Origin of the sequence: Pseudorhizobium tarimense, from assembly GCF_022968135.1 — a bacterium.
In the GTDB taxonomy this organism is placed as follows: Bacteria; Pseudomonadota; Alphaproteobacteria; order Rhizobiales; family Rhizobiaceae; genus Neorhizobium; species Neorhizobium tarimense.
Map to the genome: position 1 here is coordinate 334,325 of NZ_JALJRA010000001.1, position 104,604 is coordinate 438,928.

The following is a 104,604-nucleotide window of genomic DNA, read 5'->3' on the forward strand; positions in this document are numbered from 1 at the left end:
GACCGTTGCCATGATGCTAGATGAAGCGCTTGCCGCCGTCGACGATTGCTTCTCCGGCGCCCTCGGCTCCGCAGGTGCGGAAGTTGTCGTAGAGGCCTTTCTCGACGGCGAGGAAGCGAGTTTCTTCTGCCTGTCGGACGGCAAGACGGCACTGGCGCTTGCGACCGCGCAGGACCACAAGCGTGTGGGCGACGGCGACACCGGGCCGAACACCGGCGGCATGGGGGCGTATTCGCCGGCACCTGTGATGACGCCGAACATGGTGGACCGCACCATGAAGGAGATCATCGAGCCGACCATCCGGGGCATGGCGGAAAGCGGCCATCCTTTCACCGGCGTCTTCTTTGCCGGACTGATGATCACTGCCAAGGGTCCCGAGCTCATCGAATACAATGTCCGCTTCGGCGACCCGGAATGCCAGGTGCTGATGATGCGGTTGAAAAGCGATCTCCTGCCGCTGCTTCACGCTGCGGCTACCGGCACGCTCGAGCAGGCTGAGGCCGAATGGTCAGACGACGTCGCGCTGACCGTGGTCATGGCGTCGAACGGCTATCCCGGATCCTATGAGAAGAACACGCCGATCGTCTCCCTTCCAACGACCGGTACTGACGAGAAGATCTTTCACGCCGGCACCGCGATGAACAACGGGCAGCTGGTGGCGACGGGCGGCCGCGTCCTGAATGTGACGGCAACCGGCGCCACCGTGGCCGACGCGCAGGCGAAGGCCTATGCTCTGATCGAGCTTGTCGATTGGGAAAACGGTTTCTGCCGCCGGGATATCGGCTGGCGTGCCATCGCTCGCGAAAACACCTGAGCCGTTCATTCAATTTTTACCAGTCCTGCTGACGGGATGGAAACGGTCTGGCGCTACACCTCTCACATCATGAGAGGAGTCAAGCCATGCGTTTTCTGCTGACGAGCGCCCTGATCCTGGCGAGCTGCCCGACCCTAGCGTCATCGCTGACGCTGGTTATCACCCACGGCGGCAATGGCAGCGTCGTTATGAAGAGCTGTAGCGACTGCCCTCCCCTGAAGCCGAAGGACGAAGCGTCCGGCTACAAGGTCCCCGTCCTTGAGCCGGGTGTGCAAAAGACTGAGGTGGTAGAGATCGGTGGCGAGAAGAAGGTGCTGCGCACCGAAGCTTGGCTGGGCGGATCGCCCGTCGTCTATGTCAGCAAGGTCCATGACTGGACATTTGCCAACAGCTCGATGCTCGCGAGCTCGAGCCGGGACGGCATAGACCGTCAGGCTCTGGTCGGATCGGTGGAAGCAGACATGTCGTCTGCCGCAGACCCCGCACAAGAGCCGCAGGCGCTCAATCTTGCTACGATGCAGCTGCGACTGAACTGACGCGCTTCAGTCCGCCGCAATCGACGGACTGATGGTCACCTGACAGGGGCTTCCGCCCTCAGCCTGCGATCTTCGAGAAGTCGGCGACGGTTGCCGTTGCCTCGCGGATCGCCTTCAGCAGCGCGAGACGATTGGCGCGGACTGCGGTATCCTCGTCGTTGACGAGCACATCCTCGAAAAAGCGATCGACCGGAGCCCGCAGCTTTGCAAGAGCTTCCATGGCCGAGCGGAAGTCTTCCTTGGCGATCGCCTCGGTTGCTTCGCCGGAGGCCGCCTTGATTGCTGACCACAGCGCCTTCTCGGCGTCGAGCTTCAGCAATTCCTCCGAAACGCCGTCGGCGACGACCGTGCCCTTCTTTTCCTCCGCAGCCAGCAGCTGCACCGCACGCTTGGTGCCGGCAAGAAGATTTCGGCCCTCTTCCGAGGTGATGAAGGCGGTCAGCGCCTCGGCGCGGCGGGCGACCATCAGGAGGTCGTCGGCTTCCGGCGTCAGCACGGCGTCGATGATGTCGTGGCGGGCGCCCTGGTCGCGCAGATAGACCTTAAGGCGGTCGTGGAAGAAGGAGAGCAGGTCCTCCACGGTCCGGGCAGAGGGATCGACGACGGGGAAGGTCTCGTTGATGTAGCTGTTGTCCGCCAGAGCCTGCGCCTTCTCAGATCCCTCAACGCTCATCGGCGACACGGTGGGAGCCCCTGCGTCTCCCGGCATTGCCGCCTGCAGCACCGGCAGCAGATTGAGCCGCACGTTGCACTCCAGCAGGATGCGGACGACGCCAAGGGCCGCCCGGCGAAGCGCGTAAGGGTCCTTTGAGCCGGTCGGCTTCTCGTCGATTGCCCAAAAGCCGGTGAGCGTATCCAGCTTGTCGGCCAGTGCGACGGTGATCGACACCTTGTCGTCGGGCACGCGGTCGGACGGGCCCTGCGGCTTGTAGTGATCCTCAACGGCGGCAGCGACCGAAGCGTCCTCGCCCTGAAGTGCCGCATAGCGGCGCCCCATGAGGCCCTGCAGCTCTGGAAACTCTCCGACGGCTTCGGTGCGGAGGTCGGCCTTGGCGAGCACGACCGCCCGATCGACCAGCTTTGCATCTGCATGGATCATCTCGGCGAGCTTAGCCGCAAGCGACCTGATGCGGGCGACGCGCTGCCCCTGCGTCCCAAGCTTCGCATGAAAGGTGACGTTCAGTGCGTCGAGCTTCGCCATGCGCTGATCGAGCGGCTTCTTGAGATCGAGAGCGAAGGTCTTGGCCGATGCTTCCAGTTCCTGGAGATCCGGCAGATTGCCCTGGTCTCGTGTCCAGAAGTGCTTGGCATCCGACAGGCGTGCGCGCACGACCTTGCCGTTGCCGTGGATGATCTCTTTGCCGCCGTCCTTGGCCTCAATGTTGGAGACGAGAATGAAGCGGTTGGAAAGTCTTTCCTCTCCCTGCAGGCGGGCGACGAAGCACTTCTGGTTGGTCTTGATGGTCAGCCGGATGATCTCCGTTGGGATTTCAAGATAGTCCTGCTCGAACTCGCCCATCAGCACATGCGGCCATTCGACAAGGCCCGACACTTCTTCCAGCAGGCCCTCGTCCTCGACCAATTCCAGACCGTTGGCGAAGGCCAGATCGCGGGAATCGTGGAGGATCACGTCCTTGCGGCGCTCCGCATCCAGCATGACCTTCGCCTTCTCAAGGCTCGTCACATAATCGTCGAAGCGGCGCACGGTGATTGGCTCCGGCGCGTGAAAGCGATGCCCGTAGGTAACGTTGCCGGCCACAAGGCCGTCGATCTCGAACGGAATGACCTGCGTCTCGTCATGCTCGGGACCGAAGACGCAGACGATGGACTGCAGCGGTCGGACCCAGCGGAGGCTTTCCGATCCCTTGCCGTCGACGCCGCCGAATCGAGCGCCCTTTGGCATGGAGGCCGCACCCCACCGCATGGACTTCGGCCAAGGGAAGTTGCGAATGATGCCGGGCATGACGGCAGCGATGACCTCTTCCGCCGCTCGCCCGGGCCTGGAAAGCACAGCCAGGTAGAAGTCGCCCTTTTTCGGATCGCTCACCACCTGCGCTTCCGCGACGGACGACAGGCCCGCCTTGCGCAGAAAGCCCTGCACCGCCTGCTCCGGCGCCTTGGTGGAGGGACCCTTGATCTCCTCGCGCTGATCCGCAGAACGCGCCGTGAGGCCGCGGACATCAAGCGTCAGCCGACGCGGCGTCCAGTATTCGCGCGCACCCTCGTAAGTCAGACCTGCCTCGACCAGTGCATCGGTGACGAGTTTCTTCAGGTCGCCGGCAGCCTTGCGCTGCATGCGGGCCGGGATTTCCTCCGAGCGGAGTTCAAGAAGCAGATCAGGCATATGGTCAACTTTTCAGTCAATTTCACACAGATGGCTTAGCGTGCCGAGGCTCTAGCAAGCCAACCGGAAAAAGTCATCAGCAAGGGTGTTGAAAGTGTCAGTCGGCTACCAACCGCCGCCGCCCCCTCCTCCTCCTCCGCCGCCGGAAAAGCCGCCGCCGGAGGAGAAGCCGGAGGACGAGGAGCTGGTCTTCGGTGCCGGGATGGTGGAGGCGATGGTCGAGGCCATGGAGGACGAGAAGCCGCCGATGCGGCCGCCGAAGCTGCCGATGTCGCGGCCTCCGTACCATGTCGGTACGTAGCTTGCCGCAGCAGCGCCTGCCGCAGCCGAAGCAAGCCATGCTTCGAAGTGCTCACTCCACGGCTTTTCAACACCGAGCGCTACTGCGTAGGGCAATAGCGTCTCGAAGTGCTGCGGCGACATCTGCGGAGCGCCTGCCATGTTCATCCGGTCCTTCTCGGCAAGGGTAAGATAGGTTCGCAGACCCTCTATCCCGTCCATCAGCTTACGCCCCAACGGGGTCGGTGCTCCCATCAGGAAGAAGAAGATGACGTTCACCAGCACGATCCCCCCAACCGACACGAGGAGCGGCCAGTGGTCCTGTGCGGAAAGCTCGGCAAAGACCATCACAAGGAGGCTTGAGAGGATGGAAATGGCCACGAGGCCGAAAAAGCCGAGAATGACCACGGAGAAGATCTTGGACGCCAGCGAGCGGCCGCGCCGGAGCCTCTTGCCGATGCTCACCGCAAAGCTGCCGAAGAAGGCGGCCAGGAAAACCGGAACGATGAAGACGACCATCAGGTCCGGCTCGATGTTTCCGAACAGGAACAGCAGGGCGAGCGCGACAGCGCTCAGGGCGACGCCGCCAATCACGTAGCCGATGTTCGAGCGATAGTATTTGCCTCGATGTTCCGTCTCTATCGCGCGGCGGAAATTGGCGCCGACGGTCTGAATCTTGGAGCCGTTCGCCTTGTCGATGACCATTTCTTCGCCAGGGCTGCCGATGTCCTTGAGTAGAGCTGCTTGCCCAGCAGGCAAGGAGGGGTTGATCCTCTTGTCGGTACGGCGGATCGTGATCGAGGATTTCAGGCCTTCCAGCGTGACATAGCCCGTGACCGCCAGATCGATGGCGCTCGCCGACAGTGCCGTCCAGCCGCCGCCCGAAAATCCCTTGTTGTCGATATAGTTTGCAAGGGCCGGCGAAATGCCATCGGGCGGATCCCAGCGCGGCACGACCACACCTTCCGCCGGGTCACGGCCGACGCGCGTCCAGTTGCGGGCGTAGTAGAGCGCGACGACGAGCAGCCCGCCAAGCCCCAAGATCGCGTTCATGTTGTCGCGCAGCCACCAGCCTCGCTGCTCGGCATTCGATGGCGGATCGATCACGCCTTTTTGAATTCCCACCACCACCGTCAGCCCTTCCCCCGGTAGAAGAGGCTGCAGCGTGGAGAAGACGGCCGTGTTTCCGTTCGCGCGCATGGTGACATTCGTGTCGGCGCTGCCGAGCGGTCCTGTATAGGCGACCGTTTCCGTCACCTGGGAACCGGCAGGCAGCGTCACCCGAGCCGACGCCTGTTCGATCCGGAACATCCAGCCGTTGCCGGTGACATTCCAGTAAAGCTCGTCGTGATCGTCGAAATAGCGGATCTGCCGGTCGGTCCTGTAGGTGATCACATAGGTGTACGGACCACGGTCGAGCTGCGATTCGGCAGAACCGGCATAGATGCGAACGCCGCCGGCAACGCTTTCGGTATGCCACTCCTCCGGTTCCCCGTCGCGGGTGACGGAGAGGACCTCGAAGTCCACCCGTAGCGTACGCCCCTCCTCGTCTTCCAAGGTCAGCGGAAAGTCCCGAAAGATGCCGCGCCGGATGTCGCGGCCTTCGGCGTGGACCGTGATGGTTTCGGCAACCGTCAGTTCGCCATCGGCCGCAACCTGGATATCGGAATGATAGGAGCTGATACTTTCGGCTGCCATGGCTTGTATGGCCATGGCCAGCCAGAGCAGGACAGGCAGGAGGAACCGCAACATCGTCCGTCCGCTAGAACTTGACCGCAGGAACTGCCCGATCGGCCGGATCCTCGATCTCGAAATACTCGCGCTTGGAGAACCCGAACTGATTGGCGACGATGTTCGATGGCACGCTTTCGACCTTCACGTTCAGGTCGCGCACGGCGCCGTTGTAGTAGCGCCGGGACATCTGGACCTCGTGTTCGATCGCTTCTAACGAGTTCTGCAGTTCCAGGAAGTTCTGGTTCGCCTTTAAGTCCGGATAGGCTTCAGCCAAAGCAACGAGCCTGCCGAGCGCCTGGCTGAGCAGGCCCTCCGCCTGCGCCCGGCTTGCAACATCGCCGGGTGCGACGGACTGGGCACGGTTTCGAAGCTCGACGACCTCCTCGAAGGTCGACTTCTCGTGAGCGGCATAGCCCTTCACGGTCTCGATCAGGTTCGGGATGAGGTCGGCGCGGCGCTTCAGCTGCACGTCGATCCCCGACCACGCCTCCTCCGCCATCTGACGCGACTTGACGAGGCTGTTGTAGAGGAAGACGCCGTACAGGATGATTAGTACGACAATGCCGAGCAGGATATACATCCGAAGACCCCCAGAAGCTTTCAGTCCGGCCGGACACTAGAAAGCTTTTAGAAACCCGTCAAACTGCCGTTCTTCAGGCCGCTTCGCTGCCGAAATTGATGCCGCCGGCATCCGTCAGCAGGAAGGCTTCCCCGCAAGCCTTGGCGAGGGTGCGCACGCGCAGGATGTAGCTCTGCCGCTCCGTGACCGAAATCACGCCGCGGGCATCGAGCAGGTTGAAGACGTGCGATGCCTTGATGCACTGGTCGTAGGCCGGGAAGACGCATTTGTGCAGCATCTGGTTTGCACTGGCACCAGGGGCGCCGGCTGCCAGCAGAGCCTGGCACTCCTTCTCCGCGTCGATGAAGTGTCGGTGCAGCATTGCGGTATCGGCGAACTCGAAGTTATGGCGGGAATATTCCTGCTCGGCCTGCAGAAAGACGTCGCCGTAGGAAATCTTCTCTTCGCCTTCGCGACCGTTGAAGTTCAGCTCATAGACGTTGTCGACGCCTTGGACGTACATGGCGAGGCGCTCGAGGCCGTAGGTGAGTTCGCCGGCAACAGGCGAGCATTCGATGCCGCAGACCTGTTGGAAATAGGTGAACTGCGAAACTTCCATGCCGTCGCACCAGCATTCCCAGCCGAGGCCCCAGGCGCCGAGCGTCGGGCTTTCCCAGTCGTCCTCGACGAAGCGGACATCGTGCAGCAGAGGATCGAGCCCGATTGCCTTCAGGGAACCAAGATAGAGCTCCTGCAGATTGGACGGGTTAGGCTTCAGGATGACCTGGTACTGGTAGTAGTGCTGCAGGCGGTTCGGGTTTTCCCCGTAGCGGCCGTCAGACGGGCGACGGGACGGCTGCACATAGGCAGCCTTCCACGGCTTCGGACCGAGCGCACGAAGGGTCGTGGCCGGATGGAACGTGCCGGCGCCGACTTCCATGTCGTAAGGCTGCAGTACGGCGCAGCCCTTGTCCGCCCAGTAGTTGTGCAGAGCCAGGATCAGCCCCTGGAAGGAGCGTGTCGGGGACATGTGGTCGGGAAGGTCGGTCATCGCTTTTCGCCGGCATCTTTGATTAGATGCGGACGAGTGCCATGCAGAGCCGCAAGGGTCAAGGTTTTATGGATCTGCCGGTGTCGCGCTCAATCGTCATTACGTTTCACGCGGTACTCGCCCGTCTCCGGATCCTTGACCAGCGTGCCTGAGGCGCCCGTCTCCCGCTCCTTTCCCCGCTCGCGAGAGCGCGCCGTCAGCTTCTCGGCATCCCGAACGAACCGTTGGTAGAGCAGCCAGCCGCCACCAACGATCAGGATGAAGAAAATGAGCTGCACCATCTCCGTCGCTTCCCCCCCAAATCGGCCCTCAAAGGCCGTAACGGCTCCACATTGCCTTTTCCTCCAGCGCTTCCGCAAGACCGGATGCGGCACCGGCACCGATTGCGCCGGCACCACCCTGTCCGCTGACGACGCCCGGAAGGCGGCGACCGAACATATTGCGGGCCCCTGCGACTAGTTCGAGACGCGTCTTGTCACCGTAGCGGCACTTAAGCGTTTCGCGCATTTCACCGATGCCATCGACCAGGCCGAGGTCGAGCCCGCGGACGCCGGTCCAGAACAATCCCGAGAAGATCGTCGCATCATCAGCCAGCCGGCTGCCGCGGCGCGCCTTCACCATGTCGATGAAGACCTTGTGGATCTCCAGCTGTAGCGTCTTCAGATATTCGACGTCACCTTCCTTCTCGGGCTGGAACGGGTCGAGGATCACCTTGTTCTCGCCTGCCGTGTAAACACGACGCTCCACGCCGATCTTGCGCAGCAGCTCCGGGAAACCGAAACCGCCGGAGACTACGCCTATCGAACCGACGATCGAGGTCGGGTCGGCGAAGATCTCGTCACCTGCAAGAGCGATCATGTAGCCTCCAGATGCCGCGACATCCTCGACGAACATCAGGACCTTCTTGTTCTTCTCCTCGGCCAAGGCGCGAATGCGCTGGTAGATCAGCCGAGACTGGACCGGCGAGCCGCCCGGCGAATTGATGGAGATAGCAACGGCCGGCGCATCCTTCTTGGCGAAAGCCTTTTCCAGCATCGGCGCAACATTGGCGAGGTTGAGGCTTGGCCGGAACTGGCTGCCGCCGGTCATGATGACGCCTTGAAGCCTGACGACCGGAATGGCTGTTCCCTCCTTACGGAATCGCTTCGGCATCACACGCGACAATAATCCAGCCATTTCAGATCCTTCTCCACGGGTTGGTGAAGACAGATGTATGGTCAGCGACCGCAAACGCAATGGGACTGTTTGGTTTTTCAGCGACGGGCGGGGTGGCGGCGCGAGTAGCCCAAGCGACCGTTATTGAGATCGTCTGCCGTCCTGGTGAAGCTATGTCCCTCGTCCCCATGGAGGAACAGCGGTGCCCGAAAAAGAAGCCGTGCGCGCGATCCCTTGATCGCCGTGACCAGCAGTCGCGTTGCGTCCTCCTTGGGCCGGGGATGAACGGCGGTGATTTCCAGTCCGCCGAACCGCTTGCCGCAGGCGGCGATGATCTCGGCCACCGACTGCGGCCTTGCGATGAGAGAGAGCTGTCCTCCAGGTTTCATGATCGCGCCCGCCGTCCTGATCCAGCTCTCGAACAGGCCTTCACGCATGGCATGAGCTTCCGCCTTCAGCGCATCGGGGGTCAGGCGGTCGGTCGGATCGTTGAAGGGCGGGTTCATGATGACATGATCGTGAACCTCGTCCTCCAGGCCGGCGACGAACCTCGCCTTGCCGGTCAGCGTGACATCCGCTTCGAGTACCACCACGCGCGACGCGACAGCCTCGTTCTCGGGCAGCGAAAGGGTCTTGCGCGCATACTCGGCCATCAGGGGCGACCGCTCGACCAGCAGAACGCGCGCCTGCGGAAGCCGCGACGCAACGGCAAGGCCGACCGCTCCGGCACCCGAACCGAGGTCGGCGACACTCACAGGACCCGCAGCATCCACGAGCGATGCGAGCAGCATGGCATCTACGCCGGATCGATGCCCGGCTCCCTTCGGCTGTACTACATGGAAGCGGCCTCTGTGGAACGCGTCGATGGTCTCGCTCATGCGGGCCGCTCCCGAAGCTCCCCCGCCAGGCCGGCGTCGGTCAAGATCCGGCGCGCTTCGTCTGCCCGGTCTTCCTCGACGAGGAAGCGGCGCGGCAGCAAGCCCAAGGAGCCTTCGAGGATGCTCATGGTCTGATCGGCAATCATGCAGTGTATGCCTGCGTCACGGATGAGGCTCTCAGCAAAGGAGAGAAGCACCGCATCATTCGTCCGGATGAGTTCCTGCATTGGATCCAATTTCACATTTCAATGTTTGGCAATTCGCGTCAGGGACGCTATAGGGCGATTTCTATAGCCCGTCGCGGCTTTTGAACAGGAGATCGGATCGTTGGGCGTCGTCGTACCGCTTGAAGAGGGCAAGAAGAAGCCGGCTTCCGTCAAGCCTCTCGTGGATCTGACGAAGGCAGATATGGAACGGGTCAACCAGCTGATCCTGTCCAAGGCAGGCTCCGACGTCCAGATGATCCCGGAGGTTGCCAACCACCTGATCTCTTCCGGTGGCAAGCGCTTGCGCCCGATGCTCACGCTCGCTGCGGCATCGATGTTCGGCTATGAGGGTGCAGGCCACGTGAAGCTGGCGACCAGCGTAGAGTTCATGCACACGGCGACGCTGTTGCACGACGACGTGGTGGACGAAAGCGACTTGCGCCGCGGCAAGTCGACGGCCCGGACGATCTGGGGCAACCAAGCGAGCGTTCTCGTCGGCGACTTCCTGCTCGGCCAGGCCTTCCGCATGATGGTGGATGTCGGCTCGCTCGATGCGCTGGATGTTCTTTCAACGGCCGCCTCGGTGATTGCCGAGGGCGAGGTGCTGCAGCTTTCCGTCGCGAAGAACATGGAGACGACGGAGGACGACTATCTTTCGGTCATCCGCGCCAAGACGGCCGCTCTGTTTGCCGCCGCCGCCGAAGTTGGCCCGATCATTGCCGAGGCCGACAAGGCGAACCGCGCCGCACTTCGCTCCTTCGGGATGAATCTCGGCTACGCTTTCCAGATGGTCGACGACGCGCTGGATTATGGCGGCACCGCCGCGGACCTCGGCAAGAATGTCGGCGACGATTTCCGCGAAGGCAAAATTACGCTTCCAGTGATTCTTGCCTTCAGGCGTGGAACCGCTGACGAACAAGCGTTTTGGCGTCGCGCTATCGAAAACGGCGAAAGCTCGGAGGAGAACCTCGTGCGCGCCCTGGAGCTGATCCGCAAGCACGACGCGCTGAACGACACGATCGGCCGTGCCATCCATTACGGCACCATCGCGCGCGATGCGCTCGCTCCGCTGCCGGCCTCGCCTCACAAGGCGGCGCTGCTGGAAGTGATCGACTTCTCCATCCAGCGCGTGAACTAGGCCATCGTGAGCTCCAAGTTTTCTTGCGGTGCTGCGCCAAAAAAGCCATGCTGTCGGTGAATCAATCGGTGCGAGACGTCATGGCGAAAGCCGCCGCGTCACGTTAACGAAAGGCACCTTCATGCGGCATACCTCCAAACTCTTCCTGCTCTCCAGTGCAGCGCTGGTGATGGCCCTCTTCTTCGCAGGAGCCCCGAATGCCGCCACGCCGGAAGCGAAGCCCGCGGAAGAGAATGTGACATTCGAGCCTGCGAAGGTCGGCTCCTTCGCCGGCGCTTTCCTGGCCGCCCGCACGGCGGATGTCGATCACGATTACGACACGGCGATCCCGCTCTATCGAAAGGCGCTGGAATTCGATCCATCAAACCTGGAGATCCGCGAGCGCCTGATGATCGCGCTGCTGCTGGACGGTCAGTTCGAGGAAGGCCTGGCGGAGGCAGAAGCGCTCAAGGAAGACGATGCGGTAGAGCGCATTACCACCATCGTTCGCGGTCTCGACGCGATCCGTGACGGGCGGTTTGCCGATGCGAAGGAAATGGTGGCCTACAAGGGGCCCAACGATCTCGACCGGCTGACTCAGACGCTGATCGGCGCCTGGGCGGATGTCGGTGCCGGCAAGGGCAAGCGCGCCCTCGAGACCGTCTCGAAGATGAAAGGTCCTGACTGGTTCAAGGTCTTTACCGACTACCACATGGGCGCGATGGCGATCCAGATGGGAGACACCAGTGCGGCCCGCAAGCACCTGACGGCGGCCATCACCAATGAAGAGGCCGTGGCCACGGCGCCCGACACCTTCATGCGTGCTGTGATGGCACTGGCCCGGCTCGAAGCGGCGGCAGGCAACAAACAGAAGGCGCTCGATGCGATCTCCGTTGGCGACGGGATGATCAGCAATTACGCGCCGCTCAAGGCCCTTCGCGAGAGCATCGAGGCCGGCGAGAAGCCGGAGCAGCAGATAACCAGCGCTGCCGAGGGTGCGTCGGCAGTGCTATTCTCCGTCGGTGCGGCCTTGAACCGCCAAGGGGCGGAGGACATGGTCTCCCTCTACCTGCAGGTTTCGCATGCTCTCGATCCCGACAGCGCCGACACGCTAATCCTGCTCGGTGGCATTGCCGAAAAGCTGGAGCAGCCGGAGCGGGCAATTTCTTACTACCAGCAGGTTCCGGAGGATTCGCCAATGCGGCGTATTTCGGAGCTGCAGCTCGGTCTGGCACTTGCTGGCACTGACAAGGTGAACGATGCACGGGAACACCTGAAGGCGCTCATTGAATCGGACCCGTCTGACCTTCGCAGCTACCTTGCCTATGGCAGCGTGCTTTCCGATGCCAAGGACTACGAGGCAATGGCCGCCAATTACGACAAGGCAGTCGAGGCTATCGGTCCGGTTGCCGACCCCGGCGACTGGACAATCTTCTTCCAGCGCGGCATCGCCTACGAGCGCCTGAAGAAGTGGGAGCAGGCCGAGCCGAACTTCCGCAAGGCGCTGGAGCTTAATCCGGAACAGCCGCAGGTGCTGAACTACTTGGGCTACTCCTGGGTGGACATGAACCGCAACCTAGACGAGGGGCTCGACATGATCCGTCGCGCGGTGGAGCTGCGCCCGGATGATGGCTATGTCGTCGACTCGCTGGGCTGGGCCTATTACCGCCTCGGCCGCTTCGAGGAAGCGGTGGCGGAACTGGAGCGGGCCGTTCAGCTGCGCGCTGGCGATGCGACCATCAACGATCACCTGGGCGACGCCTACTGGCGTGTCGGGCGCAAGCTCGAGGCCGTCTACCAGTGGAACCGGGCGCTGATCTCCGAAGGCGAGGACGTCAACCGCGAGCACATCAAGGAAAAGATCGCTGAAGGCCTGCCTCCGCTCGATCCGACGGCGACCACCGCGGACAAGAGCCCTTCTGCGCCTGCCGCACCTGCCCCGGCGCCCGCACCGGCCGACAAGAAATCCTGAGGACTATGCTCACTCGGGCTGCGACGCACGAGGCGGACGAATTCTCGAGGGCGGCCGTGGTCGAGCTGGCGCCAGCGAAGATCAACCTTGCGCTGCACGTAGTGGGGCAACGTCCGGACGGATATCATCTACTGGAGAGCGTCGTAACCTTCGCCGATATCGGCGATCGTTTGGCGCTCTCTCCATCAGCGGAGGACAGTTTCGGCCTCTCCGGGCCGTTTTCTGCATCGCTTCGCGCCGACGCGGGCAATCTCGTCGTGCGTGCACGGGAGATGTTGCGCAGCTGGCTGCAAGAACACGGGCAGGATGCGCCACCGGTCGCGATCCATCTTGAAAAAAACCTGCCGGTGGCTTCCGGGATCGGCGGCGGATCTGCGGATGCCGCGGCGGTATTGAAGGGGCTAGCCCAGCTTTGGGACGACAAGATCACGGACCGCGAGATGGCGGCATTGGCGCTTGCACTGGGTGCGGACGTGCCTATGTGTTTTGCCGGAATACCATCGCTCGCGCGCGGCATCGGCGAGGATCTCCTGCCGCTCCCCGACCTGCCCAGCCTGCACCTGGTGTTGGGCAATCCGCTCCGCAGCGTCTCGACGCCGGAGATCTTCGCGAGGCTTGCCTGCAAGCAAAACCCGCCGATCGGCAACATAAGCGGCGACGGCTGGATTAGCCTGTTGCCTCACCTGCGCAACGACCTTCAAGCGCCAGCCAGTGCGCTGGTTCCAGAGATCGGGGATCTCTCTGAACTCATCGCTGGTGAAGGGGCCCTACTGACCCGCATGTCCGGTTCCGGCGCCACCTGCTTCGGCATCTTTTCGTCCAGAGGGGCTGCAGACGAGGCTGCAGAGCGCCTGAGAGCGCTGCGGCCGAACTGGTACTTCCAGCCGACGACAACAATTTCCGGAGCGCCAGCATGAGCCGCATCGACGAAAGCCGCCCGTTCATTCCCGTCGGCATCGCAGTGCTAACCGTGTCCGACACGCGATCCCTTGACACCGACAAGTCAGGTGACACCCTGGTGAGCAGGCTGACGGAGGCAGGGCACAGATTGGCGGCGCGCGCCATCGTAGCAGACGACAAGGACCAGATCGCCGCGCAGGTGAGGGACTGGACAGAGGATCCCAAGATCGACGTAGTGATAACCACGGGCGGCACCGGCTTTACCGGCCGCGATGTTACCCCCGAGGCCCTGGAGCCGCTGTTCGAGAAGCGGATGGACGGCTTCTCCGAGGTCTTCCATCGCATTTCCTACGACAAGATCGGCACCTCAACGATCCAGTCGCGGGCGACGGGCGGGGTCGCAAACGCCACCTTCATCTTCGTGCTTCCCGGCTCTCCCGGCGCCTGCAAGGATGCCTGGGATGGCATCCTCGCCGCCCAGCTCGACTACCGGCACATGCCCTGCAACTTCATCGAGATCATGCCGCGCCTCGACGAGCATCTGCGCCGCAGCGGCAGCTAGCGTGCCGGAATAGAGACGGCAGCCTTCGCTGCCCGGGCCGGCACCAGTTCGCTGCGCAGGGTGGCCAGCTTCAGCCGGCTGACGAGGGCATGCAGGTTCATGCCCGGCTGAACCGAAGCCAAGGCCTGCCGCTTCTGCAATAGCAAGCCATGTTCCAGCGGCGGAGCGCCCGACAAGATTCGCCGCAGCAGGGGCCGACGGTACCGCCGGACTAGAGAGAAGCGGGCGGGCTCTGTCGCTGTTGCAAGATATTCCAGGACTTCGTCGACCCAACCCTGCTGCAGGCGTGCGCCCGCCTCGAGGAGCAGGAGCCACTCTCCGCGCACCGTCCGCAGCACATCCTGGAGCTCCCAATCCGTGTGGAAGCGGCAGCCTGCTGCATCCGCAACCCGTGCAGACCCGTCCTTCGAGCCATGATCGAGAATCACAACGTCTGCGATGAGACCTTCCACAGCCGCTGAAACCAGTACAGACAGAGTCTGTGCCAGCTCGGCCTCGTCATCGCGGGTTTCCATGAGAACCGTCAGCATTCCCAACATCTATCCTATCGCAGGCGCAATTTCCACAGGGGCACACCATGCAGTTTGTTCTTGCATTGTTCTCTTCCCTGCCCTATCTGTATCTGCGTAGTCGAGAGGGACGAACCCTCTCTCGGAGCCTCACATGAACGAGCTGACCCATTTGCGGCAGGCTGCTTTCGCGCCTGCTCATACGGCTGATATTGCCGATGCGCTGGTGAATTCGTCAGGCCTGCGGATCGAGGTGGATCGCCGACGCGGCCGTGGTGCAGGATTGAACCCTAGCGGACGTTTTGAGGAGGAGCGGCGCGAGAACTTCGACGACGGCTGGCAGACACTTGAGGAATTGGCGCCTTTTTCGACCGAAGTGCAGGTCGAGAAGCCGCGGACCGCGATTACCCGCAACGAGTCGCCGGATATCTCGTTCGACCGGTCGATCAATCCCTATCGCGGCTGCGAGCACGGCTGCATCTACTGCTTTGCGCGCCCGACCCACAGCTTCATGGGCCTTTCCCCGGGACTGGACTTCGAGGCAAAGCTGTTTGCCAAGCCGGACGTGCCGAAGCTGCTGCAGCGCGAGCTTAGTCGACCAGACTACAAGGTGCGAGCGATCGCGATCGGCACAAACACCGACCCCTATCAGCCGATTGAGCGCGAGTGGCGCATCATGCGGCAAATCCTGGAAGTTTTGCAGAAGGCGAACCATCCGGTCGCGATTGTGACCAAGTCGGCGCTGATCACCCGCGACATCGATATCCTGGCCGACATGGCGTCCAAAGGACTTGCCAAGGTCGGGATCTCGGTCACCACGCTGGACCGCAAGCTGGCGCGGACGATGGAGCCACGGGCATCGACGCCGACGAAGCGTCTTGAGGCGATCAAGGCGCTCACAGAGGCTGGCATCCCGACAGCTGTCATGGCAGCGCCGGTGATCCCCGCGCTCAATGACCACGAGATTGAACGGATCCTTGAGGCCGGGCACGCAGCAGGAGCCAGAGAGGCAAGCTACGTGCTGCTTCGGCTGCCACTTGAGGTAAGTCCGATCTTTCGTGACTGGCTGCTGCGCAATTATCCGGACCGCTACAGGCACGTCATGTCCCTGGTGCGCTCCATGCGCGGCGGCAAGGACTACGACGCCGACTTCACCAAGCGCATGAAGGGCTCCGGCCCCTATGCCTGGCAGATCGGCCGGCGCTTCGAGATGGCGACGAAACGGCTCGGCATGGGCCGGCGCGGGCTGCCACTCCGCGACGACCTGTTCGTGCGGCCGGACGGCGGCGGCATCCAGTTGTCGCTGCTCTAGTCGATCACGATTTGCCGGGGCGATGATCGCCGCGGCGGATTTCGGCGCGGACGCCGCCTCCGTCCGCCGCCGGAAATGACCCGGCCCCGCCTCCCGTGGCGGGACAGTGTGCCGCATCACACTGAGCCGGGCTTGCAGGAGATCGGGTGGGCGTGCGAGTCTGCCGCCATGTTGTCTCGCACGTCCCCCGATTCTCCGCTCCTCTTCGAGGAGGTCCCGCTTGTTCCGGACTTCAGCCTTGAACGCGTGGCGCGCAAAGCAGGCCATTGGCCAGTTGCCGGTACGGATGAGGCTGGTCGGGGACCGCTCGCGGGACCTGTCGTGGCCGCCGCCGTCATTCTCGACCCGGAGAACATTCCGGAGGGCCTCCACGATTCCAAGCAATTGAGCGCCGCTCAGCGCGAGAGCCTGTTCGAGGTGATCATGGCGACTGCCGATGTCTCCATCGCCGCATCCGGTCCCCGGCACATCGACGATCGCAATATCCTGAGGGCGAGCCTAGACGCGATGCGCCGTGCCGTCGCCGGACTTGCCATCAGCCCCGCCTATGTTCTGGCCGACGGACGCGACGTGCCACAGGGTCTCTGCTGCCCCGGCAAGGCGGTCATCAAGGGCGATTCCCGGTCCGTCTCGATCGCCGCTGCCTCCATCATCGCCAAGGTAACCCGCGACCGCATGATGACGCGCGCTCATTCCGTCTTTCCGCTTTACGGCTTCAACAGCCATGCCGGCTACGCCACCCCGCAGCATCGAGCGGGTATCGAGGCGCATGGTCCCTGCATCCTCCACCGCATGAGCTTTCGCCCGCTGCGGAAGAATGAGTCGGCTGAATAGCGCATCCAGCAGAGAATGCAGCAATGAAAAAGCCCCCGGTGCATCGTGAACTGACCCCCGAAAGTTGGACATCAACCCCCGGGGGGGTTTGCATGTCCAAATACAACGCGCGTTCAAATGTTGTGTCGTGGGATTTCATCAAAACAGCGAGCGTGGTAGCTGGCAGGTGGCTGCGCGAACGGCATCGATCGTTCGACGGCGCGCAAATGGGTAGCGAACTATGCGGCCCATGGTTTGGCTGGATCGGAGAAGAAAGTCAGCCACTATGACGCGAGCCTCAAGGTATCGGTTCTGCGTCGGATGTGGAAGGATGGAACGGAGAGCTTCTTTGCCATCTCAAATTGGGGTTATTCCACCCGAAAAAATTTGCCAGCGTTCAAGCTCTGCAAACGGCGATCACTGACTACATCCACTAATACAACGATCACCGCATCAAAATGAAACTCAAAGGGCTGAGCCCTGTACAGTACAGGACTCAGCCCTTCAATTTGACCAGCCTTTAGACCGTCCAACTCTCGGGAGTTAGTTCAAAACGGGGCGGGCTTCTCGCAATTAGCTCTGCCTTGCCGGCTCTCAGTTCAGGCGCGATTGCACCTTGCCGAGAGAGTCTTTGAACAGGGCTTCCTGTGTCCCGGCGTCGGCTTTCCTGGCGATGACCTTCCCGGCCGCGGCAATGGCGAGGTCGACGGCAGCGGAGCGAACGGCCGCAACTGCGTCGGCTTCCGCCTGCTTGATCTTCTGCTCCGAAAGGGCGTTGCGGCGGGCAACGAATTCTTCCGTCTTCTGCTTTGCCTCTTCCGTCAGCATGGCTGCTTCCCGCTCAGCGGCGGCAACGATCTCGGCGGCTTCGGCTTCGGCTTCCTTGCGCTTGCGCTGATACTCGGCCAGCAGCTGCTGAGCCTCCTCGCGCAGGCGCTTGGCTTCCGCAAGCTCATTGCGGATGTTGTCGGCGCGCTCGTCCAGCGACTTGCTGATCATGCCCGGCACCTTGAGGTAAACAAGCAAGACAAAGAACAGGATGAGGCCAACGAGGGCGAAGAATGTTGCATCGAGCGCCATGGATCAGGCCTCCTTCGGAGATGACGCGGCGATTGCCGCCTTGATGTCGTCTGCGCTTGCCTTGGCACCGATCAGCTGATCGACGATGGCAGCGGCAGTCTCCTCGGCGATCGTGCCGACCTGGGCGAACGCCTGCGACTTGATCTCGCCGATGCGCGCTTCGGCAGTCGCCAGTTTCTGAGCCAACTCAGTCTCGATAGCCGCTCGATCCGTGGCTGCCTTGGACTTGGCAGCCTCACGAGCCGTTTCACCGATCACGTTTGCTTTGGAGCGGGCCTCGGCGAGTTCCTTCTCGTAGGTTTCGACGGCCGCATCGGCTTCCGCCTTGAGCCGGGACGCTTCGTCGAGATCCTGAGCGATGCGGTCATGACGCTGCTCGAGGATGCCGCCGACGCGGGGAACGAGAACCTTCTGCATCAGCAGATAGAAAAGACCAAAGGTGATGACCAGCCACAACAGCTGCGACGGATACGTCGAAGCATCGAAGGGCGGGAAAGGCCCGGTGGCATGGGCGCCCTCATGGGCAACACCGGTTTCCGTGTGCACGACGCCCGCAGGCGCGGCGCCCGGCGCTTCATGCGTCTCAGTGGCTTCCGGCGCGGTCTGCGCAAATGCCGAAGTCACGAACATCATCACCTCCAGGTGGGGTACTAAATGCGAAGGATCACGGTACGCCGTTCAGGCGACCGTGATCCGTAGCCCGAAGCCGTGATCAGACGGCGAACAGGAGAAGGAGAGCAACGAGCAGCGAGAAGATGCCCAGAGCTTCCGTAACGGCGAAGCCGAATACCAGACGGCCGAACTGGCTGTCAGCGGCAGACGGGTTGCGCAGGGCGCCCGACAGGTAGTTGCCGAAGATGTTGCCGAGGCCGAGAGCCGTACCGGCCATACCAAAGCAAGCCAGACCTGCACCGATGAACTTTGCTGCTTCCGCTTCCATGTAAGAACTCCTTGAATGGGTTGTTGCGGCTGATGACTGACGCCTCAGGACGCCAATGTGGTTATTCCTTAGTGCCCACCGGGGTGGACCGCGTCATTGAGGTACATGCATGTCAGTACCGCGAAGACATAGGCCTGCAGGAAGGCGACGAGGAATTCGAGACCCGTCAGAGCGACGGTCATGATGAGAGGCAGGATCGCGCCGCCGATGCCGAGCGCACCCAGCGCACCGAGCGAGGCGACGAAGCCCGAGAAGACCTTCAGCGTGATGTGACCCGCCAGCATGTTGGCGAAAAGACGCACGGACAGCGAGATCGGACGGGACAAGAAGGAGATGATCTCGATCGCAACCACCAGCGGCAGCAGAACGCCAGGCACGCCGCTCGGCACGAAGACGTTCAGGAAGTGGAACCCGTGCTTGTAGAACCCGTAAACGAGGACCGTTCCGATGACGAACAGAGCCAGCGCGAAGGTGACGATGATCTGGCTGGTGACGGTGAAGAAGTAGGGGAACATGCCGAGCAGGTTCGCCGTGAGGACGAACATGAACAGCGTGAAGACCATGGGGAAGAACTTCATGCCCGAACTGCCAGCACCTTCGCGCAGCATTCCGGCAATGAATTCGTAAGACATTTCCGCCACGGACTGCGCACGGCCGGGGATCAGCCCGCGCTGAGAGGTTGCGAAATACAGAAAACCAGCAGCACAGGCGACCGTTGCCACCATGAAAAGCGAGGCATTGGTGAAGGAAAAATCCATCCCGCCGATTTCGATCGGGACGATCTTGCTGATCTGGAACTGATGGGTCGGATCGTTAGCCACCGTCTACCTTCTTTCTACCTTCGCTCGCCTGCCATAGACCGCCAGTCGGCAACCTATCGCGTCGGCCCTTTGTCCTGCTTGCTGCCAAGGCCGGGCGGCGTCGCCACCACTCCTACAGCACGCATCACGTTCAATACACCGGCAGCAAAACCCAGCAGGAGGAGTATCACCAGCCCCCAAGGCCCTGTACCGGCAAAACGGTCGAGAAGATAGCCGAGCATAGCACCAACGGCGATCGCGGCGATGAACTCCGAAGAGATCTTCAGACCGAGAGCCATTCCTCGACGGCTTTCCTCGCTCTGCGCGTCCCGCTTCGCCTCGGCCGCTTCATCCGCATCCACTTCCGCCAGTTCGGCGGCCAGACGCTTTCGACGCTGCTCCAGACTCTCGTCCCGGTCCCCCGTCATTCGCCAACACCCTTGCTGATCTCATCGTATCCACGGCCTCGAGGCCACGAGATCCGTCCGAAACATCCTGACAGCGAGGGATTTCGCGCCTTCCGGCCCGTTTTCAAGTCGGGCGCAACATAGTTTTGAGCGCCTGCATAGTCAAGGCATACCAAAGCACTGCACAGCGGCAATATTTTTATTTGTTTTCAATGCCTTGGGCGCTCTCTATACATCCGCGACGAAACGCGCATGGGAATCTGTTGCCTCAGATGTCCCCAAGTCAGCTCCAGCCGCCGCCATAGGTGCGGTAGAAGACGTGCAGGCCGATGCGCCCGACCTTCTTCATCGTACGTGCCCAGCCGGGCCGCACATAGACGGCGTGGTAGTGGGTGGAGGAGCCAACTTCCTTCAGCCAGATCTTACCGGCCGTCACCGCCATGGCGACCTCGCGGGCCATCTTCCAGTGGTATTCTGAGCGGATGCGATCTCGGATGTTGTCGCAGGCGAAGGAGAACTGGCAGCGGTTGCGCCAGTCCTTGTTCTGGTAGACGACATCACAAATGCTGTTGGGGTAGGCCGGGTTGCGCACCCTATTAAGGATCACCTGAGCAACTGCCGCCTGGCCGCGTGCCGATTCTCCCCTCGCCTCGAAATAGATGCCGGATGCCAGGCACTGCTGCTCACGCGCAGAGAAGGCTTCGGCCGGTAGCGGCTTGGCGGCCCAGGCATGGTCGTCCGGGGCGATCGGCGGGATGAAGCGGCCAACCTCTGGTTTTTGCAGGATAGCATCGAAGGGCGACTGGCGGGCAAAGTCCGGCTCCGGCGGCGCATAGGCGGTCGCCAGCACATCGGCGCGCTCGTTGGTCACAAGGCTGGCGATCATCGGCGAGACACCCGGCGCCGGTCGCTCGTCCTTGCGGAAATAGAACTCGGCAAGTTCGATCTGCTTTGCAGCCTTTCCGAGCCGAGCGAAGGCGGTGAGTTCCTCCTTCGTTTCCAGCGGCAGGGTGAGCGCGCTGGTGCGCTGGAGGACCGAGCCGGCGGTGAAGGATTTCGGCGGCTGCATCGGCTCTACCGCAACGATGCGCCCTCTCTTCGACTTGCGGTTTACCCGGTCTTCATCCGGCGTTGATTCGCCCGTGGGCGCTCCGGCGGCGAACGCGATCTTGCGTCCATCGGGCAAGGCCAGGCCGGCGTCCCCCGGCAGGAGCCGTTCCATGTCCGGGAAAGCGAGCTCTGAGGAATGGATGGATCCGGCCGGAGACTGGGTGAGGACGACGCGCCACCTGTTGCTTGCATCGAGGCCTGACAGGAGGTCGGAGAGATCACCATGCGCGGCGATGGAAGGGAAGCCCAGCCAGCAAGCGAGGCCGAAGACGGTGGGAGCAATCCATGCATCCACACGAACGCGAGACTTGAGACTCAAGACGCCAATCGAACGCAAAACCGGAAACTCCAAGGGACACGAAAGCAGTGTCTGGAGAATCGATCATTAACCTTGATGAGCCGTTAATAGGCTCAAGGGGCAGCTTGCAAAGAGCGGGAAATCCGATGCGTTCACGGATTTGTCAGATGATCAGATCAGCCTCGTCACTCGAACACGATCGCCGGGGCTGCGCGAACTGATCTTCCCTGCAAGCCTTGCCAGGCCTTCGCTGCGATGTCCCTATAGATCTTGGCGGCCGCTCCTTCCGGGTCGGCGACGACGACCGGCGTTCCGATGTCAGAGGTCTCGCGAATTTCCATCGTCAGCGGCACTTCGCCGAGGAATGGCACGCCGATGCGCTCTGACTCGTTGCGGGCGCCGCCATGGCCGAAGATATTGTAGCGAGTGCCGGTATCGGGTGCGAGGAAGTAGCTCATGTTCTCGATGATGCCGAGGAGCGGGACCTCGACCTTGCCGAACATCGTGATGGCCTTGCGGGCGTCGATCAGCGCGAGATCCTGCGGGGTCGACACCACGACGGCACCGGCGAGCGGTACCTGCTGGGCAAGCGTGAGCTGTACGTCACCGGTGCCCGGCGGCATGTCGACGACGAGTACGTCCAGATCCCCCCAGGCTACCTCACGCAGCATCTGAAGGAGCGCGGATTGCACCATCGGCCCGCGCCAGATCATCGCGGTCTCCTCATCCACGAGGAAGCCCATCGACATGGCCTTGAGGCCATAGTTTTCCATCGGCACGATGATACGGTTCTCGATCTGCTGTGGGCGACCGGAAATCTTCAGGAGCCGCGGAATAGACGGGCCATAGATATCGGCATCGAGGATGCCGACGCGTAGGCCGTTTGCCTGGAAACCGAGGGCGAGGTTGACGGCGGTGGTCGACTTGCCGACGCCGCCCTTGCCCGAGGCCACGGCGATGATTGCGCCAACGCCGGGGACACCTGTCTTGGCAGGACGGGGTTGTGCGGGATGGGCATGCGCGGCCGGAGGAGCCTGCTTCTGCGGTTGCGGTGCCGGCGCGCCACCTTGGCCTGCCTTTCGATCTGCGGTGAGGGTAACGAGAACTCCCTTCACATCCGGCACCGCCTTGACCGTACGCTCCGCCGCGAGACGCAGCGGCTCCAGCTCCTTGGCCCGCTCGGCAGGCACACTGATCGAGAAATAAACCTTGTTGCCGGATATGAAGATGTCGGAGACCATGCCGCGCGAGACGATATCGTCTTCCAGATCCGGGCCGCGCACTTTGGCAAGTGCTGTGAGGACCTGTTCCTTCGTCACGTCGGGCATATCGAACTCCTGTCACGCAGCGACATTTGCGTCGCCCACTTCAGGAGCCTTTATAGGAGGTGCCCTGCTGGTCCCGCAACCGGAATGACGCCGCCGCCCGACCGGCTGCCTGCGGCGCTCAGGATCGGACGGCGGCCCTTTTTGACGACGTCTCTGCGGACGCCCTTCAGTCCCCTCTGGACCTGGGCTTGTCTATGCATGGTTCGTGCCAAAACAGGCGGAGGAGCTTTTTCGGCCATTCTCTTCGACAGACAGGCGAGACGGGAGCCTCGAGGCCTACTTTTTGCGCAGGTCGAACCAACCTGAGGCATCCCCAATGCTGCTGAAAAAGAAAAAGCTACTTGATGAGCCCCGTGCGTAGGGCTTTGGCCACGGCCTGGGTTCTGTTGACGGTGTCGAGCTTCTTGGCCGCCCGATTGAGGTAATGATTGACCGTGTGCTCGGAGAGCCCAAGGATCTCTGCAATCTCGGCGCTCGTCTTGCCGGCAGCGGTCCAGTTCAAGCAATCCAGTTCTCGCTCCGTCAATGTATCGGTGGCGCGTACAGTCACACTGCGGATCTGCGCGAGCGTCTCGTAGACGTGGATCGCGATGTAGTTGAGCTCCATCATCTGCTGCAGGTCGAAGACGAGGTTCTCGCCCGCCAAGGCCACCGAGCCTCTCAGCCCGGTGCCGTCCTGAACAGGGAAATGAGCTCCGCGAAGCAGGCCATAGCGGCGGAACAGTTTCTCCGACTCGTTGCTGCCATGCTCCTTCGTCACATCTTCCATGTTGAAGGAGAACGGCAGGGCCGATTCGCGCAACCGCTTCAGAACCGGGCTTGCGGCGAGAAGGCCCTCCTTGTCGTAGGCGGCGATAAGTTCAGCTGGTAGACTGGTGATAACGGTTGTCGACGACAGGGTTAACGAGGTGACCGGCGGCAGGTTCAGAACCATGAAGGCACGGGCACCGTAGTCTTCGCTCAGGCGTTTCATGAAGCGGAAGACGTCGAACTGCGTCTTCAGTCCCGCGGTCTCCCTGAGCTTTGCCTCCACCGACTCGGCCTGAAGTAACGTTTTCATCTGCGGCATTGGCCCAAATTCTCGCTTCTCCAACCAGCGATGCTCGCTTGGGCGAGGCCGCGGGCAGGAAGTGTACAGATTGGCGGCCTTGAGGATGTCTGGATGCGGAAATCCGCCCGGCCGAACGTCGGTTGCAAAGACGCAAGCAGAGGTATTCCGAAAGTTTCTCAATGGCAATTGGTATTCCTGATCGAGGATCGGATTTTCTCCAGTTTCGCACGATGTTCCAGCTGATCGAAGATCTGGCGCACTTGCCTTCGACGTCACATCCCGCCAAAGGTGGACTCCTCGATCAGCAGGATTAGCTCATGTCGGCCATGCCCCATCACGACCAAGTCCTCTCCTCAACCGTTTGCGAACTTGGCGAAGGGCCCAGCTATGAGCATGAGACGGACACGCTCTGGTGGCTCGACATTCTCGGAAAAACTCTTCACGAACTACATCTTCAATCACGGACGAAACGGGAGCATCCGCTGCCAGTGATGGCGAGCGTCGTCGCCCGGATCGATGGCTCCCGTCAGATGATGGCAACCGAAGGTGGCATCTTCATCCGTGATCGTGACAGCGGCGATTTCTCGCTCTATTGCGAGCTCGAGCCCGGCAAGGCGAGCAACCGCTCGAACGATGGGCGGGTGCACCCGAGCGGCAGCCTGTGGATCGGCACGATGAGCAAGACTGGCGAAGACGGTGCCGGCGCGATCTATCACGTAGCCGATGGCCGGGTGGCCGAGCTTTTTGGCAAGATCAGCATTCCGAACTCCATCTGCTTTGCCCCGGATGGCGCCACCGGCTACTTTGTTGATACGCGGGTAAACCAGCTGATGCGGGTGCCGCTCGATGCCGCGACGGGTCTACCTGTCGGGGCGGCCGAGGTGCTGGTTGATACCAGCGACCGGGCCGGCGGCATGGATGGCTCCGTCTGTGATGCCCAAGGTAATATCTGGAACGCCCGATGGGGAGCAGGCGCCGTCGAGTGCTTCGATCCCACCGGCAAGCTTCTCGCCAAGCACGAGCTGCCTGCAAAGCGGACGACGTGCCCCGTGTTCTGCGGCAGGGACTTCGACCGGCTCGCGGTCACCTCGGCCTGGGAAGGGATGAGCGCTGCAGAGCGGGCAAGCGATCCCTTGGCGGGGCAGTTGTTTACCCTGCCCATCAGCGTTTCGGGCAGAGCGGAGCCGGTGTTCAAGGCGTAGGCAAGCAGACCCGTCCGGATCTGGAGAGGTCCAAGGCGGGGCAGCCGTTTTAGCCGTGGCCAGTGTTGCCGAGCAAAACAGCTCGGCGAAGCCCTACGTCGACTGCTGATAGCGACTCCGAAGGTAGGTGTGCGTTGCGGCTGTGTCGGCTGGCTTGCCGTAGTAGTAGCCCTGGCCCATACCGCAGCCCAGCGCCTTCAGCTTCTCGGCGTCTTCGTGGGTCTCTATGCCTTCTGCAACCACCTGAAGCTCGAGCCCGTCGCACATGGCGACGATCGCCTTGACGATATGTTCCGACGCACGGTCAGTGGTGATCTGGGACACGAATGCGCGGTCGATCTTGACCTTATCGAAGGTGAAGTCGCGAAGCCGCCCGAGGCTGGACTGTCCGGTGCCGAAGTCGTCCAGAGAGATCTTGACCCCGTGCTGCCGCAGGTCTGCAATGATGCGCTGGGCGGTATCGGCGGACGTCATCACCGCAGTCTCGGTAATCTCGAGTTCCAAGCGATGCGGACCGAGGCCGGCCCGCGCCAACGTCGACAGGATGGTCTCGCTGGTGCCGGGATCCATCAACTGCGCCGAGGAAAGATTGAATGAGAGGAAGAGCTCCTGCGGCCAGGACAGCGCCGCTTCTGCAGCCTTGCTCAACAGCACTTCGGAGAGAGCGTCGATGAAACCTCGCTCTTCCGCAAGCGGCACGAACACGGAAGGGGAGACAAAACCGAGATCATGGTCGATCCAGCGCGCGAGAGCTTCAAAACCCAGAACTGCCCCGTCCTGCAGACGCACGATCGGCTGAAAGTAAACCTCAACCGCGTCGGTGATGATGGCGTTGCGAAGCGCCTGTTCAAGATGGGTCGCTCGCTTCATCTCCTCCGCGATCTCGCTGGAATACACGGTGATCTGACCGCGTCCGCGCCGCTTGGACCGGTAGAGCGCCGTTTCTGCGCTTCTCAGCAGATCCTCGAAGTTTTCGCCGGCAAACGGGTAGACTGCAAAACCGAAAGAGGCGGACAGGCGGACGTTGCGATCTCCTAGATCATAGGGCGCGGAAAGAACGTCCTTCATCATCTGGCCGATCCGCTCGGCACCGCCCCGTTCGAACACAAGCGGAAAGATGAAGGCAAACTGGTCGCCCTCGTGCCGGGTGACCGTTGCCCCGTCCGGAGCACAGGCCTTCAACCGATGCGCCACTTGGCAGAGGATCTCGTCGCCAGCCTCAGCGCCGAACAGATCGTTGATCGGCTTGAAGCCGTCGAGGTTGGCGATGCAGATGGTGAAGGGTGCAGGATCCTGCGCGCGCTCGGCGGCAAGCAGCCGCACCTTGTCGCGCAGCCGGTAGCGGTTGCCGAGACCCGTTAGCGGGTCACTATATGCCATTGCCTGCAGTTCGTTCTGACTGACCTGCGGCAACAGATTGCCCGCCGACCTCATGGGAAATCCGATACTCAGTACATTTTCGCTGGAAGATGAAGGACAAAGATTAACAAATCACACCCCCCCAGAGAGGCGAAAGCCGAGACATTTCATGGCATTAACGTAGACTGCAACTTCCTGCCGTTCCGTTCGGGATGTTTCAGGCGTACATCTTCTGCGCCAACCAGGCATCGCGCACACCCGAATTCGCGAGCGCGGGAGATGCAAAAGGGCGGCGGATTGTCCTCAGAAAATCCATACCGGGGGCGATCCGCTCTGCGATGAGGGCTTTCCAAGCCATCGAGAATCCTCGAAAATTGCCCAATGGCCGTGAAGCTTCTTCCAGAGACCCTGATCAACCAGATCGCTGCCGGCGAGGTCATCGAGCGACCCGCCAGTGCTGCCAAGGAATTGATCGAGAACGCGATCGACGCCGGTGCCACGCGGATCGAGATTGCCACCGCCGGAGGCGGCAAGAGCCTGCTGCGGATCACCGACAACGGCTGCGGCATGGATGCAGGCGACCTAGAGCTTGCGGTGCGTCGGCATTGTACGTCCAAGATCAACACGACGTTGGACGACATCCGCACGCTTGGCTTTCGTGGAGAAGCCCTGCCCTCCATCGGCTCCGTTGCCAAACTGACGATCACCAGCCGGCGCGCCGGCGACCAACAGGGATCACAGGTCTCGGTTGTTGGAGGAACGACGTCGCCCGTTCGTCCGGCACCGGCGAACCAGGGCACTGTGGTAGAGGTGCGCGACATCTTCTTCGCTACGCCGGCGCGCCTGAAATTTCTGAAGTCCGAACGGGCGGAGGCCGGGGCGATCACCGAGATGGTGAAGCGCATGGCGATCGCCTTCCCGGGGATCCGCTTCGTCCTTTCAGGTCCAGACCGCTCCAACTTGGAGCTTCCGTCGACGGGTGACGACCCGCTAGCGCGGATCGCGCAGATCCTCGGGCGCGAGTTCAAGGACAATGCGATCGAGATCGACGCCTTGCGCGAGGATGTCACCCTCACTGGCTTTGCAGGCGTGCCGACCTTCAACCGCGGCAACTCCGGGCACCAGTATGCCTTCGTCAACGGGCGCCCGGTCCAGGACAAGCTGATCCTGTCGGCCATTCGCGGCGCCTATGCAGAAACGGTGCCTTCCGGCCGTTATCCGGTGGCGGTGCTCTCCATCACGCTCGATCCCGCACTGGTCGACGTCAATGTTCATCCGGCAAAGGCGGACGTGCGGTTTCGCGACCCCGGCCTGATCCGTGGACTTATTGTCGGCGCCATTCGTGAAGCGCTAGCGCGCGAGGGCAGCCGCGCTGCCACCACGAGCGCAAGCGGCCTCACGAGCGCCTTCCGCCCTGGCTACGCCACGGCAGCCGCGCCATCAGCGCCCTGGACAGCACACACCTCACCATCGCGTCCGCTGATGCCGGCCTTCGGATTTGCCGAAACGGAGCAGCGGGGTTTTGACAGCGTCACGATCCCTTCCGCCCGGGCCGAGACTGTCACGAGTGCTGACATTTTGATGAGCGCCCACCCGGATGGCGCCCAATATCGTCTCGGCGCTGCACGTGCGCAACTGCACGAGAACTATATCGTTGCGCAGACGGACGACGGCCTGGTCATTGTGGACCAGCATGCCGCACACGAAAGGCTCGTCTTTGAGGCGATGCGAAAGGCGCTCGATGCCGGGCGGCTTGCGTCTCAGTCTCTCCTGATCCCAGAGATCGTCGATCTGCCGGAAGAAGATTGTGATCGGCTGATGGCTTACGCCCAGGAGCTCGATCGTTTCGGGTTGGCGATCGAGCGTTTCGGTCCCGGAGCCATTGCCGTCCGGGAAACGCCGGCCATGCTGGGTGAAATTGACGCCGCCGGCATGGTTCGCGATCTAGCTGACGAAGTGGCGGAATGGAACACCGCCGGCGGGCTGCGCGCCAAGCTTGAACATGTGGCTGCCACCATGGCCTGCCACGGATCCGTCCGGTCCGGCCGACGCCTTCGTCCAGAGGAGATGAATGCGCTGCTTCGCCAAATGGAGGTGACGCCGGGTTCGGGGCAGTGCAATCACGGCCGGCCGACCTATATCGAGCTGAAGCTGTCGGACATCGAGCGGTTGTTCGGCCGCAGCTGACGGCAGCCGACGCAGGGTGGCGCCAAGACGAAACCCGCTGTAAAGCGAAGACATGATTTTCGGGAGGAGAAAACGAATGAACCGGTTCGAGGGAAGCGGCAATCGGGAAGCGAAGATCCGGTATCTCGACGGCGACTACCAACTGATCAGCGCCGGGTCCCACGTTATCTGCGCCGTGACCGGCGCGCAGATCCCGCTTGACGAACTGCGCTACTGGAGTATTGCCCGCCAGGAAGCCTATGTCGATGTTGCGGCCTCGCTTGAGGCGGACAAGCGCGCGGGCATTCTGCCAAACCAATCCCGTGCCTGACGCAGCACCTTTCAGGCCGCTGACCGGCTCTCGCTCAGTCGTCTCTGCCGATAGGACGCCATCGCCGAGTCAATGATACGATTCAGCGCATGCGGATCATCGAAGATCATGTCGACCTCCACTACGCGAAGCTTCTGCAGCAGTTGATCTGCTGATCCGTGCCCACCAGCAAGACGCACGGCATCCTTTGCGGTCGTGACCGGCAAAAGCCCCTGCCGATCGGCATCGGCTAGGATATCGGCGACTTCATCATCGCTGAAGTAGTGATGATCCGAGAATGATCGGCGCTCCACTAGCTTTGCTCCAAGCGCCTCGACCGTCCGGTAGAACTTTTCCGGATCCGCTATCCCGGCGAACCCAAGAACCGGCTGCCCTTGGAGATCGGGCGCTGATTGCGGCACGAGAGAGGCGACGTAAAAGGGCTTTCCTGCGCGAGCGGCCTGACGCACCAGTGGGTCTGCGGCATCGCCATTGCCCACCTTCAGGATCGCCGACAGGTGGCGCATCTGTTCGGCGATCGGCGCCCGCACCGGTCCTGCCGGAACCAGATGGCCGTTGCCGACGCCGCGAACGCTGTCGATCACAATAAGGGCGAAGTCGATCACGATCCGCGCACTCTGGAAGCCGTCGTCCATGATGATCAGGTCAACGCCCTCGGCAACCAATCTCTGAGCCCCCTCGACCCGCTTCCTCGATATGGCAGTAATCGCCTCGCGTGCCAGAAGCAGCGCCTCGTCGCCTACGGCACCGGCGCGGTGATGATGGGGATCAACGATAGTCGTGACGTCCAAGGAGCCGCCATAGCCCCGGCTGAGGAAGCCCGGCTTCAGCCCGCGCTGCATTGCCGCCCTTGCCAGTGCTATTGCCGTCGGCGTCTTGCCGGCACCTCCGACGGTGAAATTGCCGACGCAGATGACGGGCGCCGGGACGACCACGCGCCGTGCCTTGGCGAGACGCCGGCCGGAGATTTTGCCATAAAGGAATGATGCGGGCGCAAGGCTCCAGGCGCGCCAATCGGCCTTCGTCCACCAGAAGGGCGGTGCTTCCGACACCATAAGCTCGTCTCCACTGTCACCTTGAACCGCCGGCAACAAATGAGACTTTCCTGCAAAAGGCAAGAGTGAAGCCCTGCGGTCTCTCAGCCGATCTTTTCGTCGCACAGCAGAAGTTCCTCCAGCGAGGCGATGCTATCGAGGCAGAGGTCTGCGAGGGGCGCCAGCGTGTCACGGGTTCCGGTGCCGGTCAGCACGCCGATGCTGGCACTCACGCCAGCATTCGCGCCCATGGCCAGGTCATGCTTGTTGTCGCCCACCATCGCGATGCTGCCGGGTTCCAATCCGACTGCAGCGCAGAAGCCGAGCACCATGCCAGGTTCCGGTTTGATCCCAAAGCCGCTGTCGTAACCCGCGACGAAGTCGACATAGCGGTCGATCTTGAAACGCCGCGCCGTCTGGCGGATCGACAATTCATTGTCGCTCGACGCAATGCCGAGCTTCAGCCCCCGCGCCTTCAGACGCGAGAAGAGTGAACGCAGATCAGTTACCGGGACGGCATATTCCGTGGCCTGCACGAAAAGCGCATCCAGCCGCGACGTCAGATCTTCAACAGTCAGAGGTGAACCGGCTGCAATGAAACCAGCGGCGATTTCTGCGGCATTGCCAGCGGCATAGAGGCTATCGGCATGGGTGTGGCCGGAGATGGGGTCCATGCCGGCCGCCACGAGCAACTTTGTCTCGAGGTTGGCGTTACCTGCCGCAGCAAGGCGCGCGGCCTCCCGGTTTACGGGAGCCCAGCTCTCGTCATAGCGAATGAGGGTGCCGTCCTTGTCGAAGAGGATGCCTCCAATGCCGCGGAGGGCGTTACGGCTCATTGCGCCGCAACGTTGCGCGGCTGCAGCCGGGCGCTCACCGTCAGCGGATTGATGTAGGGCTCAAGCGCCTTGACGGTGGCCGAGAGGGCGCCGCGCATCTCCTGGGTCGCTTCCTGCCCGGCATCGATCATCTTTTTGCGGGCAATATCGTTGCTCAGCAGATAGTGCACGGCCTTGGCCAGCATCTCGGTGTCGCGAACGAGGCGGGCACCGCCCCTACGCACCAGATTGGAATAAGCGTCACGGAAGTTCTCGACCCGGCTGCCGGAGAGAACTGCACAACCGACCATGGCCGGCTCCATCGGGTTCTGGCCACCCTCGCCCGTCAGCGACCGGCCGACGAAGGCGACCTCCGTAAGCCGCAGGTAGAGACCCATCTCGCCAATGCTGTCGCCAATGAAGATGTCCGTTTCCTCGGTCAGCATGTCGTTGCGCGACCGGCGTGCAACCACCAGCCCCTGAGCCTTCAACATGGTTTCGATATCGTCAGCCCGTTCCGGATGCCGGGGCACGATGATCGTCAGCTGCCCGTTTCTCGCCTTCAGCGCCTTGTGGATCTTGGCTGCCGCCTTTTCCTCACCCTCGAAGGTCGAAATCGCGGCCCAGGTCTTGCGGCCGCCGATCTGCTGGCGATACCGCTCCACGAGCGATGGGTCGCAGGGCGGAGGATCGGTATCGCCCTTCAGATTGCCCGACACGAGGACCGGCCAGGCCCCGAGGTCGCGGAAGCGCTCGGCATCGAGATCGCTCTGAGCGACGACCAGCGACATGCGCCCGAAAAGGGCTTCCGCCACCTGGTCGTGGCGCTGCCAGCGTTCGAAGGACCGATCGGAGATGCGGGCATTCACGCGAATTTGCGGAATCTTGCGCCGGGCGAGCTCCAGAACCGTCGTCGGCCATATCTCCGACTCTGCGGTGATGCAGGCGTCGGGCCGCCAGTAGCGCAGGAAGCGCTTGACGGGGAACTTGAGGTCGATCGGGACATATTGATGGATAACCTGGTCGCCCAGCCGCGTGCGGACCAGCTCGGCCGAGGTCACGGTGCCGGTGGTCAGAAGGACATTGATCTCACGGCGGCACAGTTCCCGCATGAGCGGGATGAGGGCAAGCGTTTCACCGACGCTCGCCGAATGCAGCCAGACCAGAGGCCCGCGCGGTCGCGGCTGGCTTGCATAGCCGAAGCGCTCGTTGCGACGCTGCCGGTCTTCCTTACCCTTGTAGGTACGATAGGCGAGATAAGGGGCGGCGAGAGGATAGAGAACAATTCCCGCGATCCGGTATCCCGTCAGTGCCGCACGCGCCAACCCCTTGCTCATGGCAGATGCCTTTGATGGGTGGCTGTCTGCGCCAAGCTGAGGTGTCCTTCGTACAATCATCCAAAAAAGGACTTTTGCTTTAGAATTACGTCAAATTCAGGTTTTGGACAGGATGCAATGTCGGGAAGGCTGTCGCCAAGCGGAAACCGCAGTTTATCCCCAATATGATGTTATTCGCCTTTAGCTTCTGGATCGAGCAGCTTGTGCATGTGGACGATGAAGTAACGCATTTCTGCATTGTCTACCGTCTGCTGTGCTTTCGACCGCCAGGCCATCAGCGCACTGGCATAGTCCGGAAATATGCCGACGATATCCAGCTTCGACAGGTCCTTGAACTGCACGCCGCTGAGGCTCGATAGTTCACCGCCGAATACCAGGTGGAGGAGTTGCTTCTTTTCACTTGCTTCCGTCATGTCTCAACCCTTTGCCAGTCCCCCCGAGGCCCCTGCTTGCGGCAAGCGATCCCAAAGGTCAACCCGTGGGATCGTCTGGCATGAACATCCGCAGCTTGTCCAGAGCGTGACCCGCGCCGGCACGAAGGACACCATGCTTGACGCTCTCGCGATTGTAGACCAGCCGGCTGCCATCGGCATCGACAAGCTGCCCGCCGGCCCTTTCCAGGATGATATCGGCGGCCGCCAGATCCCAGTCATGGGAGTTGCGCTTGACGATCGTCCCGTCGATCGTCCCATCGGCGGTCATCGCGAGACGGTAAGCGAGCGAAGGCACATGGCGCACCCGTTGAACGGAGGTCCGATGCTGCGGCTGGACAAACTTCAGCACGTCCTCCGCAACGGCAAGCTTGAGAGGATCCTGCGACTGTGGGTGGGAAACCGTGATCGCCTGGTCGTTCTTCAGCGCCGGCTGGCCAAGCGCCGCAGAGAACTCTTCGCCCAGGGCGGGCGCTACGAGGACACCCGCGACCGGACGGCCATGGTGAACGACCGCAACGGAAACGCACCAGGTTTTCTCGCCGCCAATGAAGGCGCGGGTTCCGTCGATCGGATCCACGACGAACAGCGTCTCACGTTCCAACCGACCCGTGTCGTCGTCCGTCTCTTCCGAAAGCCAGCCGTAACTGGGCCGGGCTTCTAGCAACATGCCCTGCAGCTTGTCGTTCGCGGCAAAATCGGCGACACTGACGGGCGAGCGATCGCCGTTCTTCCACCAGACCTCCGGTGCCTTTCCAAAATAACCGAGGGCGATCTTGCCGGCTTCCGCGGCGGCGAGCCTGATTAGTGCCAGATCCTCGCTCCAGCGATTTGCATGAGCGTCCATGGCTATCGCCCCGCCAGGGTCATGCCCTCGATGGCGATCGTCGGCGAGGCGACGCCGAACTTTCGATCGATGTCATTGGCGGGCGTCAGCCGCATGAACATGTCCTTGAGGTTGGACGCAATCGTCACCTCCGAAACGGGATAGGCGAGTTCGCCGTCCTCGATCCAGAAGCCGGTCGCACCACGGCTGTACTCGCCGGTCACCATGTTGACGCCCTGCCCGATCAGTTCCGTTACGTAAAAGCCCGTGCCGATGCTGCGGATGAGATCCTCCGGCGCAGTGTCGCCCGGCTCCAGCGCAAGATTGGTGGAGGCGGCACCAACCGAGGTGCCCCCGCGTACGCCACGGCCATTGGTTGGCAGGCCGAGTTCACGCCCGGTCGAGGTGGAGAGGAACCAGTGCTTCAGCACGCCATCCTCGATCATCGCCATGCGCTCGCCCTTTACACCTTCACCATCAAAGGGTCGGGATGAGGAGCCGCGTACCTTCAGCGGGTCATCGGTAATGCTCAAGCCAGACTTCAGCACCTGCTGGCCCATCTTGTCCTTCAGGAAGCTCGTCTTGCGCGCAACGGCGCCGCCGTTGATCGCGCCTGCAATGTGGCCGACGAAGCCGCGCGCGATGCGCGGATCGAAGACGACCGTGAGGTTCTTGCCCGTCGGCACCTGGCGGGGGTTGAGGCGCTTGACCACCCGGTCGCCTGCACGCCGGCCGATCGTCTTCGGATCATCGAGGTCGGCGAAGTAGAGGCGACTGTCGAAGTCGTAGTCGCGCTCCATCTTGGTGCCCTCGCCGGCGATGACGCTGACGGAACGGCCGAAGCGGGTCGCCATATAGCTGCCGGAAAAACCGTGGGAGGTGACCAGAACCAATCCACCCATGCCCGCCGACGCACCTGCGCCCGACGAATTGCGGACGCCGTCCACATCCAGCGCCGCCTGCTCCATTTCAAGCGCGGCCTGCCGCAGATCGTCGGTTGGAACTTCGGTCGGATCGAACAGCTCCAGATCCGGATAGGAGCGTGCAAGATGGATTTCGTCGGCGAGGCAGGCATACGGATCTTCCGGTGAAACCTTCGCCATCGCCACGGCGCGCTCTGCCAACGTCTTCATGTCGAAGCCGGGATTTGCCGAGACGCTGGCGACGCGGTTGCCGACAAAGACCCGCAGCGAGAAATCGTCGCTTTCTGAGGCTTCCGTTCCCTCGACCTTGCCGAGCCGGACGCTGACGGATCGGGAGCGCGAGCGGACGACGACGGCGTCTGCCTGGTCTGCTCCAGCAGCCTTTGCAAGATCAATCAGATGTGCTGCGCGCGAGAGAAGAGTTTTGGAGTCGAATTCGGAGGTCATTGTGTACCTTTCGTTGCCGCTCCATTTATTGTGCGGCTAGTAAGGCATCAAGGCTCGCTTGCCGATTCTTCCGCTAACAGTGCAGGTGCAGGGTTGTTTCCATGACGATGTCAGGCTCGCTTTTTCCCCAGATGCTTGTTCTGCTCGCGGGCGCCGTGGTCGCTGCTCCGATCTTCCGCAAGCTCGGTCTTGGCACCGTCCTCGGTTACCTCGCGGCCGGGGTCGTGATCGGGCCGGTGATGCAGCAGATCACGGAAGCGGAAGAAGTTCTGCACGTGGCCGAGTTCGGTATTGTCTTTCTGCTCTTCATCATAGGGCTCGAGTTGAAGCCGTCGCGGCTCTGGCAGATGCGCGGCGATGTTTTCGGACTGGGCACGGCCCAGGTGGTCGTAACGGGCGTGGTGCTGACGGGCCTTTCCCTCCTCGTCGGGCTTGCCGAATGGCGCGGCAGTCTCGTCATCGGCTTTGGCCTTGCCCTTTCCTCAACTGCTTTCGCGCTGCAGATCCTAAGCGATGATGGCGACCTGAACAGCCGATATGGGCAACGCTCGTTTTCGATCCTGCTCTTCCAGGATCTTGCGATCGTGCCTCTGCTGGCGCTCGTCAGCATCCTCGCCACCGGTGTCGGCGAAACGGAGACGTCGGCCCTCACGGGGCTCGCCGTCGCGGTCGGGGCAGTGGTGGCCATGATCCTTGCCGGACGTTACCTGCTGACTCCACTCTTCCAGGTGATCGCTCGGACAGGCGCCCGTGAGGTGATGATCGCAACAGCGCTCCTCATCGTGCTCGGTTCGGCAGCGGCGATGCAGGCCGTCGGTCTTTCGATGGCGATGGGGGCCTTCCTTGCCGGCGTGATGCTGGCAGAGTCCTCGTATCGACACGAGCTGGAAGCGGATATCGAGCCTTTCCGCGGCCTGCTGCTCGCCCTCTTCTTCATAGCGGTCGGCCTGTCGCTGGAGGTGGACGTTCTTTGGGAGCAGTTGGGCTTCATCCTGGTGGCGGTGCCAGTCTTTATGCTGACCAAAGGTCTCATCACCTATGCCCTCTGCCGCCTGCTCGGCTCGCCGCACAATGACGCCTTGCGCATCGCCTTCCTGCTGCCGCAGGGCGGCGAATTCGGCTTCGTTCTCTTCACCACCGCAGTTGCGGCGGGGCTTCTCTCCTCCGGCACGGCCTCGCTACTCATCGCAATCGTGACACTTTCGATGGCGCTGACGCCGCTTGGCGCGACGATCGCCCGGCGGCTTATGAAGGTCGAACATGAGGAGCTCGACGAGGACTTCGAGGGTGCCGGCGCGGACGTGCTGATGATCGGCTTCTCGCGCTTCGGCCAGATTGCGGCGCAGATCCTGCTTGCCGGCGGTCGTGATGTGACGGTGATCGACGATTCCGCCGATCGCGTGCGCCAGGCGGCATCCTTCGGCTTTCGCATCTATTTCGGTGACGGCACCCGAAAGGAAGTGCTCATCGCCTCGGGGATCGAGAAGGCGAAGATCGTCGCTGTACTCACTCAGAAGCGGGAAGTGACGGACAAGATCGTCGACCTGATCCGCTCCGAATTTCCAGAAACCAAGCTCTATGTTCGCTCCTACGACCGAATCCACACGATCTCGCTTCGCGGTCGCGGCGTCGACTACGAACTGCGCGAAACATTGGAGTCTGGCCTGCTGTTCGGACGCAAGACACTGGAGGCGCTCGGAATGAGCGGCGCAGAAGCCGAAGCGATCGAGGAAGACATTCGCAAGCGTGACGAGGAGCGGCTGCTCATCCAGGCGGCGGACGGGCTGATGGCGGGGCGGCACATGCTGCACAACCGACCGGTAAAGCCCGAGCCGCTGATCAAGCCGAAGAATGCTCCGGCCGCAGAAGACGAAGGGGCGCTGGCGGAAGAAGTCGCGGACTAGGCTTCGGCAGCAAGGTATATCGCCTCGACGGCACGCTTCACGTCGTCCTTCACCGCTGCGCACTGCTCGAGAATTTCCTTGGCCTTGAGGAAGTCGAGCACGCGGTAGCGGTTGACCGGAGGCCGCAGGAAGATGTGCGGCGGCTGAAGACGAAGCTTCAGATCGATGGCCGACTGCATCATCAGCTGGCTTGCACCGAACATGCTATCGATGCGGCTCGGCGGCTGGGACGCGTCGCCTTCCGGAGCACCGATCACGTCGACTCCGATGACGACGTCTGCCAGATCCATCAGATGGTCATAGGGGATCGGGTTGTAGACGCCGCCGTCGATCATGATGCGGCCGTTGATGCGAAGCGGCATGAAGATGCCGGGCAGTGCTGCCGATGCCGCCAGCGCCGTCGTCAGATCGCCGGATTCCAGCACCACCTCGGCCTGCCCATAATAATCCGTCGCCGTCACCTTGAGCGGGATGTGCAAGCATTCGAAGTCCTGCGGGATCTGCGGCGGCAGAAGCGCCTTCAGCACGAGCTCGAGATTGAACTGGCCAAAGCGGAAGCCGCCGAGCGTGTCGCGCATGGAGGCAGGCCCGAGGCTCCAGAGCTTGTTGGCGAGCGTGCCGCGCGGACCGATTGTCTCCAGCGTGTAAGAGTGGATCTCCTCGCCGCTCATCCCCGCCGCCATTGCGGCACCGACGATGGCCCCGATCGACGATCCTGCGATGGCGACAGGCCGTATGCCCAGCTCGTCCAGCGCCTCGATCACACAGATGTGGGAAAGGCCACGCGCGCCGCCGCCACCGAAGGCGATGGCAAAGGTAAGCTCGCCGCTGCTCCTCTTGCGGGGAAGTTCGTGAAGGGCGAGCTTGGTGTTCATGCCTTGGCCGTCAATTAGGCTGATAGCGGAAGAAGTGCATACGGGTATCACCAAAGATCCGCTGTTCGAGCGGTTTAAAGACGTCATGTACCTGCGGCAGGACGTCAGCCCGCTCTTCGAGAATGGCTAGGGCTCCAGGCTCCAGCCAACGGCCGGCATGCGCGGCGAAAAGAGCTGCCTCGCCCAACGCCTTGCCGTAGGGAGGATCGGCGAACAGGAACTGGAACGGCTCGATCGTGCCGACGTCCCCCAGACTGGTCGCGTCGCGCCGAAGAATGCGGGTGCGCCCGTGCAGCGCCAGCGACTCGATGTTTTCCCAGAGCAGCCCCCTGCCCTCGACGCTGTTTTCCACGAAGAGCGCCGCCTTGCAGCCGCGTGACAAGGCCTCGATGCCGACAGCGCCAGTGCCGGCGAAGAGATCGATCACCCGGGTCTGCTGCAAGGCCTCGGGATAAACGTGGCTGATGATGTTGAACAGGCTTTCGCGCGTCCGGTCGATCGTCGGCCGGATGTCGTTTGACTTCGGTGCGGCCAAAGTCCGGCCGCGGAGATCTCCACCGACGATCCGCATGACGGCCTAGCCCCGTGGTGTGCGGGGCTTGCCACCGGACGGGCGGCCTCCCGGGCGACCGCCGCCACCCGACGGCTTGCCACGTCCACCCCCCGGTTTCCCGCCGGAGGGCTTGCCACCACCAGGCTTTCCGCCAGTTGGCTTTCCACGCGGGCGGTCACCGAAGGGCCGGTCACCCGCCGGCCTCTCCCCGCGCGCGCCCTCGGACCTCGAGCGGTCGCCGTCAGCGCGTGCGGCGCGGCGCTTGTCGGAAAACGGACGCTCGCCACGAGACGGACGGTCGCTATAGGGGCGGTCGCTGCGGGGGCGGTCGGGCCTGCCCTCGCCGGAGAACGACTTGCCGCGGGGCCGGTCGCCCTCCTCGCGCGGCTTGCGGTCGCCGCGCGGACGATCGCCGCCGAAGCCTTCGCGCCTGGAACGCGCGCCGGTCGAACGGCCGGCCCTGTCGCCATCGCGGCCGCGACCAGCATCGCGATCACCGGACGAGCGCTTGCGGCCGAAGTCCCCACCACGCTCGCTTCTGCTTTCGGGCGGTGTTTCGGCGCGAATCCAGTCGCTGTCGTCCTCGGCGCGGTTGACCACGACGCGACGTTCGCTCTGCGGCTTCGGCTTGTCGAACAGCCGTTCGGCTTCTGCGCGCGCGAAGGACTTTCTTGCCTGACCATCTGCCGTTGGACGCGCACCTGGCGCCATCCAGACATTGGCGGTGCGGGACGTGCCCATGGGCGGACGCTTCTTCGGCTTATCCTCGGCGAAACCCCAGTCTTCACGCGGACTGCCCGCGCGCTGACCCTTGCCACCAAAGCTCCGGTCGTCGCTGCGCTTGGCAGGGCGATCGGAGCGCTTCTCGCGCCGCGGCTCGGAACGCTCGTCCTTGGCCCAGCCGCTTTTTTCTTTTCCATCTGCACGGGCGGCGCGCGGTGCCGGCGTCTCGTCGCCTGCGCCTTCGCTGTAAACGGGAGCATCGAAATTGGCCTTGGCTTCGTCGATCAGTCGCGGACCGAGCTGGTCGCGCAGAGTACGGCCGCGGACCTCGATGACCTCACCCTCGGGAAGGTCTCCCAGCTGAAACGGGCCGTAGGAGATCCGGATGAGGCGGTTCACCTCAAGACCGAGCGCTCCCAAAACATTCTTGATTTCGCGGTTCTTGCCTTCACGCAGGCCCATGGTGAGCCAGACGTTGCGGCCCTGTTGCCGGTCGAGTGTCGCTTCGATCGCACCGTACAGCACACCGTCGACGGCGATGCCGTCCCTCAGCTTGTCGAGATCGGCCTGCTCGATCTCACCGTGAGCACGAACACGGTAGCGGCGCAGCCAGCCCGTCGTCGGAAGTTCTAGCACGCGTGAGAGGCCGCCGTCATTGGTGAGGAGCAGCAGGCCTTCCGTATTGATGTCGAGGCGGCCGATGGAAAGCACGCGCGGCAGGCCTTCCGGCAGATTGTCGAAGACCGTCGGGCGCCCCTCCGGATCCGAATTCGTCGTCACCAGGCCGGCCGGCTTGTGGTAGAGCCAGAGCCGTGTCCGCTCGATGCCGCGGATCGGGGCACCATCAACCTCGATGCGGTCCTCCAGCGTTGCATTGACGACAGGCGTGTCCAGCACCTGACCGTTCAAGCGCACGCGGCCTTCCATAATCATCCGCTCGACGTCCCGCCGGGACGCGACGCCTGCGCGAGCGAGCAGCTTAGAAATGCGCTCGGGCTTGGCTGGAGCATCTGCTGACGCAGCCGGGGTGGGATTGGCGTCCACCTTCCGCGGCGGCCGGCTGTCGGCATCCCGATCGTCGTTCTTCCTCGGCTTCAGACCGCCTTTGGCAGAGAAGCCTGGCTTGCCTCCGGCCTTCGGTTTGGTTTCGCGATCGAAGTGCTTGGCTCCGCCGCGCTTCGGCTTGTCTTTGGATGTCATTTGTTGTTTGCCTGAAGCGTGATGTCGAACGGACTGATCCGGACATTCAAGTTGGTTGAGGTGCGTCTTGGGCTCTCCACGATCGGGAGGCGCTGGTTTGTTGCTTCCTACCAGTTCACGGGACCCGGGTTAAGAGGAAATCGCCGATAATGCGGAAGACGGACGGTTTCATGGCCGAGGCGATGCGGGAGGCCCGGCTGGCGGCGGAGCGCGGCGAAGTCCCCGTGGGCGCCGTGCTCGTGCTCGACGGAGAGATTGTCGCCCGCTCGGGAAACCGCACCCGGACGGATCAGGATGTGACGGCCCATGCCGAGATCGTGGTGATCCGTGAGGCGGCGAGCGTTCTTGGCCAGGAGCGTCTGAAGGGCGCCGATCTCTACGTGACGCTCGAACCCTGCACGATGTGCGCCGGTGCGATCTCCTTTGCCCGCATCCGCAGGCTCTACTATGGAGCGGAGGATCCAAAAGGCGGTGCCGTCGACAACGGCGTTCGGTTCTTTTCGCAGCCGACCTGCCACCACGTGCCCGACGTCTATGCCGGCCTCGCCGAAACCGAGGCCGGGCAGTTGCTCACGGACTTCTTCAGGTCACGTCGTCCGGACTGACAGGACGCCCTACTGGAAGGGCTTCCACCAGCTGGAGGACTGCTTGGCGGCCTGCGCCTCCTTCTTGCGGCGGCGCTCCTTCTGCGTTTCAGGTTCGCCGAGATCGCCTAAGGCTGCGGCATCGACCGCACGGTATTCCGCCGGGGGGTCCGTCAGCGACCGGCGACGCGCCGTAACATCGACCGTCTCCTGGTTCTGCTTGGCTTGGCGGAAGGCTTCCCACTTCTCCGACTCGGTCATCTGCCCGGCTTTGCCCTTGCCGGCAAGCAGGGGAGAACGGTAGCGCGGATTGTTCTCGTTTTCGCTCGCTTCCTGTCGCAAACGCTCACGCGTCTCCTCAGGCGATTCGACCCAAGCCGCGTTGTTCTCACGGCTGGCGAGCGAGGTCTGCGGCGGCGGCAGGGACTTGTCTTGGGCAGCAACCACCAGTTCCGGGCGAGGGTTGTACTTGACGTTCGGCTTCTCGCTGCCGCCTAGCGAAATGGCCGAGCCGAGGTCGTCACCGAGCTGCTCCATTGCGGAGGTTCCGGTGCCGTAGGTCGGGCTGCTCATACAGCCGGTAAGGCCAACCATCCCGGCCATGATGCCGGCCACGCTCAAAGCGGCGCGAAACCCATGCGTCGTCTTCATCAAAATCCTTCCAGCGGCGCCCGTCCTTCGACGCCCCTCAGATACCCGCTGATCACGGCCTGACGGAAAAATCCGGCCAATTTCGGGCAGATGTACCGGATGATCCGCCAAAGCGCAATCATCCGGCCAGCCGTTCATCAGCTCAGGCGGCCTAGCTGCGTCAGCTCCCGAAGGGCGGCGGCGTCCCGTGCAGAGACATCCGGATAGTCCGGATCCGAACCGACATCGCGGGTAACCTTCCACGACCGGGCGCACTTCGTGCCTTCCGCGAGCTGCGGCTCGACAGCAACCTTCGTTCCGTCCTCCAGGCGGAAAGCAGCTGCCGGACCTTCGCCCGCCATCACGGAAATATCGGAGGTGATGCAGATCTCTGCAAAGTCTAGACCGTCCAGGGCCTTCATCAGCTCGGGGTCGGCGATATGGACGACCGGAGCCGCTTCCAGGGACGAGCCGATCCGCTTCTCTTTGCGCTCTACTTCGAGCGCACCGGTAACGGCACGACGAACAGTGCGAACCTTCTTCCACTTCTCCGAGATCGCCTCGTTCTGCCAGCCAGCCGGGAGATCCGGGAACTGCTGAAGGTGGACGGAAATTGCCCCCGGGTCGCGCGACAGCCAGGCCTCTTCCGCCGTGAACGGCATCATCGGGGCAAACCATAAAACCAGGCAGTCGAATAGCTTGCGGATGACACAGAGTGCGGCACGACGGCGCATCGACGACGGCGCATCGCAGTAGAGTGCGTCCTTACGGATGTCGAAGTAGAAGGCCGAGAGTTCGACGTTGGCGAAATCGGATAAGGCGCGAACGATGCGCTTGAAATCGAACTCATCGTAGCCCTTGCGCACCAACTGATCGAGTTCGAACAGCCGGTGCAGCATGAGCTTTTCCAGCTCCGGCAGATCGGCATAGGAGACTTCCTCACCCTGGTCGTGGGCAAGCGTGCCGAGCATCCAGCGGATCGTGTTGCGGATCTTGCGATAGGCATCGATGTTGGTCTGGATGATCGTCTTGCCGAGGCGCTGGTCTTCCCAGTAGTCGGTGTTCATGACCCAGAGCCGCAGGATGTCCGCGCCCGACTGCGCCATCACCTCCTGCGGCGTAACCGTATTGCCGAGCGACTTCGACATCTTGCGGCCGTCCTCGGCCATGGTGAAGCCATGGGTGACGACAGCGTTGTAGGGCGCGCGGCCACGGGTGGCGCAGCTTTCCAAGAGGGAGGAATGGAACCAGCCGCGATGCTGGTCGGAGCCTTCGAGGTAGACGTCGGCCGGCCACTTCAGGTCCGGGCGGTCTTCCAGCGTAAAGGTGTGGGTCGAGCCCGAGTCGAACCAGACATCGAGGATGTCGTTGACCATCTGCCACCTCTCGCCGTCATGCTCGCTGCCGAGGAAGCGCTCCTTGGCGCCTTCGGCGAACCAGGCATCGGCGCCTTCCTTCTCGAAGGCTTCAAGAATGCGAGCATTCACCTTTTCGTCGCGCAGGACGCTGCCTTCGGCATCGGCAAAGATGCAGATCGGCACGCCCCAGGCGCGCTGACGGGACAGCACCCAGTCCGGGCGCTGCTCGATCATGGCGCGCAGGCGGTTCTGGCCAGCGGCGGGCACGAAGCGGGTGTCGTCTATGGCCGAGAGCGCACGGGTACGCAACGTCGTGCCGTCGCTCAGGTCCTTGTCCATGTAGACGAACCACTGCGGCGTGTTGCGGAAGATCACCGGCTTCTTGGAGCGCCAGGAATGCGGATAGTCGTGCTTGATGCGACCCCGGGCAAACAGTTGCTTAAACTCGATCAGCGCTTCGATGACGCGCTTGTTGGCATCGCCCTTCTTGCCGTTGTCGTCGAGCACGCGAGCAGCACCGCCTTCAGCCGAAGGGCCAAAACCGGGGGCGTCTTCGGTGTAGAAGCCGGCGTCATCGACCGGGAACGGGATCTTGGTGTCGATGCCAAGCGCTTCTAGTTGCTTGATGCTGCTCATCCAGGCGTCGAAGTCCTCGCGCCCATGGGAAGGTGCCGTATGAACGAAACCGGTGCCGGCATCGTCAGTAACATGGTCGCCACTCAGCAGCGGAACCGGGAATTCATATCCTCCGCCCAGCTGCCGCAACGGATGCCCGCACAACAGCCGGCCAAGCTCCCCAGCGGCGACACCACGCAGCTTCTTGTACTGCAGCTTCGCCTTCTTGAATGACTCCTCTGCGAGGTTTTCCGCAAAGACCAGCTTCTCGCCCGGCCGTGGGCCGAAGTCGTTATCTGCTTCCGTCACCTCGTAGAGTGCATACTGGACCTTCGGTGAGTAGGCGATCGCACGGTTGCCTGGGATCGTCCAAGGCGTCGTGGTCCAGATGACGACGAAGGCGCCTTGAAGGTCACCGAGAGAACCGCCCTCGGCGTTCTGGGCGCTGACAGCCTGCCGGAAGCCGTCTCCTCTGTCCAGCGCGCCCGGCTCAACGCTCCGAAGGATCGGGAACTTCACCCAGATCGTGTCGCTTTCGACCTCGTGATACTCGACCTCCGCTTCCGCCAGAGCGGTACGCTCGACGACCGACCACATGACCGGCTTGGAGCCGCGATAAAGCTGCCCGCTCATGGCGATCTTCAGAAGTTCGCCGGCGATGCGGGCTTCCGCGTGGAAGGCCATGGTCGTGTAGGGATTGTCGAAATCGCCCTCGATGCCGAGGCGGCGGAACTCGTCGGACTGGATGTCGATCCAGCCTTGCGCAAACTCGCGGCATTCCTTGCGGAATTCGTTGATCGGAACCTCGTTTTTGTCCTTGCCCTTCTCGCGGTACTTCTCCTCGATCTTCCATTCGATCGGCAGGCCGTGGCAGTCCCAGCCGGGCACGTAGTTCGAGTCAAAGCCGCGCATCTGGAAGGAGCGGGTGATGACGTCCTTCAGCACCTTGTTCAGCGCGTGACCGATGTGGATGTGGCCGTTGGCATAGGGAGGGCCGTCGTGGAGGACGAACTTTTCACGTCCCGCAGCGGAGGCACGCAGCTTCTTGTAGAGCCCCATCTCCTTCCACTTCGCCGCGATCTCCGGCTCCTTCTGCGGCAGGCCGGCGCGCATCGGGAAGTCGGTTTCGGGCAGGTAGAGGGTCTTCGAGTAGTCGAGCTTTTCGGCGGTATCGGTCATGATCAGGCAATCGTCTCTGGCGCCGGTCGGGCGCATCCGGATAAAGAGAATTCGGTGGCGGAAGCGCGTGGGAGCGCCAAAAACCCGGACCTTCCGGACGCCTGGCTTCAAGCGGCGCGGAAGGCCGGGCCGGTAATTCGTATGAAGCGGGCCGGCAGGCAGTGTGTCATGGCCCGCGTCTTTACGAGGTTTCGCGCACGAAAGGAAGAGGTAGGCGGGTGGAGGCGGTCCTTTGCCCTCGCCACAGACAGAGAGCGTGGGCTCTGGGATGTTGTACCCTTGCCCCATCCATCATAACCTCAGTCGTGGTGACCTTCTTGGTCTCTCAGGAGAGCGGAATGAAAAGGGCTTTTTTCATCTAGGCGCATTGGGATGAGGAGGCAAAAACCTTCTACTCCGAGAGCGACATCGAAGGTCTTCATATCACGAGGCTCCGTCAATCGACAGCTTTGAGGAGGTTATCTTCGACACTGCCGTCGACCTCATCGTTGGAAACCACATGACGGATACAGATGTGACAGGCACGCCGATGAAGGACCTCATTCCCGCCATCCTATGGCCGGGGCCTGCCGAACCTGCAGTCGCCGCCTGATTGTGGATGGTTACTACAAGCTCGTTCGCGATATTATCTCCGAGCTCGGGTTCCACTACATCAAGAATGCCAAGGGCTCGCATGAGAAGTGGAAGTCTGCGATACGGGCAAGATACTTCTTGTGCCGCGCAACCTGCAAAGTCGGAAGACTGCCAACTCTCGATACTGAAGGACGCAGGCTCTTCATAAAGGCTCTAATGGGCGTTAGAAAACGATCCGGCTGTCGAGCTGACCCAGCGGCCGGACGCCGGCAAGAAGCGCCCGCGCCTCCTCCTCGTCACGCTTCATCTGCTCGACCAGCGGGTCCAGACCGTCGAACTTCAGCTCGTCGCGCAGATGGCCGAAGAAGGAAACGGAGCACGTCTGACCGTAGAGATTGCCGGAGAAGTCGAAGAGATAGGTTTCAAGGAGCGGCGCGCCGTTTTCGGTGACCGTCGGACGGCGGCCGTAGCTTGCGACACCATCGTGAAGGGCGCCATCTTCCGTTCGGAAGCGGACGGCATAGACGCCGGCCTTGAGCTGCGTTTCCGGCGCAAGGGCCATGTTGGCGGTGGGATAGCCGAGTGTGCGGCCGAGTTTCTCGCCGCCGACGACCTCTGCTTCCACGGTGTAGCGGTAGCCGAGCAGCCCGGCCGCCGCGACGACGTCGCCTTCGGCGAGCAGGTCCCGGATACGGCTCGAGGAGATGACGTCGGCGTTCTCGTCACGATAGGCGTCAACGAGGCTGACAGTGAAGCCAAGTTGTTCACCCGCCGCCATCAGATAGGCGGGTCCACCTTCCCGCCCCTTGCCGAAGTGGAAGTCGAAGCCGGTGACCACAGCGGAAGCCTCAAGCCAGCCGACCAGGACCGACTGAACGAAGTCCTCGGCCGATCGCTGCGAGAATTGGGGGTCGAACGGATATTCGATGACGCAATGAAAGCCCGCGGCCTCCAGCAGCCGCGCCTTCAGCGGTGCCGGCGTCAGCCGATAGACGGGCTGGTCCGGCTGAAAGACGGTGCGCGGATGCGGCTCGAAGGTCAGTACCAGCGCCGAAACGCCCTTCGATCCTGAAAGCGAGAGCGCCTTGTCGAGAACGCTGAGATGGCCGCGATGGACGCCGTCGAAGTTGCCGATCGCGACCACGCCGCCCTTCAGGTGGCCCGGCAGAGGCTCTTTCTTCTCGTTGCGGTGAAACAGGGTCATGAGCGAGCCTTAAGCGAGTCTCGGCATCCACCACTGGGGTGCCGCGCCTTCGCGCTCGAGCCAGCCGTTCATCACCGCCTCGTCGATCTCGCCGTTGATCGTGTACTCGTTTACGTGGATGCCGGCGCTGATATAGAGAAGGTCCAGCCCTTGAGAAATCGCGCCCCGCACATCGGTCGGCATGCCGTCGCCGATGGCAACAACACGATCCCTGGCAAATTCGCCGCGGGTCTGGCGGGCAAAGGCCAGCGCTTCCTCGTAGATCGGTGTGTGGGGCTTGCCGGCGATCCGCGTCTGGCCGCCGAGTTGCTCGTAATAGGCGGCGACGGAGCCGGCGCAGGGAATGATGCGATGGCCGCGCTCTACCACGAGATCCGGGTTGGCGCAGATGAACGGGACATCGCGCTTCTGGAACGCGTCCAGCATGTCGTGGTAATCTTCCGGGACTTCCTTCTCATCGTCGAAGAAGCCGGTGCAGACGATTGCGTCTGCTGCATCGGCTCCGACGACTTCGACATCCAGTCCGTCGAACAGCGGCATGTCGCGCTCCGGCCCGAGCAGGAAGACCTTCTTCGGCCCTTCGGCAATCAGGTGTCGCGTCACGTCGCCGGAGGTGACGATGCGGTCATAGGCCTCGTCCGGCACGCCCAGGAGGCGCAGCTGACTGATCACGCCCGGGGAAGGACGAGGAGAGTTGGTGATCAGGACTACCGTCACGCCCGCCTTGCGGGCCTCTGCCAGCGCTTCGCAGGCATCCGGAAAGGCATCGACGCCGTTGTGGAGGACCCCCCAGACATCGGAGAGGACGACGTCGTAATTGCCGGTGATCTCGCTGAGGGTGCTGATGCGCTTGGCCATGCCTGCTTCCGAGCTGGTATCTGGAGGCGCTGACATCGCAAAGCTTTCTCTGGAGTGCAAGAAGTTTCAGCCGCACCACCAGGCCGGCTTTGGACGGAGCCAAATTTCGGATTGATTTCGAGATGCCGTTCTTGACTCGCGACCGGCGCCCCCTTATCTCGACGCCTGTTGGCACTCTTCATCGAGGAGTGCTAGCACCCCCCATACGGGTCTCGAAAGACCTGTCCGTGTCATTTGATCGAGGGACAAGACAATGGCAAGCACCAATTTCCGCCCCCTGCACGATCGCGTCGTCGTTCGCCGCGTCGAGTCTGAAGCCAAGACCAAGGGTGGCATCATCATTCCGGACACCGCCAAGGAAAAGCCGCAGGAAGGCGAAATCGTCGCCGTCGGCTCCGGCGCGCGTGACGAGTCCGGCAAGATCGTCGCACTCGACGTCAAGGTCGGTGACCGCGTTCTGTTCGGCAAGTGGTCCGGTACGGAAGTCAAGCTCGACGGCGAAGACCTTCTGATCATGAAGGAAGCCGACATCATGGGCATCATCGGCTGACTCTAAGCCGACTGCTTCCACTGAATTATCGCTGACAACCCTCTTCAGGAGTCAACAAAATGGCAGCTAAAGAAATCAAGTTTGGCCGCACCGCGCGCGAAAAGATGCTGCACGGCGTCGACGTTCTCGCAGATGCAGTGAAGGTGACCCTCGGTCCGAAGGGCCGTAACGTCATCATCGACAAGTCTTTCGGCGCTCCGCGCATCACCAAGGACGGTGTATCGGTCGCCAAGGAAATCGAACTGGAAGACAAGTTCGAGAACATGGGTGCCCAGATGGTCCGCGAAGTTGCTTCGAAGACCAACGACATCGCCGGTGACGGCACCACCACTGCAACAGTTCTTGCCCAGGCGATCGTTCGCGAAGGCAACAAGGCCGTTGCAGCCGGCATGAACCCGATGGACCTGAAGCGCGGCATCGATCTCGCCGTTGCCGAAGTCGTTCGTGACCTGCAGGCGAAGGCCAAGAAGATCTCGACTTCGGAAGAAGTTGCCCAGGTCGGCACGATCTCCGCAAACGGCGACGCCCAGGTTGGCCGTGACATCGCTGAAGCGATGCAGAAGGTCGGCAACGAAGGCGTCATCACCGTCGAAGAAGCCAAGACCGCCGAAACCGAACTCGAAGTCGTCGAAGGCATGCAGTTCGACCGCGGCTACCTGTCGCCTTACTTCGTGACGAACCCGGAGAAGATGGTCGCTGATCTTGACGACGCGTACATCCTGCTGCACGAAAAGAAGCTTTCGAACCTTCAGGCGATGCTGCCGGTTCTGGAAGCCGTCGTTCAGTCCGGCAAGCCGCTCCTCATCATTGCTGAAGACGTCGAAGGGGAAGCTCTTGCAACGCTCGTCGTCAACAAGCTGCGCGGTGGTCTGAAGATCGCTGCCGTCAAGGCTCCTGGCTTCGGCGACCGCCGCAAGGCCATGCTCGAAGACATCGCCATCCTGACGGGCGGCACTGTCATCTCCGAAGACCTCGGCATCAAGCTCGAAAACGTCACGCTCGACATGCTCGGCCGTGCGAAGAAGGTTTCGATCTCCAAGGAAAACACCACGATCGTCGACGGCGCTGGCCAGAAGACCGACATCGAAGGTCGCGTTGCTCAGATCAAGGCGCAGATCGAGGAGACCACTTCGGACTACGACCGCGAGAAGCTGCAGGAACGTCTTGCCAAGCTCGCTGGCGGCGTTGCCGTTATCCGCGTTGGCGGCTCCACGGAAGTCGAAGTCAAGGAGCGCAAGGACCGCATCGACGACGCTCTGAACGCGACCCGCGCTGCCGTTCAGGAAGGCATCGTCCCGGGTGGTGGTACCGCTCTCCTCCGTTCGTCCACGAAGATCGCTGCCAAGGGCGAGAACGACGACCAGGAAGCCGGCATCAACATCGTTCGCCGTGCGCTCCAGTCGCTGGTTCGCCAGATCGCCACCAACGCTGGTGACGAAGCTTCAATCGTTGTCGGCAAGATCCTCGACAAGAACGAAGAGAACTTCGGCTACAACGCTCAGACGTCTGAATATGGCGACATGATCGCCATGGGCATCGTTGACCCGGTCAAGGTTGTTCGCACGGCCCTGCAGAACGCAGCTTCGGTTGCCTCGCTGCTGATCACGACGGAAGCCATGGTCGCCGAGCTGCCGAAGAAGGACGCTCCGGCCGGCATGCCTGGCGGCATGGGCGGAATGGGCGGCATGGACATGATGTAAGACCTTCGGGTCTTCACATCTGAGCCATCCGGTTCAGTTTCGGGAAGGGCGGTCTTCGGGCCGCCCTTTTCTGATATTCGCCAATAGGGTGAAGCGTCACCGTTCACTCAAAGACGACAATCCGTTGCCAATTGTTCATCTTTCAGAATGGCAATGGATGCGGCATCTTTCCTCCAGAATTCGATGCCCTGACAGCCGATCCAATCTGGAGTTATTCCTATGACCAACACCACCACCAACAACCTTCTGCTTCTCGCCGGCCGCGTTCTTCTGTCGGCCATGTTCATCATGTCCGGCTATGGCAAGCTCGTTGATCCCGCCGGTACCGCCGGCATGATTGCCGGTGCCGGCTTCCCGGCCGCGACAGGTCTTGCCTATCTTGCCGGTCTCTTCGAGTTGCTGGCCGGCCTTGCCGTGATCGTCGGCTTTGAGGCGCGCATCGCCGCGATCCTGCTTGCCGCCTTCACCGTCTTTACCGGTTTGGTCTTCCATTCCGGCGCCATCAACGTGCCTGACTTCCCGGAAGCTGCCAATGGCATGCTGACGATGTTCAACGGCCTGATGATGATGAAGAACCTGACGATCGCGGGCGGCTTCCTGGCACTCGCTGCAGCCGGTGCCGGTGCCTATTCGCTTGACGCCCGCCGCAGCGGCACCGTCGCAGTGGCCGCCTAAGCCCGACCTTAAGTCCTCCCAAGGACGGGGCGCTGGACCAGCCGGTCCGGCGCCCTCTTTCTTTGCTAGGTGCGGCGCTGCGCCAGCCAGACGGTGGCGCCACCGCACTCCGGATCCTGCGTCACTCGAGAGACGATCCGGAAACCGTTCTCTTCGAGCAGTGTCGCATATTCCTCGCGATCGAGGCTGGCGTGAAAGAGCGGTTCGCCGCCGAACTCGCCCATAGCGACACCGGCGAAGTGCCCGGCTGTAAACATCAGCGCTGCACCCGGCGCCGAGAGATAGGCAAAGATCAGGAACATCTCCCGCTGGTCGGCGGGGTTCAGGTGGAAGAAACTGTGCCAGGCAAGGATGCCGTTAAAGGTTCGCCCCGGCGGCAGCCTACGCATATCGCGGACGATCCACTGCTCTCGCGGGAAGCGCTGCCGGCAGAGATCGATCATGCTTTGTGAGCTATCCACTCCTGTCACGCGAAAGCCGCGAGCGATCAAGTGCGCGGCGAGCGGCTCTCCGGCGCCGCAACCGAGATCGAGTACCGTCCCGTTGGCCGGTAGGAGAGCGGCGAAGCGGTCCAGCCACGGTCTCTCGAAGAGGTTCTTCCCGCGCAAATGATCGAACGCCAGCGCGTGGCGCTCGTAGAGCCCGATGACGTCTTCATCCTCAGCCATCACTCCCGCCCGTGACCGCTCTCACTGCACGGACGATCTGCTCGACCCGTGGGTCCGCATTATGCTCCGGCTTGCGGGCGCGCACAAGGCAGGCCTCGCTCTTCAGGATCACGCCGTCGGTCAGCACCTTCAGGTGATTGGCCTTCAGCGTCGAGCCGGTCGAGGTAATGTCGACGATGATATCGGCCTGCCCTGCGGCCGGTGCGCCCTCGGTCGCGCCGAGGCTTTCGACGATGCGGTAGAGCTGGATGCCGTGCTGGCGGGAAAAGAACTGCTGGGTCAGGCGCCAGTACTTCGTTGCGATCGCAAGCCGCCTGCCGTGACGGGCGCGGAAATCTGCGGCGACATCGCCGAGGTCCGCCATCGTCTCGACGTCGAGCCAGATCTCCGGCACTGCGACAACCACATCCGCCTGACCGAAGCCAAGCCGGGCGCAGAACTCCACCTTTTCGTCGACACCGGGCATCCCTTCGCGAACCAGATCCTCCCCTGTCACGCCAAAATCCACAGTCTCGGCTGCCAGTTCACGGGCGATCTCCGAAGCGGAGAGATAGGCAATCTCGACGCCATCCACGCCTTCCAGCCGCCCCCGATAAGACCGGTCATTGCCGATGCTGGTAATGCCAAGACCGGCGCGCTCGAAGATCTCGACGGTTCCGTCCTTGATCCGCCCCTTAGAGGGTAGTGCGATGGTAAGGGTCATTGAGCTTCCCTCGCCGTTTCGATCCGGTCCAGCCAAAGCGCGAAACCGACGGCAGGAATGCGATCCTTTGCGCCGAGCAGCGTCAGAAGCCGGTCGAAGCGACCGCCGCCGGCCAATACGGCCGAGCCTCCCTCCTCCGTCACCTCGAAGACGAGGCCGGTGTAGTAATCGAGCGGCCTGCCGAAGGCGGCGCGATAGGTCATGGCGGAGAGATCAACGCCAATAACGGAGAGCGCCGCCACCCGGGCGTCGAATTGCGCGATCGCCGGACCGAGCTTCAGACCGGCGGCATCGGCGAACCCAGCAAGCGCTGCGGAGGCTTGCGATAGCGGCAGGCGCAACGTGAGGAACTCGCGCAGCAGGAGCAACGCGCCGCCATCGAGCTGCGTTTGGGCGAGTGTGCGTTTCTCCCTCAGCCGCCTTGCGATTTCGAGCGGGGAGCGGCTGGCATTCGTGGAATAGCCCGTTGCCTGCATGGTGCTGTCGATCCGTGCCACAAGCTCATCCTCGTTTCCGGAGGCGAGCAGCAAGGCGATCTCGGGGTCCAGTCCCGCTACTGGCTGCGGCCGAGCAAGCCGTTCGAGAAGGGCTTCAAGATGCGCCATGTCGCCGAAGGCATGGATCAGCCGCTTCTGCCACCCGAGGGGCAGGCCGAGCGCCTTGACGACCGCTTCGAAAACGGCCTGATCCCCCAAGGTAACGGTCAGAGGACGGCTGGGCAGAAGGCGGGAGAGGATGCCGAAGGCATCGGCGATTGCGCGGGCGTCCGCGCTGGCGATGTCGGCTTCACCCAGATCCTCGATGCCGGCCTGATAGAACTCGTGTGCGCCCTCTCGCCGCTGGCGGAAGACCTCCCCTAGATAGGAATATCGCTTCGGCGTGCCGGTGGCGGTTTCGATGTGGCGCAGACAGACGGGGATGGTGAATTCTGGTCGCAGGCAGAGGCTGGCGCCCGTTTCGCTTTCCGTCAGGAAGATGCGGCGGCGCAGGTCCTCGCCCGCCATGTCGAGGAAGGGCTCTGCCGGCTGAATGACCGGCGTGTTGACCCGCACCGTCCGGCGGCGTTCGAACTCCTCCAGCAGCTCGCCGGAAAACTCCGGCATGTCGATCAGCGGCATGGTCAGCCTTCCCGCCGACGGTCTTCCGCCTGAGCCGCCAGGATCTCCTTCACCTTGGCGATGAGATTGGCTTCCGGCACCGTCTCCTGCGCTACCCTCGCCTCTCGCCAGGTGGCGTTGTCCTCGATCTCGCCGGACAACCGCTTCCCCTCGATCAGGTCCTTGATCTGCACTACACCTTCAGCCCGCTCGTCGCCGCCCTGGATGATGGCAATCGGGGCGCCGCGGCGGTCGGCATATTTCAGCTGATTGCCGAACTTCTTCCAGTTGCCCTGGTACATTTCGGCACGGATGCCTTCGGCGCGCAGCTGTTGCGTGAAGCGCTGGTAGCGGCCCATGCTTTCCACATCGCCATCCATGACGGTGACGAGGACGGGCCCGAGAACCTCGTCCTGGCCGAGTTTGCCGAGGTTCTTCAGCGCCGTCATGAGGCGCGACACACCGATGGAAAAGCCGGTGGCTGGCACCGGCTGACCCATGAAGCGGGAGACGAGACCGTCATAACGACCGCCACCGCCGACCGAGCCGAAGACGACCTTTTCGCCCTTTTCGTTGGTGACGTCGAAGGTGAGTTCGGCTTCGAAGACGGGGCCGGTGTAGTATTCGAGACCGCGGACGACAGAGGGGTCGATCTTGACGCGATCCGGTCCGTACCCAGCCTCGGCGGCCAGAGCGCCGATCGTGTTAAGCTCGCCCACGCCCTCGCCGCCCTTGGCGGTGCCCGCCACGAGTTCACCGAGTTGGCCGGCGCTCTCCGCGTAGTCCTTGATGCCGACGAAGAAGAGAACCTTGTCGATCTGCGCGGCATTCAGTCCCGCACCCTTGGTGAAGTCACCGCTCTCATCCTTGCGGCCTTCGCCGAGCAGGAGCTTGACGCCCTCCGGACCGAACTTGTCTAGCTTGTCGATGGCGCGCAGCACATTCAGACGCTGCCCCGCCTTATCGTCACCGCCAAGGCCAATTGCCTCCATCACGCCATCCAGAACCTTGCGGTTGTTGACCCGGATCACATAATCGCCGCGCTTGATGCCAAGCGCTTCCATAGTATCCGCCATCATCATGCACATTTCGGCATCGGCCTGAACGCCCGGCGCCCCGACCGTGTCGGCGTCGAACTGCATGAATTGGCGAAAGCGGCCGGGGCCCGGCTTTTCGTTGCGGAAGACATAGCCAGCGCGGTAGGTGCGGAAGGGCAGTTGGATCTCGTTGAAGTTTTCCGCGACATGGCGGGCGAGCGGCGCCGTCAGGTCGTAGCGAAGGCTCATCCACTGGTCGTCATCGTCCTGTAGGGAGAAGACGCCCTCGTTCGGGCGGTCGCTGTCGGGCAGGAATTTGCCGAGCGCATCGGTATACTCGAAGAGCGGCGTCTCGACAGGATCAAAACCGTATCGCTCGTAGACCTCGCGGATCTTGGCGATCATCTCGTTGGTGGCATGGATATCGGCGGCCGAGCGATCGACGAAGCCACGCGGCAAGCGGGCCTTCAGTTTCTGGGGTTTCTTCTGCTTGTCGCTCATGATCGGATGTCCACTGCCAGCGGCCCCGGAAAGGGGCGAATTTCGTGTGCGGTTTCTTAGAGGATGGGAGCCGGAGCGGCAAGGCCGGGCGACTGGCGAAGGGGTGGCGGCAATGGTATATGTCGGCACGAAAGGGTCACGGCCATGAACAAACGCGTCACGATCGAAATGCCCGACGAGATGCTGAAGCTCGTCGAAGAATATGCGGCGGAAGCCGGGACCGCGACAGATGACTATTTGCGCGACGTCATCGAGCAGCATCTGGAAGATCTGAACGATATCGCGGCGGCCGAAGTGGCGATGCAGAGCATTCGCGATGGCGAACCGACCTATCCTCTTGCAGAAGTGAAGCAGAGACTGGGCCTCGACCATTGAGTTCCGGGCAAAAGCCGAGAAGCAGCTACAGCGCCTTGAATCGGGCGATGCCGCACGCATCGTTTCTTTCCCGGAAGATCGCTTGGCGGCACGTAAACCCTCGTGAACTTGGCACGGCACTCAGAGGTCACGCGCTCGGCGTTTACTACCGCGTCGGCGATTACCGCATCATCTGCGATATCCAGGATCAGAGGCTCGTGGTGCTGGTCGCGGAGATCGGCTACCGGCGCGAGATCTACCGCTAGCTCATGATCGTAGAAGCTATACAATACGCCGCGACCACTCCAGTCACGCCGGCTCAATTTCGCCCGTTCATCGGCGCCTCAGTCAGCCTCTGGTCGCGCGCCACGCGCTGCGCAAACGAATGGGCGGCGCATGAGGAGAATTGCAGAAGGTTTGTATCCGACACGATCAACGGCATGCGCCGCCGCCGAACAGTGGTGGTACTGGGATCTGGACTCTTACGTGACGTGCCCGTTGGAGCGCTCTCCCGTGGGTTCGACACGGTGGTGCTGGTTGACCTGGTGCATCTGGCGAGCGTGCGGATGTGGCTGAAGGCAAGGCGGTTTGGCAATGTCCGGCTTTTCCACCGGGATCTTGCGGGGCTTGAAGATGCTTTGGACGGCAAGCAACCGGAGTCGCTTTCCTTCCTGCGGCAGGTTCCCTATCTCGACCTCGTCATCTCGGCGAACCTGCTGTCGCAGATCGGTGTGGGTGCGGAACGCCGGCTGGAGCAGAACAACGACACAAAGCGGGCGGAAGTCGTGCGGAAGCTCATCCATGCGCATCTGCGCGACCTGGACGCGTTGCCATGTAGCACCATCCTCCTGACCGATGCCTCCTACTCTGTTCTCGGCCGTTCGGGCAAAAGACTGGAGTCTGAGGACCTGCTGCATGGAATGCCGGTGCCGGATGCAGACGAGCGGTGGCCATGGCCGGTCGTGCCGTTTGGCGAACAGAGTCGAGACTACCAGGTTGTTCACGATGTCGTGGCAAAGCGGGTCTTGCGCTAGAACAATTGCACTGCCGCAATTGTGCTAAGCAGGTGCACATGAAGCGTCTGCCGCCCTGCTAGTCGTCCTCTCCTGGCTGTTGCACGGCACAATGCCGGTGACGGTCGCGAATGCTGCCGCCAGCCCTGTCCCCGTTGCGACCACCGGCGATCAAGCGGCTCATCGCCTGCATTCAAATCATCACCTTACTGTAGAGGAAGATCCGCTTCTGCATCGCGACGTGGGTCACGAGACCATTCCCGCCTGCTCGACCTTTCTCTGCTTCGTCTGCGCCACCGTCCTACCGCTGCCGCCGACCGAGATCGTTGTCCGCAATGGTCTTTTCTTCCGGATCGACAGCAGGAGCGGTCCGCTCGTTGCTTCCGAACCCGTGCCGCTGGAACGACCGCCGAAAGACATCGGCCGACTTATCGCTCCAAACCAATTCAAGGACACGGAAAGGACATACCATGTCTGTCAGACACCTGATCATCACCTCCGCCCTCGCACTGGCGCTTGCAGGGCCCGCCTTCGCACAAGACACGCACGGCCACGGGCATGCCGAGACGTCCCTGGCAGCGTCCGACAATCCGGTTGCCAAGGCGTTCGAGGACGCCAATCTGACCATGCATCGCGACATGGCCATCGATTATACCGGGGATGCCGACATTGACTTCGTGCGCAGCATGATCCCGCATCATAAAGGCGCCATCGACATCGCGAAGATCCAGCTGCAACACGGCAAGGATCCGGAGATGCGCAAGCTTGCCGAAGACGTCATCAAGGCGCAGGAGGCGGAGATCGCCGGCATGCGCAAGTGGCTTGCTGCGCGGGGCATGTAATCCTCTGGACCGGGCAGGCAGTCTTGCCCGGTCCTCCTCACCGATCCATATCAGACGCTGGAGGTATTCCATGCGCCCGATCACCGCCATCGGCTTCGATGCCGACGACACACTCTGGCAGAACGAGCAGTTCTACCGCCTGACGGAACAGCAGTTTGCGACCCTTCTCGGCGACTATGCCGGAGGATCCCAGGTCTCAGACAGGCTGCTGGAAGCCGAGAAGCGGAACCTCGAGCACTACGGCTTCGGCATCAAGGGCTTCACGCTGTCGATGATCGAAACCGCGATCGAGGTCACCAACGGCAACGTCCCCGCTAAGACCATCAGCGACATCCTGGACATCGGACGCGAACTGCTGCGTCATCCTGTCGAGACGCTGCCCCATGTGGAGGAGACGCTGCGGGCGCTGAACGGGGAGTATCTTCTCGTTCTGATCACCAAGGGCGATCTCTTCGACCAGGAGCGTAAGCTGGCGCAATCGGGGCTGGGAGATCTTTTCGACGCGATCGAGATCGTAAGCGACAAGAGCGCCACCACATACCGGCGGATTTTCTCCAAGCTCGCTGACGGCCCTGACCGGGCGATGATGGTTGGCAACTCGTTGAAATCGGACATCGTGCCAGCGATCGCGGCCGGCAGCTACGGCGTCTTCATTCCACACGCGCTGACCTGGATCGTTGAGCATGTGGAGCCGCCCAAGGACGCACCGCGTTTCAGGCAGATCGAGCACATCGGCCAATTGCCGGAGGTGCTGGAGCAGATTAGGGCCGCTTGAACTCCGCCCGCAGCCGGTCGACCTCCGGCTGACAGAAGCAGCCGGCGAGGTGATCGTTGACCAGGCCCATGGCCTGCATGAAGGCATAGACGGTGGTCGGGCCGACAAAGGTCCAACCGCGCTTCTTCAGGTCCTTTGAAAGGCGGACGGAGGTGGGCGTCGTCGGGTTCGCCAGCAGCGTCGCAAGGTCCATCACCTCCGGTCGGTCGCCCGCAGGTGGCTCGAAGCGCCAGAAGTAGTAAGCGAGTGAGCCGAACTCGTCGCGCATCTCGACGGCCCGCCGGGCATTGTTGATCGTCGAGACGATCTTGCCGCGGTGCCGAATGATGCCCGGGTCCGCCACCAACCGCCCCACGTCGTCCTCATTGAAGCGGGCAATCTTGTCGAAGTCGAAGCCCGCGAAGGCGGCACGAAAATTCTCGCGCTTGCGCAGGATGGTCAGCCAGGAAAGCCCCGACTGGAAGCCTTCCAGGCAGATTTTCTCGAACAGCCGGAAATCGTCCTTTACCGGCCGGCCCCATTCCTCGTCGTGGTACCGGCGATAATCGTCGAGGCCGCCATGCCAGAAGCAGCGGCCCTGCCCGTCCTCGCCTGTGATGATGCCGTCGTTTTCCATCATTCCTCGATCGTTAACGCTGCCTGCCTTACCTTCAGCCTCGGTCAACCATTCTCGAAAACCCCCGGCTAACCCTGCTGAAAGGTTTATCTTCCGAGATCAATTTCAATCGCCACCCGTTTACACTTCCCTCGTTCTCCCTTGGCAGCGTGAGCTGCAATGGGGCGAGAAATGCCCTTCGGTGCATGTGTAGCGAGTGGATCCGACAATGAACAAGATGCTTCTGCTGGCCTTAAGCCTTCTTCCCGCGTTTGCAGCCACGGCGCAAGCAAATGACCGATATCGAGAGCGGCCGCCGGTGATCGTGAGCCCGGACCTGACGGCGCCCTGGGTCATGCAACTCGGCGGCAAGGTGCGACCCGTGGTCTATCCGGTCCGACCGTCCCAGCCGCGCAGTCTCTTCCAGCAGCGCCCGCGGAGCACGGACGCCCGGCGTGGCAATTCGCAACCGGCCAGCATGCGCCCCAACAGGGTCGTCCGGATCCAGATCGAGCCGCAGTTCCTGCCGCAAACAGTCGCCTATCAGACGAAGCACGCGCCCGGAACGATCGTCATCGACACCAATAACCGGTTCCTCTACCTCGTCACCGGCAACGGCCAGGCTCGCCGCTATGGTGTGGGCGTCGGCAAGCCGGGCTTCGAATGGGCCGGCACACACAAGATCACCCGCAAGGCGGAGTGGCCGCGCTGGACACCGCCGCAGGAAATGATCGCGCGCGAGGCCGCCAAGGGCCATTACCTCCCGGCGACCATGGAAGGCGGCCCGGCCAATCCGCTGGGCGCCCGCGCCATGTATCTCGGCTCAACGCTCTATCGCATCCATGGCACGAATGCGCCGTGGACAATCGGCAGCGCCGTCTCCTCCGGCTGCATCCGCATGCGCAACGAGGACGTCGTCGATCTCTACGAGAGGGTCAACGTCGGCGCCAAGGTCATCGTCATGTAAGAAAGATGTGGCCGGATCGCCACGATCCGGTCCTTTTTCGCGCAGCCGCCGCTATTCCTTCCGCATCGTCTTGTCGGGCGAACGGCACCAGCACATCTTGCTCCCCTTTTCAGGTCAAGCTGATGCAAGGGGTCAGGATGAAGTCGCATAAAATGCTGATTGCGGTCGCCGGTCTGGCGGTCACCATGGTGGCGGGCGAAGCCCCCGCCCAGACGTCACGTTCTGCGCAGCCGCAGACGACGGCAAGCGACGTGGCGCCGGCCGTGCGCAATCGCGCGGTGCCGGAAAAATACAAGCGGCGGATGGTGCGCTTCTCGACGGACGAAGCCCCCGGCACCATCATCGTCGATACCAACAACAAGTTCCTCTACTATGTGGAAGGTCGCAACCGCGCGATCCGCTACGGCATTGGGGTCGGCCGCGAAGGCTTCGGCTGGTCCGGGGTCGTCAAGATCGGACGCAAGGCCGAATGGCCAAGCTGGACGCCGCCGGCCGAGATGCGCCGCCGCGAAGCTGCACGGGGCCACGTCCTGCCGGCCGTTCAAAAGGGAGGACCGGATAATCCGCTCGGCGCTCGCGCCATGTACCTCTACAAAGGTGGGCGGGACACGATCTTCCGCATTCACGGCACCAACCAGCCCTGGTCGATCGGCCTCAACCTCTCCTCCGGCTGCATCCGCATGATGAACAAGGATGTCGAGCACCTTTACGAGCGGGCACCGGTCGGCACGAAGGTGGTCGTCATCGGCCCGGGCAACAAGCATGGAGACGTCGCCTTCCAGGATCGTGGAATCGACATCTTCCGGACGCTGTTTGGCGGCTAAGATGAAGGAGGCGGGTGCGAGCCCGCCTTCATGTTCCCGTTATGAAGCGCCGATAGGGTGATGAGCGGCGTTGAGTCGCCGCCTCTCAGACAAAGGGACGCACGGGCTGCGTCTCGTGACGCAACCAATCGGGTCCTCATGCGCACACTCGCTTCGCTTTCCCTTGCATCTTCAGCTCTGGCGACCGGCCTCGCCTTCACCTCGCCCATTTTGGCCGCGGATCTCACGCCGATCCAGTTGACGCCGGCCGAGACCACGTATGTCGCACCGGCCACATCCGGCTATTTCGAGTTCTCTGCCTATGGCGGCTATCAGACGGCGCCGCACAGCGACGTCGAGGTATCGGACGGACCGGACTTCACCGCAGGCTGGGAAGGAAAGTCCTTCTCCACACCCCCTTACTGGGGCGTCCGCGGTAGCTACTGGTTCGGCGATGGCCAGTTGGCGAACCTCGGCGTGTCGCTGGATTTCACCCATGCGAAGGTCTATGCCGATGACGAGACGCTGAGGGAAACTGGCTGGTCGCATTTCGAGATGACCGACGGGATCAACCTGTTGACGGTCAACGCGCTCTACCGCTTCCCGATCGAGGGCAGCCGGTTCACCCCCTATGTCGGCGCGGGCGCCGGTATCAACGTGCCGCATATCGAGGTGACCCGGCCAAGCGGCACAACCTCGGAATACCAGTTCGGTGGAGCGACCCTGCAGGCGCAGGCTGGCGTCAAGTACGACATCAGCGATCGCTGGGCCGCCTTCGTCGAGTACAAGGGCAACTATTCCTGGGTCGACGTAGACATCGATAGCGGCGCCTCGCTGCAGACCGAAGTCCTCACCAATGCGGTAAACGTCGGGGTGTCCCTGAAGTTCTAACAGCGGATGAAGCTCTGTGAGAATTCGGCCGTAAGGCCGGCTTTTCTAGTGGAGCTTGGCAGGTTTCGGGCCACCATAGGCCCAGTCGAGCAGTTCGATCGTGTGGACGATCGGGATTGAAGTGCCGGTGCCGATCTGGGTCATGCAGCCGATATTGCCCGTTGCGATGAGATCCGGACGCGTCGCTTCGATGTTCTTCACCTTGCGAGCCTTCAACTGCTGGGAGATTTCCGGCTGCATGATATTGTAGGTCCCGGCCGAGCCGCAGCAGAGATGACCCTCCGGCGGATCGCGCACCACGAAGCCCGCATTCTTCAACAGGTTTTTCGGCGCCATCGTGATCTTCTGGCCATGCTGCATAGAGCAGGCGGAGTGGTAGGTAACGGTCAGTTCGCGGCTATTGAGTTTTGGGAGATCCAGCGTCGCCAGATATTCCGTCACGTCCTTGGCAAGGGCGGACACATGGGCCGCCTTCTTTGCATAATGCGGATCAAGCCGGAGCATGTGCCCGTAGTCCTTGACCGTGGTCCCGCAGCCCGAGGTCGTGATGATGATGGCATCGAGCCCGCCGGCTTCGATCTCGCGGGTCCAGGCATCGACATTGGAGCGGGCGAAACCGAGTGCCGGATCCTCCTTGCCCATGTGATGGACAAGGGCCCCGCAACAACCCTCGCCTTCCGGCACCACGACCTCTATCCCTAGGCGGGTCAGCAGCCGTATGGTCGCTTCGTTAATGCCGGGGTCAAGCACAGGCTGCGCGCAGCCGCTCAAGATCGCGACGCGGCCACGCCGCTCCGCCTCCGGCGCGCGGCTGCCGGGCTGCATCGAATCCGACCTCCGCAACGCTCCCGTCGGAGCAAGCTGGAGCATAGCTGCTAGCGGTTTGAGCGGGGACAGGCGATCGAAGAACGGAGCGAGCGGGCGGCTCACCTTAGCGAGCGCTAGGGCCGTCCGGAAACGTTTTGGATAGGGAAGCACCCCCGCAAGCACATTACGGATCATGCGGTCGATCAGCGGCCGCCGGTACGTCTTTTCAATGTGCACGCGCGCATGGTCTACCAGATGCATGTAATCGACGCCAGACGGACAGGTGGTCACGCACGCAAGGCAGGACAGACAGCGATCGATATGGGTCACCACCTCGGCATCCGCCGCACGGCCGTTCTCGAGCATGTCCTTGATCAGGTAGATCCGGCCACGCGGGCTGTCGAGTTCGTTGCCGAGCGTCACGTAGGTGGGACAGGTCGCGGTGCAAAAGCCGCAATGCACGCAGCGCCGCAGTATCTTTTCCGATTCCGCCACCTGCGGATCGGCAAGCTGTTCGGCGGTGAAACTGGTCTGCACGTCTATACTCCCGCCATCTTGCCTGGGTTGAAGATGCCGTCCGGATCGAGCTTCTGCTTGACGCGCGCCGAAAGGGCCGCGACGGCATCACATTCAGGATGGAAGGCCTCAAGCCGCTCCCTCACCGCATCCGGCGCGCGGACCAGCGTTGCATGGCCGCCGCCCAGCGCCTTGATGTAGCGCCGCAGCCGCTGCTCCTCCGGATCTGCCTCCATCTGCATCCAGACAAGACCGCCTTGCCAATCATAAAATGCGTCTACGCCGGCTTCCAGACGAAGGGCTGCAACCAGCTGATGCCCGATGGACGGCGCAACCGAAACCCGCCAGAGCGGCTTGTTGGGGAAGCCCTTGTAGGGGGCCACGTCCCGGATTTCCTTCCAAAGGTTGCGGCTCAGGTCCGGCCCTAGCCGGGACACCGAGCCGAAGCTCCGCATCATATCGCAAAGCTTTTCGGCGCGCACGGAAACCGACGCTTCCAGACCCTCCAGACGCAGCACCGTCGCCTCCCCGTCCGGCAGTTCAACGCTGGGGAAGCGTCCGCGTACCGTTTGCGGCAGATGGGCCGCGCCGGAGACTTCTACCGGCATGGCCATCGCCACGGCCATCGCCTGCGTCGCCGCCTGATCGTCCAGCCCCGAAAGGACGATCGTCTCCACCGTTGCCGGCACCGGCAAAACGCGGAACGTCACTTCCGTGAGGAAGCCGAGCGTGCCGTGGGAGCCCGCAAGCAGCTTGACCAGATCGAGCCCGGTGACGTTCTTCATCACCCGCCCGCCGGCGCGGATGATCTCGCCGCGGCCATTGACGAAGCGAATGCCGAGCAGGCTGTCGCGTGCGGCGCCGGCGACAAAGCGCCGGGGTCCAGAAACGTTGGCGGCGAAGACGCCACCGATCGTCGGCTCCCCCGCGGTTCCCATCACGGCACGATGGTCCATTGGTTCAAAGCCCATCATCTGCCTGTTGACCGCCAGGAGAGCTTCAATCTCTGCGACAGGCGTTCCGGCCTTAGCCGTCATTACCATTTCCGCCGGTTCGTAGTCGACAATCCCGGTCAGCGCTGACGAGCTTAAGGTCTCCTCCGCCAGGACACTGTTGCCGAAACCGCTTCGGGTTCCACCGCCCATGATGGACAGCATCGTTCCTCTCGATGCGGCATTGCGGATGCCATAGGCGGCATCATTTTCCGTGTGCGGCGTCAGCGTCATGCAGCCGGTCGCCCCTCAAGCGGAAACACCTTGGAGGGATTGAGGATCCAGTCCGGATCGAAGGCCGCGCGCACTGCCATCTGCTGGTTCAAATCAGCATCGGAATACTGGTGGCGCATGAGGTCACGCTTCTCAATGCCGACCCCATGCTCGCCCGTCAGGCAGCCGCCGGCATCGACGCACAGCTTCAGGATTTCATTGCCCGCTTCTTCGGCGCGCGCAGCATCTTCCGGGTCGTTGGCGTTGAAGAGGATCAAGGGATGCATGTTGCCATCGCCGGCGTGGAAGACATTGGCAACGCGCAGGCCAAAGCGCTCAACGATCTCGGACGTCTTCTCGAGCACATAGGAGAGCTTGCCGAGCGGCACCGTGCCGTCCATGCAGATGTAGTCGGAGATCCGGCCGGTCGCTCCAAAGGCGGATTTGCGGCCTTTCCAGATCAGCGCCGCTTCCGTGGCACTTTGGCTTTCACGCACGGTTCTGACGCCATGGCGGCCGGCGATCTCGACGATCTTCTTCAGCGTCGCCTCCATCTCGGCCTCCGATCCCTCGACCTCGACGATCAGCAGAGCGCCGACGTCAAGCGGGTAGCCCGCCTGAGCGAAGGCTTCGCAGATCTCGATTGCGGGCTTGTCCATGAACTCGATCGCGACCGGGATAATGCCCGAGCCGATCACGTCCGCGACACAGGCGCCTGCTTCCTGGGACGTATCGAAGCCGAACAACACCGGGCGCGCACCTTCCGGTTTCGCAATCAGCCGGACGGTCGCTTCGGTGACGATGCCGAGCTGTCCCTCAGAGCCACAGACGAGGCCGAGGAGATCGTAGCCCGCCGGATCCAGATGCTTGCCGCCCAGTTCGATGACCGTGCCGTCGACGAGCACCATCGTCACGCCCAACAGATTGTTTGTGGTGACGCCATACTTCAGACAGTGCGCGCCACCAGAATTCATGCCGATATTGCCGCCGATCGTGCAGGCGAGCTGCGAGCTTGGATCAGGGGCATAGAAGAACCCCTCCGGGCTTACGGCGTCAGAAATGCGGAGGTTGGTCACGCCCGCCTGGACAGTTGCCGTTCTGTTCGCCGGATCGACCTCCAGGATACGGGTCATCTTGGAAAGCCCCAGCACCACCGCATCCTCCTGCGGGATGGCGCCACCCGACAGGGAGGTTCCCGCACCGCGCGCGATCACCGGAATTCCGTAACGATGGCAGTATCTCATCACCGCTGCCACCTGCTCGGTCGTCTTCGGCAGGACGACAGCCAGCGGCAGCCGGCGATAGGCGACGAAGGCGTCGGTCTCGAAGGGAACGAGTTCTCGCGCCTCGTGGACGACGCATTCCGGCGGCAGAAGATCGACAAGATCGCCGATGATCGTTGCGCGCCGCGCCACAACAGCCGTCCGCGGCTTCAGGAACCTGATTGCTTCTGACATCCTCACCTCCCGCCGGCCGCCCTTATCCGAGAGCGATGATCGCGCTTAACATGGCTTGCCACCTAAGGCTATGCCAGCCGATCGTTCCACTTCGTGGCCAAAAGCAGGATGCGCGATCAGTTTCCTGTGATTTCCGGTCGCTGTTGCCCTGACCGATGGCCCAGTCTGCACTATATTCGTGATTGCGCATGAAAAGAAGATGCCGACGGAACGCGACTTGAACGCGTGTTCATGGTACAAGAATCAGCACAAAGGAGCAAACAACCTTGAACCTTCTCGCCCGCCTCAAGACAGATGTCGGCCTGATGCTGCGGCGCCCGCCCAAGCAGCAGTATGCTGCGCTGTGCTACCGGACGAAGAAGAAGCAGGGGGAGATCGAGGTGCTGCTCCTGACCAGCCGGGATACCGGGCGATGGGTCATCCCCAAGGGTTGGCCCATGCCTGCCAAGAAGGCGCATGCGGTGGCCGAGCGCGAAGCCTATGAGGAGGCGGGCGTGAAGGGGAAGGTCGAGAAGGAACCCTTGGGCCACTATCACTACAACAAGGCGCTCCGGACCGGCCTGAAAATTCCGGTGCGCGTCCAGGTCCATGCACTCGAGGTGCAGGAAATGCTGAAGAACTTTCCCGAGAAGGGAAGCCGCCGCCTGGAATGGGTCAGCCTACAGGAGGCGGCAAAGCGTGTGAACGAGCCGGAACTCAAGGCGCTCTTCACAGTTTTCGACACAAGAGCCTCGGGGCCAGATTTGAAGACCGCCACTGCCGGTTGACGCGGCAGCTGTCACAAAACTGTCATATTGCAATCCGGCGGCAATGCCAGTAGTCGACCGCCTGCGTGGTCTCGCCTTCGGGGCCCCTCCTCGACTGACAGCCACGGGCGCGGATCTACCGCACCCGGGACAAAAGGATCCCTGATGGCACAGCAGCCACCGCACCTTGTTAAGCAGACGCTTGATAAGGACCTCGACAAGATCACCTCCGTTGAAGCCGCTACCCAAAATGTTTCCCGCGGACTGGCGGGGCCTGGCATCGCGCTGATCTTCCTGGTTGCTGCGACGATGTTCGCAGCCGTCTACGTGATCGGCAAGCCTGGGGCTGTCGTCGTCGTCGCGGCGGCTGCCGTCGGCGCCTACATGGCGATGAACATCGGCGCGAACGACGTCACCAACAATGTCGGCCCTGCCGTCGGCTCCCGCGCGATGTCCATGGGGCTTGCGCTCGCCATTGCCGCAGTCTTCGAAACGGCGGGCGCGATGATCGCCGGCGGCGATGTCGTCGAGACGGTGTCAAAGGGGATCGTCAACCCTGCCCTGTTTGGCAGCACCGACATGTTCATCTGGGCGATGATGGCGGCCCTGCTCTCTTCTGCCCTTTGGGTGAACCTCGCCACCTGGATCGGGGCTCCCGTATCTACCACGCATGCCGTTGTCGGCGGCGTCCTGGGTGCGGGGATCGCGGCGGCGGGCGCCTCGGCGGTGGACTGGCCGCAGATGGCTGGCATTGCAGCCAGCTGGGTGATTTCACCCGTGATGGGCGGCGTCGTCGCCGCACTCTTCCTTGCCTTCATCAAGGAATTCATCATCTACCGCCACGACAAGATCGCATCGGCGCGCAAATGGGTGCCTGTGCTGATCGGCGTGATGACGGGCGCATTCGCCGCCTATCTGGCCCTGAAGGGGCTGCGCCAGCTCTTTCATCTTCCGCTCAGCACCGCATCTATGATTGGCCTTTCTTCTGGCCTCGCAGCGTGGGGACTCAGCATTCCCCTGATCCGGCGCCAGTCCGAGGGGCTGGAAAACCGCAATCAGTCGCTGCGGAAACTGTTCCAGATGCCGCTAGTTTTTGCGGCGGCACTACTGTCCTTCGCCCACGGCGCCAATGATGTTGCCAATGCCATCGGTCCGCTGGCGGCGATCGTTTCCGTGGCTCAGGGCAATGGCGTCACCAATGCCGTGTCTATCCCGCTGTGGGTCATGGTCATCGGCGCCTTCGGCATTTCCGTCGGCCTTCTGCTGTTCGGGCCACGCCTGATCAAGCTGGTAGGCGAACAGATCACCAAGCTCAATCCTATGCGTGCCTTCTGCGTCTCGCTCTCGGCGGCGCTGACCGTGATCGTTGCGTCCTGGCTCGGCCTTCCGGTCAGCTCCACGCATATCGCTGTCGGAGCAGTCTTCGGCGTTGGCTTCTTCCGCGAGTGGTACACGCGCAACTCCAAACGGCGCGCCGAATACATGAAGATGAAGGCGGACCGCTGGGAAATCGAGGAACGGCCGGAACGCAACGCAGAAGAACTGCGCCGCCGCTACCTCGTGCGGCGCTCGCACTTCATGACCATCGTCGCAGCGTGGGTAATCACTGTTCCGGCAGCCGGCGGGCTTGCGGCTGTTCTTTATTGGGTTATGTCTCTGCTCTTCATCTGAACGGCTTAGGGCTTCCAGAATGCGTACCAACTTCCGGATGCAGCGGCTTTTTGTTGATGCGCATTTGTCGCCCGGCGACTCGGTGGAGGCCACTCCGGAGCAGTTCAACTACCTCGTCAACGTCTTGCGACTCAACGAGGGGGCGCAAATCCTCGTCTTCAACGGACGCGAAGGCGAATGGCTGGCCGAGCTTTCCTTTCCCTCCCGCAAGAAGCTGCTGATCCGGCCGCGAGAGCAGACGCGGTCGCAGCCGCCAGCACCCGACCTTCAGTACCTCTTCGCACCGCTCAAGGTCGGCCGTCTCGACTACATAGTGCAGAAGGCCGTGGAGATGGGGGCAGGGCTTCTCCAGCCGGTGATGACGCAGCACGTGCAGGGCAAGATCACCAACCTCGACCGCCTGCAGGCGAATGCCGTGGAGGCCGCCGAGCAGTGCGGGATTCTCTCGATCCCCGCGGTGGCGCCGCCGGTGAAGCTGCGGGACCTGCTGGACGGCTGGTCGAGCAATCGGCGTATCATCTTCTGCGACGAGGGCGAGGAGAGCCACAATCCCCTCCCCCTGGTGGCCGGCATCCGCGAGACTCAGCTGGCGCTGCTGGTCGGGCCGGAGGGTGGGTTCTCGCAGGAAGAGCGCACGCTGCTGCGCAGCCTAGACTTCGTCACGCCGATCCCGCTCGGGCCGCGCATCCTCCGGGCGGACACGGCTGCGGTTGCAGCGCTTGCCGTAATCCAGGCCAGCATTGGCGATTGGCGGTAGATCCTCGCCCGTGATTTTCTGAAAGCATCTTGAAAGAAATTCACTTGCGCCGCACTTCAATCCGGTTAAAGCAGCCGAACGCGACAGTTCTGTCGGTCCTACAAGGTACATCCCATGGCCCGTGACACCACCGACCAGACACCGCTGACTTCGGTGTCCGAGCTTTCCGCCTACCTTGCCAGCGGCGCGCGGCCCAAGGAACAGTTCCGGCTCGGGACAGAACACGAGAAGTTCGCCTTCTTCTGCGCCGACCACAGCCCGGTTCCCTATGCAGGCGAGGCCAGCATTTCCGCCCTGCTGAAGGGTATGCAGGAGAAGCTCGGCTGGGACCCGATCATGGACGGGGACAATATCATTGGTCTCGCCGAACGCGCCGGCATGGGCGCCATCTCGATCGAACCGGGCGGCCAGTTCGAGCTTTCGGGCGCGCCGCTGGAGACAATCCATCAGACCTGTTCGGAATCCAATCGTCACCTAGATGTGCTGCGGGACGTGGCCGAACCGATGGGTATCCGGTTCCTGGGCATCGGCGGCAGCCCCAAGTGGAGCCTCTCCGAGACGCCGCAGATGCCTAAATCACGCTACGAGATCATGACGCGCTACATGCCGAAGGTCGGCGCCAAGGGTCTCGACATGATGTACCGCACCTGCACCATCCAGGTGAATCTCGACTTCTCCTCGGAAGAGGACATGGCCCGCAAGATGCGGCTTTCGATGAAGCTGCAGCCGGTCGCCACGGCACTCTTCGCCTCCTCCCCGTTCACCGAAGGCAAGCCGAACGGCCTTCTCTCCTGGCGCGGCGACATCTGGCGCGATACGGACAACCAGCGCTCCGGCCTGCTTCCCTTCGTCTTCAACAATGACTTCGGCTTTGAAGACTACGTGGAATGGGCGCTCGACGTGCCGATGTATTTCGTCGTCCGCGACGGCAAGTATCACGACTGCACCCATGTCACTTTCAGGCAGTTCATGAACGGGGCACTGAAGGGCGAGGTCGCCGACTGGCAGCCGACGATGGGGGACTGGACCAACCATCTCTCGACGCTCTTTCCCGACGTGCGGCTGAAGCGCTTCCTGGAAATGCGCGGCGCCGATGGCGGGCCGTGGCGGCGCATCTGCGCCCTGCCGGCATTCTGGGTGGGCCTGCTCTATGATGATGCGGCCTTGGCCGCAGCCGAGGAGCTGACTGCCGGCTGGAACTTCGAGGACGTGCTGCAGTTGCGGGATGCTGTGCCGGCGAAGGCGCTGAAGGCGGAGGTTACAGGCCGACCACTTCGTGAGGTTGCGAAGGCGGTTGTGGAGATCTCGCGCTCCGGGCTTGCGGCGCGCAAGCGGCTGAACAGCGAGGGCCAGGACGAGACGGTGTTCCTGACGACGCTGGACGAGGTGCTGGCGAAGAAGGCAACCATGGCCGACGATCTGCTGATGCTTTACAACGGCCGCTGGCAGCAGTCGGTCGAGCCGATCTTCGACGAATTCAAGTACTGAATCGCCGCGCCCGAAAAACCGGTTTCCGTCACTAACTTTCCGGATATATTGGCATATCACGCCAATCGGAAAGGACGCCTTATGCTGCCACTGTTCGACATGATGCTGAAGGCACAGAACGGGGCTGCAATGGACGCAATGGCCAAGCAGTTCAACCTGGCGCAGGAACAGGCCGCGCAGGCGATAGCGGCGCTGACGCCGGCCTTCTCCTCAGGCTTCAAGCGTACAGCCACTAACCCTTACGACTTCTCGTCGCTGATGAGCACGATGATGTCTGGTGCCTATGCCAAATATTTCGAAGACCTCGGCAAGGCCTTTACACCACAAGGCATGGCAGACGGGAATGCCGTGCTGGACAAGCTGTTCGGATCTCCGGAGGTCTCGCGCGCGGTCGCCGCACAGGCGGCGCAGCTGACCGGGCTCGGGCAGGAAGTACTGCGCAACATGATGCCGGTCATGGCCGACATGGTGATGGGCGGGATGTTCAAGCAGGCGACTGGGCAGATGCAGCAGGGGGCGGACATCTTTGCCTCCACGCCCATGGGGCAGATGACGAAGCAATGGCTGGAGAGTCTCGGGATGCAGCCAAAGCCGACGGCTCCGAGCAGTCCGGCAGATATCTTCGACAACCCCTTCATGCAGAGCGTGCGGGCTGCCTGGGGCCTGGATCGACCGGCGAGCCCGACGACGCATGCTCATCCCAGTCCATTCGCCGATAATCCGTTCATGCAGGCATTCCAGGGCATGATGTCCGGTTCAATGGCAAGCTCAGGTCAGGCAGGGGGCAAGGCTGCGGCTAATCCCTACATCGAAGCGCTAACGGGAATGTTTGACAGCGGCCTTGAGGTCCAGAAGGCCTACCAGAAGAACATGGAATCGATCTTCGAGACCTATATGGGCGGCAAGCCTGGCAGCCAGCAGACAGCCGAAGGCGACGACAAAGCATAAAAAAAGCCCGGCCTGGAGGTCCGGGCCGGGCAAGCGGCAGGGCTATTGGCTATCACCCTGCGGGGAAAAATCACTCAGTTGCGCGATAGGCGCTGAAACCTCGTCAGAGCACGCCGCCGCGCCGATTCTGCCAGAAGGGCAGAGGGATCGTCGAAGAGGCCGGAGCCATGGGTCGCCTTCATCACGTCGTGCCGGGTCAGGCCGATGTCGTCGAGTTGGCGGTCGTCGAGGTCATGCAGCCGGTTCGCCACCCATCGGTTGCGGAGCACACGCCAGACATAGCCCATCAAAGCCAACGTAACGGAGGCGTAGCCGCGCTGGGCTGGACGCTCCTGAACGAGGTCGAGTTCAACTATCTGGGCCGTGCGCATGATCGTATCCTTTCCATCGGCACGAGAAGGACCTCCCGTTCCGCGGAAGTCCTGCGGAAAGGTGGTCAGGGGCTGCGGGCGCCGTTAAGCGCCCGATGTCATGATTACAGCCTCGTATATGCATCAGACGGTATTGATCAGTCCAACGAATGTTTCTAATGATTGTCATCAGCTACTCTGATGGATGATTGTGCCATGTCAGCTCCTCTCGATATCGACCAGCTTCACACCTTTCTCGCCATCGTCGACACCGGCAGCTTCACGAAGGCCGCCGATCGCGTCTTCAAGACGCAGTCTGCCGTCTCCATGCAGATGCGTCGGCTGGAGGAGCGGATCGGCAAGCAGCTCTTTGCCAAGGACGGGCGCGGCAACCGCCTGACGGCCGAGGGCGAGAAGCTGCTCAACTACGCACGGCGCATCATCCGGCTGAACAACGAGGCGATCGCCGCCTTCGACGACAACCGGCTGGAGGGCACGCTGAGAATCGGCACGCCGGACGATTATGCCGATCGCTACATGCCGGAGATCATCGGGCGCTTTGCCAAGACGCATCCGAATGTCGAGCTCTATATTGTTTGCGAAAACTCGGCGAGCCTGGCGGAGCGGATGGCACGGGGGGAACTGGACATCGCTCTCGTAACCCACAATCCGCGGGCCCGCATCTCTGACGTGGTGCGGACGGAGCCTCTCTGCTGGGTGGCCTCCGCAAACCACCCGCTGCGCGACGACGCGCCGGTGCCGCTTGCCGTGGGACGCCGCGACTGCCTCTGGCGCCAGCTTGCCTGCTCGGCGCTCGATGCGGATGGGCGCGAATATCAGGTGCTGTTCACCAGCTGGTCGTCGACGGTCGTTGCCGCCGCCGTGCTCGCGGGCATGGCGGTCTCTGTACTACCGGAATCGGCACTGCGGCCGGGGATGAAGGTGTTGACGTCTAGCGATGGTTTTCCGCCGCTTCCGCCGGTGCAGATCGGCCTGATGAAGCGGCCGGGTCTTTCGCCTTCGCTGATGAACGCCATCACCGACCACATCGCCGCCTGCCTCGACAATATTTCTCCGGCTGTGGTGCCGGACGATCTGGACGCCGAGCCTAAGGGGATCGCGCGTGCGCTGAAGGTGCGCGCAGGACAGATGGCGACAAGCTGGTAGGCAACAAAACCGGGGCCAGAGCCCCGGTCCAGCTTGATGACAAACCCCCGCCCCACCTTCTCAAGGACCAAGATTCACGGAACGTCTCTGAATCGAAAAGAGAACGGATCGGAGTCGAAGTAGCGCCAGCAAAGGCAAAGAGGACATTGTCAGCAGTCTGAACCGGGGCCAGAGCCCCGGTCCTTCTCAGCACATACCGATGTTATTCGGCGGCGGTGGGCTGCGCTGAAATCGTATCGGCCTTGTAGCCGTGGAGACGTTCAAGCGCTGCGCGGACACCGGCTTCGTAGTCTGGATGCACGAGCTTGAAATGCGCCAGCTGCCGCTCGATGATCTCGCCCGGAACGCCACCCATTGCTGCCGCGATATTGGAAAATAGGCGACCCTTCTGCCCCTCGTCGAAGAGGTTGAAGAGAGCCCGCGGCTGGGAATAGTCGTCGTTGCCTTCGCGGTGGTTGTAGCGGGCCATGTCGCCGGAGATCTTCAGCGGCGGCTCCTTGGCGGAGGCATCTTCGAACGGGCCGTTGACGGAGTTCGGCTCGTAATAGGCGTTCGGGTTGCCGGTGCGCAGGCCGCCGTAGGTGTTCATCTGGCCATCGCGGTGATAGTGATGGACAGGGCACTTCGGCTGGTTGACCGGGATGTTCTCGTAGTGCGTGCCGAGCCGGTAACGGTGGGCATCGGCGTAGGAGAACACGCGCGCCTGCAGCATCTTGTCGGGCGAATGGCTGATTCCCGGTACGACGTTCGACGGAGAGAAGGCTGCCTGCTCGATTTCTGCGAAGTAGTTGTCCGCATTGCGGTTCAGCTCCATCACGCCGACGTCGATCGGCGGGAATTCCGCATGCGGCCAGACCTTGGTGAGGTCGAACGGGTTGTAGGAGGTCCGTTCCGCCTGCTCCTCGGTCATCACCTGGACCTGGACCTTCCAGCGCGGGAACTCGCCACGCTCGATGCCGCCGAAGAGGGCTTCCTGATAACCTTCGCGGGTCTTGCCGATCAGGGCTTCGCCTTCTTCGTTCGTGAAGTGCTTATGGCCCTGCAGCGTCTTGAAGTGGAACTTCACCCAGTAGCGCTCGCCGGCGTCGTTCCAGAAGGAATAGGTGTGCGAGCCGTAGCCGTTCATGTGCATCGGGTCGACCGGCAGACCGCGGTCGGACATCAGGATGGTCACCTGATGCAGGCTTTCCGGCGACAGCGACCAGAAGTCCCACATCGCGGTTGCCGAACGCAGGTTGGTGCGGGGATGACGCTTCTGGGTATGGATGAAATCAGGAAACTTCAGCGGGTCACGGATAAAGAAGACCGGCGTGTTGTTGCCGACGAGATCCCAGTTGCCGTCCGGCGTATAGAACTTTAGCGCAAATCCGCGAACGTCGCGCTCGTGGTCGGCGGCGCCCATTTCACCGGCAACCGTAGAGAAGCGCGCGAGCATCGGCGTCTCCGCGCCCGGCTGCAGACATTTCGCCTTCGTGTACTTGGAAATGTCGCCGGTGATCTTAAGCGTACCGTAGGCGCCCCAGCCCTTGGCGTGCACGACGCGCTCCGGGATGCGTTCACGGTTCTGGTGAGCCAGCTTCTCGATCAGCTGGTAGTCCTGCAGCATGACGCCGCCACGCGGGCCGGCGGTCATGGTGTTCTGGTTGTCCGGTATCGGCGCACCGGCCGTCGTCGTCATCGTGGGACGATCAGACATTGCGTGTCTCCCCTGTTTGAAGATTTCGAACCATTCTAGGCTACCCATTGACCATCGCACTGCGGTTCCATAGTTTCCAATATTATTTTCTTCGAAGATCGATCGGAAATTCCTATGGGACTGACGCTCCGGCAGATGCGCTATTTTGCGGCGCTCGCCAAGGAACGGCATTTCGGGCGAGCAGCCGACGCCGCGCATATTAGCCAGCCTGCACTGTCTGCTCAAATCCTGGATCTGGAGCAGACTTTGGGCGTGCGCTTGGTGGAGCGAAACCGCAATGGCATCCTTCTGACGCGGGACGGAGAGGAGGTCCTGCAAAAGGTGTCTTTGATATTGGAGCAGGTCGAACGGCTGGAAGGCCTCCGGCGTAGCAGCAGCAGCATGCTGGACGGCCTGGTGCGCATCGGCATCATCCCGACCGTCGCCCCCTATCTCGTGCCAAAGCTCGTCCCGTGTCTACGCAATCTTTCTGCCTCGCTGGAACTGGAGCTGAAAGAGGCGGTGACGGATCGGTTGATCGTGGATCTGCAGGAAGGTAGGCTCGATGCCGTAATTGCAGCGCTTCCGGTTCAAGGCGACGGCCTGGAGACCGTCTCCCTTTTCACCGACCGCTTCTTCATGGCCATCGCCAACAATGCCGAAGCGATCCTCATGTCGCCGCTGACGGAGACCCAGGTCGATATCGACCGCCTGCTGCTTCTGGAGGAAGGCCACTGCCTGCGTGAACAGGCGCTTTCGGTCTGCGGCACGGCAGGCAAGCGCAGCTTGGTGAATTTCGGCGCCACGTCCATGACAACGCTCTTGCAGATGGTGTCGCACGACATGGGAATGACGCTGATCCCCGAGATGGCGATCCCGACCGAAACGGCACGCAACGATATCCGCATCGTCCCCTTCGCAGACCCGGCACCGTCGCGGGAGATCGGCTTGATCTGGCGAAGATCGAGCGGGCGGCGCGACGAGATGAAGGCGCTGGCAGACGCCATCTCAGACCGCGCCACAACGAACCGCTGAGGCGGGCGGGCGCTCCGCCCCGTGGATCAGGACAGGTGGGTCTTGAAGAACTCCACCGTCCGCTGCCAGGCGAGATCCGCTGCCTCCTTATTGTAGCGTGCGGCGGACGTGTCGTTGTTGAAGGCGTGGTTGACGCCGTCATAGACGTGGATCTCGAAGACCTTGCCGTTTTCCTCCAATGCCGCCCGATATGCATCGATGCCAGCGTTGATTCGGTCGTCGAGGCCCGCATAATGAAGCATCAGCGGTGCTTCGATGGCAGCCACGTCTTCGACCGGCGGCTGGGAGCCGTAGTAGACGACGCCTGCACCCAGCTCTGGAGACTTCGTGGCCAACCGGTTGACGAGGCCACCGCCCCAGCAGAAGCCCACCGCGCCGACCTCGCCGTTCGTTCTGTCGAGTTCTGAGAGATAGACACGGGTCGCCTCGGCATTGGCCGTGGTCTGTTCAGCGTCAAGCGAGGAGAACATCTGCCGCGCCTGATCTTCGTCTGCGGGCGTTCCTCCCTGCGGCGAAAGGAAGTCGGGCGCCAAAGCCACAAAGCCTTCCAGCGCCATACGGCGCGCCACGTCGCGGATATGGGCATTGAGCCCCCGATTCTCGTGGATGACGATGACCGCAGGTAGATCCTCGGCAGCATCTTTCGGCCGCACGAGATAGCCTTTCATCTCACCTTCTGCCCCCGGATAGGTCACATCCTCGGTCACGAGGCGATCATCGTCCTCCGGCACGATCTGTGCGCGCGCACCGCTTGCGGCAAGCATGGGGGCAATAGCAGCTGCGGCCGCTCCAGAACCGGCCAGAGCGGTGAGCTTGTCCATGAACGCGCGGCGGTCGAGGGTGAGGTGGGTATATTCGTCGTAGGCGTTGATCATCGCCTGGGTGATATTTGGTTTTTCCATGACGTGCTCCTCCGCTGGTGCAACGCCCCGTACCGAACGGCAAAGGGCCGGACGACCCAAGCTAGATCATCCGGCTCCAACACAGGTGACACTTTAGCGTGAAAGCTCAGGCCGCCAGATCGAGCACGACGCGGCCATCGATCCGGCCCTCCTCCATGCAATGGAAAATGTCGTTGATATTCTCGGTCTTGTCCCACGAGAAATGCGAGGCGACCTTGCCCTCGCCGGCAAATTGCAGCGAATCCTCGAGATCCTGCCTCGTGCCGACAATCGAGCCGCGCACGGTGATGCGCTTCAGGACGGGCCGAAGACCGGCAGCGAGATGTAGCCCGGCGGCAGGCCGACCAGCGACATGGTGCCCTTGGATCGCAGGAAGCCGCAAGCCTGCTCCATGGCCTCGGGCGAGACGCCCATCACCAGCGCACCGTGCACGCCACCGATTGCCTTCTGCACCTGCTCGACGGCATCCGGGGCCTTGCCGTCCACCAACATGTCCGCATCGAGCTTCTTAGCAAGCTCCAGCTTATCGTCGAAGATGTCGGCCGCGACGACATGCATGCCCATGGCCTTGGCATATTGCACACCATACGGCCGAGGCCGCCGATGCCCGAGATCACCACCCATTCGCCGGCCTTTACCTCGGTTTCCTTCAGTCCTTTGTAGACGGTGACACCAGCACAGAGCACAGGAGCGACCGGACCGAACTCCAGCTTGTCCGGCAGGCGCCCGACTAAATCGGGATCGGCGAAACCATACTGCGCGAAGGTGCCATTGACGAAATAGCCGGTATTCTGCTGGCTGCCGCACAGCGTTTCCCAGCGGGTGCGGCAAGGTGTGCAGCAGCCGCAGGCGGTGTGCAGCCAGGCGACGCCGACGCGTTCACCTTCCTTGATGCGCGACACGCCGCCCCTAGCTTTGCGACAAAGCCAACGTCTTCGTGGCCCGGAATGAAGGGCGGGCTTGGCTTCACGGCCAGTCGCCGTTTGGCTGCGTGAAGGTCGGCATGGCAGACGCCAGTCACTTCGTATTTCACCAGAATCTGCCCATGGCCCGGCTCCGGGATCGGCATCTCCTCGATCACCAGCGGCTTGCGGAACTCACGTACCACGGCGGCTTTCATCAATGCAGACATCTGCGGTCCCTTCTCAAACGGAAGCCGCTCAGGGCGGCGTTGCGTGAGAGGACCTAGCGCAGACCAGCGGTGGCGATGTTGATCCACCGCAAAACGCCGTCAGCTGAATGCGAGCCAGACGCCCAGCCAGATCCACAGGGCGATTAGGATGAAGTATCCGGTGATCCAGACCGGGCGCCGATAGCGGAGCCGATTGCTGGTGATGTGGACATAGGAGTGGACGTAGCGCGACAGCACGAAGGCCCACGCAAGCACCGCCGTCACCACATTGTCCGCCGTCGTGATGTAAAGCGCCAGGCAGACGGCATGAAAAAGGATTGGGAGTTCGAACTGGTTCTTCAGGTTGTTGTGGATGATCAGGCTCTCGATCGGCTCCTCAAGGTTTGCCTTGAACTGTTCTGCTCTGGCCGTGCCGGCACGGACGGCCCCGATGCGGCGACTGGAGAGAAGGTAGTAGAGGGCGAAGACGAGGAACGCGTGCGCGATCATTGGCCAGATCATCATCGTGCTGAAGGTCATTTCCGCTCCTGGGTTCGAACTGCGACTGGTATGGCATCGCGCCGTTGGAAAGGCATGAAAAAGCCACGGCAGGCTGCTGCCATGGCTCTGATGTTCCGTCAGACGCTCTAGTCGGGATCAGGCGCCGCCGGGATAATTCGGGCTTTCACGAGTGATGGTGATCCCGTGCGGGTGGCTTTCTCGCAGGCCAGCGCCGGAAATCTTCACGAAAGTTGCCTTTTCCTGGTACTCGGCGATATTCGCCCCGCCGACATAGCCCATCGCAGCCTTCAAGCCACCCGCGAGCTGGTGGAGTACGGCCGAGACCGGTCCCTTATAGGGTACTTGGCCTTCAATCCCTTCCGGTACCAGTTTCAGCGTGTCACGCACTTCCGCCTGGAAGTAGCGATCGGCCGAGCCGCGGGCCATGGCGCCGACGGAGCCCATGCCGCGGTATGCCTTGAAGGATCGGCCCTGGTAGAGATAGACCTCACCCGGGCTTTCGTCCGTACCGGCGAGAAGCGACCCGACCATCACGGCCGAGGCACCGGCGGCGATAGCCTTGGCGAGGTCGCCGGAGAACTTGATGCCGCCGTCGGCGATGATCGGGATGTTCTGGTCTTGCGCAGCCTGGACGGCTGCCATGATGGCTGCAAGCTGCGGAACACCGACACCTGCCACAATACGGGTGGTGCAGATCGAACCAGGGCCGATACCGACCTTCACTGCATCAGCGCCTGCATCAATGAGCGCCTTTGTTCCATCGGAGGTAGCGACGTTGCCGGCCATGACGCGCACGGAATTGGAAAGCTTCTTGACCCGCGTAACAGCGTCCAGCACGCGCTGGGAATGACCGTGCGCCGTATCGACCACCAACAGGTCGACCCCGGCATCAATCAGCCGCTCGGCGCGCTCAAAGCCGTCATCCCCCACGCTGATTGCCGCGGCCGCCCGCAGGCGCCCCTGCGCATCCTTTGAGGCGTTCGGGTTGAGCTGGGACTTTTCGATATCCTTGACCGTGATGAGCCCGACACAATGGCCCTGCCCGTCGACAACCAGCAGCTTCTCGATCCGGTGCTTGTGCAGGAGCCTCTTCGCTTCGGACTGGTCGACATTGTCGTTGACCGTGATGAGGTTCTCGCGGGTCATCAGCTCATAAATTTTCTGCGCCGGATCGGAGGCGAAGCGGACGTCGCGATTGGTGAGGATGCCGACGAGGCGGCCCGTCTTTTGCCCCCCATTGCCGCCGTTCTCGACGACAGGAATCCCGGAGATCCCGTGGATCTTCATCAGCGAGAGCGCCTCAGCGAGCGACGCATCTGGCCCGATGGTGACGGGATTGACGACCATGCCGCTCTCGAACTTCTTGACCTGACGGACCTCTTCGGCCTGCTCGCTCGGCGTAAGATTGCGATGGATGACGCCGATGCCGCCGGCCTGCGCCATGGCAATCGCAAGTCGGCCTTCGGTGACCGTGTCCATGGCGGAAGACAGGATCGGCAGGTTGAGATCGATGTCCTGGGCGATTCTCGTGGCGATATTGGTCTGGCCCGGCATGATTTCGGAATGGCCGGGCTGCAGCAGCACGTCGTCGAAGGTGAGCGCATCAGCGCCGGTTGCCGATTCAATAATGCGTGCCATGGCCAATTTCCTTCAGGTCAGAAATGCGAGGGACGCACCGGAACGAGGAATCGTCCGTCCGGGCGTTCTCAAAAAATGTTGCTCGGAAGTTGGCGAGGGCTGGTAACACGTTCATGACAGGAAGGGAATAGCAAAAACCCGGAGGCGGGATGCCTCCGGGTTTGCAGGTGGAGCGTAAGCTTCAGATCTCGAACTGGTATGTCTTCGGCACGAAGCGGTATCCCGTATCCAGCTTCTCCACATAGCCCACCGACGGGAACGGCATGTGGTAGCCTAGGAAGGCGACTTTGTCTGCCGCGATCATGTCGAAGACCTTCTTGCGCGTCTCGGCGGCCATGGCCTTGTCCATGTCGAAGCGCACCTCCCATTCGGGACGCTGCAGCGACAGAACATAGTGATTGGCCGTGTCAGCAGTCATTACCAGCCTACGCCCCTCCGATTCGACGTTGAAAATCAGGTGACCTGGGGTGTGACCGAAAGCCTCCATGCTGGTGATACCGGGCACGACGTCATCTCCCCCGCCGATGAAGGTCATCTTGTCCGCAAACGGCTTCACCTTCTCCAGAACGGCCTTGTGCCCGTTCTCGGCAGGCGTTCCCACGCGTGCTGGATCGGTCCAAAAGTCGTACTCCACCTGACCCGCCACATAACGGGCGTTCGGGAAGGCCGGGCTGCCGTCCTCCTCCACCAGCCCGCCGATGTGGTCGCCATGCATGTGGGTGAGCACCACGATCGAGACATCTTCCGGCGTATAGCCGCCGGCGGCCAGTCCTTCGATCAAGCGGCCCATTCCCTGAGCGCGACCGCCGGGACCCATGCCGGTGTCGAACAGAACGACGTCACTGCCCGTATTGACGATGGCTGGGGCAAAGCTGTTGACGAACTCGTCCGCCGGAAGGAAGTTTTCGCGCAGAAGCTCGCCCACGGTCTCCGCCGACTGATCGGTGCCGAAGGTGTCGCTTGGCGCATCCGAGGTTCGCGACCCGTCCTTGACCACGAGAACATTGAAGCTGCCAACTTTGAGGCGATCCGTCTGCGGCGGCATGGCCCGGTTGATTTCCAATCGCTTTGTCTCCTGCGCCTGGGCTTTACCGGTCAGAATGGCGGGTGCCGCCACTATGCCGGCACCGGCAGTTCCCAAAAGCGTGCGGCGGCCGATGGTCATCGTCATCGTCATCTCCCCTTGCTGTCAACTGGCCCTGATGCCAGCACGAGGAACATAAGCAACGTATGGCCTGCGAAAACCGGCGTCACGCAGACGTGAAGCGAATCTGAACGGCACAGGTTTCGATGATTGGCATGTTGTGAGATCGGGACTAAGGAAGCAGTCTCCTCCCGCCGCAGGCGCCTCATGAACCGAATCGTCCCGCTGATCCTTGCTGTTGCCCTTTTCATGGAGCAGATGGATTCCACTGTCATCTCGACGGCACTGCCGGCGATCGCCGCAGATCTCGGCGTCGGCCCCATCACGCTGAAGCTCGCGCTAACCTCCTACATGGTTGCACTCGCCGTGTTCATTCCGATCAGCGGCTGGATGGCTGACCGGTTCGGCGCCAAGAAGATCTTTCGGATAGCAATCTTGGTCTTCATCATCGGTTCGATCTTCTGCGCCGTATCCGGCTCGCTTCTGCAGTTCGTCCTATCGCGCTTTCTCCAGGGCATGGGCGGCGCGATGATGACCCCAGTCGGGCGACTCGTTCTGCTGCGCACGACGAAGCGAAGCGAACTTGTTTCGGCGATGGCTCTGCTCACCATACCCGCGCTTGCGGGTCCGCTGACTGGCCCACCGGTCGGCGGCTTCATCACGACCTATTTCTCCTGGCACTGGATATTCATCATCAACGTGCCGATCGGCCTCCTTGGCATTGTGCTGTCCGGGATCTATCTGCCGAACCTCGACCACCTGCGGCCGCCGCCGATCGACTGGACCGGCTTTTTTCTCGTTGCCGTGGCCGCAGCCGGCACCGTGTTCGGCCTTTCCGTGGTCAGCCTGCCAGCACTGCCGCCTTTCGTCGGGATCGCGACTACCGCCGTCGGGATCCTCTGCGGCGCGCTGTATTTCCGTCACGCCCGACGCCACCCCTCGCCGATTCTGAGCTTCTCCGTCTTCGAGAACGAAGCCTTCCGCGCCGCCACCTCGAGCGGGACGATCTTCCGCATCGCGACCGGCGCCATTCCCTTCCTCATGCCACTGATGCTGCAGCTTGCTTTCGGCCTCAACCCATTTCGGTCGGGCATGATCACCTTTGCGGGTGCGCTCGGGGCGTTGACGGTCAAGTTCATTGCGCGGCGCGTTTTCGCCGCCACCGGCTTCAAGGCTACGCTGATCACCGCGAGCATTCTCGCTGCCTGCACCACGGCCGCGAACGGCTTCTTTACGCCTGACACCTCACACGCCCTGATCATCGCCTTTCTGGTGATGTCCGGCCTTTGCCGATCGTTCTTCTTCACCGGCAGCAATGCGCTGAGCTACTCGGAGATTGATGATGCGCAGGCAAGCCACGCCACCTCGATCGCCTCCGTGCTGCAGCAGGTGAGCCTGGCGCTCGGCGTTGCCTTTGCCGCCTTCATTCTCGAAGCCTCTTCGGTCCTACACGGCACACATCTGCAGCTTGCAGACTTCCACCTCGCCTTCTTCATCGTCGCAGGCGTATCGCTGCTTGCCGTCGTGCCGCTGCTAGGCCTCAGTCGGGACGCCGGCGCAGCCGCTTCCGGCCACCCGCCTAAAACCGTCGAAGCGGAAGCGGCCGAATAGTCAGCCTTCCTCTTCGGCATCCGCTACGGTAGTACGGCCCTTAAAACCTTTGGCGAGCAGAAACATCTCGACCGATTCCGAGCGCGATGCCCCCGGCTTGATGTGGATGACCTGCCGGAAATATTGCTTCAGCATGTTGAGGAGGTCTCGTTCCGTGCCGCCCTGGAAGGTCTTGGCCAGGAAATGGCCGCCCTCCCGCAGCACCTCGACGGCAAAATAGGCGGCGACCTCGCACAGATGCATCGTGCGCAGGTGGTCGGTCTTCTGATGACCGGTCGTCGGTGCCGCCATGTCGGAGACGACGAGATCAGGTGCGCCGCCGATTGCCTCCACCAGCAGGCGCGGCGCTTCCGGATCGAGGAAGTCGAGCTGCAGGATCCTCACCCCGGGAAGCGGCGCCATCTCCAGAAAGTCGATCGCCGCAACGCGGATATCGTCGTCCGTCGAGCCGGTGACCTTGGCGGCAATCTGCGACCAGCTGCCGGGAGCTGCCCCAAGATCGATGATGCGACGCGCACCCTTCAGGATCTGGTGCTTTTCGTCGATCTCCAGAAGCTTGAAGGCGGCGCGCGCGCGGTAACCTTCCAGTTTCGCCCGCTGGACATAAGGATCATTGATGTGACGCTCGATCCAGCGGCGGGAGGACGCCTTCAGCTTGCCCTTCTTCACCTTCTGGCCGAGTTTGCGGCCCGTGCGGTTGCTGCCGACCGGCGGTTTAGTCATCGGCGTGCTCCTTCATCGTGCCGTTCGGCAGCCATGCGCCGGGGTCGGCCGCGGCGCCAAGCACCGTCATCGGCCATCATGTCGGTCAGGATGCCTTCGCGTAGGCCGCGGTCTGCCACACGCATGCGCGCGCTTGGCCAGCGCCTGCGGATTGCTTCCAGAATGGCGCAGCCGGCAAGCACCAGATCGGCCCGGTCCGGTCCGATGCAGGGATTGGCGGCGCGATCGGCAAAGCCCCAGGATAGGAGCTTCGCCTGCATCGCCGTCACCTCGGCATCAGACAGCCACAGGCCGTCGACCTTGCGGCGGTCATAGCGCGGCAGATCGAGGTGGACACCGGCAAGCGTCGTTACCGTTCCTGATGTCCCGATCAGGTGGAAATCCTCCAGCCGCGCATGCGGTTCGCCGAGCGGCGGGCAATCGAACCGTGCCAGCATGCCTTCCACTTCCGTCACCATCGCCTCGAAGACATTGGGCGTCACATCACGTCCGCCGTGGCGTTCGGAGAGCGTCACAACGCCGACGGGAAGCGAGGTCCAGTGGGTGATATGGTTGGCAAGCCGGCTGGACCGGTTGTTGCCGATGCGGATCACGGCGATCTCGGAGGAACCGCCACCGATGTCGAAGAGCACGACCGAGCGCGCTTCCCGGCCGACAAGCGACGAACAGCCGGAAACAGCAAGCCGCGCTTCCGTTTCCCGATCAATGATCTCCAGCGTCAGTCCGGTTTCGCGCGTGACCCGTTCCAGAAACAGCGCACCATTGTCGGCAGAGCGGCAGGCCTCAGTAGCGATCAGCCGCATCTTGCGGATCGGCCGGCCGGCAAGCTTGGAGGCGCAAACCTTCAACGCCTCGACGGCGCGATCCATCGCCTCGTCGGACAGGCGCCGGTTAGCTGCAAGTCCCTCCCCCAGCCGCACGATGCGCGAGAAGGCATCCACGACCCGGAACTGGCCGGGGCGCGTCGGCTGCGCAATCAGCAGGCGGCAGTTGTTGGTTCCAAGATCAAGGGCCGCATAGAAGTCGTCGCGGTAGATCTGCGGCGGCGCGGTGTTTTCGCCTTGGGCCAGCTTCGCCGTCTGGCCATTGGGCAGACGGATGGCAAGAGTCGGATCGAATGCCGGCTCATTACGCGCCTGCACGAGCGGACGCCCCTGCAACCCGCGCCCGCCGCGGTTCTTCTTGCGCCGCTTACGCTTGCCCGTTTCAGGTCGCTCGGCCACAAGCGCAACGACGGCATCACGTCCGTTCAGCGCATTGCCACCTTCCGCTCGACCGTTCGATGCAGAGCGGGCACGGCGGCGCTTGCGCTTTCGCGCCGGGTTTGCGGGTTCATTCGTCTCGGGCCGTTCGACCGGAGCGGCATCCTGTGCCGATCCACCATGTGCGGATGGCGCCGCGTTGAGGTTCTTGCCCCGACGCTTCGCCTTGCGGCGACGGGACGATCTCCCTTCGCCGCGCCCTGCGGTCGACGCCCCGCCTTCGGGCGGCTTACCGCCGCTGTCGGGGTCCATCAGTTCATGTCCATCTCGCCGCGCAAGGCCTGTTCGGCATGCAGCTGGCGTTTATCGTTTCGTTGGCGGCAAGATAACAGCGGCAGGCAAAATCGCCAACGGGTTTTTCGTCCGCTATTCGTGCACCCTTGGGACGTGCTCGGGAGCGGAACTTTTTTTGCCGAAGGGTATTTGCATAATCGGACGCATTGGTTATAAGCCGCCCACCGAGCGACGCACCGCGTCACTTTTGGGGAATAGGTTAACGGTAGACCCACGGACTCTGACTCCGTTAGTCCTGGTTCGAATCCAGGTTCCCCAGCCAATTCTCCCAAAAAGCCTTTGTTTCCTTGATTTTCCAGTCGTGCCGGATCCCGTTTTGGGGTCATTGCCGAGGTGATCCCAGAACTGTAGTCCACAGGTGATGCCCACGCGAAGTCTGCGCGGCGGCCTCTCCGGTGGCAGGCAAGGGCAAGACACCCATGGCAGTGCGCCACGACGTCGAGAATCTTATTCGCCGCGGCAACATCTTCTACTGGCGGGCACGCGTGCCCATCTCGTTTGCGCGGTGCCGACCAGGCAGCCGGCTCTCGCTCAGCCTTCACTGTTCCGACCATAAGAAAGCGCAGGTGATCGGCCGCAAGCTCAACATGCTGATGGCCGAACTGAAGATGAGATCGAAGGAACCAATGTCCAAGCAGCAGCTCCAGAAACTGTGCGAACACGAGCGCGACGTCATGCTTCTGCATCTCGAGGACGCCGCGATCGCTGCCAGACGATATGGACGACCCGCCGACATCGAGGAGCTGGAACTCGACCTGGAGAATGCGTGGGCTTACAAGCTGCTCGCATGTTCGGCATCCGTCAACATCGATCCAAATTGACGACTATCCCCCGCAGGGAAAAGTGGCGTCTTCTCAATAAGTTGGGCGATCTTGCCCGCAGTTCCTTGGGCCATCCGTCGTGTTCGAAGGCGCTAGGAAAATTGGATGGGGACCCGCGGGCAATGACCGCAACGGGGCCTTTAGCGGATCGTCCGTGCGTGAAGACTATCGATGCGGGAAGCAGGGATCCGAGGCGTCGTGGATGCCCCGGCCCGAAGCTCCATCCACTCCGTGTTCTTCACGTTGAGTTCAGGTGGGTTGCGAACTGACCCTGAATATACCGTAAGCTCAATTAGGGAGTTCCACCTCTTGGCCGACATATGGACGGTCGCGTCCGCGTCCTTGATTCTCTTGGCAATTGGACGCCTTGGAATGCGGCTGAGGTCTGTGCTTTGTGATCATCTGCCTCGCAGATCGGCGGATGAGCTCCCCATGCGGTCGCGCACCAACACCCAGCCGCTGCTGAAGTCCAGTATCATTGCCGAGGTGGATGAGCGCCCCATATCCCAAAATAGAGACGGCCAGCCATTGACCTGTTCGAGCTACGCCGAAAGCGCGGAGGCGGAAGTGCTAAATGACCTCGGCGGCCCCCGCCGCGTTTATTCGATCTCGACATCTTCTCCGTCATCAAGCCTGCCTGCCTTTGTAAGCGTGCTTGCAGTGATCGCTATTCTCTATTTCGCCAAGGAAGTGCTTCTTCCTCTGGCAATCGCTGTACTGCTGACGTTCGCATTGGCTCCGATTTCTTCACGTCTGCGCAAGTGGGGTCTCCCGCGCAGTCTCGCGGTCATAATCACCGTCCTGCTCGCTTTCCTTTTTCTCGTCATTTTTGGGCTTGTCGTGGCTGGACATGTCGCCGAGGTGGCTCAAAACCTCCCGGCATATCAGGGCAACATCATAGCAAAGATCCGGGCACTTCAAGATAGCGGAACGGACAACGGTTTCATTCGACGCCTGACGTCCACCATCGAGAGCGTTGGCAGCGAACTCAACAACGAAGGACAGCCGCATGCTTCCCCAGGCGTTGGCCCGACACCACGAGAACCCCTTCTCGTTGAGATATTTGCGCCTAGTCGTCCAATCCAAACACTTACGAGCCTGATAGGGCCCTTGCTCGGCCCCATAGCCTCATTAGGCTTGGTCATAGTCGTGGTCATTTTCATGCTCTTGGAGCGAGAAGCGCTTCGTGACCGCTTTATCCGCCTTGTCGGCTACGGAGATCTGCATCGAACAACAGAGGCCATCCAGGAGGCCGGCAGCCGGGTTGCCCGGTATCTGCTCATGCAATTGGTGGTCAATTGCACTTACGGCGTACCATTGGCGCTGGGTCTTTGGGCGGTGGGGGTTCCGAACGCAGCGCTCTGGGGAATGCTCGCGATCGTCCTCCGTTTTGTCCCCTACATTGGACCCGTCATAGCGATGGTTCTGCCGCTGTTCTTGGCGTTCGCGGTCGACCCAGGCTGGAGCCTCGTTCTGTGGGTTGCGGCCATATTTCTCATTTTGGAATTGACCAGCAACAATATCGTGGAACCCTGGCTTTATGGATCTCGCACCGGGCTGTCCCCCTTGGCGATCGTCGTCGCTGCGATTTTTTGGGCGTGGCTTTGGGGACCAGTCGGCCTGGTCCTGTCGACACCACTGACCGTCTGTCTTGTAGTCCTGGGCCGATACGTCCCGCAGTTCGAGTTCTTGGAGGTTATATTTGGAAGCGAGCCAGTGCTTGATCCTAAGGAGCGCCTCTATCAAAGACTGCTGGCAGGAGACCCCGATGAGGCGACTGACTACGCAGAGGAGCTCCTTGAGGAGGACTATCTCGAGGACTACTACGCCCAAGTTGCTATCCCGGCCCTTTTGCTTGCTGAGAAGGACCGGCGTCGTGGTGTGTTGACTGCGGAGCAAATGGATCAGGTCTATGAAACTGCCTCCGCTCTGGTCTTGAACCTTGCGGAGATCGCGCAGGAAGAAGAACAGGAGGAACAAGGCCAGAAGGATGAAGCCAAGGTAGATCAACGCCCTGTCACGCCGATCAAGGTGAGCGATGATGCAGAAGAACTACCGGACGGGAGTGGCAAAACAGTCTTCTGCATCGGCGGCAGGGGCCCGCTCGATGACGCGTCGGCAGCCATGTTGGCCCAAGTCCTTCAGGTCCAAGGAGCCGAGGTGGGGGTAGCGAGGCACTCTGATGTCGCCAATCGTCGTGGCACCAACCTAGTTCCAGAACGAACAAGCGCCATTGTTGTCTGCTTCCTGAATGATGACTCGGGCAGGCAGGCCCGCACAGTTGTTCGCCGGCTCAAGCGTCTGTACCCGGCGACGCGGGTGGGCGCGGTGCTATGGACGGACGGCGAGGACGAAAAGCTATCGCTTGATCTCAAAGAGGCTGACTTCGTAGCCTCCAATCTGACCTCGGCCGCTCGCGAAGCGCTCTCCGGGAGCCAGCCGCCGCTGGTTGCCCCGCCGCGCAAGATTCGCGTCAGGCGCCCCCTAAACAAGACAAGCACCACCGCCGTACAGTCTAAGTCGACCTGAATCGACCCCAGACGCACCGTTGTTGCCCACAAATCGGCGAGGAAAGGAACTTTATCTTTGACGTCAGCTCTGTCGCAAGCAGTGCCACATCCGCCACCGTTGGCTTGCCTGTGCGGTGTTTCCGAAACTCCCGAATGGCGTCTGCGCGTCGGCACGCTTCATCCCAAATCGCTTCGTCAGGGAATGACGTCACTCACAGCAAGAAACCGTCAATTGCCATAGTCGTCTGATTCTCACATTAGGTGATTAGATCCGAGCACAGTTCTCAAGTTAGATGCTCGTGCTCAGATCAAGCGCCGAGCTGTCCTTTTGAAATGGCTGCAGCCCGAGTGTGGGATTAGCGGGCCAGTTCCAGCGTCGGGATCGGTCGGCGACTACCGCAATAGCCCCGCCGCTCGCAGTGCTTCGTTGATGACCTTGCTGACACCTTGCTCAGATAGTCCAGCGGCACTTTTGACCGAGCCCGGCTTCGCATGTGCCATCGCCTTGGCGACAATACCTTCTATGCCTGGCAATCTGGCTTCAGGTTCGAAACCTGGGACACATTCTGCCTCAGCTTCCGCCACGTCCCTCTCATCGGCGAGCCCCCACGTCAACGCTATGCGCGCAGTTGAAGAAATGCCAGCCTCCAGCATGAAGGATCCGGGTTTCCCGACCGGCACTCTGGCTCCAAAGGACAAGGGGATCCCATGCCCCATACTCTGGATGGTGTATAGATCAATCGCCTCTTTGCCGCTTCCATCGAGCCACGTCTGACGCCGATGGCCGTTGATGGCTTCAATGAGGTCCGGAGCGTCCGACGTTTCGTGCACGGTACCCCATTGCTTTGCGATCTGATCAGCATTGACTACCCTGACCGTTTGATCATGCGTCCCGTGCCAGATGGAGATCCTCGGCCAGGCCCCCCTGTGGGATGATCCGGACAAGAGGGCTGAACGCAGTTGAGCTTCATTCGGAGGACTTTGCCCTCGCATACGCTCGAAAGCTTGAGTTACGTTCGAAGTCACACCGTAAGGCAACCCGCCGATGATGGCGCCACCGGCAAACAGGTCGGGATAGGCAGCCAGCATGACGTTTGCCATTGCGCCTCCGGCTGAAAGCCCGGTGATGAACACCCGCTCAGAGTTGATCCCGTTTGCCTCGACCACGTGAGCGACCATCTCGCACACTGAAAGAGCCTCACCAGCATCGCGTTCGATATCTGCCGGCTCGAACCAATTGAAGCAAAGATTGCTATTGTTGGCTCGCTGTTGCTCCGGGAACAAGACCGCAAAGCCGTTCCGCTCAGCAAGCTCGGACCAACCCGAGCCCTGATCGTAGCTCCCCGCGTCCTGGGTGCATCCATGCATCGCAACAACCAGGGGCGTCTTGGGAGCCAGAAAATCTGGCAGGTAGAGCCAGCATCTCAAAGCGCCGGGGTTCATGCCAAAGTTCTTCAGCTCGATCAGTCGCCTGGAAGTGGTGTCCGGTTTCACATTCATTCCCTTCGCATTTTGTGCCTGAATGCAATAGATGGGGATGAATGCTGCACTGCACAAACGCAGTTCGAAAAGTTGGCATCATGGCGCTGCTGACTTCGGGCGTCGCGTGCAATAACTAAGGGATCTGGTTGCTATATCCATGTCGGCAAGGACAAAGTGGCAGAGCGCCGCCAGCCGCGCCATCGCGCCTCTGCTGTTCAGCGTGGGGAAGGATCCCGCGTTGGGAGAGACCTGGCATGAGAGGCCGCTTCGCTAGGATAGGAGAAGTCGGCAATCTGACGGGCGCCGTCGTACACCTCAAATGCGGGACCCTCTACCTCAATGATCTTGTATCCGTTCACATATTCAATCTTCGGCGTCTTCCAACCCATGTTGCTCTCCTGTTTGAGACCGATTCAATCTGGACCGGCACGAGTTGGACAGCCTGGATTATCCGCTCCGGTGCCTCCACTTGCTAGGCGCAGCGTGTCACATCGTGCTGCGCACTCTCCGTTACAAGTGCAGCGCGCATATCTTACACAGACGTTCACCAGAAGTAGTGGACGCAGTAGATAAAGGCGATGGTTGGAGAACGGGGCCTCACTTTGCCACCGGAGTGCGGATCAAGCTGCTGCACAAGCAGCGTAGTGGGCAAATGGGTTGATATCGGAGCTGTGGCCAGAGCTGCATAGTTCATTGTCGCCACATTGCGCAGCTACGACCGGCACGACCTGATCATAGGTTTGGTCAGCAACCGGCCGCGGACGGGTGCATGAGCAGGATCATGGATTCCTCGCCGTTTTTAAATGGGGACTTTCAATGCGGCTCAAGCAGGCGCGCGACGCGCGTTGCGCCGACTCTTCAACCCCCCTGAAGACACGAGTTGTTCTGCATTTTCCAGGTTTTGAGCCGCTGGATTCCCGTGATCACCACGCAAGGTACAAGCGATCCGCCGCGCAGAGTGGCCGGACCTGGGGGCTTGACGTGGCTGTAGGAGAGTTTGTTCAAGATCGCCCCTCCGCCTGTTTCGATGTCTCCTGCCAGGACGGACTGCATGTAACCAAAAGCCGCATCTATATCCTCGACCACTTCTCGTTGGTGGCAGCCCCTACCGAAAAGTCCATCTGGAAACAGACCCTTTCCGGATACATCAGTGCGGCACGTGTTGTCTGGGAAGGGGGGATGGTAAGCTATCTCCGCCATGCTTGGCGGTTCGGCCTGTTCTTTCTCTTCCCTTTTCTGCTCATGACGAGCGTCGTGGCCGTGTGTGCTCTTACAGCATTGTTGCCTGCCTTGCTGTATTCGGAGCCTCTGAACTACCTCTGGAGCCTCCCGTGTGCGCTGGCTCTGCTGAAGTTCGTCCTTCCTCCTCTACTAGAGAAGTTTCACACGCTGCACTTGTTCGCCGACTGGACGTTGGCGATCGCCATCGCTCGCCTCGGCAATCGGGAGGTGAATTCCTGGATGGTGACCTGCCGAGCGAACGCACGCGAAGCGTTGAAGGAAGCCGCCGACGAATACGTGATAAGCTCGCATAGCATGGGATCGGCCATAGCCGCTTACGTGATAGGAACACTGCTTTACGAGGATCCAGACCTGTTCAGAGGAAAGCGCGTTGTCTTTGTCACACTCGGAGGCGCGATCCTTCAATGCTCACTTATGAAATCCGCAACTACGCTGAGAACCTGCGTCGGGCGGATCGCCCGTGCCGAGGATGTGTTCTGGCTGGAGATCCAGTGTTTGACGGACAGCATCATTTCTACAAGAGCCGGGTCGTCAGTCTCGCTGGGCATCCCGATGCCAAACAAGCCTCTATCGAATTCATTCGCGTCAAGAGGCTTGTCTCGGTCGAGCGTTATCGCCGGATCAAGCGAGACTTTCTCAGAGTTCATCGGCAGTATGTGCTCGGCTCCAACAGAAGATCCAACTTCGACTTCACGGTCATGACCGCCGGACCGCTTCCAGCCCGCCTCAGTGGCCGATATCCGCCCAGCAACGGTTGCTGCCGAAAGCAACTCGTCCCGCGCACATTTCGAACCTGCCACATTCGAAGAGCGGCATTCAGGGGAGAGCATGCGAATGATCAACAAGCCAGCGTTGTTGCTCGTCAACCCGAACTCCAGAAGTGGAAGGACTGCGCTTCCACAGGTGCGGCGCCTCCTCAATGAAGCCAACATCAGCTACCTGGAGCTGCCGCCAAACAGCAATGAGAAGCCAAGAGATGCCATTCTCAGGCGTGCAGCAGACATCGGGCGTGTGATTGTCGGCGGAGGCGACGGTAGCTTGAACGCTGCAGCATCTGGTTTACTGGCAACAAATCTGCCTCTTGGGGTGCTGCCGCTTGGCACCGGCGACGATTTCGCCCGTACCGTCGGCTTGCCGCTAGATTTGGCAGAGGCAATCAACGTCATCGCATCGGGTAAGACGTCGCCAGTGGACCTCGGTATGGCCAATGACCATCCGTTCTTCAACGTGGCGAGCATGGGGTTCAGCGCTGACCTTGCCGCCTCGCTTACGGAAAAAGCCAGAAAGCGTTGGGGGAAACTTGGCTATGCGATTGCCGCCGCAAGACTGCTCGCAGACTCCCGCCTGTTCACCGCCACACTCGAACATGACGGTCGCATCGAGAGGTTCCGCACCTTTCAAATTGCAGTTGGTAACGGACGTTTCTATTGAGGTGGTATGACGGTGCACGCCGACGCGACAGCGATAGATGGCTTGCTCGACTTTTACAGCCTGGAGGTGGACCATTGGTGGAAGTTGCTCGCCCTGCTTCCAAGCCTCAAGAGAGGGACCCAAGGCGGCTGGAATGACGTGTGCTCGTTTTCGACAAAAGATCTAACGATTAGAATGCAAAAATCAAAAGCGGTGAACCTGGACGGTGAACTCAAGATCCAGACGCCAGTGCGGTTCACGACCCGCGAGCAAGCCGTATCGGTGTACATTCCTTAGTATGAGGATGCGCTCAATGGGGCAAAGGCAATGAGCCTGACACGCCGCCTTGTAACTCGTACATTCGTGGCCATATCTAGGAGACGTTGCAGCCTCTCTGGCTACCTGATCCTCCCGGCACAGCCGGTTGCTTGGCTAACCTCGATCTTTGTGAACGTTAGGAATCCCGCCGTCGGCTGGAGTGCGGCAAGGCACATGGTCTTGCCGCAATCTGAGGATGTCAAAAATGATCAGAAGTAACTATCACTCCATCGAGCACCTGTTCAACCGACCCATTGCTGAAGAGGGTTCTGATGCGGCCAAGCTTCAAGACATAAGAGGAAGGCTTGCTCTCCGCGATCGAGAGGCACACTTAGATGAGCGGCAAGCTCGGCTAAGGAAACGCCAAAAGAACCTTTCTCTCGCCGTCTTTACGCAATGACCGGCCCCTCCCAGTTGGTATCGTCGGCCAAACCAGTGCCCGTCCCGTTCAGCAGCAAGTCCCGGTTCAATTACAACGAGGGGGCGGGCTTCTATCCGTGCCGGAGCAGGCAACGAGCAAGCGGCCACCGTTACCGGCGCTTTGAGATCGCTGCCGAAGCTCTGCGTTTTGCCATCGAGGAATTCCCGAGCTCCTTGCTACGCGGTTGAGTGTTGGAAGTAGATGAAGCGCAGTTCGACGGCGCTCAGATGCAGGCACTCTATGACGGTGATGCCTACCCACTGACGCGGCGCACCTGAGTCGTCCACGAGGATGGCAGCCTCGCACACGGGATCATTCTGGATTGCCGTCAGACTCAGAACTGGAACATCCAATGTCACTAGCATTTCCAAACCCGAGCAGAAGCTTCGATGACGCCAGGGACTTGATCCGCTTCACCGGCTATGACGGCATGTTCGAAGTCAAGTTTTTCGTGGACGCTGCCGCTCTTTCAGCCACCAGACTGTCAGAACAAGATTATCTGCGTGCCTTTGATGATGCTCGGTCCAAAATACAGTAGATTGCACTGAAGCTCTACAATCCGAAACACGGCATGGCCTACACCCTTAGAACTGCCGATTTACGCTAGCCTGAGTGGCACTGTTCGAGGAGCTAATCATGAACTTAAAGACAAGCGCCAGGCGGGTCGCCTTCCAGAACGCCTTCATGTTGCCAGGAATGGATAAGGCACATGCCCCTGGCGAATTCGATGTTCATGTCGTCGAGGAGCCGCTCAATGTGATGTGGGAAGGCTACCACCGAAAATCAACGCTCATGGTGACCTCACGGAAGCCATTGCGGTTACCGAAGCCGCCCTCGATGAGGCTTTGGCTAACGATAGCCAACCTGCCCAGCGCCCTGCCTCCTCAACATGACGGTAGCACTCGATCTGGCCAGCTTCCACAACCAATGGGAACAAACCACATGAACAACCTACAACAGTTTTCTTCCAGCTCGAATGGGGATCGGTGGTTCCTGCTCACCGAGGAGGTTACTCAACAAGCTTTCGTTCTTCATAAAGCAAACGAGCCTTCGGGTGGCCACCAGACACAAATGCCCGTTGCCGACTTTCTCAACCAGAAACCGTTCGGCCCGGAAAGAGAGGCTCTCATCAACATCCTCGGTGTGGGTGACGACACCGCAGACGCCGCGCAGGATAGTTACACCTCGTCGTCCCTATAACCTTTCAAATAGGCTGCCTTGGCCAATGCCATGGCGTCGCTGGAGGACAACATGCGCATAACCAAAACCATACTCTATGACGGCATCGGCCACGTCGGCGTCTTCTTTGAAGGGCTGCCAGAAGCGACGCTTCTTGGAGCCTACAGCACACCCCCTCAAAGCTCCTACCACGCAGATGAAGTTGAAGCCTTTGTTGCTTTCGACGTCCTCGGCACTGACGCCGCTGTCTTAGAGCTAGCCGTTATCACCGGCCATCCGGAAGACGGCGTCCGTCAGGCGATTGGGCAATACAGAGAAGAACTTCGCAGGAAAACGGACGACTACTCGGTTCCTAATTAGCGATACCCATAACAGCAGAAGAAGTAACACGTAGCGGCAAGGATGCGCATAAGAACCGAAAGAAGCTCATCGAAGACGCCGAGGCGACCTTGGAGAGTTCCAGGCCAAACGGCGAAGTTGTGAAGGCTTTCGCGGCGGCGAAAAGTCCGCCTGCGCGACCCGCGCCTATCAAAGAGCTGAAGCCATGCGCGCTTTTGAGGAGCACCAAAATGACCAATCATCATGCCGACGGCGCCATCGTATCCGAAATAGAGACAGTGCGCCTTGCCCTGCCAACCTGGGTCATAAGCACTGTTGAACTTGTTGAACTGGCTGAGAATGCCGAACGGGCCGCAAGGGATGTCAATCCTGAAACAGCGGATCGTTCGCGTAAGCTTATTGTTGAAGTAGCCGAATGGCAGCAGAGACTGCACGACTGGCAAAGCCAAGATCTAAGCCCCCGCCTACTTGCCGAGCTCAGAATTCTAAAGGCGACGCTGGACGCTGCAATGGATGAGGCCAACGCTGCTGCAGCTAAGCTGAGGCTATTTGATTGACAGCGGCTTCGCTAAGCTTGTCCTGGAACCCAAAGGCTAGCTCATCGAGGGCCGACTTCTTGGCGCGCTTGCCCGAGAGCCGTCTGTAGAACAAGGCCATCAAGCTCGCAGGAGTATTACTCGGATTCGCTGCGGTTCTTCCTCATCGGGACCAGCCTCCAGCTCAAGGGTAAGCGGCAAGGAGACCCCATCTGGCGCTGCTGCTGCTGGGCAGGGTATTTCGGACATACGACTTCTCTGAAGGTGAGGATCTATGTCTAGACCTGCGGCTAGCCTTGGATTGATGCGGATGATCGAGGCGGTGCCCGATCGTCTTGACGGCTCGCCGCGACAGTTGCGGCGTTTCTGGTCTGACGAGTTCAAGGCGACAGCGGTCGAGCAAGCCTGTCAGCCCGGCGTGAACGTCTCAGCAGTGGCGCGTGAGATTGGGATCCTTCCGTCTCAGCTCTATCGCTGGCGCAGAGAACTCCTGGGAAGTAATGAGCCTGGGCAAGCAGCAGCGACAGTGGATCCGCAGAGCGTTGTATCCGACCGCGACCCCATCGTTGAGATTATGATTGGCAATATCGTCGTGCGGGCGGGACGGCATGTCGACGAAGCGCATCTGCAGCGCGTGATCCGGGCGGTGCGTTCGGTATGATCCCCGCAGGTGTAAAGATATTCCTCGCCAGCCATCCCGTCGACTTCCGCAAAGGGCCGGACGGCTTGCTGTCGCTGGTGCGGGACGCCGGCAGTGACCCGTTCAACGGCTCGCTTTATGTCTTCCGGGCGAAACGGGCAGATAGGGTCAAGATCGTCTGGTGGGATGGTTCAGGGGTCTGCCTCTACTCCAAGCGACTGGAGAAGGCGCAGTTCTGCTGGCCGCGGATCGGCTACAACCGGGTGCAGCTCAATCATGCCCAGCTCATGGCGCTCGTCGACGGCATGGATTGGAAACGGGTCCGCTCTGTGGCGGTGAAGCCGCCGGAGATTGTTGGGTAAAGGCCTGCGGCGAAGTGAATCAACCAGCTGAAAGGGCAGGAAAACCGAAGCAAAATATGCTCTGGTAGGCCTCATGACGCCGCCCGATTTGCAGCTCCCGGATGATGTAGAGACCCTGAAAGCCATGGTCCTTGCCATGGCCGACAAGGCGGTGCGGGCTGATGCTCTGGAGAGCGAGGTTGCCGATCTCAAGGCGAGAAACGCCGATGCTGATGAACGCATCGAACGACTGACCCAGATCCTGAAAGCCTTCGATCGCGCCCGCTTTGGCCGGCGATCGGAAAAGCGCGCATCTCCAACGATTGACGATGAGCAGCAGGCCTTTGTCTTCGAAGAGATCGAGACCGGCATCGCTGCGATCCGAGCCCAGGTGAACAAGGGTGCCGCCCATCCCGATGGCAAACGTCCGCCTCGGCCGCGCAAGGGCTTTGCACCTCATCTGGAACGGGTCGAAGTAGTGATCGAGCCAGATGAACTGCCCGAACACGTCGGCAAGCAGAAGGTGCTGATCGGAGAAGACGTCTCGGAGCGACTGGACGTCGTGCCGGCGAAGTTCCGCGTCATCGTCACCCGCCGGCCGAAGTATGCCTTCAAAAACGAAGACGGTGTCATTCAGGCTCTCGCGCCCGCGCACATCATCGAGGGCGGCATTCCGACGGAAGCACTTCTGGCTCAGATCGCGGTCTCGAAGTATGCCGACGGTCTGCCGCTCTATAGGCAGGAGGCGATCTATGCTCGAGACAAGGTCGAGCTCGATCGCAAGTTGATGGCCCAATGGATGGGCAAGCTCGGCTTCGAACTCGATATCCTGGCCGACTACATCCTTGCCGAGATCAAGAAGGCTGAGCGGATCTTCGCTGACGAGACGACGTTGCCAACGCTCGCACCGGGATCCGGATCAGCAAAGACAGCCTGGCTATGGGCCTATGCCAGAGATGATAGACCCTTTGGCGGCAGTGGTCCGCCGATGGTCGCCTATCGCTTCGAAGATAGCCGCGCTGGCGATCGTGTCGCCCGGCACCTGAGTGGCTATCGCGGTATTCTCCAAGTTGACGGGTATGGTGCCTACAACAAGCTTGCACGATCTGACGGCGGCAATGACGGTGTGATACTAGCCGGCTGCTGGTCCCACAGCAGGCGCAAGTTCTACGAGCTCCACGCCTCCGAAAGCTCAAGGTCGCCACCGAGACGGTGGAGCTGATGGCAAAGCTCTGGCAGGTCGAAGAGACGGTGCGTGGGCAAAGCCCTGACGCTCGTGTCGCGGCGCGCCAGGAGACATCTAACGCTGTTGTCACTGAGCTCTTCGCCCTTTGGCGGAGGAGCTTGCCGAGGATCTCTGGCAAATCGAAGCTCGCAGAGGCGATCCGCTATGCCACCTCACGTCGCTCTATCTTCGAACGCTTCCTGACCGACGGCCGCATCGAGCTCGATTCCAATATCGTCGAGCGCGCCATCCGGCCACAGGCAATCACGCGAAAGAACTCACTCTCTGCTGGCAGTGACGGCGGTGGCAGGACCTGGGCGACAATCGCCACGCTCCTTCAAACAGCGAAGATGAACAGCGTTGATCCCCAGGCCTGGCTCATCCAGACTCTCGAGCGCATAGCCAACGGCTGGCCCAGCAGCGAAATCGACGCACTCATGCCGTGGAACTACGCAGCCTGAACGGCCTCGGCTTGTCGCTTACGCTCAAGGCCGGCAGATCAGTGATAAATCTCGTTCATTTCTGCGGCGAGCTTGAGCATCAGTTCCGTGGCGGCTTTTTGGTTGCAGGGCGAATTGATTAGGAAGTCGCAGCAGCCTACCCAGCTTCTGGCTCCCGGCCGCCAGGAGGCGGGAATCGTGAAGCGTCAGAAAAGGCGATCGTCACAGTCACACCAGCGTCGCCTTGTATTTCCAGCTCACCGCCAATCTGTTTCACCAAGGAACGAATGAGCCCGTACCCCAGCGATCCTTCTCGGAAATTCGTCATCCCGATTCCGTTGTCACGGACGACGATCTCGACCCGTCCCGGCCCGCTTCGCTTTGCCTGGACCACGATCGTTCCGGAACGATCACCGGGGAAGGCGTACTTAACAGCATTGGTGATGAGCTCGGCCAGCACGATGCCGAGCGGGAAGGCTACGTCGGCATCTATTAGAACATCTTCCTCCGTACGCGCTCTCAGTGAGATCCGCTCGTCCCCGGCTGTGAGGGATTTGAGCGCCTCGCAAAGCTCCGAAACATAAGTCGCTACATCGACGCGCTGCCCCTGTTCCGAACGGCTTAGCATGTCGTGAACTCGTGCCATCGCGCTTAGCCGGTCAGCAGACTCGACAAAGAGAGCCCTCATCTGCGGGTCCGCCTGACGTCGCCCCTGCAGTTGCAGCAGTGATGCTCCAACCGACAAGCTGTTCTTGGCCCGGTGGTTAACCTCAACAAGAAGCATTTCGCGTTCCGCGTCTGCCCTCTTAAGTGAAGCGTTCGCTGCCTCCAGGGTACGGGTGCGCTCCTCCACTCGTTGTTCTAGTTCTGCATTGAGCGCGCGCAGTGCCTCCTCGGCTTCATAACGGCGGCTTATGTCGAGATAGGACATGAAGTGATTGGTGACACGCCCCTGGCCGTCGTCCAACGGTGTTGCAAACAGCATGCTCTGGAAGGTCGAGCCATCCTTGCGGTACTGCAGGATTTCCAGCGTCACGTCACGCCCCTCCTTCATGGCTGCCTCATACTCGGCGATCGCTCCGGGATCGGTCTGTGGTCCATTCATGAAGTGAGGGTGCTGACCGAGCAGTTCGTCGGGGCTGTACCCTGAAAGATGTACGAATGCCGGGTTCACGAAGGTGATCGGGTTGCCCGGGAGCGTGGCGTCAGTGACGATCATCGGCATCCGCGTCACGCGAACCGCCTCAACGAACACCCCGCCCTGCCCTCTCACGCTTTCAAGCTTTTGTTCGGAGGCAGTGCGCGCGGGCGTGCTCTCCATTCCTTCTTGAAACTCGTTCATATATTCACCTCCAGCCAGGGGCGTCAGTTGAAGACGTTCATTTGTCATTAAGCAAACCATCCTCGACGAGCGAGGCTGATCTCGCAAAGGGTTAAGGATTGGATGACGGAAGCGTCTTTGCCTCCTGGAGGGAAATCAGCCGCTGCGAGGCCTCGTCCCAAAGGATGAGTTTGACGCAGGCAAAGCTCTCACGCAGGCTGATGCGGCCAAGTTCCGCTAGCTCGGGATGGTCCCTTAGAACTTCCGGCAGTCGGTAAAACGGCACCTTGCTCGAAAGGTGGTGCACATGATGCATCCCAATATTGCCAGTGATCCATCTTAGCGGCCTTGGTAGATCATAGTGTGATGCGCCATGCATGGCAGCATGCGGGAACGACCACTCTGGCGGCTTCGACCAATGGGTGTCTTCAAACTGGTGCTGGACATAGAACAACCACACACCAGCCGATCCCGCGAGCAGGACAATCGGCAAGTGAACAAGAAGAAAGGGCACCAAGCCAATTGCCCAAATCAACAGGGCGGCCAGTACAGCTACAGCGATGTTTGTCGCCATTGTCGAGAGCCAGGGCAGGACGCCCGATCGCATCATCCCAAAGGGGAGGCGTTGCTTGAACAAGAAAAGGAAAGCAGGACCGATGCCGAACATAACCATGGGATGCCGGTATAGACGATAGCCTAGTTTCCCTCGGGGAGTGAGGGCATGATATTCCTCCACAGTCAGTGTCGTGATGTCGCCAACGCCTCGTTCGTCGAGATTTCCAGCAGAGGCGTGGTGCTCAGCATGTGCCCGGCGCCAATAGTCGTATGGAGTAAGCGTCAAGACGCCGATCGCACGTCCCGTCCAGTCGTCCCAGCGACGTCTCCCAAAGAATGAGCCATGCCCACAATCATGCTGCAACATGAAAAGGCGCAACAGGAACCCGGCCGCGGGAATAACGAGGATCACCCCGATCCAATATCCGAGATGGATGGCCAGCCACGCTGCTACCCAAAGGAGCACGAACGGAACGAGCGTTATCGCGAGCTCGTAGAAGCTTCGGCTTAGGGTGGGCTGACGATATCCCGATAGGATCTTGAGCCATGCCTTTTCCGAGAAACCGCCAGGAGAGGCAGCCGAATTAATTGCAGTCATAGCTGATCAGTGTCTTTCTGTTTAGCAGCACTTGGAGAAGATGTTCGGAATGCTGGAAGTGGTTCTCTGCGCCTGATCACTTGCTGATCCGGTGAACCTGAGTGCTGCTTTCAGCGTTCCAGCAGCGCCGGTGAACGGCAAGGCTTGGTATGAGTAACACGGTATTGTGTCTACTTCACGTCCGAGAGCGACCCAAGACCTGAGAACGACAGTCGTGACCCATAGTCCCGATGTCGCAACCGCGCTTCTTGATCATTCGGGAGTGGATGTGGAGCTAATCGGCGGTCGCATTTACAAACACTCGAACGTCTCTGTCGGCACAGTCGCCATCGAAGCAATCTTCGAACCCGCACGGATCTGTACTTCATGGACGTGACCGGTATGCATGCAGAGCACGGTCTGACGACTGGAGACCGCGAGGAGGCGGCGGTGAAGCGGGCGATGCCGGCAGGCTGTGGAGACTGTCGTGGTTGGCTCTAGGGAAAAGCTCGGTGCCGTGTTCACATACAGCGTTGTCGGCTCGATGACGTCAATGGGCTTGTCGTGAGCAGGAAGTGCCCAGAGGATCTGCTGAGCCCTCTTCGCGAAGCCGGCATGCAGATCATCGACACATCGTCGTGATCTGATGGGGAGGCGCAGCCTTGGTAGCGCTCAAGAACGCGGATCCGAGGGAAGCATGATTGTGAGCAGAGAGACTGCAGAGCACTACACTTGGGAGACGAGTGCTCGCTTTACGGCCGACCTATGCAAACTTGAGGTCGAAAGCGGAAATAATTGCCGCTCTGCCACCCTGTTGACTGATGCGCAGAGCCAGGGCACAAAGATGCCATCCACGGTCGCTCGCGGCGGGAAATATAGGGAATACAAAGGAAATTTCTAACCCTTTGAAATCATGTTAGAATCCAGGCTCCCCAGCCACCCCTTTATCTTCATTTATTTTCAGTGGCTTACTGGGTCTAATGAAATGGCAACCGGAACAGTTTTCCGTGTCATTTTTCGAATCATTGGTGGGCAGTCCTAAAGTAAGCCTCGCCTAGCACTACTTTGGCATATTTTTGACTTGCGATGGTTTTCGATTCCCAAGACGGGTTTTCGATGATTCATAGGAGGTCGGCTTTTGGAGGGCCGGCCATGGACAGGAACTGGCATGCTGACTTGGAGCGCTGGCTCACGCCGTTTTCCACGGCGCTGCAGCACAAGACGCGAGCACGGATGTGCCCAGCCTACATCGCGGGGCTGATCGGACCGGCCGATCGCAACAGCATCCAGCCGATGGCGGCGCGTGACGGCGACGTGAGCTACGTCATAGGCAGCGGCGTTTGGGATGTGGCCCCGCTGGAAGCAGCGCTTCTCGTCGAAGCGGACAAACTGGTCGGCGACCAAAGTGCCTGGTTGATCATCGATGATACCGCATTGCCGAAGAAGGGGCGTCACTCGGTTGGTGTTGCGCCACAATACGCTTCCGCGCTCGGGAAGACTGCCGACTGCCAGTCTCTGATCTCGGTGTCGCTGGCATCGCGCGAGGTGCCGGTGATGGTGGGTCTGCGGTTGTTTCTGCCAGAGACCTGGACGGACGATCCCGAACGCATGGTGCGGGCGCGTGCCGAAGGATCGACAGGTCGCTTTGACAAAGCCGGAGATCGCCCTCGAGGAGATCGATCGGGTTATCGCCTCTGGCACGCGCTTCGGCTGCTTGCTTGCCGATTGAGGATATGGATCAAGCGGGCCGTTCCGTCAGGCTTTGAGCGAGCGTGGCCTCAAGTGGGCGGTGGGGCTGTCGCGCCGCCAAAACGTCTACACGACCGACCCTGCGATGCCCGCACTGCGAAATGCTTCTCGCAGAAGCAGTCAAACCTAAAGTGCCAAAGTAGCGCTAGTCTCCCTTGACCCATCACCCGCACCTGGTTCCCCCTCTGCAACGGCCAGCGCCGGGCGATCCAGGCGCTGATCGTCAAAATGAGGGTCAATATTGTGCACGCCGAAACACAACTTAGGCGCATGCATGTAATTCTACTGCTACGGTGGCGACATCGTTCGCAGACGATTAGGGCGCGAACGGCTGAGAGATAGCAACTCTTGCCCCAAGACAAGAGGGGCTATGATGCAGCTCTCCTCATATAAGAACAAATTGCTGGCTCGCATTCCCGTCGCTGAACTCGCTGCCGTCGAGCCGCTCCTCGAAGCTGTCGACCTGCCCAAGGGCTTCACTATTGCTCTGCCTAAAGCCGCAATCGAGCACATTTACTTTCTGGAGCAGGGTCTGGGCTCTATCGTGTCAGTCTCGCCGGAAGGACAGAAAGCCGAAGCGGGAATGTTCGGCTACGAGGGGTTCTCTCCTACGCCGCCAGCGATTGGTTCATCGGTGAGCTTCCATGAAGTAATGATGCAGGCAGCAGGCAATGGCTACCGGATTAGGCTCGAGGAATTCTTGGCTCTGATGCCGAACTGCCAGGCGTTCTGGGACCTCCTGCACCGGTATGCTCACAACTTGGCGACACAGGTGTCGTACACCGCACTGACCAATGCGATTCACCAGATCGACGAACGTCTCGGACGTTGGCTGCTGATGTGCCACGACCGGTTGCGGCAGGACCAATTCCTGATCACGCACGAGTACATGGCGCTGATGCTTGCCGTCCGTCGCCCGAGCGTCACCACCTCATTGCACGTGCTGGAGGGCAACCAGTTCATCCGCTCCGAGCGGGGCCGCGTCACCATCAGGAATCGGAAGGCTCTCGAAGAGTTCGCCCAAGATTCCTACGGCAGGCCCGAGGCAGAATACGCGCTCCTCTTCCCGACGCAATAGGAAGACAGGCTTCGACCGATACGGCAGCCATCTTATATCGTATCCTGATCCCTTAGCTTTTCTAAACCCCGTGGTGTCTTCGACACCGCGTGGAGGGGACCGGAAGGTGCCCCTATACGCAAGCGTACATGACGACCATGTGACATGACAAAGGCCGGATTGATTATTAGCTGTGTCCTACGTCGTCCTCTGGTCTGGCGCTGGCGACAGAGTTAAGCAGCTCTTGCCCGAGATGGGGCATGAGCATGGCTCGGTACTTCTTCAACATATGTAATGGCACGCAATCCCGCGACGGGGTGGGATCGGATTGCATCGATGCCGCTGCGGTTCGGCCCAAGCCGTCGAGACGATGGAAGAACTCTTTGGTGGCAAGCTGTCGAAGGGTGGGGACGCTTCTTCGAAGTCGATCAATGTGACCGATATCGATGGGAAGACTGTGATATTCGTCACTGCTGCAGCCTCTGTGAAGACGGTCAAAGGCTCGTCCCTTACGCCTTAGGGAGCATCGTGGCCAGCAGTGTCAATGCCGCGTGAAATTTTCCGCTAATGGGGAGTATCGCTCCGGTACTGACAAGCAGCATCCCTTACGAGCGCCACATGCGCATCATCTATGACGTTCTCACCAAGAGCCTCCTGGTCTCATTCCGGCACACAACGAAATTACCGGGGCCTTTGCCCGACAAAGCCGTCGAAGCTGCGGAAGATTACTGTAGGCACTGAGGCTGGGGCGGATAGAGCCAGTGGAGGGTAAGCTGCCGTTCCTTCAGCTAAGGAGGTAACTTCCATTCATCCAATGTCCGCTGTGGCGCGATCGTGTCGAGAACAGCCGGCCCTAAGGACACAGCACGGCAGACGCTTGCATTGTCAAAACGACGAACCCCGACGCGCATTTGAGTGCTGGAACCAAGGTCGTCATAGGTGCCTTACACCACCAACTGGTGTCGACGATGGACCCGGTTATGCGGACTGGATGCTTGCCGTATCGGAACCGCAAGATTCGTGGCGGAACGGGCGAAGGCTCGATAAATCGACGGCAGCAATCACGTGGCTCTAGACGCCTCTCAGGGTCGGCGTTCGTGAACATCTCGGAAACGAACTAGCCTTGCACGTTCCTCGTCCCAAAGAACCAGGCTCACACAGCCTATGCTATCCCTAAGGCTCACGCGCCCAATGGCGGCAAGTTCCGGATGTTGTTGTAGGACTTCGGGCAACCTGTAGAAGGGAATGCGGCTCGATAAGTGGTGCACGTGGTGAATCCCGATGTTGCCTGTAAGCCATCTCAAGACCAGCGGCAGATCATAATGGGAAGCGCCGTGAAGGGCTGCGCCGGGGAAATGCCATTTGTCATCCTTGGCCCAGTGCGTCTCCTCAAACTGATGCTGGACGTAAAACAGCCAGACGCCTGCCGCCCCTGCCAGCAGCACGATTGGGAAGTGGGTTGCCAGGAGCGGCCCGATTCCGACGACCCATGCCGATATGCTGACAAGAAGAGCGACGGCGAGATTGGTCGCCATAGTCGAGACCCAAGGCAGTGCGCCAGACCGCATCATCCCGAATGGTAGTCGTTGTTTCAAGAGGAAGACCCAGATTGGCCCGATCCCGAACAGCACCAGTGGGTGCCGGTAAAGTCGGTAGAGTAGCCGTCGTACCCGCGAGAGGGCAAGATATTCAGCTACCGTAAGAGTGGTGATGTCGCCGATGCCGCGTTCGTCCAGGTTCCCAGCCGAGGCGTGGTGGACGGCGTGGGCACGACGCCAGTAATCGTAGGGCGTGAGGGTGAGGACGCCGAGAATGCGCCCCGTCCAGTCGTCCAAGCGCCGACGACCAAAGAAGGACCCGTGGCCACAATCGTGCTGGATCGTGAACAGCCGCAACAGGAAGGCTGCTGCGGCCGGAACCACCACAATGAGCCCTATCCAGATCTCGTGGGTAATGCAGAGGTAAGCAAGCCCCCACAACATGGCGAAAGGGAGGGCTGTGACTAGGAGTTCGAAGGTGCTGCGGCGGACTTGAGGCTGCCGATATCGAGACAGCGTCTTCATCCAGGCGGAGGCATCGAGGCCGGACGACCTCGACGGTTGACGGACGGCAATATTCATCAGCGGCAGTTATTTCTGCTTCTTGCCGAGGCTTAGCGCGCCGCTGGCACCCTTGACCTGACCGCCAAAAGTCGGGGATGGTGCCGCCGGGCCTTTTTCCTTCTTCGGCTTGCGAACCTCGCGGTTGCTTCTCAGTTGGCCCTTTGCCATGGTCGTTCCTTCTGTTGTATCTATGGGGTAGCCACAGCCCATGCCTGCAGATCGACGGTTCGCCTCCGTAGGCACGCCGTCTACAGTCGGATCAAATTTGGCAATTTGTCGTTCCCGCTACACCGCTACCCAGAGAGGACGCGTCGCGCAGTCCCACAAAGAACGGTGGGGGCTGAAACAACATCTGAGGCTGCAAACGCATCATCCTGCACCGCATGGCCAACTTTGCAGGGGCGACTTCAGAGGAAAGGGCTGACAGGATGTTCTCGCGATAGCCAAAGTCGCTAACGCTGACGAGGTTTCGATCTAGTCGGAGGTCGGAAGACATGTCGTCCTCCTTTCATTGGGGCCAGGGAATAAGGCCCTGAAGCGGCAGCGCCCGTACAATGGCTACCGAAGACCTGACAGTATACCCGGCAGGGGTCAGGCGCAATCAAATAAGAGCATCACCCAGTTGGTCGCCAAGAAGATCGACGGGTTTATCCCGCCTGGTCTTCTTCCTATGGCCGCTGGCCCTGAGCTAGCTCCTCAGGTCACAAGCGGATTAATTCATGAACTTCTGGTTGACTTTCCGACCGAACCCACTATTTTTGGTTTATCGATCTTTTTGTTGCTGAGCTTTGGTTATTGCGCGATTGGCACCGCGCCCTGAACGAACCTTTCTTTGAAAATATCGCTATCGCCATCCATTACGTCATCGACGTCGTGGTTGATCACTAATGCTACGAAAGGGTTCATCATGACCACTGGCACAGTTAAATGGTTTAATTCCACCAAGGGCTTCGGCTTCATCCAGCCCGACAATGGCGGCGCTGATGCGTTCGTTCATATCTCGGCCGTCGAGCGTGCAGGCATGCGCGACATCGTCGAAGGCCAGAAGCTCAGCTACGAGATGGAGCGCGACAACAAGTCGGGCAAGATGTCGGCCTGCAACCTGCAGGCTGCCTGATCATCGGTATCTGCTCTCCTTTGACCACGGATGTACTGGCACTGTTGAGGGCATGAATCGACCAAAAGCCGGCTTGCGCCGACTTCAGACTGCTGACAAACCCCTGGCCTGTGCTGGGGGTTTGCGATTCATTGGGACAT

General features: G+C 61.3%; 99 protein-coding genes, 1 tRNA gene and 7 pseudogenes (1 of these 107 running past the window's edge). 52 read left to right on the top strand and 55 right to left on the bottom strand.

The genetic code is table 11. The features are described 5' to 3' along the window. Together purD and MUU54_RS01700 are read left to right on the top strand one after the other, a co-directional pair. Positions 1-814, top strand: partial view of a phosphoribosylamine--glycine ligase gene (gene purD / locus MUU54_RS01695; RefSeq protein ID WP_247242273.1) — the 3' portion only. The gene continues 458 nt to the left of window position 1, outside the view; the window shows 814 of its 1,272 coding nt (coding positions 459-1,272); its start codon lies beyond the left edge, outside the window; its stop codon occupies positions 812-814. Positions 815-900: 86 nt separating this feature from the next. Continuing rightward, positions 901-1,350 carry a plant virulence effector HPE1-like domain-containing protein gene (locus MUU54_RS01700; protein WP_247242274.1) on the top strand — a complete coding sequence of 150 codons (450 nt, stop codon included), beginning with the start codon at positions 901-903 and terminating at the stop codon, positions 1,348-1,350. Between the two features lie 58 nt (positions 1,351-1,408). Here the strand turns inward: MUU54_RS01700 and glyS are convergent, their stop codons facing one another. From glyS to MUU54_RS01740, 8 genes are all read right to left on the bottom strand, one after another. Next, positions 1,409-3,694, bottom strand: coding sequence for a glycine--tRNA ligase subunit beta (gene glyS, locus MUU54_RS01705; RefSeq protein ID WP_247242275.1), 2,286 nt, complete (start codon positions 3,692-3,694; stop codon positions 1,409-1,411). Between the two features lie 105 nt (positions 3,695-3,799). Beyond that, the gene (locus MUU54_RS01710) at positions 3,800-5,725 is read right to left on the bottom strand and encodes a DUF2207 domain-containing protein (protein ID WP_247242277.1); all 1,926 of its coding nucleotides are present in this window, start codon (positions 5,723-5,725) and stop codon (positions 3,800-3,802) included. Between the two features lie 10 nt (positions 5,726-5,735). Next, positions 5,736-6,287 carry a LemA family protein gene (locus MUU54_RS01715; RefSeq protein ID WP_247242278.1) on the bottom strand — a complete coding sequence of 184 codons (552 nt, stop codon included), beginning with the start codon at positions 6,285-6,287 and terminating at the stop codon, positions 5,736-5,738. A 73-nt stretch (positions 6,288-6,360) separates the two neighbouring features. Further along, on the bottom strand, positions 6,361-7,317 hold the full coding sequence (locus MUU54_RS01720) for a glycine--tRNA ligase subunit alpha (RefSeq protein WP_247242279.1): 957 nt from the start codon (positions 7,315-7,317) through the stop codon (positions 6,361-6,363). Between the two features lie 89 nt (positions 7,318-7,406). Further along, positions 7,407-7,598, bottom strand: coding sequence for a hypothetical protein (locus tag MUU54_RS01725; protein ID WP_247242280.1), 192 nt, complete (start codon positions 7,596-7,598; stop codon positions 7,407-7,409). A gap of 28 nt (positions 7,599-7,626) precedes the next feature. Then, positions 7,627-8,493, bottom strand: a complete 867-nt coding sequence (locus MUU54_RS01730) for a S49 family peptidase (RefSeq protein ID WP_247242281.1) — start codon at positions 8,491-8,493, stop codon at positions 7,627-7,629. A gap of 77 nt (positions 8,494-8,570) precedes the next feature. Further along, the gene (locus tag MUU54_RS01735; RefSeq protein WP_247242283.1) at positions 8,571-9,350 is read right to left on the bottom strand and encodes a tRNA1(Val) (adenine(37)-N6)-methyltransferase; all 780 of its coding nucleotides are present in this window, start codon (positions 9,348-9,350) and stop codon (positions 8,571-8,573) included. Next, a complete protein-coding gene (locus MUU54_RS01740; protein WP_247242285.1) occupies positions 9,347-9,577 on the bottom strand; it encodes a putative signal transducing protein in 231 nt (76 codons plus the stop codon). The genes MUU54_RS01735 and MUU54_RS01740 overlap by 4 nt, the downstream gene beginning before the upstream one ends. 100 nt (positions 9,578-9,677) lie before the next feature. On the opposite strand from MUU54_RS01740, the gene MUU54_RS01745 reads away from it, so the two are divergent. The 4 genes from MUU54_RS01745 to moaB all read left to right on the top strand — a co-directional run bounded on the left by MUU54_RS01745 (position 9,678) and on the right by moaB (position 14,107). Then, positions 9,678-10,694 (top strand): polyprenyl synthetase family protein, encoded by a 1,017-nt coding sequence (locus MUU54_RS01745; RefSeq protein ID WP_247242286.1) that lies wholly within the window; start codon positions 9,678-9,680, stop codon positions 10,692-10,694. Positions 10,695-10,815: 121 nt separating this feature from the next. After that, complete coding sequence (locus tag MUU54_RS01750) at positions 10,816-12,645, top strand: tetratricopeptide repeat protein (protein ID WP_247242287.1); 1,830 nt, start codon at positions 10,816-10,818, stop codon at positions 12,643-12,645. A 5-nt stretch (positions 12,646-12,650) separates the two neighbouring features. After that, the gene (locus MUU54_RS01755) at positions 12,651-13,562 is read left to right on the top strand and encodes a 4-(cytidine 5'-diphospho)-2-C-methyl-D-erythritol kinase (RefSeq protein WP_247242288.1); all 912 of its coding nucleotides are present in this window, start codon (positions 12,651-12,653) and stop codon (positions 13,560-13,562) included. Next, positions 13,559-14,107 (top strand): molybdenum cofactor biosynthesis protein B, encoded by a 549-nt coding sequence (gene moaB, locus MUU54_RS01760; protein WP_247242289.1) that lies wholly within the window; start codon positions 13,559-13,561, stop codon positions 14,105-14,107. Before MUU54_RS01755 ends, moaB begins: the two co-directional genes overlap by 4 nt. On the opposite strand, the gene MUU54_RS01765 is transcribed toward moaB, so the two are convergent. Then, on the bottom strand, positions 14,104-14,637 hold the full coding sequence (locus MUU54_RS01765; protein WP_247242290.1) for a glycosyltransferase family protein: 534 nt from the start codon (positions 14,635-14,637) through the stop codon (positions 14,104-14,106). The two genes, moaB and MUU54_RS01765, sit on opposite strands and share 4 nt — an antisense overlap. Before the next feature lie 133 nt (positions 14,638-14,770). On the opposite strand from MUU54_RS01765, the gene MUU54_RS01770 reads away from it, so the two are divergent. The 3 genes and pseudogenes from MUU54_RS01770 to MUU54_RS01780 all read left to right on the top strand — a co-directional run. Continuing rightward, positions 14,771-15,928 carry a PA0069 family radical SAM protein gene (locus MUU54_RS01770; protein ID WP_247242291.1) on the top strand — a complete coding sequence of 386 codons (1,158 nt, stop codon included), beginning with the start codon at positions 14,771-14,773 and terminating at the stop codon, positions 15,926-15,928. Between the two features lie 168 nt (positions 15,929-16,096). Continuing rightward, a complete protein-coding gene (rnhB, locus tag MUU54_RS01775) occupies positions 16,097-16,762 on the top strand; it encodes a ribonuclease HII (RefSeq protein WP_247242292.1) in 666 nt (221 codons plus the stop codon). Between the two features lie 401 nt (positions 16,763-17,163). After that, positions 17,164-17,265: pseudogene (locus MUU54_RS01780) on the top strand (IS3 family transposase); the annotation flags it as partial. A gap of 70 nt (positions 17,266-17,335) precedes the next feature. Here MUU54_RS01780 and MUU54_RS01785 read toward each other — a convergent pair. The 8 genes from MUU54_RS01785 to MUU54_RS01820 all read right to left on the bottom strand — a co-directional run bounded on the left by MUU54_RS01785 (position 17,336) and on the right by MUU54_RS01820 (position 23,764). Then, a complete protein-coding gene (locus MUU54_RS01785) occupies positions 17,336-17,821 on the bottom strand; it encodes a F0F1 ATP synthase subunit B (RefSeq protein ID WP_247242294.1) in 486 nt (161 codons plus the stop codon). A gap of 3 nt (positions 17,822-17,824) precedes the next feature. Beyond that, a complete protein-coding gene (locus MUU54_RS01790) occupies positions 17,825-18,451 on the bottom strand; it encodes a F0F1 ATP synthase subunit B (RefSeq protein WP_247242410.1) in 627 nt (208 codons plus the stop codon). Between the two features lie 82 nt (positions 18,452-18,533). Then, positions 18,534-18,761 carry a F0F1 ATP synthase subunit C gene (locus tag MUU54_RS01795; RefSeq protein ID WP_010026583.1) on the bottom strand — a complete coding sequence of 76 codons (228 nt, stop codon included), beginning with the start codon at positions 18,759-18,761 and terminating at the stop codon, positions 18,534-18,536. Between the two features lie 68 nt (positions 18,762-18,829). Next, complete coding sequence (locus tag MUU54_RS01800; protein ID WP_247242295.1) at positions 18,830-19,582, bottom strand: F0F1 ATP synthase subunit A; 753 nt, start codon at positions 19,580-19,582, stop codon at positions 18,830-18,832. A gap of 53 nt (positions 19,583-19,635) precedes the next feature. Then, complete coding sequence (locus MUU54_RS01805) at positions 19,636-19,989, bottom strand: AtpZ/AtpI family protein (protein WP_247242296.1); 354 nt, start codon at positions 19,987-19,989, stop codon at positions 19,636-19,638. Between the two features lie 262 nt (positions 19,990-20,251). Further along, complete coding sequence (locus tag MUU54_RS01810; RefSeq protein ID WP_247242297.1) at positions 20,252-21,397, bottom strand: cell wall hydrolase; 1,146 nt, start codon at positions 21,395-21,397, stop codon at positions 20,252-20,254. A gap of 164 nt (positions 21,398-21,561) precedes the next feature. Beyond that, positions 21,562-22,704, bottom strand: a complete 1,143-nt coding sequence (locus MUU54_RS01815; protein WP_247242298.1) for an Mrp/NBP35 family ATP-binding protein — start codon at positions 22,702-22,704, stop codon at positions 21,562-21,564. 337 nt (positions 22,705-23,041) lie between these two features. Further along, positions 23,042-23,764, bottom strand: coding sequence for a helix-turn-helix transcriptional regulator (locus MUU54_RS01820; RefSeq protein ID WP_247242411.1), 723 nt, complete (start codon positions 23,762-23,764; stop codon positions 23,042-23,044). Positions 23,765-24,072: 308 nt separating this feature from the next. On the opposite strand from MUU54_RS01820, the gene MUU54_RS01825 reads away from it, so the two are divergent. Then, entirely contained in the window at positions 24,073-24,957 is an 885-nt protein-coding gene (locus tag MUU54_RS01825) for an SMP-30/gluconolactonase/LRE family protein (RefSeq protein ID WP_247242299.1), read from the top strand. 93 nt (positions 24,958-25,050) lie between these two features. Here MUU54_RS01825 and MUU54_RS01830 read toward each other — a convergent pair whose 3' ends face one another. Continuing rightward, the gene (locus MUU54_RS01830; RefSeq protein ID WP_247242301.1) at positions 25,051-26,391 is read right to left on the bottom strand and encodes a putative bifunctional diguanylate cyclase/phosphodiesterase; all 1,341 of its coding nucleotides are present in this window, start codon (positions 26,389-26,391) and stop codon (positions 25,051-25,053) included. A gap of 142 nt (positions 26,392-26,533) precedes the next feature. Continuing rightward, entirely contained in the window at positions 26,534-26,674 is a 141-nt protein-coding gene (locus MUU54_RS01835) for a hypothetical protein (protein ID WP_247242302.1), read from the bottom strand. 23 nt (positions 26,675-26,697) lie between these two features. Here MUU54_RS01835 and mutL point away from each other — a divergent pair, with 23 nt between their 5' ends. Next, the gene (mutL, locus tag MUU54_RS01840) at positions 26,698-28,503 is read left to right on the top strand and encodes a DNA mismatch repair endonuclease MutL (protein ID WP_247242303.1); all 1,806 of its coding nucleotides are present in this window, start codon (positions 26,698-26,700) and stop codon (positions 28,501-28,503) included. Positions 28,504-28,579: 76 nt separating this feature from the next. After that, the gene (locus tag MUU54_RS01845; protein ID WP_247242305.1) at positions 28,580-28,813 is read left to right on the top strand and encodes a DUF2093 domain-containing protein; all 234 of its coding nucleotides are present in this window, start codon (positions 28,580-28,582) and stop codon (positions 28,811-28,813) included. 11 nt (positions 28,814-28,824) lie between these two features. On the opposite strand, the gene lpxK is transcribed toward MUU54_RS01845, so the two are convergent. The 6 genes from lpxK to MUU54_RS01875 form a co-directional block, all read right to left on the bottom strand. Further along, positions 28,825-29,868 carry a tetraacyldisaccharide 4'-kinase gene (lpxK, locus tag MUU54_RS01850; protein ID WP_247242306.1) on the bottom strand — a complete coding sequence of 348 codons (1,044 nt, stop codon included), beginning with the start codon at positions 29,866-29,868 and terminating at the stop codon, positions 28,825-28,827. Positions 29,869-29,951: 83 nt separating this feature from the next. Next, positions 29,952-30,683 (bottom strand): HAD family hydrolase, encoded by a 732-nt coding sequence (locus MUU54_RS01855; protein ID WP_247242307.1) that lies wholly within the window; start codon positions 30,681-30,683, stop codon positions 29,952-29,954. Next, a complete protein-coding gene (gene waaA, locus MUU54_RS01860; RefSeq protein ID WP_247242309.1) occupies positions 30,680-31,999 on the bottom strand; it encodes a lipid IV(A) 3-deoxy-D-manno-octulosonic acid transferase in 1,320 nt (439 codons plus the stop codon). The genes MUU54_RS01855 and waaA overlap by 4 nt, the downstream gene beginning before the upstream one ends. A gap of 170 nt (positions 32,000-32,169) precedes the next feature. Then, positions 32,170-32,412 (bottom strand): DUF4170 domain-containing protein, encoded by a 243-nt coding sequence (locus MUU54_RS01865; RefSeq protein ID WP_247242310.1) that lies wholly within the window; start codon positions 32,410-32,412, stop codon positions 32,170-32,172. 58 nt (positions 32,413-32,470) lie between these two features. Further along, positions 32,471-33,277 (bottom strand): 3'(2'),5'-bisphosphate nucleotidase CysQ, encoded by an 807-nt coding sequence (locus tag MUU54_RS01870; RefSeq protein ID WP_247242311.1) that lies wholly within the window; start codon positions 33,275-33,277, stop codon positions 32,471-32,473. Positions 33,278-33,279: 2 nt separating this feature from the next. Next, complete coding sequence (locus tag MUU54_RS01875; RefSeq protein ID WP_247242312.1) at positions 33,280-34,626, bottom strand: TldD/PmbA family protein; 1,347 nt, start codon at positions 34,624-34,626, stop codon at positions 33,280-33,282. 101 nt (positions 34,627-34,727) lie between these two features. Here MUU54_RS01875 and MUU54_RS01880 point away from each other — a divergent pair, with 101 nt between their 5' ends. Further along, on the top strand, positions 34,728-36,530 hold the full coding sequence (locus MUU54_RS01880; protein ID WP_247242313.1) for a monovalent cation:proton antiporter-2 (CPA2) family protein: 1,803 nt from the start codon (positions 34,728-34,730) through the stop codon (positions 36,528-36,530). Here the strand turns inward: MUU54_RS01880 and MUU54_RS01885 are convergent. The 3 genes and pseudogenes from MUU54_RS01885 to MUU54_RS01895 form a co-directional block, all read right to left on the bottom strand. Next, a complete protein-coding gene (locus MUU54_RS01885; RefSeq protein WP_247242314.1) occupies positions 36,527-37,405 on the bottom strand; it encodes a patatin-like phospholipase family protein in 879 nt (292 codons plus the stop codon). The genes MUU54_RS01880 and MUU54_RS01885 overlap by 4 nt on opposite strands. Before the next feature lie 10 nt (positions 37,406-37,415). Continuing rightward, complete coding sequence (gene rsmD, locus MUU54_RS01890; protein ID WP_247242412.1) at positions 37,416-37,976, bottom strand: 16S rRNA (guanine(966)-N(2))-methyltransferase RsmD; 561 nt, start codon at positions 37,974-37,976, stop codon at positions 37,416-37,418. A gap of 9 nt (positions 37,977-37,985) precedes the next feature. After that, positions 37,986-39,881, bottom strand: a pseudogene (locus MUU54_RS01895) (pseudouridine synthase); the annotation flags it as partial. Positions 39,882-40,030: 149 nt separating this feature from the next. Between MUU54_RS01895 and MUU54_RS01900 the strand changes: the two are divergent. Continuing rightward, the gene (locus MUU54_RS01900; RefSeq protein WP_247242315.1) at positions 40,031-40,486 is read left to right on the top strand and encodes a nucleoside deaminase; all 456 of its coding nucleotides are present in this window, start codon (positions 40,031-40,033) and stop codon (positions 40,484-40,486) included. A gap of 9 nt (positions 40,487-40,495) precedes the next feature. Here the strand turns inward: MUU54_RS01900 and MUU54_RS01905 are convergent, their stop codons facing one another. The 4 genes from MUU54_RS01905 to MUU54_RS01920 form a co-directional block, all read right to left on the bottom strand. Next, entirely contained in the window at positions 40,496-41,116 is a 621-nt protein-coding gene (locus tag MUU54_RS01905; RefSeq protein WP_247242316.1) for a hypothetical protein, read from the bottom strand. A 137-nt stretch (positions 41,117-41,253) separates the two neighbouring features. Continuing rightward, entirely contained in the window at positions 41,254-44,247 is a 2,994-nt protein-coding gene (gene ileS, locus MUU54_RS01910; protein ID WP_247242318.1) for an isoleucine--tRNA ligase, read from the bottom strand. Between the two features lie 796 nt (positions 44,248-45,043). After that, positions 45,044-46,024, bottom strand: coding sequence for a bifunctional riboflavin kinase/FAD synthetase (locus MUU54_RS01915; protein ID WP_247242319.1), 981 nt, complete (start codon positions 46,022-46,024; stop codon positions 45,044-45,046). A 9-nt stretch (positions 46,025-46,033) separates the two neighbouring features. Beyond that, positions 46,034-46,882: a TIGR01459 family HAD-type hydrolase gene (locus MUU54_RS01920; protein ID WP_247242320.1), complete on the bottom strand. Its 849-nt coding sequence runs from the start codon at positions 46,880-46,882 to the stop codon at positions 46,034-46,036. A 253-nt stretch (positions 46,883-47,135) separates the two neighbouring features. Here MUU54_RS01920 and groES point away from each other — a divergent pair, with 253 nt between their 5' ends. From groES to MUU54_RS01935, 3 genes are all read left to right on the top strand, one after another. Continuing rightward, positions 47,136-47,432, top strand: a complete 297-nt coding sequence (gene groES, locus MUU54_RS01925; RefSeq protein ID WP_062553120.1) for a co-chaperone GroES — start codon at positions 47,136-47,138, stop codon at positions 47,430-47,432. Between the two features lie 59 nt (positions 47,433-47,491). Further along, the gene (groL, locus tag MUU54_RS01930; RefSeq protein WP_247242321.1) at positions 47,492-49,132 is read left to right on the top strand and encodes a chaperonin GroEL; all 1,641 of its coding nucleotides are present in this window, start codon (positions 47,492-47,494) and stop codon (positions 49,130-49,132) included. A 219-nt stretch (positions 49,133-49,351) separates the two neighbouring features. Beyond that, on the top strand, positions 49,352-49,807 hold the full coding sequence (locus tag MUU54_RS01935) for a DoxX family protein (protein ID WP_247242323.1): 456 nt from the start codon (positions 49,352-49,354) through the stop codon (positions 49,805-49,807). Positions 49,808-49,872: 65 nt separating this feature from the next. On the opposite strand, the gene MUU54_RS01940 is transcribed toward MUU54_RS01935, so the two are convergent. Genes MUU54_RS01940 through hisS form a run of 4 tightly spaced genes read right to left on the bottom strand, consistent with a single transcriptional unit; the run spans position 49,873 to position 53,813 of the window. After that, positions 49,873-50,475 carry a class I SAM-dependent DNA methyltransferase gene (locus MUU54_RS01940; RefSeq protein WP_247242324.1) on the bottom strand — a complete coding sequence of 201 codons (603 nt, stop codon included), beginning with the start codon at positions 50,473-50,475 and terminating at the stop codon, positions 49,873-49,875. Next, entirely contained in the window at positions 50,468-51,178 is a 711-nt protein-coding gene (hisG, locus tag MUU54_RS01945; RefSeq protein ID WP_247242325.1) for an ATP phosphoribosyltransferase, read from the bottom strand. Before hisG ends, MUU54_RS01940 begins: the two co-directional genes overlap by 8 nt. Next, on the bottom strand, positions 51,175-52,296 hold the full coding sequence (locus MUU54_RS01950) for an ATP phosphoribosyltransferase regulatory subunit (protein ID WP_247242326.1): 1,122 nt from the start codon (positions 52,294-52,296) through the stop codon (positions 51,175-51,177). Before MUU54_RS01950 ends, hisG begins: the two co-directional genes overlap by 4 nt. 2 nt (positions 52,297-52,298) lie before the next feature. Continuing rightward, entirely contained in the window at positions 52,299-53,813 is a 1,515-nt protein-coding gene (hisS, locus tag MUU54_RS01955) for a histidine--tRNA ligase (RefSeq protein ID WP_247242327.1), read from the bottom strand. Between the two features lie 144 nt (positions 53,814-53,957). Between hisS and relB the strand changes: the two genes are divergently transcribed. The 5 genes and pseudogenes from relB to MUU54_RS01980 all read left to right on the top strand — a co-directional run bounded on the left by relB (position 53,958) and on the right by MUU54_RS01980 (position 56,797). Next, on the top strand, positions 53,958-54,188 hold the full coding sequence (relB, locus tag MUU54_RS01960; RefSeq protein ID WP_247242328.1) for a type II toxin-antitoxin system RelB family antitoxin: 231 nt from the start codon (positions 53,958-53,960) through the stop codon (positions 54,186-54,188). Further along, positions 54,184-54,433: pseudogene (locus tag MUU54_RS01965) on the top strand (type II toxin-antitoxin system RelE family toxin). Before relB ends, MUU54_RS01965 begins: the two are co-directional and overlap by 5 nt. A gap of 174 nt (positions 54,434-54,607) precedes the next feature. Beyond that, positions 54,608-55,201, top strand: coding sequence for a hypothetical protein (locus tag MUU54_RS01970; RefSeq protein WP_312038790.1), 594 nt, complete (start codon positions 54,608-54,610; stop codon positions 55,199-55,201). Positions 55,202-55,650: 449 nt separating this feature from the next. Further along, positions 55,651-56,022, top strand: a complete 372-nt coding sequence (copM, locus tag MUU54_RS01975) for a CopM family metallochaperone (RefSeq protein WP_247242330.1) — start codon at positions 55,651-55,653, stop codon at positions 56,020-56,022. 70 nt (positions 56,023-56,092) lie between these two features. Beyond that, positions 56,093-56,797: an HAD family hydrolase gene (locus MUU54_RS01980; RefSeq protein ID WP_247242332.1), complete on the top strand. Its 705-nt coding sequence runs from the start codon at positions 56,093-56,095 to the stop codon at positions 56,795-56,797. Here the strand turns inward: MUU54_RS01980 and MUU54_RS01985 are convergent. After that, positions 56,784-57,413, bottom strand: a complete 630-nt coding sequence (locus tag MUU54_RS01985; RefSeq protein ID WP_247242413.1) for a DNA-3-methyladenine glycosylase I — start codon at positions 57,411-57,413, stop codon at positions 56,784-56,786. The genes MUU54_RS01980 and MUU54_RS01985 overlap by 14 nt on opposite strands. Before the next feature lie 208 nt (positions 57,414-57,621). Here MUU54_RS01985 and MUU54_RS01990 point away from each other — a divergent pair, with 208 nt between their 5' ends. The 3 genes from MUU54_RS01990 (at position 57,622) to MUU54_RS02000 (ending at position 60,053) form a co-directional block, all read left to right on the top strand. Beyond that, positions 57,622-58,359, top strand: a complete 738-nt coding sequence (locus tag MUU54_RS01990; RefSeq protein ID WP_247242333.1) for a L,D-transpeptidase — start codon at positions 57,622-57,624, stop codon at positions 58,357-58,359. Positions 58,360-58,496: 137 nt separating this feature from the next. Then, on the top strand, positions 58,497-59,183 hold the full coding sequence (locus tag MUU54_RS01995) for a L,D-transpeptidase (protein WP_376742034.1): 687 nt from the start codon (positions 58,497-58,499) through the stop codon (positions 59,181-59,183). 138 nt (positions 59,184-59,321) lie between these two features. Next, positions 59,322-60,053 carry an outer membrane protein gene (locus MUU54_RS02000; RefSeq protein ID WP_247242334.1) on the top strand — a complete coding sequence of 244 codons (732 nt, stop codon included), beginning with the start codon at positions 59,322-59,324 and terminating at the stop codon, positions 60,051-60,053. Between the two features lie 45 nt (positions 60,054-60,098). On the opposite strand, the gene glcF is transcribed toward MUU54_RS02000, so the two are convergent. Genes glcF through MUU54_RS02015 form a run of 3 tightly spaced genes read right to left on the bottom strand, consistent with a single transcriptional unit; the run spans position 60,099 to position 64,038 of the window. Continuing rightward, complete coding sequence (gene glcF / locus MUU54_RS02005) at positions 60,099-61,397, bottom strand: glycolate oxidase subunit GlcF (protein ID WP_247242335.1); 1,299 nt, start codon at positions 61,395-61,397, stop codon at positions 60,099-60,101. 2 nt (positions 61,398-61,399) lie between these two features. Next, positions 61,400-62,602 carry a glycolate oxidase subunit GlcE gene (gene glcE, locus MUU54_RS02010; protein WP_247242336.1) on the bottom strand — a complete coding sequence of 401 codons (1,203 nt, stop codon included), beginning with the start codon at positions 62,600-62,602 and terminating at the stop codon, positions 61,400-61,402. Then, entirely contained in the window at positions 62,599-64,038 is a 1,440-nt protein-coding gene (locus MUU54_RS02015) for an FAD-linked oxidase C-terminal domain-containing protein (RefSeq protein WP_247242337.1), read from the bottom strand. The genes glcE and MUU54_RS02015 overlap by 4 nt, the downstream gene beginning before the upstream one ends. A 305-nt stretch (positions 64,039-64,343) precedes the next feature. Here MUU54_RS02015 and MUU54_RS02020 point away from each other — a divergent pair, with 305 nt between their 5' ends. From MUU54_RS02020 to MUU54_RS02040, 5 genes are all read left to right on the top strand, one after another. Next, on the top strand, positions 64,344-64,805 hold the full coding sequence (locus tag MUU54_RS02020) for an NUDIX hydrolase (protein WP_247242415.1): 462 nt from the start codon (positions 64,344-64,346) through the stop codon (positions 64,803-64,805). Positions 64,806-64,949: 144 nt separating this feature from the next. Then, positions 64,950-66,455, top strand: coding sequence for an inorganic phosphate transporter (locus MUU54_RS02025; protein ID WP_247242338.1), 1,506 nt, complete (start codon positions 64,950-64,952; stop codon positions 66,453-66,455). 19 nt (positions 66,456-66,474) lie between these two features. Further along, the gene (locus tag MUU54_RS02030) at positions 66,475-67,212 is read left to right on the top strand and encodes a 16S rRNA (uracil(1498)-N(3))-methyltransferase (protein WP_247242339.1); all 738 of its coding nucleotides are present in this window, start codon (positions 66,475-66,477) and stop codon (positions 67,210-67,212) included. 114 nt (positions 67,213-67,326) lie between these two features. Next, positions 67,327-68,700, top strand: coding sequence for a glutamate--cysteine ligase (locus MUU54_RS02035; RefSeq protein ID WP_247242340.1), 1,374 nt, complete (start codon positions 67,327-67,329; stop codon positions 68,698-68,700). 81 nt (positions 68,701-68,781) lie between these two features. Beyond that, positions 68,782-69,648, top strand: coding sequence for a DUF937 domain-containing protein (locus tag MUU54_RS02040; RefSeq protein ID WP_247242342.1), 867 nt, complete (start codon positions 68,782-68,784; stop codon positions 69,646-69,648). Between the two features lie 74 nt (positions 69,649-69,722). Here MUU54_RS02040 and MUU54_RS02045 read toward each other — a convergent pair whose 3' ends face one another. Continuing rightward, positions 69,723-70,019: a YjiS-like domain-containing protein gene (locus MUU54_RS02045; protein ID WP_247242344.1), complete on the bottom strand. Its 297-nt coding sequence runs from the start codon at positions 70,017-70,019 to the stop codon at positions 69,723-69,725. 195 nt (positions 70,020-70,214) lie between these two features. Here MUU54_RS02045 and MUU54_RS02050 point away from each other — a divergent pair, with 195 nt between their 5' ends. Beyond that, positions 70,215-71,165 carry a LysR substrate-binding domain-containing protein gene (locus tag MUU54_RS02050; protein WP_239998946.1) on the top strand — a complete coding sequence of 317 codons (951 nt, stop codon included), beginning with the start codon at positions 70,215-70,217 and terminating at the stop codon, positions 71,163-71,165. Between the two features lie 202 nt (positions 71,166-71,367). Here the strand turns inward: MUU54_RS02050 and katA are convergent, their stop codons facing one another. Beyond that, complete coding sequence (gene katA / locus MUU54_RS02055) at positions 71,368-72,861, bottom strand: catalase KatA (RefSeq protein WP_247242346.1); 1,494 nt, start codon at positions 72,859-72,861, stop codon at positions 71,368-71,370. A gap of 114 nt (positions 72,862-72,975) precedes the next feature. Here katA and MUU54_RS02060 point away from each other — a divergent pair, with 114 nt between their 5' ends. Further along, entirely contained in the window at positions 72,976-73,875 is a 900-nt protein-coding gene (locus MUU54_RS02060; protein WP_247242348.1) for a hydrogen peroxide-inducible genes activator, read from the top strand. Positions 73,876-73,901: 26 nt separating this feature from the next. On the opposite strand, the gene MUU54_RS02065 is transcribed toward MUU54_RS02060, so the two are convergent. The 5 genes and pseudogenes from MUU54_RS02065 to MUU54_RS02085 all read right to left on the bottom strand — a co-directional run bounded on the left by MUU54_RS02065 (position 73,902) and on the right by MUU54_RS02085 (position 79,225). After that, entirely contained in the window at positions 73,902-74,777 is an 876-nt protein-coding gene (locus MUU54_RS02065) for a dienelactone hydrolase family protein (protein ID WP_247242350.1), read from the bottom strand. A 106-nt stretch (positions 74,778-74,883) separates the two neighbouring features. Continuing rightward, positions 74,884-75,909 (bottom strand): annotated as a pseudogene (locus tag MUU54_RS02070) (zinc-dependent alcohol dehydrogenase). Between the two features lie 99 nt (positions 75,910-76,008). Continuing rightward, a complete protein-coding gene (locus MUU54_RS02075; protein WP_247242351.1) occupies positions 76,009-76,428 on the bottom strand; it encodes an MAPEG family protein in 420 nt (139 codons plus the stop codon). A 117-nt stretch (positions 76,429-76,545) separates the two neighbouring features. Further along, the gene (guaB, locus tag MUU54_RS02080; protein WP_247242354.1) at positions 76,546-78,048 is read right to left on the bottom strand and encodes an IMP dehydrogenase; all 1,503 of its coding nucleotides are present in this window, start codon (positions 78,046-78,048) and stop codon (positions 76,546-76,548) included. A gap of 181 nt (positions 78,049-78,229) precedes the next feature. Continuing rightward, entirely contained in the window at positions 78,230-79,225 is a 996-nt protein-coding gene (locus MUU54_RS02085; protein WP_247242356.1) for an MBL fold metallo-hydrolase, read from the bottom strand. A gap of 174 nt (positions 79,226-79,399) precedes the next feature. Here MUU54_RS02085 and MUU54_RS02090 point away from each other — a divergent pair, with 174 nt between their 5' ends. Next, positions 79,400-80,803, top strand: coding sequence for an MFS transporter (locus tag MUU54_RS02090; RefSeq protein ID WP_247242357.1), 1,404 nt, complete (start codon positions 79,400-79,402; stop codon positions 80,801-80,803). On the opposite strand, the gene MUU54_RS02095 is transcribed toward MUU54_RS02090, so the two are convergent. After that, the gene (locus tag MUU54_RS02095; RefSeq protein ID WP_247242358.1) at positions 80,804-81,526 is read right to left on the bottom strand and encodes an RlmE family RNA methyltransferase; all 723 of its coding nucleotides are present in this window, start codon (positions 81,524-81,526) and stop codon (positions 80,804-80,806) included. It abuts the gene before it with no gap. Next, entirely contained in the window at positions 81,523-83,040 is a 1,518-nt protein-coding gene (locus MUU54_RS02100; RefSeq protein WP_376742035.1) for a Ppx/GppA phosphatase family protein, read from the bottom strand. The genes MUU54_RS02095 and MUU54_RS02100 overlap by 4 nt, the downstream gene beginning before the upstream one ends. 230 nt (positions 83,041-83,270) lie before the next feature. Between MUU54_RS02100 and MUU54_RS02105 the strand changes: the two genes are divergently transcribed. The 3 genes from MUU54_RS02105 (at position 83,271) to MUU54_RS02115 (ending at position 86,432) form a co-directional block, all read left to right on the top strand. Then, positions 83,271-83,344 (top strand) — tRNA-Gln (locus MUU54_RS02105). A gap of 133 nt (positions 83,345-83,477) precedes the next feature. Next, positions 83,478-83,903: a DUF6538 domain-containing protein gene (locus MUU54_RS02110; RefSeq protein WP_247242359.1), complete on the top strand. Its 426-nt coding sequence runs from the start codon at positions 83,478-83,480 to the stop codon at positions 83,901-83,903. A 432-nt stretch (positions 83,904-84,335) separates the two neighbouring features. Then, a complete protein-coding gene (locus tag MUU54_RS02115) occupies positions 84,336-86,432 on the top strand; it encodes an AI-2E family transporter (RefSeq protein ID WP_247242360.1) in 2,097 nt (698 codons plus the stop codon). A gap of 374 nt (positions 86,433-86,806) precedes the next feature. On the opposite strand, the gene MUU54_RS02120 is transcribed toward MUU54_RS02115, so the two are convergent. After that, positions 86,807-87,970, bottom strand: coding sequence for an extracellular catalytic domain type 1 short-chain-length polyhydroxyalkanoate depolymerase (locus tag MUU54_RS02120; RefSeq protein ID WP_247242361.1), 1,164 nt, complete (start codon positions 87,968-87,970; stop codon positions 86,807-86,809). Positions 87,971-88,711: 741 nt separating this feature from the next. On the opposite strand from MUU54_RS02120, the gene MUU54_RS02125 reads away from it, so the two are divergent. From MUU54_RS02125 to MUU54_RS24755, 3 genes are all read left to right on the top strand, one after another. Then, a complete protein-coding gene (locus MUU54_RS02125; protein ID WP_312038791.1) occupies positions 88,712-89,839 on the top strand; it encodes a hypothetical protein in 1,128 nt (375 codons plus the stop codon). A 132-nt stretch (positions 89,840-89,971) separates the two neighbouring features. Then, the gene (locus MUU54_RS02130; protein WP_312038792.1) at positions 89,972-90,568 is read left to right on the top strand and encodes a diacylglycerol kinase family protein; all 597 of its coding nucleotides are present in this window, start codon (positions 89,972-89,974) and stop codon (positions 90,566-90,568) included. Between the two features lie 6 nt (positions 90,569-90,574). After that, on the top strand, positions 90,575-90,844 hold the full coding sequence (locus tag MUU54_RS24755; protein WP_312038793.1) for a hypothetical protein: 270 nt from the start codon (positions 90,575-90,577) through the stop codon (positions 90,842-90,844). A gap of 618 nt (positions 90,845-91,462) precedes the next feature. Here MUU54_RS24755 and MUU54_RS02135 read toward each other — a convergent pair. Beyond that, positions 91,463-91,645, bottom strand: a complete 183-nt coding sequence (locus MUU54_RS02135) for a hypothetical protein (protein ID WP_247242362.1) — start codon at positions 91,643-91,645, stop codon at positions 91,463-91,465. Between MUU54_RS02135 and MUU54_RS02140 the strand changes: the two are divergent. From MUU54_RS02140 to tnpC, 7 genes and pseudogenes are all read left to right on the top strand, one after another. Then, a pseudogene (locus MUU54_RS02140) lies at positions 91,639-91,893 on the top strand (DUF1488 family protein). The gene MUU54_RS02135 and the pseudogene MUU54_RS02140 overlap by 7 nt on opposite strands. A 29-nt stretch (positions 91,894-91,922) precedes the next feature. Next, a complete protein-coding gene (locus MUU54_RS02145; RefSeq protein ID WP_247242363.1) occupies positions 91,923-92,486 on the top strand; it encodes a hypothetical protein in 564 nt (187 codons plus the stop codon). A gap of 51 nt (positions 92,487-92,537) precedes the next feature. Further along, positions 92,538-92,825, top strand: a complete 288-nt coding sequence (locus tag MUU54_RS02150) for a hypothetical protein (protein ID WP_247242364.1) — start codon at positions 92,538-92,540, stop codon at positions 92,823-92,825. A 209-nt stretch (positions 92,826-93,034) separates the two neighbouring features. Further along, a complete protein-coding gene (locus MUU54_RS02155; protein ID WP_247242365.1) occupies positions 93,035-93,361 on the top strand; it encodes a hypothetical protein in 327 nt (108 codons plus the stop codon). 289 nt (positions 93,362-93,650) lie between these two features. Next, entirely contained in the window at positions 93,651-94,001 is a 351-nt protein-coding gene (locus MUU54_RS24485) for a transposase (RefSeq protein ID WP_281433169.1), read from the top strand. Beyond that, positions 93,998-94,342 carry an IS66 family insertion sequence element accessory protein TnpB gene (tnpB, locus tag MUU54_RS02165; protein ID WP_247242366.1) on the top strand — a complete coding sequence of 115 codons (345 nt, stop codon included), beginning with the start codon at positions 93,998-94,000 and terminating at the stop codon, positions 94,340-94,342. Before MUU54_RS24485 ends, tnpB begins: the two co-directional genes overlap by 4 nt. Before the next feature lie 73 nt (positions 94,343-94,415). Beyond that, positions 94,416-96,007, top strand: a pseudogene (tnpC, locus tag MUU54_RS02170) (IS66 family transposase). Between the two features lie 136 nt (positions 96,008-96,143). Here tnpC and MUU54_RS02175 read toward each other — a convergent pair. Next, positions 96,144-97,328 carry a histidine kinase dimerization/phosphoacceptor domain -containing protein gene (locus tag MUU54_RS02175; RefSeq protein WP_247242367.1) on the bottom strand — a complete coding sequence of 395 codons (1,185 nt, stop codon included), beginning with the start codon at positions 97,326-97,328 and terminating at the stop codon, positions 96,144-96,146. 91 nt (positions 97,329-97,419) lie between these two features. After that, positions 97,420-98,460, bottom strand: a complete 1,041-nt coding sequence (locus tag MUU54_RS02180; RefSeq protein WP_247242368.1) for a fatty acid desaturase — start codon at positions 98,458-98,460, stop codon at positions 97,420-97,422. A gap of 262 nt (positions 98,461-98,722) precedes the next feature. Between MUU54_RS02180 and MUU54_RS24915 the strand changes: the two genes are divergently transcribed. The 4 genes and pseudogenes from MUU54_RS24915 to MUU54_RS02195 all read left to right on the top strand — a co-directional run bounded on the left by MUU54_RS24915 (position 98,723) and on the right by MUU54_RS02195 (position 101,765). After that, on the top strand, positions 98,723-98,836 hold the full coding sequence (locus MUU54_RS24915) for a hypothetical protein (RefSeq protein ID WP_354532013.1): 114 nt from the start codon (positions 98,723-98,725) through the stop codon (positions 98,834-98,836). Between the two features lie 719 nt (positions 98,837-99,555). Next, positions 99,556-100,258 (top strand): annotated as a pseudogene (locus MUU54_RS02185) (IS701 family transposase); the annotation flags it as partial. A gap of 300 nt (positions 100,259-100,558) precedes the next feature. Continuing rightward, positions 100,559-101,266 (top strand): Crp/Fnr family transcriptional regulator, encoded by a 708-nt coding sequence (locus tag MUU54_RS02190; RefSeq protein ID WP_247242369.1) that lies wholly within the window; start codon positions 100,559-100,561, stop codon positions 101,264-101,266. Between the two features lie 349 nt (positions 101,267-101,615). After that, a complete protein-coding gene (locus tag MUU54_RS02195; RefSeq protein ID WP_247242370.1) occupies positions 101,616-101,765 on the top strand; it encodes a hypothetical protein in 150 nt (49 codons plus the stop codon). 562 nt (positions 101,766-102,327) lie between these two features. On the opposite strand, the gene MUU54_RS02200 is transcribed toward MUU54_RS02195, so the two are convergent. Next, positions 102,328-103,365, bottom strand: coding sequence for a fatty acid desaturase (locus MUU54_RS02200; protein WP_247242371.1), 1,038 nt, complete (start codon positions 103,363-103,365; stop codon positions 102,328-102,330). 9 nt (positions 103,366-103,374) lie between these two features. Continuing rightward, complete coding sequence (locus MUU54_RS02205) at positions 103,375-103,515, bottom strand: hypothetical protein (protein WP_247242372.1); 141 nt, start codon at positions 103,513-103,515, stop codon at positions 103,375-103,377. Between the two features lie 454 nt (positions 103,516-103,969). Here MUU54_RS02205 and MUU54_RS02210 point away from each other — a divergent pair, with 454 nt between their 5' ends. Together MUU54_RS02210 and MUU54_RS02215 are read left to right on the top strand one after the other, a co-directional pair. Continuing rightward, entirely contained in the window at positions 103,970-104,167 is a 198-nt protein-coding gene (locus tag MUU54_RS02210; RefSeq protein WP_247242373.1) for a hypothetical protein, read from the top strand. An 87-nt stretch (positions 104,168-104,254) separates the two neighbouring features. Beyond that, a complete protein-coding gene (locus MUU54_RS02215; RefSeq protein ID WP_247242374.1) occupies positions 104,255-104,464 on the top strand; it encodes a cold-shock protein in 210 nt (69 codons plus the stop codon). Positions 104,465-104,604 lie beyond the last annotated feature (140 nt).

Bases quoted from the DNA above. Each gene is read 5' to 3' on its own strand.
- MUU54_RS01920 (WP_247242320.1), bottom strand. From the start codon at position 46,882: ATGGCCAAGCGCATCAGCACCCTCAGCGAGATCACCGGCAATTACGAC.
- MUU54_RS01900 (WP_247242315.1), top strand. From the start codon at position 40,031: ATGCGGAAGACGGACGGTTTCATGGCCGAGGCGATGCGGGAGGCCCGG.
- MUU54_RS02040 (WP_247242342.1), top strand. From the start codon at position 68,782: ATGCTGCCACTGTTCGACATGATGCTGAAGGCACAGAACGGGGCTGCA.
- MUU54_RS01825 (WP_247242299.1), top strand. From the start codon at position 24,073: ATGTCGGCCATGCCCCATCACGACCAAGTCCTCTCCTCAACCGTTTGC.
- lpxK (WP_247242306.1), bottom strand. From the start codon at position 29,868: ATGGTGTCGGAAGCACCGCCCTTCTGGTGGACGAAGGCCGATTGGCGC.
- MUU54_RS01855 (WP_247242307.1), bottom strand. From the start codon at position 30,683: ATGAGCCGTAACGCCCTCCGCGGCATTGGAGGCATCCTCTTCGACAAG.
- MUU54_RS01875 (WP_247242312.1), bottom strand. From the start codon at position 34,626: ATGACCTCCGAATTCGACTCCAAAACTCTTCTCTCGCGCGCAGCACAT.
- MUU54_RS01805 (WP_247242296.1), bottom strand. From the start codon at position 19,989: ATGACGGGGGACCGGGACGAGAGTCTGGAGCAGCGTCGAAAGCGTCTG.
- MUU54_RS01845 (WP_247242305.1), top strand. From the start codon at position 28,580: ATGAACCGGTTCGAGGGAAGCGGCAATCGGGAAGCGAAGATCCGGTAT.
- MUU54_RS01950 (WP_247242326.1), bottom strand. From the start codon at position 52,296: ATGCCGCTGATCGACATGCCGGAGTTTTCCGGCGAGCTGCTGGAGGAG.
- MUU54_RS01820 (WP_247242411.1), bottom strand. From the start codon at position 23,764: ATGAAAACGTTACTTCAGGCCGAGTCGGTGGAGGCAAAGCTCAGGGAG.
- MUU54_RS01795 (WP_010026583.1), bottom strand. From the start codon at position 18,761: ATGGAAGCGGAAGCAGCAAAGTTCATCGGTGCAGGTCTGGCTTGCTTT.
- MUU54_RS01870 (WP_247242311.1), bottom strand. From the start codon at position 33,277: ATGGACGCTCATGCAAATCGCTGGAGCGAGGATCTGGCACTAATCAGG.
- MUU54_RS01790 (WP_247242410.1), bottom strand. From the start codon at position 18,451: ATGTTCGTGACTTCGGCATTTGCGCAGACCGCGCCGGAAGCCACTGAG.
- MUU54_RS02115 (WP_247242360.1), top strand. From the start codon at position 84,336: ATGCGGTCGCGCACCAACACCCAGCCGCTGCTGAAGTCCAGTATCATT.
- mutL (WP_247242303.1), top strand. From the start codon at position 26,698: ATGGCCGTGAAGCTTCTTCCAGAGACCCTGATCAACCAGATCGCTGCC.
- glcE (WP_247242336.1), bottom strand. From the start codon at position 62,602: ATGACGCTGACGCCGCACACGGAAAATGATGCCGCCTATGGCATCCGC.
- moaB (WP_247242289.1), top strand. From the start codon at position 13,559: ATGAGCCGCATCGACGAAAGCCGCCCGTTCATTCCCGTCGGCATCGCA.
- MUU54_RS02095 (WP_247242358.1), bottom strand. From the start codon at position 81,526: ATGACTAAACCGCCGGTCGGCAGCAACCGCACGGGCCGCAAACTCGGC.
- groES (WP_062553120.1), top strand. From the start codon at position 47,136: ATGGCAAGCACCAATTTCCGCCCCCTGCACGATCGCGTCGTCGTTCGC.
- MUU54_RS24485 (WP_281433169.1), top strand. From the start codon at position 93,651: ATGATCGAGGCGGTGCCCGATCGTCTTGACGGCTCGCCGCGACAGTTG.
- MUU54_RS02215 (WP_247242374.1), top strand. From the start codon at position 104,255: ATGACCACTGGCACAGTTAAATGGTTTAATTCCACCAAGGGCTTCGGC.
- MUU54_RS02090 (WP_247242357.1), top strand. From the start codon at position 79,400: ATGAACCGAATCGTCCCGCTGATCCTTGCTGTTGCCCTTTTCATGGAG.
- tnpB (WP_247242366.1), top strand. From the start codon at position 93,998: ATGATCCCCGCAGGTGTAAAGATATTCCTCGCCAGCCATCCCGTCGAC.
- MUU54_RS01730 (WP_247242281.1), bottom strand. From the start codon at position 8,493: ATGGCTGGATTATTGTCGCGTGTGATGCCGAAGCGATTCCGTAAGGAG.
- MUU54_RS02045 (WP_247242344.1), bottom strand. From the start codon at position 70,019: ATGCGCACGGCCCAGATAGTTGAACTCGACCTCGTTCAGGAGCGTCCA.
- copM (WP_247242330.1), top strand. From the start codon at position 55,651: ATGTCTGTCAGACACCTGATCATCACCTCCGCCCTCGCACTGGCGCTT.
- MUU54_RS01700 (WP_247242274.1), top strand. From the start codon at position 901: ATGCGTTTTCTGCTGACGAGCGCCCTGATCCTGGCGAGCTGCCCGACC.
- MUU54_RS02175 (WP_247242367.1), bottom strand. From the start codon at position 97,328: ATGAACGAGTTTCAAGAAGGAATGGAGAGCACGCCCGCGCGCACTGCC.
- MUU54_RS01755 (WP_247242288.1), top strand. From the start codon at position 12,651: ATGCTCACTCGGGCTGCGACGCACGAGGCGGACGAATTCTCGAGGGCG.
- MUU54_RS01985 (WP_247242413.1), bottom strand. From the start codon at position 57,413: ATGGAAAACGACGGCATCATCACAGGCGAGGACGGGCAGGGCCGCTGC.
- MUU54_RS01935 (WP_247242323.1), top strand. From the start codon at position 49,352: ATGACCAACACCACCACCAACAACCTTCTGCTTCTCGCCGGCCGCGTT.
- MUU54_RS01940 (WP_247242324.1), bottom strand. From the start codon at position 50,475: ATGGCTGAGGATGAAGACGTCATCGGGCTCTACGAGCGCCACGCGCTG.
- MUU54_RS02075 (WP_247242351.1), bottom strand. From the start codon at position 76,428: ATGACCTTCAGCACGATGATGATCTGGCCAATGATCGCGCACGCGTTC.
- MUU54_RS02190 (WP_247242369.1), top strand. From the start codon at position 100,559: ATGATGCAGCTCTCCTCATATAAGAACAAATTGCTGGCTCGCATTCCC.
- rsmD (WP_247242412.1), bottom strand. From the start codon at position 37,976: ATGCGGATCGTCGGTGGAGATCTCCGCGGCCGGACTTTGGCCGCACCG.
- MUU54_RS01915 (WP_247242319.1), bottom strand. From the start codon at position 46,024: ATGACCCTGTTTCACCGCAACGAGAAGAAAGAGCCTCTGCCGGGCCAC.
- MUU54_RS01865 (WP_247242310.1), bottom strand. From the start codon at position 32,412: ATGACGGAAGCAAGTGAAAAGAAGCAACTCCTCCACCTGGTATTCGGC.
- MUU54_RS01720 (WP_247242279.1), bottom strand. From the start codon at position 7,317: ATGACCGACCTTCCCGACCACATGTCCCCGACACGCTCCTTCCAGGGG.
- rnhB (WP_247242292.1), top strand. From the start codon at position 16,097: ATGTTGTCTCGCACGTCCCCCGATTCTCCGCTCCTCTTCGAGGAGGTC.
- MUU54_RS24755 (WP_312038793.1), top strand. From the start codon at position 90,575: ATGACGGTGCACGCCGACGCGACAGCGATAGATGGCTTGCTCGACTTT.
- hisG (WP_247242325.1), bottom strand. From the start codon at position 51,178: ATGACCCTTACCATCGCACTACCCTCTAAGGGGCGGATCAAGGACGGA.
- MUU54_RS01835 (WP_247242302.1), bottom strand. From the start codon at position 26,674: ATGGCTTGGAAAGCCCTCATCGCAGAGCGGATCGCCCCCGGTATGGAT.
- MUU54_RS01765 (WP_247242290.1), bottom strand. From the start codon at position 14,637: ATGCTGACGGTTCTCATGGAAACCCGCGATGACGAGGCCGAGCTGGCA.
- MUU54_RS01995 (WP_376742034.1), top strand. From the start codon at position 58,497: ATGAAGTCGCATAAAATGCTGATTGCGGTCGCCGGTCTGGCGGTCACC.
- groL (WP_247242321.1), top strand. From the start codon at position 47,492: ATGGCAGCTAAAGAAATCAAGTTTGGCCGCACCGCGCGCGAAAAGATG.
- MUU54_RS01830 (WP_247242301.1), bottom strand. From the start codon at position 26,391: ATGAGGTCGGCGGGCAATCTGTTGCCGCAGGTCAGTCAGAACGAACTG.
- MUU54_RS02015 (WP_247242337.1), bottom strand. From the start codon at position 64,038: ATGTCAGAAGCAATCAGGTTCCTGAAGCCGCGGACGGCTGTTGTGGCG.
- MUU54_RS02100 (WP_376742035.1), bottom strand. From the start codon at position 83,040: ATGGACCCCGACAGCGGCGGTAAGCCGCCCGAAGGCGGGGCGTCGACC.
- waaA (WP_247242309.1), bottom strand. From the start codon at position 31,999: ATGAGCAAGGGGTTGGCGCGTGCGGCACTGACGGGATACCGGATCGCG.
- katA (WP_247242346.1), bottom strand. From the start codon at position 72,861: ATGTCTGATCGTCCCACGATGACGACGACGGCCGGTGCGCCGATACCG.
- MUU54_RS01990 (WP_247242333.1), top strand. From the start codon at position 57,622: ATGAACAAGATGCTTCTGCTGGCCTTAAGCCTTCTTCCCGCGTTTGCA.
- ileS (WP_247242318.1), bottom strand. From the start codon at position 44,247: ATGACCGATACCGCCGAAAAGCTCGACTACTCGAAGACCCTCTACCTG.
- MUU54_RS01815 (WP_247242298.1), bottom strand. From the start codon at position 22,704: ATGCCCGACGTGACGAAGGAACAGGTCCTCACAGCACTTGCCAAAGTG.
- MUU54_RS02025 (WP_247242338.1), top strand. From the start codon at position 64,950: ATGGCACAGCAGCCACCGCACCTTGTTAAGCAGACGCTTGATAAGGAC.
- hisS (WP_247242327.1), bottom strand. From the start codon at position 53,813: ATGAGCGACAAGCAGAAGAAACCCCAGAAACTGAAGGCCCGCTTGCCG.
- MUU54_RS02030 (WP_247242339.1), top strand. From the start codon at position 66,475: ATGCGTACCAACTTCCGGATGCAGCGGCTTTTTGTTGATGCGCATTTG.
- MUU54_RS01710 (WP_247242277.1), bottom strand. From the start codon at position 5,725: ATGTTGCGGTTCCTCCTGCCTGTCCTGCTCTGGCTGGCCATGGCCATA.
- MUU54_RS02145 (WP_247242363.1), top strand. From the start codon at position 91,923: ATGAACTTAAAGACAAGCGCCAGGCGGGTCGCCTTCCAGAACGCCTTC.
- MUU54_RS02195 (WP_247242370.1), top strand. From the start codon at position 101,616: ATGGAAGAACTCTTTGGTGGCAAGCTGTCGAAGGGTGGGGACGCTTCT.
- MUU54_RS02125 (WP_312038791.1), top strand. From the start codon at position 88,712: ATGCGGCTCAAGCAGGCGCGCGACGCGCGTTGCGCCGACTCTTCAACC.
- MUU54_RS02150 (WP_247242364.1), top strand. From the start codon at position 92,538: ATGCGCATAACCAAAACCATACTCTATGACGGCATCGGCCACGTCGGC.
- MUU54_RS01785 (WP_247242294.1), bottom strand. From the start codon at position 17,821: ATGGCGCTCGATGCAACATTCTTCGCCCTCGTTGGCCTCATCCTGTTC.
- MUU54_RS01735 (WP_247242283.1), bottom strand. From the start codon at position 9,350: ATGAGCGAGACCATCGACGCGTTCCACAGAGGCCGCTTCCATGTAGTA.
- MUU54_RS02060 (WP_247242348.1), top strand. From the start codon at position 72,976: ATGGGACTGACGCTCCGGCAGATGCGCTATTTTGCGGCGCTCGCCAAG.
- MUU54_RS02050 (WP_239998946.1), top strand. From the start codon at position 70,215: ATGTCAGCTCCTCTCGATATCGACCAGCTTCACACCTTTCTCGCCATC.
- MUU54_RS01970 (WP_312038790.1), top strand. From the start codon at position 54,608: ATGCGCCGCCGCCGAACAGTGGTGGTACTGGGATCTGGACTCTTACGT.
- MUU54_RS01770 (WP_247242291.1), top strand. From the start codon at position 14,771: ATGAACGAGCTGACCCATTTGCGGCAGGCTGCTTTCGCGCCTGCTCAT.
- glyS (WP_247242275.1), bottom strand. From the start codon at position 3,694: ATGCCTGATCTGCTTCTTGAACTCCGCTCGGAGGAAATCCCGGCCCGC.
- MUU54_RS02155 (WP_247242365.1), top strand. From the start codon at position 93,035: ATGACCAATCATCATGCCGACGGCGCCATCGTATCCGAAATAGAGACA.
- MUU54_RS01740 (WP_247242285.1), bottom strand. From the start codon at position 9,577: ATGCAGGAACTCATCCGGACGAATGATGCGGTGCTTCTCTCCTTTGCT.
- MUU54_RS02205 (WP_247242372.1), bottom strand. From the start codon at position 103,515: ATGGCAAAGGGCCAACTGAGAAGCAACCGCGAGGTTCGCAAGCCGAAG.
- guaB (WP_247242354.1), bottom strand. From the start codon at position 78,048: ATGGCACGCATTATTGAATCGGCAACCGGCGCTGATGCGCTCACCTTC.
- MUU54_RS02000 (WP_247242334.1), top strand. From the start codon at position 59,322: ATGCGCACACTCGCTTCGCTTTCCCTTGCATCTTCAGCTCTGGCGACC.
- MUU54_RS01880 (WP_247242313.1), top strand. From the start codon at position 34,728: ATGACGATGTCAGGCTCGCTTTTTCCCCAGATGCTTGTTCTGCTCGCG.
- MUU54_RS01725 (WP_247242280.1), bottom strand. From the start codon at position 7,598: ATGGTGCAGCTCATTTTCTTCATCCTGATCGTTGGTGGCGGCTGGCTG.
- MUU54_RS01905 (WP_247242316.1), bottom strand. From the start codon at position 41,116: ATGAAGACGACGCATGGGTTTCGCGCCGCTTTGAGCGTGGCCGGCATC.
- MUU54_RS02200 (WP_247242371.1), bottom strand. From the start codon at position 103,365: ATGAATATTGCCGTCCGTCAACCGTCGAGGTCGTCCGGCCTCGATGCC.
- MUU54_RS02130 (WP_312038792.1), top strand. From the start codon at position 89,972: ATGATCAACAAGCCAGCGTTGTTGCTCGTCAACCCGAACTCCAGAAGT.
- MUU54_RS02180 (WP_247242368.1), bottom strand. From the start codon at position 98,460: ATGACTGCAATTAATTCGGCTGCCTCTCCTGGCGGTTTCTCGGAAAAG.
- MUU54_RS01715 (WP_247242278.1), bottom strand. From the start codon at position 6,287: ATGTATATCCTGCTCGGCATTGTCGTACTAATCATCCTGTACGGCGTC.
- MUU54_RS01980 (WP_247242332.1), top strand. From the start codon at position 56,093: ATGCGCCCGATCACCGCCATCGGCTTCGATGCCGACGACACACTCTGG.
- MUU54_RS02085 (WP_247242356.1), bottom strand. From the start codon at position 79,225: ATGACGATGACGATGACCATCGGCCGCCGCACGCTTTTGGGAACTGCC.
- MUU54_RS02035 (WP_247242340.1), top strand. From the start codon at position 67,327: ATGGCCCGTGACACCACCGACCAGACACCGCTGACTTCGGTGTCCGAG.
- MUU54_RS01885 (WP_247242314.1), bottom strand. From the start codon at position 37,405: ATGAACACCAAGCTCGCCCTTCACGAACTTCCCCGCAAGAGGAGCAGC.
- relB (WP_247242328.1), top strand. From the start codon at position 53,958: ATGAACAAACGCGTCACGATCGAAATGCCCGACGAGATGCTGAAGCTC.
- MUU54_RS01750 (WP_247242287.1), top strand. From the start codon at position 10,816: ATGCGGCATACCTCCAAACTCTTCCTGCTCTCCAGTGCAGCGCTGGTG.
- MUU54_RS02020 (WP_247242415.1), top strand. From the start codon at position 64,344: ATGCTGCGGCGCCCGCCCAAGCAGCAGTATGCTGCGCTGTGCTACCGG.
- MUU54_RS02065 (WP_247242350.1), bottom strand. From the start codon at position 74,777: ATGGAAAAACCAAATATCACCCAGGCGATGATCAACGCCTACGACGAA.